The organism is Mucilaginibacter oryzae (assembly GCF_003148845.1).
GTDB classification, from domain to species: Bacteria; Bacteroidota; Bacteroidia; order Sphingobacteriales; family Sphingobacteriaceae; genus Mucilaginibacter; species Mucilaginibacter oryzae.
In genome coordinates this window covers 288358-403700 of record NZ_QGHA01000004.1, presented here as the reverse complement: position 1 = coordinate 403700, position 115343 = coordinate 288358, and the positions used below count along the sequence as shown (strand labels likewise).

Sequence of the window (115343 nt, the reverse complement as noted above, 5' to 3'; positions counted from 1 at the left end):
TCCCGGCGGATGTGCTGCTCGCGGGTTTGCAAAGCCATACGCAAGGCATAGTTACCGGCACTATCAATGGTTACACCGATAATACGGCCCGGAATTGAACGTTTGTACTCTTCTTTAGTAGCAAAGAAAGCCGCATGCGGACCGCCAAAGCCCATAGGTATACCGAAGCGTTGTGATGAACCTACCACAATGTCGGCACCCCACTCGCCCGGAGGCGTTAACAGGGCAAGGCTCATGATATCGGCAACAACGGTTAGCTTAATGCCTTTTTCGTGAGCTTTAGCGGCAAAACCAGTATAATTATAAACAGCGCCATCACCGGCAGGATATTGTACAATGGCACCGAACATATCGTCGGTAAGTTCCACCGTGCGGTGATCGCCTATCCTTAGCTCAATGCCATAAGGCTCGGAGCGGGTTTTTAAAATATCAACAGTTTGCGGGAACAACTCTTCAGATACAAAGAACACATTGGCGCTGTTGTTTTTACGCAAAGAGTATTGCATAAACATCGCCTCGGCGGCGGCAGTACCCTCGTCAAGCAATGAAGCATTGGCAATTTCCATCCCGGTCAGGTCGATGATCATGGTTTGGAAATTTAACAAAGCCTGCAAACGGCCCTGCGCAATTTCGGCCTGGTAAGGCGTGTATTGCGTGTACCATCCGGGGTTTTCAAGTATATTACGCTGAATAACACCCGGAACGATCACATCATAGTAACCTTTACCGATAAATGATTTGAAAACTTTGTTTTTTGAAGCGGTTTGCTTTAAGGTATTCAGGTAATCAAACTCACTTTTAGCCGGCGGCAGGTTAAGCGGTTTGGTAAGCCTGATTTTTTGGGGCACTGTTTGCCCTATCAGCTCATCGAGTGTTTCAACACCGATGGTTTTCAACATTTTGGCCGTATCGGCCTCACTCGGAGCAATGTGTCTCGACTGAAACTGCTCCTGGTAGGTTGTGTTCAACTTCATGAAATAGTCGTCCCTCTTAAATTTAGCGCAAAGGTACAATTTTACAACATGAGTAACAATTGGGTAATATGATATTGACAGTGCATTTACAGGGAAAAAGCGTTAATTTGCAGCAATTACCTAAACATAGTGGGCAGGCGGATTTTACTTTTCATCACAGTTTTACTTTTCATCAGCTTAAAAAGCTTTTCGGCTGTTTTTACCGTTACCAGTAATGCCGATTCGGGGCTGGGTACCTTGCGCGAAGCGTTGACGCTTGCAGCGGCTAATGGCAGCGCTACAAAAGATTATATTTATTTTAATTTGCCGGGATTAAGTGACGCCGCGAGAACGATACAGTTAGCAACGCAGCTGCCAGATGTTTCCCCAAACCTGGTTATTGACGCATCTGCACAGCCTGGACTTCCTTTTTTAACCAGTGATGCCAAAATAAAAATTTCAACTCCCGTTAATCTCGAGGCATGTACAATCCTAAACGGATCATCTGTTAACAATGTTGAAGTGTACGCCTTGTTTCTTGACGACTATTCGAGCATCGGCATTTTATACGTTGATCTTAAAGCCAGAAATGCCATAAATATATCTAACGGCAGTAATATAATAATCGGTGCAACCGGTAAAGGCAATCTTATAACAGGCTTTTATACCAACTCGATAGCGCTTAGCCATATAAACAACATAACTATGCAGGCCAACACCATTGGTTTACATGTTGATTACAGTGATTTTAGACAAGGCGCTCCCATAGACATTATTGACTGTAACAATATATTGATAGGCGGCGACAGCCAACAAGGGAACGTATTACTTTGTGCTACAAACATTAACTTTCCACAAAACTCGGTTGGCAATAAACTCGATATCAAATCAAATAACTTCGGGGTGCTTAAAGATGGTATTACAACAGCAGCTGATGAAATGTTTTACGTTCGCATAAATACCGATTTCATCAATGAATATGGCACTGATAACGTTAACGCAGCCGCAACCGTCGCTTTCAATTTTAACAATAATATAGCCGGTAATTTTGGTAATGTTTTCCGTATTAACGCGGTTAAAGGTACGGTAGATATCAACAGCAATTATTTCGGTATTGCGAGAGATAAGTCAACAAGGCTTAATTTTCCGCATGTTACTTCTTATGAAGGCACTGCAATTTCTATTCTCAATTCAAATGCACAGGTAAATATCGGGGGAAATGACAATAATAAAGGCAATTTTTTTGCTTACTCATTTTCGGCCGTTGGGGCAAGCAAATCAACTAATATACTGCTGCGTAATAATGAATATGAATGCCTGGTTTATAAAACGGCTTACACTAATGATAATACAGATGGCAGCATCCCCTATATTACAATCGACAAAACAATCACAAATAACCTGGTAACAACTTTAACGGGTACATCCACGCCTTTAGCCACCGTTGATATTTATTCGTCCGAATCATGCCAGTATACGCAATGCAGTATAAGGATGCTTATTAAAACCGTTACGGCAGATGCTAACGGCAATTGGAAAACGAACCTATCCGACTTTGGCGGAATATTTTATGTTTCGGCCACACTCAATAACCGGACATCGCTTTTCAAAACCTACGAGGTTGATACTAAAAATATTGTAATTGCCGATATTCGGTGTGGTACCAAGGGAACTATTTCGGGTATTGAAGTACCGCAAGGGCTTAGTTACCACTGGGAGGATGAAAATGGCATATTCGTATCTAATAATCTTATATTATCAACCGATAAACCCGGAAAATACAGGCTTGTATTAGGTACCGGCTGTATTACCAGCGATCTGCTTGAAATTAAGGATAACCGGATAATAATATATGATAACAGTATAACAAAAAACGATGCAAGTTGCGGCCAGCAAAACGGATCGATAAAAAACTTATTTATTTACGATCCAGAACTTAAAATCGACAAAACAACCTGGACTAACGCAAACAATACTATTATTGGCAACAATACTGATATAGATTTGCTACCGCCAGGTGCTTACACATTAAAGGTAACAACAACGGATGGCTGTACAACTACGTACGGCCCTGTAGTTATTAGAAACAGCAACGGCCCCAATATCGATCAATCACACCCCGATATACAATCAACCAGTTGCGGCCAATCAACCGGCTCCATTAAAAATATCATTGTAACTGGTACAGGCAACATTAAATACAGCTGGCTCAACGCCCAACACGAGGAAGTTTCCACCACCAACGAACTTACGGGACAACCAGCCGGTATTTATGTTTTAAAAGTTACCGATGATAGCCAATGCGGACAGATATTTTCGTCGGAAATCAATATTCCAGAGGTAAACAGCATAACACTCGATGAAACAAAATACGTCAACAACCCAACCACCTGTAACCAAAACAATGGCAGCATTAAGGGAATAACAGCAACCGGCGCAACCAAATACCAATGGTTAAACAAGGCAGATAATAGCACAGTGGGTACTAAACCCGATTTAACCGATGTACCACCCGGCGATTATCAACTTATTGCCAGCAACGATTTTGGATGCAGTAAAACAAGTCGTTCCTATCACATAGATGCCACACCCATCATAAATTACCCGGCGTATCCCTCGGTGATCAATAATAGTTGCCCCGGTCAAAATAATGGATCTATTTCGTTAATCCCTGATAGCCGAGTAAAATTTATCAGTTGGTCAGATGAAAACGGGCAGCCGGCAGGCACAGGACCAACCATTTCAAACCTGAAACCAGGCAAATACTATGTTTCTTTTGCTGATGCAAACGGCTGCCAAACTTTGATACTGCCCCCTTACATAATCAATGAAACACAACCATTACAGATCAGAGAAAACTCGGAAAGCCTTAACCACGACTATTGCGGTTTAAAAACTGCCGCTATCAGCAACATTCAAATCACCGGTGGTGTGTTACCTTATACCTATTTATGGACAGACGCGACAGGTGCGAGTTTAGGCACCTCGAAAGATATAAGCGGCATCGGCGCGGGTACCTACACTTTGCAGGTGAAAGATGCGGGTAATTGCGCACTGATTGCCAGCCATTCATACACTATCTTAAATACCGACAACATAGTTGATGCTCCCGAAATTAACAAATTACAGCTTTGCTCGCCCGGAGAGGCGCAATTATCTGTTAGTTCTCCGCAGGCCGGCAGCAATTATCGGCTGTATAGCTCGCTTACAGATAATACCTTTTTGGATGAGCAGCCTGGCGGTATTTTCGAAATAAATGCAAACGCAAGCAGCACATTTTACATCAGCAGAATATCTGGCACCTGCGAAAGTACCCGAACCAAGGCAGACATAACAATAAGCCTCTCGGCCATTGATATTCCAAACGTCTTTACCCCAAATGGCGACGGTAACAATGATTATTGGAAAATAAAAGGTGCCGAAAATTATCCGCAGGCCCATATACAGATATTTACACGTTACGGGCAAAAAATATATGAATCAACGGGCTACAGCATTCCCTTCGATGGCACTTACAATGGATTAAAGCTGCCCTCTGCGGTATATTATTATATCATCAATTTGGGCAAAAGCTGCAAATTGCTGTCGGGCAATTTAACAATCCTCAGATAGCGCAAGCCCGCAAATACATCTGGATGGTATTTTCCAAACCGTAGTACAAAGCATCGCTTACTAAAGCATGGCCAATACTCACCTCCAATAAACCCGGAATATTTTGGGCAAAGTATTTCAGGTTATGCAGATCAAGATCGTGCCCGGCATTAAGGCCGAGGCCTGCCTGTTGTGCAGCTTTAGCGGCTTCAATATAAGGTGCAATAGCCTGTTCTTTCCCTTGCGAAAAATGGGTTGCATAACCTTCAGTGTATAGTTCAACCCTATCTGTACCGGTTTTGGCGGCGCCTTCAACCATTGCTGGGTCTGGATCAACAAATATCGATACGCGGATTCCGGCTTCTTTAAACACCGCTATCATATCTTTTAAATAATGATAGTTGGTGATGGTATCCCAGCCATGGTTTGAGGTAATCTGCCCTAACACATCGGGTACCAGGGTTACCTGTTCGGGCTTGTTGGCCAGCACCAGGTCGATAAACTTTTGCTCCTGGCAGTTACCCTCGATATTAAACTCGGTGGTTACTATTTTTTTAAGCTCGAAAACATCATTATAACGGATATGGCGCTCATCGGGGCGGGGATGTACGGTGATGCCCTGCGCGCCGAAACGTTCGCAATCTTTGGCGACCTGGATCAGATCGGGATTATTACCTCCGCGCGAATTGCGCAGCGTAGCTATTTTGTTGATATTGACAGATAGACGGGTCATGCCATCAAAGTTAGGCATCATTTAAATAAATTGCCCGATATATTTAACTTTAGGGCATGAAACCTAAACAAATTATAATTGAACTAAGCATACTCATCGCCATATACTTAATAGCATACTTTTGCTGGCCGGTTTTATTTGGGGCGGTATATGGCAGCATGACGCTTGATATTAATATGCACGATACTTACTTCGCAATGTCTACCTCGCCATGGCAAACGCTGGTATTATCAACTTTCGTTATTTTGAGCACTTTACTCTATTTTATCCGTGCGGCTGTTAAATGTTACAAAAGCAACCTCGTTAACTTTATTTTGATAACCTGCAACTTCGGGCTCATTATTGCTTTGATTAAAATATACCGGTTTATTTTAATTATCGAACAAACATTTGATGCAAACTCCAAAGGCTGGACCATATACCCTCCCCTTTCGGCACTTGGCGGGCATGAATATCCTAAAGCACCTGTAACACATCCTCATTTTGATAGTTACATGTTTATTCCGATAATTATTTTTATGCTCACGTTGGTAATCAGCTGCATTTTTACCGGCAAAAACTGGAAAACAAATACACATGAACAAACATCTGCCTAAAATATTCCTTACGTTTTTAAGCCTGGTAACTTTTTGCTGTGATGCCTTTTCGCAAACCATCTACCGTAAAATAGAAAACTATAAAACCTATTACGGTTGGGCGCATAATTACCCGCAAGATTGGATGATACTGCGCCGCTTTGATAACGAGGACCGCAACTACCTGCTGATGGTTAACCCGCAAACGCTGGAAACCAAAATAAACGAAAGCAACTTTTACCAAATTAAGCCGATGAGCATAGAGCAGGCCCGCGAGTTTTTTAAAAATACGCCCTATGTTAAAGCCCTTAACAAAGCCGAAAAACAATCAGTAAGTATACAGGATGCCGGTATTGAAAGCGGCATCCCCAAACAAACGGGCATCAGCCTCACCGCCGATTTATGCCCATCACACCGCCCGCTTGATAAACGCATTTTTACCGATATTTTCACCGAGTTTAAAAAAGTAGAGCGACCTGTACCCGTAGCCCTATCAATAACAGGCATCTGGATGCGGCAACACCCGCAGGATCTGGTCTGGCTGAAACAGATGCAGGCCAATCGCGAAATTTATATCACCTGGATAAACCATTCTTTCAATCACCGGGTAAGCCTTAAAGCCCCGCTTAAAGAAAACTTTTTGCTGGAACCGGGTACCGATATTAGTTATGAGGTTTTGGAAACCGAAAAAGCCATGCTGCGTAATGGTTTGTTGCCATCCGTATTTTTCAGGTTCCCGGGACTGGTGTCGGATCAGCAACTGGTTTACCAGGTTACCAATTTCGGGTTGATCCCGGTTGGTACCGATGCCTGGCTGGCCAAAGGGCAGCAACCGCGTAACGGCAGCATCGTATTGATACATGGAAATGGCAATGAGCCTGTCGGGGTTAATGATTTCATCAAACTACTGCAATCAAAAACACGATCAATAGCCAGTAAACAGTGGCTGCTTTATGATTTGCGGGAGAGCGTGGATGAGGAATTTAGCGAAGCGCCGTGAGGAAGACTTGCAGTCGCGCAATACTTATTGATGTAAGTTTTGTGCGGGAGCCGTAAACAATCATCATGGCAAGCAAAATAAAAAAGGCATGGTCAAAAAACCATGCCTTTTCAAACAAAAACCTTTCGCCTTTATCCTTTTACCTTAAAAGATTAATAACGGTAGTATTCCGGTTTAAACGGACCATCAACAGTTACGCCGATATATTCGGCCTGATCCTGATCTAAAACTTCCAGTTCAACACCAATTTTGGCAAGGTGCAGGCGGGCTACTTTCTCGTCAAGGTGTTTTGGCAGGGTGTAAACTTTATTTTCGTAAGCAGCGCTGTTAGTCCAAAGCTCCAACTGTGCTAAAGTTTGGTTGGTGAATGAGTTACTCATTACAAAGCTTGGGTGACCGGTTGCGCAACCTAAGTTTACCAAACGGCCTTCGGCTAATACGATAACATCTTTTCCTTCAATAGTGTATTTATCAACCTGTGGTTTAATCTCAACTTTGGTATCGCCGTAAGCGCCGTTTAGCCAGGCCATATCAATCTCATTATCAAAGTGGCCAATGTTACAAACAATAGCTTTATCTTTCAAAGCACGGAAGTGCTGTTCGCGAACAATGTTTTTGTTACCGGTAGCGGTAACTACAATATCAGCTTCGGCAATGGCGGTGCTTAGTTTTTTAACTTCATAACCTTCCATAGCAGCCTGGAGGGCGCAGATCGGGTCGATCTCGGTAACGATAACACGTACGCCAGCATTACGCAATGAATCGGCCGAACCTTTACCTACATCGCCATAACCGCAAACAACGGCTACTTTACCGGCCATCATTACGTCGGTAGCACGGCGGATGGCGTCAACCAGCGATTCGCGGCAGCCATATTTGTTATCAAATTTTGATTTGGTAACCGAGTCGTTAACGTTAATAGCGGGCATTGGCAGGGTGCCTGCTTTCATGCGCTCGTATAAACGGTGAACACCGGTAGTGGTTTCTTCAGATAGGCCCTTGATATTAGCGATAAGTTCAGGGTATTTATCTAATACCATGTTGGTTAAATCGCCGCCATCGTCAAGGATCATGTTAAGCGGCTGGCGGTCTTCGCCAAAAAATAAAGTTTGTTCAATGCACCAGTCAAACTCTTCGGCATTCATACCTTTCCAGGCATAAACAGAGATACCGGCAGCAGCGATAGCCGCGGCGGCATGATCCTGGGTAGAGAAAATGTTGCACGATGACCAGGTAACTTCTGCACCAAGCGCCGTAAGGGTTTCAATTAAAACAGCGGTTTGGATGGTCATGTGTAAACAGCCGGCAATCCTTGCGCCTTTAAGCGGCTGGCTCGGGCCGTATTCTTTACGTAAAGCCATTAAGCCAGGCATCTCAGCCTCAGCCAGTTCAATCTCTTTACGCCCCCACTCTGCCAGTGACAGATCTTTTACTTTGTATTTAACGAATGCAGTTTCTACTGATGACATATCAATTTTTATTTTGAGACTGCAAAGTTAACTTATATCCTTGTGAAAATGAAATGTTTGATTTGGGGGCAGGGAAAAAGCATGAAGGAACAATTTGATAAAGAAGCATGATACTACGCTTCTAACTCATCCAGAATTTTTTGAAGCAACAAAGGATCGATCCGAAAATTGGTTGATTTAACCTTGTCAAAATACGGCTTGAGCAATGGGATTTTGTTTTTTTGTTTTGCGGCTATCAAAACACCAATTGTTCCTGTAAATTTTATATTGAGTTCATCAGCAAGCTTTCGCCCCTTAAAATCATCAACTATATGTAAAGCGTTGGGAATTTCCTGAGCTAACGCGATGGCGCTGGCCTCACCAGCATCTACCTTCAAACTATAATCGGCCTTCAATTGAATATTTTTAACCGGAATAACTTCAATCCAATCAGGTAAAGATTTTTGAAACTCTGCTACGACCTCTGGCGTGGTTAAAATATGTTCGTAAACCTCTGGTAAAATATGTAAAGCACTAATTTTATCCAGCAATATTAAACAGCTTGTGTCTGCAATAACTATTCAGCCATTGATACGCGCCAAATCAGCCATTACGTCCTCATAGGTATACTGAATGTAATTTACGTTAAAGCCAGCCAATACCGCGGGCAAATCTATCTTGTCAACTCCACACATCTCAGCTGCCTCACCCAATGATAACTTGCCTGCTTCATATAATTTGGCAGCAATAAAACGCACTGTTTCATCATGCTCCTTTTCAAGAGCATCCGGTACATTTAAAGTCATTGTAGTCATAGTATAAAGATACGATTTTTCAGTATCAAAACCAAAGTCCACTACCTACTCCGCTAATTGCTTTTGCGCCTCGCCTTGCTGCATACGCAGATTCCCGTTATAAACCCCACCATTTTCAACTGATAGGTGCTGCGTTTTGATATTACCGGTAATGCGCCCTGTAGCCCTGATCTCAAGCGATGAGGTAATGATATCGCCGGTTACTTTACCGTACACTACAATCTCTTTAGTGGAGATGTTGCCCTTTACCTCGCCTTTTTCGCCAAGGATCAAGCCCTCTTCAACACTAACATCGCCGTTAACCAGGCCGTCGATACGGGCAAACGCCGGGGCTTTTAAATTACCGTCTAAAACACTGCCTTCGCTAATAAGGGTTGAGACAGCCTGCTGATGTAGCGAAACCTTCTCCTTTTTTGAAAAAATAGTCATGCTTTTAAGTCGTAAGTTTTAAGTCTTTAGTCATAAGCTTCCGATCGAATGCCTGCATGGACATTCGACTTAGAACTCCTGACTTAACAACTTATTTATTCAGGGTTAAAAACTTAACAGGGTTTACCGGCTTGCCATCTTTACGCACTTCGTAGTGCAGGTGCGTACCCGTTGAGCGACCGGTTGAACCTACCCGGCCTATATTATCACCAACGGTAACCTTTTGCCCAACCTTCACGTCAATTTTAGAAAGATGGCCGTAAAGGGTTTCCAGATCATTGATATGCTTAATACGCACGCAGTTGCCATAGCCGCCTGCCCAACCGGCAAAAACAACTTTACCGCTGGCGGTGCATTTCACTTCATCGCCGCGGCGGCCCTGAAAATCGATACCCGGGTGAAACTCGGCGTGCTCCGAATTAAACGGATCGCTGCGATAACCGAAAAACGATGTGAACGAACTGATGCGCGGATAACCCATTGGGGTGAAGGCGATAGTACTTGTTAAATGCTTCAGGTAATCATCATATAGGCTGTATGCTTCGCTATCCGGAAGCTTTGCAGCTTCATTATTTCCGCTGCCGCCCGTACTTTTAATGGCAAAACCTTTCAGTCCGCGGCGTTTTAAATAATCATTAATAGTTTTAAGCTTTGCTTCGATAGATTGAATATAGGTTTGAGCGGAACCCTGCTGCACATTTGCCGCAGTTGCCACCGGGGCCGGTACGGCAATTTTAAGTTTCGCTATTTGCGCCTGTAATTGCCTGTTACGCTCTTCCTGCTGTTTGTTTTGGCTATGCAGGTAAAAAACCAGTCCGCTCAATAAAGCAACAATGCCAAAAATGCCCAATGCATAATGCCTGAGTCTTTCAATATGCTTGGTTTTAATTTGTAAAGATTTTGCCTGTTGCTGGTTCTTGTTGATGATAACAATGGTACTGATATCTGATGGTTTTGGTTTCATCAAAGTTAAATAGATTGGGGAATGCAAGATAAAAATTCCTGACAATAAAACGATAATAAATGTGTGTTAATGCACTATCAGTAAAATAGTTAATCCGGCAATCGTCAAACAATTGTTATTATTAGCTTTTATAAACGCAAACAAATTATCATTTCTTATTTTTGTAAGAGTGATTTTATTTAAAAGCTAAAAAAAGACATGATGTATCCTGAATATTTGGTAGCCCCTATGCGGGAAGACCTTACTAAAGTTGGTTTTGAGGAATTGAAAGATGCTGCTGCTGTAAAAAGCGCCATCGAGAGCGAAGGCACCGTATTTGTAATGGTTAACTCGGTATGCGGATGTGCTGCCGCCAATGCGCGCCCGGCCGCTAAAATTGCTGCCGCTAACGGTAAACACCCCGATAAACTGGTAACCGTTTTTGCAGGTATGGAAAAAGAAGCTGTTGATACCGCGCGTAACTACATGCTGCCTTATCCGCCATCGTCGCCAGCAATGGCCTTGTTTAAAGATGGCAAACTGGTACACATGATTGAGCGCTACCAGATTGAGGGCCGTCCGGCACAAATGATTGCCGATAACCTGATCGACGCGTTTGAGCAATACTGCTAATTTTTTTTTGGCGGAAGGCCTAAAGCTGAAAGCATAAGGCTTAAAGCGAAAGCTAAGTATGCGAAAAAGAGCCGGTGGATTTTCCATTGGCTCTTTTCTTTTTATATTGCAATTGCATTAAGCTTTTAAATGTGCTTACTACTCCGCCTTCAAACTCTTCACAGGGTTCATCCGGGCTGCTTTAACAGCCTGGCTGCTTACAGTGATCAGCGCTATCAGCATAGCCAGTAAACCGGCCAGCGCAAACATCCACCAGTCAAATTGAATTTTCAGAATTATAGAATCTTCAGAATTACCTTATCATTTCTATATATATATATATTTGTTAATTCTCGAATTCTGAAAATTCTGATTTGACAAACTCGCTTGCATCTTCAAGATAATCCTCCTAACTTAGTATCATGTTGCGCATCCAAATGCACTTTCTGTTTTCACTCGGCCTCACTTCCATGAGCGACGCATCATCCTTCAGGGATGCTGTGCTGGCCAAAATTGTGTTGGCGCAATACTAACCTTTTGTTTTTTGTTGTAAGGTTTCAAGGTTGTAAAGTTGGTTGGCGCTATAAATACAGCTGCTTTCATATCAATAACTAACCGTTCAGAGCCTGCATCAAACCATATTCGCTTACTGCTGTTCAATAAGTAACAAACTTTTAATGAGATTATTAACCTTACAACGTTAAAACTTTACAACCTTTAACATTCCAAAGGCTATTAACCTTACAACATTAAAACTTTTACAACCTTTAACATTATAAGCCATGCCTGTTTATCATAGTTTAGGATCAATTCCGCCTAAGCGGCATACGCAGTTCCGTAAGCCCGACGGTAGTTTATATGCCGAAGAACTGGTATCAACCGAAGGTTTTTCAAGTCTTTATTCGCTGGTTTACCATGCTTACCCGCCCACCATTGTTAAAACCCTTGGCGAGCCTTACTGCGTTGAACCCAAAATAGCGCGCGAAAAGCACCTGAAGCATACCAGCCTGATAGGTTTTAACATACAACCCGAAGATGATTACCTGCAAAGCCGTAAACCGGTACTGGTAAACAGCGATCTGCATATTTCGCTGGCAGCGCCACGCCAAAGCATGGTTGACTATTTTTACAAAAACAGCCAGGCCGACGAAGTGGTGTTTATCCACGAAGGTACAGGCACTTTAAAAACAGGTTTCGGCAATATTAAATTTCAATATGGCGATTACCTGGTGATACCCCGCGGCACCATTTACCAGATGGAGTTTAACGGCGCAGCTAATCGCCTTTTTATAGTGGAAAGCTTTAGCCCCATCCGTCCGCCCAAACGTTACCGCAACCAGTACGGACAGCTAATGGAGCACTCGCCATATTGCGAACGCGATATTAAACGCCCGGCCGATCTGAAAACTTATGATGAGCATGGCGATTTCAAGATCCTGATTAAAAAGCAGGGCCTGATTTATCCCTACATTTACGGAACGCACCCTTTTGATTTTGTGGGATGGGATGGTTTCCATTACCCATGGGCGCTCTCCATTCATGATTTTGAGCCGATAACCGGCAGGCTGCACCAGCCGCCGCCTGTACACCAAACTTTTGAGGGCGATAACTTCGTGATCTGCTCATTTGTGCCCCGCAAGTTTGATTATCACCCTTTATCTATTCCTGCTCCGTACAACCATAGCAATGTAGATAGCGACGAGGTTTTGTATTATGTAGATGGTGATTTTATGAGCCGAAAAAGCGTAGTAAAAGGACAGATGACCCTGCACCCCGGCGGCATCCCGCATGGCCCGCATCCCGGATCGGTAGAAAAATCGATAGGCAAAGAATCAACCGACGAACTGGCGGTAATGATAGACCCTTTCAGGCCGCTGATGCTTACCGAAGATGCTATCAGGATTGAGGATGAAAATTACTATAAAAGCTGGCAATATTAATAAGTTGAAAGGCGAAAGATAAAAGCTGAAAAGTTTTGGATGCAGATGCTTCAACAATCGCTAATTCATTAATTCACTAAATCAGTAATTGATCATGACCACACCAACTTTAGATAAAACAATCTCCCCTACCGGGGTAAATTTAGAGGGGGCTGCAGACTTCCTGCCCCTTAACGGCACCGATTATGTTGAATTTTATGTGGGCAATGCCAAGCAGGCCGCCCACTACTATAAAACCGCCTTCGGCTTTCAAAACCTGGCCTATGCCGGCCCGGAAACCGGGGTGCGCGACAGGGCATCGTACGTATTACAGCAAGGCAAGATCAGATTGGTGCTCACTACCCCCCTGCACTCAGAACACCCCATTGCCGAGCACATCAAAAAACATGGCGACGGTGTAAAGGTCCTGGCCCTTTGGGTTGATGATGCTTACGATGCTTTTGACCAAACCACCAAACGTGGCGCCGAACCCTATCAGCAGCCACAAACCCTAACCGACGAACATGGCGAAGTGCGCACCAGCGGCATTAAACTTTATGGTGAAACTGTACATCTTTTTGTAGAACGCAAAAACTATAAAGGCCTGTTTTTACCCGGATACCAAAAATGGGAAAGCCACTATAACCCAACAGGCGCGGGCCTGTTATATGTTGACCATTGTGTAGGCAATGTGGGCTGGCATAAAATGAACGAATGGGTTAATTTTTATGAAGAGGTTTTGGGTTTCCGCAATATCCTCACCTTTGATGATAAAATGATTTCGACCGAGTATTCGGCCCTGATGAGCAAGGTGATGAGCAACGGCAACGGGTATGTTAAATTTCCGATCAACGAACCTGCCGAAGGTAAAAAGAAATCGCAGATTGAAGAATACCTGGAATTTTATGAAGGCGAAGGCGTGCAGCACCTCGCCCTGGCCACAAATGATATAGTAACCACCGTAACCGAATTACAAAACCGGGGCGTTGAATTTTTAACGGTCCCCACAACATATTATGATGATTTAACCGACCGTGTAGGGCATATTGATGAGGATCTTGAACCGCTGAAAAGGCTCGGCATTCTGGTTGATCGTGATGATGAAGGCTACCTGCTGCAAATTTTCACCAAACCGGTTGAAGACAGGCCAACGCTTTTCTTCGAGATCATTCAGCGTAAAGGCGCTAAATCATTTGGCGCAGGTAACTTTAAAGCTTTATTTGAGGCTATAGAGCGTGAGCAGGAAGTAAGGGGAAATCTTTGAGTCGGAAGCCAAAATTCGATTTTGAATTTTGTTTATTATTGATTTGAAGCCGGGTTAACCACCCGGCTTTTTTGTTAAACTTTTAATGCAAGCTGAACGTGTGACAGCACCACACGTAAACCACACTGGGCAGGTTGAACATGCCAACATATAAAAGGGAAAAATTATCTATACAGTTAAATTTTATTATTTTTAGCGTATGCGTAAATTTCTATCCTACATTTTTATTTTATTGGGTAATGCCGTTTTTGCACAAAAAAATTTAAGCGCCACTGCCGATAGTTTATACCAGGTTAAAGATTTTAACAAAGCCGCTGCGTTTTACCTGCAATCGGCCAGTGCAAGTGATTTTAAGGTATTAGCCGCCGGTAACTATTATAATGCAGCTTGCTGTTATGCATTGGCCGGCAAGCCCGACAGCGCAATAATTTTCGCAAAACAAGCCGTTGCTTCCGGCTATCGCAACATTGATCATATGAAAAGCGATGCCGACTTCGCTTCGTTGCTTCAGCGCGATGATTGGCAGAAGTTTATAGCATCGTTAAAATTTAAACCAACCAGCACTTCCGACCCGTTGAAGGCCCGGATTATTACCACCGATATAGACAATTATTGGAAAGCTCATGACCTGGCCGAAAAAGACAGCAACAACCGTATAGCCATTTATAAACAATATTACCTTGACCACGGCACCCCCGGTTTACAGGATTACTTCGCATACAAAGTACATAGCCTTAAAAACTATGTAAAAAGCCAGGATACTAAGCATAGGTTTTACGCTGCTATCCGTAAAAACACGCTCAGCGTAAAAAAACAGAAACCACTATTGCAGGCCAGTTTCATAAAATTTAAGGAACTTTATCCCGCCGCAAGGTTTCCCGATATTTATTTTGTTATCGGGGCGTTTACGTCGGGTGGTACATCAACCGATAACGGTTTATTAATTGGCGTTGACCAGGCAGTACGCACTCCGGATATTCCGACGGATGAGCTTACCCTTTGGGAACGCAACAATTTCGGCGCGCTTGATTACATTCCTAATCTCATCGCCCATGAGCTTATCCATTTTAACCAAAACGGTATGGCTGCTGATAAAACACTGCTAAGTGCTGTGATGGTTGAAGGCATGGCCGACTTTTTGGGCGAACTGATATCGGGGCGTACCGCCAATGAGCGGCTTCACGTGTGGGCTAAAGGCCGTGAAAAAGCTATCTGGGCTGATTTTGAAAAGGAAATGAACCTGCAACGCGCCTATAACTGGATAGCTAACTCTAACCAGGAAACAGCAGATAAACCGGCCGATCTTGGTTATTGGGTGGGTTACCAGATATGTAAGGGATACTACGATAATAGTACTGATAAAAAACAGGCCATTTATGACATGCTAAATGTGAAGGACTATAAAGCTTTTTATAAAAAGAGCGGTACCGGCGAAAAGTTTGGCCGGTAATTTTATCCTGCACAAACCTTGTGGTTTTTGATATTGCTTTAATTCGTATGTTTTAATATCCAAATTGAGGGTAGCCGCTTTTAAAAACAGGTAGCGTGGTTTAAGCCGTACCAACTCCCGATTAAGATATTTGGAAGTACTATTTTATTAAATCTTCTCCCTTGCAGAGGATTTAGTTAAGGGAATATGTAATATTTTTTTAAGGCGTTATCACTGCATCCGGATTACCGGCAATTGCCTTATTGAAAGTATTTTCACCAAATTATCCGCCAGATAAAGCGATATCAGATAAAATATTACAAGTATATTTTATTTGTGTACTTTAAATAAGAATATTTACCTAATAAAAATACAAATCCACAAATACCAGTAAAAGAATATGTTATAAAATATAAAAATATTTATATTTGACCGGGCTGATTTTAATTTATGACTGATAAAACATTTGCAAGTTCACAACTTCTCGTTGTAATTTTCAACTTTTAAAATTATGGCACATATTTTACATGTAGCACATGGCAAAATGCCTGAATTAGTGAACTAAAGTAATATGAGTTTTACAGAGAAGGGCACCTCCCCTGGCAATAATGTAAGCCCTGCCCGTTTAACCGATGATCCGGATGCGTGCATTTGGGAATATAATTCAATTACCAAAGAGGTAAAATGGTCGGCAGGTTTTTATAACATATTGGGTTATCATCCCAATGAGATTGAAAGTTCAGCCCAGGTTTTCTTTGAACATTTACTTTATTACCAGGATAAGCATGTGTTTTTAGATGCCCTTTATCAGAGCCGTTTAAATCAGCAGGTTGCCCCGGTGCCGATAAGGCTGTTAACTAAAAACAACGGGTACCAGTGGTTTGAAAGCCGCATAAAAAACCCGGAGAATAGTTATAACGGCACCATACATGGCTTACTGGTTAACATAAACATTTATAAACAGGAAAGTATAACATTTGCCGATAAACAATTTATGCACGATGAGGCATTCAGGATAGCGCGCCTCGGGAGCTGGGAAATTAACCCGCTTAAACCCGGTGTCATCGCGCTATCAAATCAGGTTTATGATATTTATGATATCCAAAGTCGCCTGGAGATCAGTGCTGAAGAATTCATCAGTTTTTTTGAACCTTCCTATCGCGTTGTATTGCAACAAGCTATTGACCATGCCATAAAGCTTTGCAGGCCCTTTGATACCGAAGCGCTGTTACGAACGGCTAAAAACAACTTATTATGGTTAAAAGTGAAGGGCATACCCGTAATTGATAATTATGGGCATTGCATAACCTTAAAAGGGATTATACAAGATATTGACAACGAGAAAAGGAAACAGCTGAAGCTGGAGCAATCAGTTAATTTACTCACCGACCAAAACCGCCGCCTGCAAAACTTCGCTTATATTGTTTCACATAACCTCAGGTCGCATACCGGGAACCTGCAGTTTATGGTTAACCTGTTTGAACAAACAGACGAAGAAGAGGAGCGGATTGAAATATTCTCTTACCTTAAAACCATAAGCGATAGCCTTAACCTCACTATTGAGCACCTTAATGAAATAGTTAAGATCCAAACCGAGATCACTAACGAACGGAGCGTTGTTGAACTTGAAAAACTATTTAAAAGTGTGCGCTCAGCGTTAAAAAACAACATCGAATCAATAAACGCTATTGTTGAATATGATTTTAGCCAGTGTACCGAAATAAATTATATACCGGCGTACATGGAAAGTATATTTCAAAACCTGCTTACCAATTCGTTAAAATACTATTCGCCGGGCCGCCAGCCCATTATTCAGTGTTATACCCTTAGGGAAGGTAATCATATCTACCTCATTTTTGAAGATAACGGTTTGGGTATTGATTTAAACCGGCATGGCGATAAAGTTTTTGGCATGTATAAAACCTTTCATCAAAATACAGATGCCAAGGGAATAGGCTTGTTCATTACCCGAAACCAGATTGAAGCGCTTGGCGGCTCGATCACTGTAGAGAGCACTGTAAATGTTGGCACAAAATTTACTATCAGGTTGGTGTAGTAAAATTAGCGTGAGATGATGGAAGAAGAACATCCGATAAGTACCTGGATTGTTGACGACGACCCTATTTATGTTTATGGAATCAGGAAATTAATGAGTTTTAGGGGAGCTAATGCCCTTGTGAGCCATTTCCCCAACGGACAGGAAGCGATAAGCCAACTTAAAAACCTCTCAGATGAGTACCAGTTACCGGATATGATCCTGCTGGATATTAACATGCCTACCATGGATGGCTGGGAGTTTATGAATGAATTTGCGGAAATACGGCCCCGGTTAGGGAAAGAAATTACCGTTTATATGGTTAGTTCGTCGGTAGATTTAAACGATATTCACCGGGCAAAAAATATTCCCGAAGTAACCGATTACATATTTAAACCGGTAAAGGGAACGCATCTTACTGAAATTTTTAACATTGCCCAAAACAGGGTGAACGAAAGATTAAAAAAGTACGGAACCTGAAAGGTTCCGTACTTTGCAGACTAAAGTTTTTCTGAATAAAAACTTCATTTAAAAGTTAATTGCTCAACGCTATACCGCGGTTCAGTATAATTACCGGATGTAACTTTCCAATATTTTGAAACCGCCGGTAGTTTCAAGCTCAACTTTATCAATGCTTTTTGGCAGCAGGATACACTCGCCCATTTTAACGGCGTAAGCCTGATCATTATATTTTAGCGTGTAACCACCTTCAACACAAACGTGTATCACAAACGAATCTAACGAAGAATAGTCTTTAGCTGTACTTTCGTCAAAATCAAGTACGTTGGTGGTAAAATAAGGGCAGCTAACCAGTTCAACGGTTTCGTTTTCCCTCGGCTCGTATTTAGTTTTGTATTCCGGATAGTGTTTATAGTCGATAGCGGCAAGGGCTTCTTCTGTATGCAGTTCGCGCTTGTTGCCTTTATCGTCAACCCGGTCAAAATCATAAATTCGGTAGGTGATATCTGACGTTTGCTGAATTTCGGCAATAAGCAGGCCCTTGCCAATAGTATGTACACGACCGGCAGGTAAAAAGAAAACATCATCAGCAGCAGCCTCTTCCCTGTTCAAAATATCCATAATATGGCCGCTGTTTAAAGCGTCAACATACTTTTGCTCGGTCATTTCCTGGTTAAAGCCGGTAATCAGGGTCGAGCCCGGATCAGCCTCAATAATGTACCACATCTCAGTTTTACCGAATGAGTTATGACGTTCTTTTGCCAGCTTATCATCGGGGTGTACCTGTACCGAAAGATCGTCGTTGGCGTCAATAAACTTCACCAACAGCGGAAAAATATTGCCAAAATGATCGTATACCTTTTTACCAACAAGCTCATCTTTATATTGCTCCAGCAAACCGGCCAGCGATTCGCCTTCAAGCGGGCCTGAGGCCACCACAGAGACATCAGATTTTACGCCCGATATTTCCCAGGTTTCGCCGCAGTTGGGCAGATTCCCAAAATCTTTATGCAAATAGGTTTTGATTTTCTGACCGCCCCATATTTTGTCTTTGTATATGGTTTTAAATTTTAATGGATATAATGCCGACATAGTTTTTGTATTTGGTGCTAAGTTAGGAGTAAAATAGCTAATTGGAAAAGCTGAATTGATGTACTTTAAAATAACCTATACAAAAAAGGCCCGCTATAATTGCGGACCTTCTTGTATGCTTCAGGTTTTATTACAAACCTAATTTCGCCTTCAGGTTTTCGTCAATAGCAGCCAAAAATTCTTCAGTGTACAGGTAATCGGTACCATGTTCAACCTTTGGTTTAATTGCGATAGCCAAATCCTTAGTCATTTTACCGCTTTCTACAGTTTCAATACAAACCTGCTCTAAAGCCTGGCAAAAATCAATCAGTGCCTGGTTGCCGTCCAGCTTACCACGAAACTCCAAACCGCGGGTCCATGCAAAAATAGATGCAATTGGGTTGGTAGAAGTTGGCTTGCCTGCCTGGTGGTCACGATAGTGACGGGTTACTGTACCGTGGGCTGCTTCCGCTTCCATCACGGTACCATCAGGGGTAACCAGTGTTGAAGTCATTAAACCCAATGAGCCAAACCCCTGCGCAACAGTATCTGACTGTACGTCGCCATCATAGTTTTTACAAGCCCAAACAAAGTTACCGTTCCATTTCAAGGCCGATGCAACCATATCGTCAATCAGGCGGTGTTCATAAACAATACCGGCCGCGTCAAATTTTTGCTTGTAATCGTTTTGATAAATCTCTTCAAAAATATCTTTAAACCTGCCATCATATTTTTTCAGGATGGTGTTTTTGGTTGAAAGATACAGCGGCCAGCCTTTTGCTAATGCCTGGTTAAAGCAGGCATGGGCAAAACCTTTAATAGATTCGTCGGTGTTGTACATGGTTAAGGCAACGCCATCACCTTTAAAATTAAAAACTTCGAAAGATTGCTCAGGGCTGCCGTCCTCAGGGGTAAACTTTACAGTAAGCTTACCTTTGCCTTTGGTTACAAAATCGGTAGCACGGTACTGGTCACCGAAAGCGTGACGGCCGATGCAGATCGGCGCTGTCCAGTTAGGTACCAGACGCGGAACGTTTGACATCACGATAGGCTCGCGGAACACCGTACCATCAAGGATATTACGGATAGTGCCATTTGGCGATTTCCACATTTGTTTAAGGCCAAACTCTTTAACACGGGCCTCATCAGGAGTAATAGTAGCGCATTTAATACCTACACCGTACTGTTTAATAGCGTTTGCGGCATCAATGGTTACCTGGTCATCAGTTTGATCGCGGTATTCAATACCCAAATCGTAATATTTGATATCAAGATCAAGGTAAGGAGTAATCAGTTTATCTTTAATGAATTTCCAGATGATGCGGGTCATCTCATCTCCATCCAGCTCAACTACCGGATTTTCTACTTTTATTTTTGCCATACCAGATGTGGTTTTATTTACAATGGCCCCAAATATATAAATTGACTTTATCAATTTTCATAATAACACGATGAAAAATGATTGATTTCGCTGTAATGACAATTAATAAGCCGGGCATAGTTGTTTTTATAAACTTTGGTGCTATTTTTATAAAATTAAAATGTTTCACCAAAACAAGCGCTTTTAAAGCAGGTGCGCCGTTTACTATGATAAAATATATTCTACAATCGTCCATCGCAGTCCTGTTTTGTTTAATATTACCATTTGCAGTAAAAGCCCAGGTTGGATTTGATTACGCACAATATGATGTTGGTTTCGCGGCAGGTATTAACCAGGCCAGTTCAACCGATGTGCAAACGCTTAAAACCACTCCCTCTATCAGCTTTAACTTTAATTATAATCAAACCCCTTTTGTAAATTACATTTTTGAGGCGCAGATAGGGCGTTTAAAAGGCGGCGGCCCCGAAACAACTACGCAAAGAGAATTTGAAAACCACTTCGCGGCCTTCTCGTTCCGGGTACAGGTACAGGCCGGCGAATTGATTGACTATTCGCGAAGCGCGTTCGCCAACGTTTTAAAAAATATTTACTTATCGTCGGGCCTCGGTTATATTAGCAACAACGTAACGCGTACCGAAGATGTGCTTTTAGCGGAAGAAGGCAAAACTTTACCCGGCGAAAAAAAGAACGAGGAAATATTTATCCCGTTGAGGCTCGGTTACGAGTTTAAGATTTTTAACAGCTACAACCAGCCGGGCGTAAAGATAGATTTGGGCTACCAATACAATTTTATTATGGGCGATCAGCTTGATGCCTACATAGCCGGAAAGCATAACGATGCCTACTCCATGTTTACCCTTGGCTTTAAATTTGCCATTGGCGGCGTTACTTCGTACAGAAAACAGATTCATTATTAAGTTTTAGGTAAAAACATCTTTTTGCGGGTTTATTTGTTTTTTGGCAGGGTTTTTACTGCGTATATTTATCAATAAAACAAAAACCTATGAACAACGACCCAATTAACGAAGCAGGCTTTGAAGATGAGCTGCCCGACCGTGATGAAACACTGAAAGAAGAGTTAGGCGAAACCATTGATAAAAACGACCTTAACTATAATCCCGACACCAACAGCTATGAGTATGACGTAGCAAGCGACGACCCGGATTATGATCACCCCGATCCGTACAATACCACCGCTAAAAACGGCGAAGACTTTAACTCAACCTACGATGAGGCTAATCCGTATGATGTAGACGGCGAATTCGACGAAAACAGATCGCTGGAGACCGATGTAGATGATTTAGGGATGCATATTGACCACGGCCAAAGCGTAAGGGTTGACCCGGTAGATGAAAAGCTGTCGCACACCCCCGAAGATGACCGCGACGACCTTGACGAAGAAGGTTATCCTAAAAATGATGGCAAACATTTCAGATAAGCAGTTTAACTATGCGCGGCGATAATCTTCGCCGTGCGTACCTGCTACTTGCCGTTAATCAAAATCAAGATTAAACCTTGTTTTCAGTTCCATTAACTGAGGATTTCGGGCCAGCATATGCTGAAATTTCTCGGGGGCCGTATATGGCTTGCGAACAACCTGGTGCTCATCAACACGGGCATTCACTTCTATATTGAAATTTCTGAGTTCCGACCGCAGGTAGTTTAATATTGCCGGGCGTTCATCGCGGAAACTGGTTTCCTGAACCATGGTAGCAACAATTATTTCAAACACATAAGGCCGCAGCATTTTGGGCTTATTGGAGGCAAATATGGTAGTGAGGTTCTTTTTCCCTTCGTTTTTCGCCTTAAGTGCAAATTCATTCCAGCATCTTAAAAAGGCTTCCATCGTAAAATCCTCGTTGCTGTCGCCTTTTAAGTAAGGGTCTTCCTCTTCTTCCTGTATGGTCCCATCGGCTGTCCTGATCTCGCCGGTTAACGATGGTGTAAGCGTGCTTCGCAAGGGCATTACCACTTTGGGCTTTTCCGCTACCGGTGGCGCGGCTGCAGGTACAGCAGCTATCTTATCAGGCACATGACTAACAGGCGGCGTTGGCTTAGCTACCGGAACGGGATTGTTAGCAGGCGTATTATTTATTGCTGCGGGTGCTGAGGTATCAGGTTTTTTTTTTAGCCCCCCGTCGGCAGCGGAAGTTACAGTGAGCGGCGTAGTGGCCAGGTTAAATACCGAGGGCAGGTGGCACATTTTTAGCAGGGCGAGTTCAACCTGCAATCGTTGGTTTTTACTAAGCTTATAACTGATATCGCACTGGTTGGCGATATTCATGGCCGAAAGCAGGAAAGATACCGAAGCCTGCTGCGATTGCTGCAGGTACTTGTTTTTGATACCTTCGCTAACCTCAAGCAGTTTTAAGGTTGATTGATCCTTACCTACCAGCAGGTTACGAAAGTGCTCGGACAGTCCCGCTATAAAATGCGCCCCATCAAAACCACGCGAAAGGATCTCATCAAAAAACAACAGTGCTTTAGCAGTATCTTCGGCCAGCAAACTGCCGGTTATATTGAAATAGTAATCGTAATCAAGGATATTCAGGTTATCGATAACCGAGCGGTAGGTAACCTTTCCGCCCGAAAAGCTCACGATCTGATCAAACATCGATAGCGCGTCACGAAGGCCGCCATCTGCTTTTTGGGCTATAATGTGCAAACCATCAGGTTCATAGCTGATATTTTCCTTACCTGCTATTGAAGCGAGGTGATTGGCCATGTCTTCAACCCTGATGCGGTTAAAATCAAAAATCTGGCAGCGTGAAAGTATAGTTGCTAGAATTTTGTGCTTCTCGGTGGTAGCCAGTATAAAAATGGCATAATGAGGTGGCTCCTCCAGCGTTTTCAGGAAAGCGTTAAACGCGGCCTGCGATAGCATGTGCACCTCATCAATAATATAAACCTTATAACGGGCGGCCTGGGGCGGAATGCGCACCTGCTCAATTAAACTGCGGATATCATCAACTGAGTTGTTGGATGCGGCATCCAACTCGTGAACATTAAACGAGTTTCCGTTTTCAAATGCCTTGCATGACGGGCATTGACCGCAGGCCTCGCCATTGGGCTGCAAATTGGTACAATTGATGGTTTTGGCCAGGATGCGCGCGCAGGTAGTTTTGCCCACACCACGCGGACCACAGAACAAAAAAGCCTGTGCCAGCTGGTTGTTTTTAATGGCATTTTTGAGCGTATTGGTTATATGTTGCTGACCAACAACGGTTTCAAAAGTAGCCGGGCGATACTTACGGGCCGAAACAATGAAATTATCCACAAGCGCTAAGGTAGTGAGAAATTAGGTTTGGTGAAAGAGGCCTATGGCTGAAATTTTGAACACCGGTATCAGCTAAAATCTGTATTTTTGAATAAACACTGGTTGCTATGCAGTTTTCTGATCTCGATTTAACAAAAACATATACATACGCCGACTACCTGAAGTGGACATTTGATGAGCGCCTGGAAATTATTAAAGGTAAGATTTTTAAAATGAGCCCGGCCCCGGGATCGGTTCATCAGCGTATTTCACTTCGGTTAAGCAGATGGATTGGCAACCACCTTGACGGCAAATCGTGCGAGGTGTTTTCCGCCCCCTTTGATGTAAGGCTAAATAAGCGTTCGACGGAAAATAAAAGTATCAAAACCGTTGTACAGCCTGATATCTGTGTGGTTTGCAATCCGCTAAAAATTGACGAAAAAGGTTGTCTTGGAGCCCCTGACATCGTGGTTGAAATACTATCGCCGGGAAACAATAAAAAAGAGTTACAAAATAAATACGAGGTATATGAAGAAAACGGTGTGCTTGAGTACTGGATTATTCATCCCGCTGAAAAAACTTTTCTCAGATATACTCTTGTTGAAAATAAGTATCAGGCGTCGCGCCTGTTAACTACAGGCGATGAAGTTACTACGCCGGTGCTTCCCGGCTTTGTATTAAACCTTGATGAACTGTTTGCGGAAAAAATAACCTAACTCCCGATTACTTACTACAATACTTATCCATCTTCCTGTATGAAAATCATAACTACTCCTAAAAAAAACAGTACTTCGCCAAAATCAAAAACTTACGTTAAATACGAAAAACTGTTAGCCGAAATTGAAAAGCAAAAACAGTTTAAAATAAATATGGCCGAAGGCTTACAAAAAGCTTACGCCAAAATTGAACACGAACTTTTACCGCTTGAGCATGAAGCACAATTACTCATGCGCGATCTTTTGATCAGGATTGATGAATTGGCCACCCAAATTGGCGTAGGTAAGTATAACAAAGAGTACCTGGCAAACTATATGGGCCACGAATTAGATAGCTTACTTGATATCTTCGGACACCAGGATACCGTACTATCCAAACTTCATGAAAAATATACCGGTTACTCGTTAGATGAACTTGCAGCCGATGATGATGCCGTGCAGGTAGCTAAATCAATAAGCGATTTAATTGGCGTTGAGATAGATGTGAAGGAAATGCTAAAAAAAGGCCAGGAAGCATATTTTGAAGAGTTCAGGGAAAAATTTGCAGAACAAATTAACAGCAAACGCGAAGATTTCTTTAATACCCTGAATGCCGAAGCTGAAAACACAAAAGCTAAGACCGCAACCAAAAAAGGCAAGGATGAAACTGCGGATATAGCTAAAGACGCACGCAGCATTTATATGCGCCTGATAAAAAAGTTTCATCCTGATTTGGAAAGAGACGCCGAATTAAAGGAACAAAAAACAGAAATTGTTAAACAGGTAACCAAAGCCTACCAGGAAAATGACTTTTTCACGCTGTTGAAATTGCAACTTACCTATACGGATGATAATGAAACAGACGTAGCAACGGGGGCTGATAACATGCTGAAGCACTACATCAAACTGTTAGAAAGCCAGCTTCAGGAGCTAAACCGGTCCATTCATCAAATCCGTTACAGCAACGGCACTACCGTGGCCGATTTCATTGATAAAAACGGAAAATTCAGTCCGCAGAAATTTTCGGCCCAGCGACGCCGTGCCGAAAAAGAAGCCGCCATGTTCAAAATGCTGCTCGCTGATTCGAAAAAAAGACCTAAAGGCTGGTTTAAGGAACAGATAAACATGATGAAAGACGTAGTTATGCAACAAATGATGGAAGACATGTTTGGCGACATGTTCGATCATTTTCAATAGCAAAACCAGGCCATTTACCGGATGATCACTGCCAGTCGTCATCCGGTAAATGATCGTCGTCTTCGGGGTCGGGTTCATCCCGGTCATCATTTACCTGTATTTCATGCAGATCGTCCTTGTCGTCAAGTACATCATCAAAATCCTCATCCTCTTCATCATTCCAATCGCCTTCTAAAGGATCATCGCCGCCGCCCGACATTAATATTTCATCAAAAGTAAGTGCCGGGTTTGCATTAGTGTTCGCTATTGGGAGAGTTGCGGTTTGCATAGCCTTCTTTTTTATTTGATAAACTACCATGGTACAAATATGTTTGGCGCGGCAGTCACTAATTTCTTAAAATTAACCTAAAATCCTTGTTGTGTTTACACATTATTATTGTACCAAAAACCAAACTCTTTTATCTGCGGTAGCAACCACCATTTATTGTTGCTGTAAAACCTGATGTTTTTTGCTCCGGCCTGAGATAGCAGGGGTATAACCACCGCATTTCCTGATCGGGTAGCTTTATAACCATCTTTTTCAGGAACCACACAGCATATATGCCCGCTTCGGTTAGGGTTTTTATTAGGGCCGCTTATAACACCTATCTTTCCCTGATTCACGTTTTCCTGCAAATCGGTCAAATCGTAGGTTCGTACCCATCCAAATTTTTCGCCCCAGTTTTCAAGCCATCTAAAAATCGCGTTCGCGTTCAGTTCAATTACCGTATTGCCGTAGCTCGGCTTTACCGCGCCACCGGCAAGCACAGTTTGCAAAGCTTTATCCGTCCACCATACTCGGGGCAAAAAAACGTTGCATAAATAGCAATAATCATAGGCATATATATTGCAATAAGTATGTTCATCAACCCTGTACCTGGCGCTGGTATCAACCGCTATGTAGTTAATCACATTATAAATCTCGTTAATTCGCCCGGCTACATCCGTCGATGTGACTTTTGGCATATCCGGCTCGGATAGCGGATACTGCCATGCTGCATGGTTATTCCTTCGCGAAGCGGCATTTGGGGGCAGGTTAACAGGAACAAATTGGGCTGCCGCAGGTTGCGCGGCTGCATCATCAACCGTAACCTGTTTTAAATACCTGCTTGCTGCAAAACCTGTAACGTTAGGGTTTCGTTGTATGGTAGTAACCTTATACCAATCGGCCAAAGTTGCATCCATAACATCAACCTGCTCGCTGTTTTTTAAAACCGTGATAATATTAAGCTTATCACCGGATTGCGCGCTGCTCCTGAGGTAAAGGGCAGACGCGGTTACAGTATATAAATTTCCCATCTTCTTATCCGGCTATATCTTCTGTCGATTCTTCTGTTGATAAACCGGTTGCGGCGGATTGCCCCGTACCTGCTGCCCCAGACTGAACAGCATTAGCATCTGCAGATTTGTTTACCCCGCTATCTGATGACGGCAGAAACTTTTTGATAAAGCCCTCAATAAAGTCGGCACCGGCGTAGCCTATCGCTATTATTTCAATAGTAATATCCTTTGTCCAGACAAAATCCTTCGTAAAATCCAACTGCGCTAATATTCCAAGCAATCCGGCAACAAAGCCTATTAAAAGGCTGATCAGTAACTGGGCGGCCTCAAACGAATCTTTAAACCGGGTATTTTGTTGCTGGCTAACATCGAAGGTTTTCTTTAAACCAACTATAACACGGATACTTTGGCCGGTAAGGCCCAATAATCCCCCTAATAACAGTGGGTTAACTAAAGCGGCTGAATTCATTACATTAAGAATTAGGTTAGTGATTTGGTGATTAACAGGTTATACCAAGTTAACCAGTTTCAGGCCTGCCGTCAATACGTTAAAATACGGTAATTATAAACTTTGAAATGATTAAATTAATACATACATTTGCAGCCCCGTTATAGCGGGTAAATAATTAAAAATCAAGTATAATGCAACAGTACGAAATCGTGATCGTTCTAACCCCGTTGCTTTCAGAAGAAGTTGCTAAAGAGGCAAATGCCAAATTTAGCAAAGTATTAACTGATGGCGGAGCCGAAATTATCCAGGAGGATAATTGGGGTTTGAGAAAATTAGCGTACCCTATCCAAAAGAAAACTACAGGGTACTATCACTTAACTGAATTTAAGGCTCCAGGTGAATTAATTAACAAATTGGAGGTTGAGTTAAGGCGCGATGAGCGTGTTTTGCGTTTCCTGACCATTGCTTTGGATAAACATGCCATTGCTTACAATGACAAAAAACGTAGCGGTGCTTTCAACAAAAAACCTAAAGCAGAGGAGGCAGCAAACTAATGGCTAACGAACAAATTAAATACGTTACCGCTCCAAAAGTGGAGGATAACCGTAAAAAATACTGCCGTTTTAAAAAGAACGGTATCAAGTATATTGATTACAAAGACGCAAACTTTTTATTGAAGTTCATTAACGATCAGGGTAAGGTATTACCACGCCGTTTAACCGGTACTTCATTAAAATTTCAGCGTAAAGTGGCCCAGGCTGTTAAACGTGCCCGTCATATCGGTTTATTACCTTACGTTACAGATTCATTAAAATAATAGGAGATTTAAGAAATGGAAGTTATTTTAAAACAAGATGTAAAAAACCTGGGTGATAAAGACGATATCGTAAATGTGAAACCAGGTTATGGCCGTAACTACCTTTTACCAAAAGGTTACGCCATATTAGCTACCGAAAGCGCGCGTAAAGTTTTAGCCGAAAACTTAAAACAAGCTCAATTTAAGCAAGAGAAAATCCGCAAGGATGCCGATGCGGTTGCAGCTAAATTAGAAGGCGTTAAACTTACTATTGGCGCTAAAGCCGGCGAAACCGGTAAAATTTTCGGTGCTATCAATACTATCCAGGTTGCAGACGCTTTGAAAAAAGAAGGCTTCGAGGTTGATCGTCGCAGAATTACTTTTGATCAGGAGCCTAAATTTGTTGGTGAATATGTAGCCAACATCAACCTGCACAAAGAAGTTAAAGTACAGGTTCCGTTTGAAGTAGTAGCGGAATAATTATATTTCGGAATTCGGATTTAAGATTTCGGATTTTGAAAAATAAAAAAAGGTGTTTTGTTAATTCAAAACACCTTTTTTTTGATACAGATTTAATAAAAAAACAAATCCGAAATCGAACCTCCGAAATCCGAAATCAAGAATATTTATTTCGGATTTCTGGAAAAAATTATAATTTTTGAGGGTGTTTTGCCAATGGCAAAACACCCTCTTCTTTTATAAGGCAATATTCATAACAGTGTTCAAAATTTTCGGCAAAAACAACCAGAAATCAAAGTCGGGCAATCGGAATTCAAAATGGGATTCGAAATATTACGGCATACCTAAACTTATATTCAGGATAGTTAAACTGACGTTTATCCTGTTTTTTGGTTTGAGCCTGTTGGGGGTAATCGCATATCGTTTTATAAACCCGCCTTTTACCTGGCTCATGGTCGAGCGCGGCTTTCAGCGCAAAGCTGCCGGTAAAGAATGGAAGATAGATAAGAAATGGAAAGACTTTGACGACATTTCCGACAATATGAAACGGGCTGCCGTTGCCGCCGAAGACCAGACCTTCCTCGAACATCACGGCTTCGATTTTAACGCCATTGAAAAAGCCATCGAAAAAAACTCGCACAGCAAAAAACTGATTGGCGGCAGCACCATATCGCAACAGGTAGCTAAAAACGTTTTTTTATGGGAAGGCCGCTCGCTGTTACGAAAAGGTATTGAGGCTTACTTCACTATACTGATAGAAACCTTCTGGAGCAAAAAACGCATTATGGAGGTTTACCTCAATGAAATTGAAATGGGCGATGGCATTTACGGTGTTGAGGCTGCCTCGCAGGCTTATTTCCATAAATCAGCGTCTGATTTAACAAGGCAAGAGGCAGCGGCCATCGCGGTGATCTTCCCGAGCCCGTTGAAATGGTCGGCTACTAATCCTACCAAATATTTAAGGCACAGGCAGTACCTCATCATGAAAAACATGCGCAGGCTGGGGCCGCTGGATTTTTAAGCGCTATTTTTAAACGATGCCTAATGTCTGAATTGAAAAAATAAATTTTGAAAAATCGATAGCCAGCCAAAGCGCAAAATGGGTTGGTGCCGATTTTATTTCAAAATACTACTATTTTTTATTGCCATTTCACTTTATAATTATATTCCTTATTGTGGATATAATTAAGATCAGCGACATAAAGCAAAATGGCATACCAACGCCATTTTTTATAATACTTCCAATCATGCTGGTGTTATCAATCCTGTCGCTTCGGGCTATTATCAAAAACAATAAACTTATAAAAGTTAACCTTGAGCAACCGGTTACAGAGTTGCGGGCAACTTTAAAAAAAGAACTTGAGCAGGCCGGTTGGCGGGTAAACCGCTCAAATGCAATTTTTTTAACAGCTCATAAAGAACGGCGTTGGACTATTGGCTCCAAAATAGCTATCCTGTTTAAAAATGATGAGGCCCATATCAATGTGCAGAACATGTATGGCAGCGGGTATTTCCCTTTCTCATTTGGCCGAAACAAGAGAATTACCGATGCCATTTCGAAACTAATCAAAAGCGGAGAAACAAGCGGCTTGTTAAATCAACTTTTATAAAAGTTGACTAAAGCTAATTACCGCGTTCCAGCAAAATCATCGAACCCTGATGATGTTTTCTATAAATACGTTACTCCCACGGAGTATAAAACGATAAAACTGGCTACCTGTAGGATATTAAACCTGCTTTTGGCTCGGTAGGTGCCTCGTATCCGCCTTAAATAAAAAAGCCCCTCCGAACCGGAGAGGCTTCCAAAAAACATATTATAATCAATTATTGATTAACAAACCTTTTAGCGTTGATTTTACGCTCGTTTTCGGTTAGGTAGATTTTACGTAAACGCATGCTTTGCGGCGTAACTTCAATGTACTCATCGGCCTGGATATACTCCATCGATTCCTCTAAAGAGAATTTGATGGCCGGCGCAATACGCACGTTGTCGTCACTACCTGATGCACGCATGTTGGTTAACTGTTTACCCTTAACCACGTTGATCACCAAATCGTTATCGCGGATGTGCTCGCCCAAAATCTGGCCTTCATAAATATCAACACCCGGGTCAACAAAGAAACGACCGCGATCCTGTAATTTATCGATAGCGTAGGCAGTTGTCTGGCCTTTTTCCATCGAGATCAATACACCGTTTGAACGGCCTGGAATCGGGCCTTTCCATGGCTCATAAGCTTTAAAGCGGTGTGCCATGATAGCCTCACCAGCAGTAGCGGTTAATACGTTGTTACGTAAACCGATGATACCGCGCGATGGTATCTCAAACTCTAAGTGTTGTAAGTCGCCTTTAGGCTCCATAATCAACAGGTCGCCTTTACGTTGGGTTACCAGCTCAATTACTTTACCGGCAACATCGGCAGGTACATCAACAATGAGGGTTTCAACCGGCTCGCATTTAACGCCATCAATTTGTTTAACAATAACCTGCGGCTGACCAACCTGTAACTCGTAACCTTCGCGGCGCATAGTTTCAATTAATACCGACAAGTGAAGGATACCACGACCATAAACGAGGTACGAATCAGGCGATTCGGTTTCAACAACCTTAAGCGCCAGGTTTTTCTCCATCTCTTTATATAAACGGTCGCGCAGGTGGCGGGAGGTAACAAATTTACCTTCTTTACCAAAGAAAGGTGAGTTGTTGATGGTGAACAACATGTTCATGGTTGGCTCATCAATTTTGATAACCTCTAATTGCTCAGGGTTTTCAAAATCGGCAATAGTATCACCGATGTCAAAACCGTCGATCCCTACAACAGCGCAGATATCTCCCGATTTTACTTCAGTAGCTTTAACTTTACCTAAACCTTCGAAAGTGTAAAGTTCTTTGATCCTCGATTTTTGGATGGTGCCATCGCGTTTTACCAACGATACCGGCATATTTTCTTTGATGGTACCGCGGGCTACACGACCAATAGCGATACGGCCTACGAAAGATGAATAATCTAACGAGGTGATCTGCATTTGCAATGTACCTTCGGCGATAGGTGCAGGCGGAATATTTTCCAAAATAGCATCCATCAATGGGAATATATCTTCCGTTGGCTTTTTCCAGTCGGTGCTCATCCAGCCTTGTTTTGACGAACCGTAGATCACCGGGAAATCCAGCTGCTCTTCGGTAGCTTCAAGGTTAAAGAATAATTCGAAAATTTGCTCGTAAACCTCTTCAGGGCGGCAGTTCTCTTTATCAACTTTATTTACAACCACAATTGGCTTAAGGCCTAAAGCCAAAGCTTTTTGGGTTACGAAACGGGTTTGAGGCATGGCGCCTTCAAAAGCGTCGCAAAGCAATAACACACCATCAGCCATTTTCAATACACGCTCAACCTCGCCGCCAAAATCGGCGTGACCAGGGGTATCGATAATGTTGATCTTAACATCTTTATACCTTACCGAAACGTTTTTTGAAACGATGGTGATACCACGCTCACGTTCAAGGTCGTTGTTATCAAGTATTAACTCTCCGGTTTGCTCATTGTCCCTGAAAATGGCACAGCTGTGCAGGATTTTATCAACCAAAGTAGTTTTACCGTGGTCAACGTGCGCGATTATCGCAATATTTCTGATTTTTTGCATGAAAATGCCTCTATAAATTTGGCGCAAAGGTACGGTTAAATTATGAGATTATAAAGCGTTTAACCCTTATAGTTTAGAATTAACATTGAGTTTACCAAACTATGTTTACAGGGTAGGCCGCAAAGTGCTGGTCAGCGGAGATAATTGTAAGATTCTCGGTAACAGCCTGAGCAATAATTAGCCGATCAAAAGGATCGCGATGATAATGCTCCAATTTGCCGAGTTGTTGAAGATGTTTAAATTTTATGGCCAGATCATTAAACATATTACTTGTAATAAAATCAGGAAGTGCTTCAAAGTTCAAAGTCAAAGTTAGCTTACGTAAGCTTATCTTTATCGAAATTTCCCATAAAGTAGCTGTACTGATAAACTTAACAGTATTTTTATCTTCAATAATAGCCCTTGCGAGTAAAGACAACTCAGTACTCCCATCTATATACCACAAAAAAGCATGAGTATCTAAAAGATAGTTCATGGCTTACATATAGTCTTTAAAATCATCTAAAGGCGTGTCAAAATCATCGGCCATATAACCAATAATCCCTTTTCCACCTCCGAAACCTGGCTTAATTTCAAGCACTTTATTTTCAGCTATGCTATTATGCTCTGCAGAATCGCTTATGCTGATCCCGTTCTCAATAAGTAAAGCGTCAATATACCCCTCAACCTTAAGCTTAAGGTTATCAGGTAATACTTCAAATTTTTTTGCAATTATCCCTGTTCCCATAGTAAAGCTAATTTACAAAAATATTCCCTATCTCCCATAAGCCCAAATCAAAAACTTAGCCATAGCCTTACCCCAGGTAGCGGTATCATGTGTCCCTCCCACCACTTCAACGTACTGAATATCATCAGGCCGTTTAAAGCATTTGGCCTCCATTTCGGCTATCAGGTCGGTAGTATCATCAATAGCATCTATAATACCATTATTATTCCGGTCGCTGACTTCGTCTTTCGTGCCGGTTTGCAGCCAGACTTTAATAGCCGGTTTATTTTTTGTTTCGCGAATTACCTGGTGCATCAGCCTGTCGGCATCGGTATAACCTTTGGCCAGGTCTTTTCCCCTCCACCAAAATGATCCTGAAAATACGCCCACTTTCCTGAACAATTCCGGGTTATTCCATACAATATCAAAAGCAGATAGTCCCCCTAATGAAAATCCGGCAAAAGCCGTGGTATCAAACTCACTAAAGCCTGTTAATTGTTCTAACCGAGGTAATAATTCCTGCTTTATAAATTGCGTGTAGATTTCGGCTTTACCGCCCCTGTGCTTAAAATCGGGCTTACCGGCAATACCATATTCATCAAGGCGGTTTTCTCCTGCGTGGATGGCTACAACCAATACAGGTTTTATGCGATGGGTATTGTATAAAGTTTCAAGGGTGCTTTTAAGGCCAAGGCTTTCCAACTCCTGCCCATCGTTAAGCAGCAGCAAACTCAGCGGTTCAATAACATCATTGTCTTCCGGTTTCAGGATAGTTAATGATACTTCCCGCTCAAGCAATTCGGAGTTTATAGTTATATTTTGTTGCGTTATCGTCATTTCAGTATCAAGCCACCCGGGGTACATCTCTATCTGTCTAAATTAAAATTAAGGCCGCAAAAGTAAGCTATACTTTTTACTTAGGCGGGTGTATGATTAATATTATCAGGCTGTTGCCTATGTCAAACAAAGCTGTTAACTTACAGTCATTATAAAAACTACACGCTTTTGACAGAAAATTACCATCGTTGGCATTCTCCCAATACCAATACCGATCTGGAAATGCTGGTATTTGGCACCCGGGGTTACCCTGTGATCCTGTTCCCCACCACCAAGGGCCGCTACTATCAAAATAAAGATTTCAGGCTGATTGAAAGTGTGCGCTGGTTTGTTGATAACGGCCTGGTAAAGATTTACTGCCCCGATACCATCGACGACCGCAGCTGGTACAACAAAGGCATCCACCCGGCCGACCGCGCCAAAACCTACGAAGGCTACGACCGCATGCTGGTAAACGAACTGATCCCCTGGGCCGTTCACGAAACCGGCGTTAGCCGCGTTGCCGTGGCAGGCTGCAGTTTTGGCGGATATCATGCCGCCAACTTCGCCTTTAAACATCCCGAAAAGGTGAAACACCTGTTTAGCATGGGCGGCGCCTTCAATATCAAAATGTTTACCGATGGTTATTATGATGACACCATATTTTATAACAACCCGGTAGATTTTTTGCCCGGCAATAACCATAGTGATTTATGGAAGATGAACATCATACTTGGCACATCCGAGCACGACATCTGCAAAGGCTACAACATTGAGCTATCAAACATCTTAAAGCGAAAAAACATTAAGCATTGGCTGGACATCCGCCCTTTTGCCAATCACGACTGGCCTATATGGCGCGAAATGTTTCCGCATTATTTATCAACCATAAGGTAATTAGTGAATTAGTGAGTTATTGAATTAGTGAATTATGAAATAGCAACCCCAAAAAACAATAAAATAAACTACCATCTACCATGAAAAAAATTGGCATCTTATTCGGACAGGAGAATTCATTTCCGCAGGCCTTTGTCGACCGTGTAAACCAAAAAGCAGAAAAAGGCATCAGCGCCGAATTTGTCAGGCTCGACAAAGTAATGCAGGCCGAACCGCTGGACTATGCCGTGATCATCGATCGGATCTCGCAGGATGTTCCTTACTATCGCGCAGCCTTAAAAAACGCGGCCATCTGTGGCACAGCTGTTATCAACAACCCCTTTTGGTGGAGCGCCGACGAAAAGTTTTTCAACAACGCCCTTGCCGTTAAAATTGGCGTACCGGTACCCAAAACCGTGATCCTGCCCTCAAAAGAACTACCAGACGATACCACCAACCTGTCGTTCCGCAACCTCGCTTATCCCTTAGATTGGGACGGTATATTTAACTACGTAGGTTTCCCGGCTTATATGAAACCTTTCGACGGCGGCGGCTGGAGAGAGGTTTATAAACTGGATGATAGCAAAGACTTCTTCGAGAAATACAACAAAACCAAACAATACGTAATGATGCTGCAGGAAGAAATTGTTTTTGATGATTATTTCCGCTGCTATTGCATTGGCGGCAAGCACGTACGCATTATGCAATACGAACCGCGCAACCCGCACCATTTGCGCTATGAGCATGGTAAAGCACCTGCTGCCAAAAAACTGCTGGATACGGTTAAAGATTACGTAATAAAGTTAAACCAATATTTAGGCTATGATTTTAATACTGTAGAGTTTGCGGTGCGCGATGGCATACCTTACGCCATAGATTTCTGCAACCCTGCCCCCGACGCCGACGTGAACAGCGTAGGCCAGGAAAACTTTGACTGGGTAGTAGAAACCGCCGCCGATTATGCCATTGAACGCGCCAAAAAACAGAAAGACGGTTTAGACAACCTTACCTGGGGCGAATATGTGAAAACGTCGGTAGCAAAAACATCCTTAGTGACGGCGGCTACCAAAGTTGTTAAAGCCGATGTTTCGGTAGCGGCAGTTGACCATACTATTGAGGATGAAGGAAAAACGAAGACTGCGAAAACCAAAGTTGTTAAGGCGCCGGTTGCAAAAGAAAAAACTGCGCCTGCTGTGAAAGAAAAAACAGAAGCCATTATCAAAGAAAAGCCTGCAGCTAAACAAAAAGCGGCACCTGCTGTGAAAGAAAAAGCAGCGCCTAAAAAGTCGGTTAAGAAATAATTGCCTGCGCGGCTTCCTTTTTGAGAGGATATAGGGTGTGTTTATCCGTGCTAAAACACACCCTTCTTTTACGCCTAACCAATGCACCCGCTCCCTGGAGAGGGTTTTAATAGCGAGTTATAACCAAACCAATTATGAACGAGTTTACCTTAGGTGTTGAAGAAGAATTTATGGTGATCGATCCTGTATCGCGGGAGTTGAAATCGCATGAGCAAAAAATTGTGGATAGCGCGCAAAAGATCCATGAAGACCAGGTAAAGGCCGAGATGCACCAGGCCGTGGTTGAAGTAGGCACACACATTTGCCGTAACACACAGGAGGCCCGCAAAGAGGTGAGCAAGCTTCGCACTACCGTGGCCCAACTGGCAGGCGATATCGGCCTGCGCATCGGGGCTTCCGGAACCCATCCCTTTTCACACTGGCAACACCAGCTTATTACCGACCACCCAAGGTATTTTGAAATAGTGGATGAAATGCAGGAGGCTGCCCGTTCAAACCTCATTTTTGGTTTGCATGTGCACGTGGGTATCCAATCAAGGGATATGGCCATTCACATAGCCAACCAGGTGCGCTACTTTTTGCCTCACGTGTATGCGCTGTCAACCAATTCGCCGTTTTGGGAAGGACGCAACACCGGGTTTAAATCATTCAGAACCAAGGTATTTGATAAATTTCCGCGTACAGGCATCCCCGATTATTTTAACAATATTGAGGAGTATGACCGGTACATTAAACTGCTGGTGAAAACCAATTGCATTGATAACGCCAAAAAGATATGGTGGGATATCCGGGTGCACCCCTTTTTCGAAACCATCGAATTCCGCATTTGCGATTGCCCGATGCTGGTGGATGAAACCATCGCTTTCACCGCCCTGTTCCAGGCGCTTTGTGCCAAGCTGTACAAGCTTCGCTCACAAAATATGAAATTCATCAATTACTCCCGCGCGCTCATTAACGAAAATAAATGGCGCGCCGCACGCTACGGTATCGATGGTAAAATGATTGATTTTGGCAAGGAGATGGAAGTAAATACCCGGTCGTTAGTACTTGAGCTGCTTGATTTTGTGGATGATGTGGTAGATGATCTGGGTTCGCGCGATGACCTTAAATATGTGCATAACATATTGGAACACGGCACCGGCGCCGACAGGCAACTGGCTATTTACCAGCAAAACCATAACTTTACCGATGTGGTTGATTACATCACATCACAAACGTTGAAGGGGTTGTAAACCCCACAACCCCACCCAACCCTCCCCGGAAGGGAGAGCTTAAGAAAGCTTAACGTATGCGAAAATTAAATAATGAAAATAAGAAAGTCTCCCCTACCGGGGGAGATTTAGTGGGGGCCTGCTTATGAAACCAGCAATAAAAGTAGCCATACTTGATCTGTACGATGGGATAGCGAACGAAGGTATGCGCGGTTTCCAGGACATTTTGAAAAGGTACAGCGCTAAACACGATCTGGATTTAACTTACCAGATTTTTGATGTGCGCCGCAAATGCGAAATGGCCGGTCTTAACTTTGATATCTATTTATCAAGCGGTGGCCCCGGCAACCCATTGGAAACTGAAGGCACTGAATGGGAGAAAAAATATTTCAGGTTGATGGATAAGCTGGAAGATCATAACCTGGGCAATAACAGCGATAAAAAGCATGTATTTTTTGTATGCCACTCCTTCCAGTTAATGTGCAGGCATTATAAGCTGGGCGATATCAACATGCGCAGGTCGCCGTCGTTTGGGATATTGCCGGTTAATAAAACAGCCCCGGGGCTGGATGAACCGTTATTTAAAAACCTTGCCGAACCGTTTTATGCAGTCGATTCGCGCAGCTGGCAGGTAATTAACCCGGATGATAGACGGTTTAAGGAACTGAACATGCAACTGGTTGCCATAGAAAAAGAACGCCCCCATGTTGATTTACCGAGAGCTATGATGGCCATCAGGTATAACGATTATTTTTTTGCAACACAGTTTCATCCGGAAGCCGACGCCATGGGCATGAAAGGCATGCTGATGCGCGAAGAAAAAAAACGGGAAGTAATTAACGAGCATGGAGAAGTAAAATATCTCGAAATGCTGCAGCGGCTTGACGACCCGGACAAGATAACGCATACACAAAACACCCTGATACCTAATTTTTTGGATGCGGCTTTGGAGAATATGTATGTGAAGTAATTTCGGAGTTCGGAATTTCGATTTCGGATTTTTTTGTTGGGAATACAATGATTTTTGATTTTACTGATTTTGTTCTAACAGAAATAAAAATGTCATTCAGATTGGATAATCTCTAATTCAAAAATATTCTGCTAATTCTCAAATTCTGTAAATTCTGATTCAGACAAAGGAATAACTATGAACCCATCAGTCAGAAAAACATTTAACGATAAATTCACCCAGGAGAAATATCAGCAATTCCTTGATAAGCTGAACGCCGGTTTAAAAGAACCCGTACCATTCCGCGTGGCCGAAACACCCGTTTTTTTAACTGATGATTTCAGGGATCGGTTGATAGCAGCCGGCAACAGCATCATTGACACCATTATGCAGCCCGGCTTTAAGGAAATGACCGAACGTGCCATTCCCGATTTTTGGCGCGTAGCCAACGAAAACGATCACCCGCATTTCATCGCGCTCGATTTTGGAGTTTGTGAAGATAACGAGGGCAACATCGTTCCGAAACTTATCGAATTGCAGGGCTTTCCGTCTCTTTACGGTTTTCAGCTTCATTTGGGCGATACTTACCGGGAGCTTTACGGTTTAAGCGCAGATGAAACCATATTTTTCGGTGGATTGGACAAGGACAGCTATCTCGATCTGCTCAAAAAAACCATTATCGGCCCATACCGGCCCGACGAAGTGGTTTTGATGGATGTAAACGCTCCCGAACAAAAAACGGCGGTCGACTTTTATCTCACCGAAAAGTATATTGGTACCCCGGTAGTATCGCTAAGCGATCTGATACAGGAAGGCAAAAAGCTTTACTACATGGCCGGCGACGAAAAAATACAGATAAAACGGATATATAACCGACTGATATTTGATGAGATAGCGGGCGACCCTGCCATATTTACCAAAGTGGCCGATATCCGTCAGCCACTGGAGGTTGAGTGGGTTACCCACCCCAACTGGTTTTATCGCGTAAGCAAATTCACCATGCCTTTTTTAAGCGGCAGCTACGTACCTGAAACCCGTTTTTTGCACCAGGTAGAAGTAATTCCTGCCGACCTCGAAAACTATGTGCTTAAACCATTGTTTTCGTTTGCAGGTCAGGGCGTGATCATCGATATTAGTAAAAAGGATCTTGAAGCTGTTACCGATCCCGAAAACTGGATCCTGCAGCAAAAGGTTAATTATCAGCCCATAGTGCAATCGCCGGAAGGCGGCGTTAAGGCCGAGATTAGATTACTGTACCTTTGGCCCGATGGCGACAAAAAGCCAACGCTGGCCATAAACCTGGCAAGGTTAAGCCGCGGGAAAATGATAGGTGTACGCTATAATAAGGATTTTAATTGGGTTGGCGGCACTGTAGCTTTCATGCCCTTGTAAAAATTGATACTAATGCCGCGCAATATACGTATATGTTAAATAATGCTTAATTTTGTAATATGAACATGCAAAATATCATTGTTATACTGCTTTTTGCAGCCGCGGTTATTTACCTGGGCCGCATGATGTATAAAAGCCTTACAACCAAAAAGGCTTGCGGTGGTAACTGCAAATGCGGAGTTGATTTTTCGGGCATTGAACCGGGTAAAAACGACCGGCGCTAAGCAATACCATTCATATAATCTTCATAAGTAACCTATACTTTTAACAAAGTAAATCACTTAATGTCATCAAGCAAGCAAGTTTTTCAGGCTGATAACCCAGGTAGGTGGAACCGTTTTAAATGGCTCAGCCGTATATTGCTGTTAGTATTGATTATAGGTATCGTAGCCGTAATCGTTACTATCCGTTCTACTTATTACCCCGACCTTCCGAACCTTAACCCGGCGCCCAAAAAAATGAGCAAGGAGGAGTTGGATCAGCTCAAAAGGTCGACGAAATTTAAATCCTTCCGCATTCAGAAATCCGAGATCGAGGCGCTTGAACGGGCTCGTAAACTGCATCAGCGCAAACAACCCAATAACAAAGACCGCATAAACGCGGCCTTTTATCGTGCCTGGGAGCCACAGGCTTACAACTCGTTGGTAGTTAACCTATCCCACCTTGACATGGTGGTAAGCGAAGGTTTTTTTATCGCACCTAAGGTTGATACGGTTATCACCAAACTGGATACCGGTTTGATGAACCTCAACAAAAAGTACAAAAAGCCTATTGTTGTATCGCTTTCAAACTATGTTAACTACAATAACGTAAGCGGCGGGTACGATACCAAAGATGTAGACCGCATAGTTAATAGCCCGAGGCTGCGTAGCGGCTTTATTAACAGCATTGTAAACGCGCTTACCAAATACCAGCTAAAAGGTATTAATGTTGATTTTGACGAACTTCGCGATCGCAACAGCAAAAACTATATAGCTTTCCAGAACGAATTATACAAGGTACTGCATGCAAAAGGTTTTCTTGTAACGCAAAACGTGGTGCCTGAAGACGAAGCCTATAACATATCCAGGCTTCAGCATATTAATGATTTCCTGTTCATCATGGCTATTGATGAGCACTATGAGGCAACCAACGCCGGCGATGTATCAAACCAACGCTGGGTTGAACAAATACTGGATGATGTTTGTTCGAAGGTACCTTCCGAAAAGATTATCTTAACTTTTGCAGGCGGCGCGTTCGACTGGCGCGAGAATAGTGTAGGCAAATCGATGGGGTACCAGCAAACCATCAGTACGGCCGATGAGCATAAAAGCAAGATCATCTTTGATCCTAATTCTGCCAACCTGCATTATACCTATATGGACAAGGACAGCCTTGACCATATCGTTTACTTTACCGATGCCTCTACCAATTTTAACGTGATCCGCATGGCGGACGACTGGGCAACGGGCGGCGTGGCCCTATGGCGTTTAGGTGCCGAGGATCCAAGATTGTGGACCTTCTTCCAGAAAAACCTTTCGATCGATTCGTTGAGGAAGACCGGTATCGACATGAAAAAATTAACCACGGTAGGTTTAAATAACCGCGTAAACGTTGATTACGATGGCGAGGGCGAAGTACTTGACCTGATTACCACTCCTACTACCGGTTTGATTGACGTGAAGATGGATACCACCACCTACACCATACTCGATCAAATTTATAAAAAGCTGCCAACCAAATACGTGATCCGCAGGTATGGATATGCGCCTAAAAAAGTGGTTTTAACTTTTGATGATGGCCCGGATCCTGACTTTACACCACGCATCCTTGATATACTGAAAAAAGAAAACGTGCCCGCTGCTTTCTTCGTTGTAGGATCGATGGCCGAAAAAAACATGCAGCTATTGCGGCGTGAATATGAAGAAGGATATGAAATTGGCAATCACACATTTTTCCACCCGGATATTTCAACCATCAGCCTGCAGCGCGTAGTACTTGAGCTTAATTCAACGCGTAAGCTTATCGAATCGGTTACCGGGCGTAGCACCATTCTGTTCAGGCCTCCGTTTAATGCCGATGCCGAGCCGCAAACACTTGCCGAGGTTATCCCGGTTGCCGAAAGCCGTCGCCAAAGCTATATCACCATCGGCGAATCTATCGACCCATGGGACTGGCAGCCCGGTGTAACTGCCGATAGCATCATCGCACGTACTATCCGTCAAAAAGATAACGGATCGATGATCTTACTGCACGATGCCGGCGGCGATACCCGCGAAGAAACTGTTAAAGCGTTGCCGACGATTATTCATTATTTTAAATCGCACGGTTACGAATTTACCACTATTGCGGATGTGCTGGGCAAAACCAAAGCCGATCTGATGCCTCCGATCAAGGCCGAACCCGGCATTTTTGGTCCGGCCTATGATATGTTTGTGCATGGTTATTATTACCTGAACTGGACACTCGTTTATATCTTCCTCTCGGCCATATTCCTGGCTATTGGACGTATCGTATTAATCGGGATTTTGGCGGTGAGACAGCGCAGTGAGGATAAAAAATCAAAAAGACTGAACCGCGATACCGATGCAATGCCACCGGTAAGCATTATAGTGCCGGCTTACAACGAGGAGGTAAACGCTGTGGCTACCATCCAGAGTTTGCTGAAAACCGATTATCCGTCATTCGAAATTATTTTTGTTGATGACGGATCGAAGGATAAAACCTATGCCGTTGTAGAGGCGGCTTATAACAATAACCCGCTGGTTAAAATTTTAACCAAGCCAAACGGTGGTAAAGCATCGGCCCTGAACTTTGGCATTACCCATGCTCAGAATGATTTTGTGGTTTGTATCGATGCAGACACGCAGCTTAAAACCGATGCCGTTTATCAGCTGATGACCTACTTTACCGATGCCGAGATTGGCGCGGTGGCCGGTACGGTAAAAGTTGGTAATGAAACCAATATCATTACCCGCTGGCAATCGATCGAGTACATCACGGCGCAAAATATGGACCGCCGGGCGTTCGATCTGATCAACAGCATCACTGTAGTGCCCGGTGCTATCGGGGCCTTCCGCAAATCGGCCATTTTTAAAGCAGGCGGCTTTACTTATGACACCCTTGCCGAAGATTGCGATTTGACAATGCGCATCCTTAAACAAGGCTACGTGGTACGTAACTGTGCCGACGCTGTTGCCTATACCGAAGCGCCGGAAACCATCAATATGCTGCTGAAACAACGCTTCCGCTGGAGTTTCGGCGTGATGCAAAGCTTCTGGAAAAACCGCGACGCGCTGTTTAATAAAAAGTATAAATTTTTCGGGATGGTAGGTATGCCTAATATCCTTATATTCCAGATCATATTGCCGTTGTTCTCTCCCCTGGCCGATTTGATGATGCTGTTTGCCTTGTTTGGCGAAAAACCGGAGAAAATGCTTCTTTATTATGTGGCTTTTGTAATTGTTGATTTTATCGTAGGCATCATCGCCTTCCGGATGGAGAAAGAAGATTACAGAAAACTCGTTTACATCATTCCGCAGCGCTTTATGTGGCGGCAGCTGATGTATTACGTGCTGTTTAAATCGGTGCGTAAAGCGCTTAAAGGCGAGTTGAGCGGTTGGGGCGTGTTAAAGCGTACCGGTAATGTGAAGGTTGGCGATACCGACAATAAGAAAACTAAGCCTCTTTATGTTATTATAGGCATTGCTTTGTTAATTGTAATAGGCTATCTGCTTTACAAACACTTTAGTAAATAGAAAAAAATCCTGTAGCTGATGGAACTACAGAATTTTTTTTTAAAAACAGATATTTGCCGCTGCGAAGTTTTGAAACCGCTGTCCGAAGTTTTCAACTTCGGACGATTATGCCTGGAGTTTGCAACTCCGGCTGTTAACCCCGCTCAATCAAACAAACGGCATAAGCCACAACACCTTCTTCCCTTCCAATAAAGCCCATTTGCTCGTTGGTTGTAGCTTTGATGGATATATCTTCTTCCTCAATACCGGCGGCCCGGGCAATATACCCTTTCATGGCCGGGATGTGCGGATTGATTTTGGGCGCTTCAAGGCATACCATGGCATCTATATTACCAATCGCATAGTTTTTCTCTTTCAGCAGCGCTACTACATGCTCTAACAGAACTAAACTGCTGATGCCTTTCCATTTGTCGTCCTTGTTAGAGAAATGAAAGCCGATATCGCGGAGGTTGGCTGCGCCTAACAAAGCATCGCAAATGGCATGTAACAATACATCCGCATCCGAGTGTCCGTAAGCACCCGCATGGTGCTCCAACTTAACTCCGCCTAAAACAAATGGATGATTTTCCTTTAACTGGTGTACATCAAACCCGAAACCTACTTTTATTTTACCCATCATTATTTTGTAGCGCCAAAATTTGCCGATAGCGTAAAACGCAATGTATTTGCCAGGGCGCTGTTTTGCTGGCTGGCTGCCAGGTATGAAAAATCAAAATCAAAAACGTTGTATTTAAAGCCCACACCCATAGTTAGGTAATGCCGTCCACCCTTCATCGGGTTTTCGTAAAAATAACCGGTACGGAGGGCGAACTGTTTGTTATACCAGTATTCAACCCCAGGAGAAAGTGTAACTTCTTTTATTTCTTCACTAAAACCGCCAGGAGCGTCGCCAAATGACTGAAAAATCCCTGCCGGAACCGATACATCGTTATCATGCCCTTTAATGATATTGCCCTGCGCATCGCGGATCGGCGGAGTAGGTACTAATAGTTTATTCAGATCCAAAGTGGCGGTAAGTTCGTTGGTTTCGTCAAGTTTCCAGGTATTGGCAACACCGATTTTGAGGTTTGTTGGCAAAAAGTACTTCTGACCGACATCGCTAAAGCCGATTTTGGTGCCCACATTGGAGATATTGGTACCGAAAGCGAATGTATTGCCATCGCCATAGGGTGCACGGTAGTATAAGGAAATATCGGCCGCGAAAGCATTACCGGCTTTGGTGGTTTGCCCTGCATTGGTAGCAAACGCCACGCTCGAGATATTAGAGTGGATATAACGCGCGGTAAGGCCAAGCGAAAAATTATCGCCAAACTTACGGGCAAAGGAAACATCAAGCGAAAATTCGTTAGGGGTGTAATTACCTTGCTGGTTAGCGTTATCATCGGCCAGCGGAATGGAGCCGTAATTAAAATAACGCAGCGAGGCCCCTAAAGTATTGCGCTCATCAATTTTGTGCGCATAGCTTAGGTATGACAGGCTGATATCAGGTACAAGGTGCCGCAACCAGGGGCTGTATGATAATGATAACGCATCATCTGCTTCTAAAAATGCAAGTTTTGATGGATTCCAGAAATTGGCGTTAACATCGGGCGTTAAAGCCACGCCGGCATCCCCCATTGCGCCGGAGCGTGAATCGGGCGAAATGTTTAAGAAAGCTACCTCGGTAGGTATAGCGTTAACATTACTTCCGTTGGTATTGGTACCTGTTTGAGCCTCTACCATAACAGGCAATAAAAACGGCGCTAATAATACAACGCGGCTAAACGTAAAAAACTTCATTTATAGCGATTAGGTGGTACGGTGTTTGTAAACACAAATTAACTAAATGTTTGGTGTATATTTTTCAAGCCGCGTTTTTATAGATAGCGAAATCAAAAATAAAATCGGCGCAACTAATTTCATCAATTTTTCGTTAAAACGACTGACAACTGTTGTAATTTATTTATAAATAATGGCATACCGAACTAAGCACTGTATACATTTTTTTATAAATTTACCACTTAATATAACTGTAAAAATATGAAAATACTTTTTACTAAAACTGCTCTTGGACTATTGGTTTTAGGTACCGTGATGAGTAGCTGCAGTAAACGCGAACAATCGCAAAAAACGGGTATCACCTACAACGACAAAAATAATGGTGGTTACCAGCGTTTCAGGCAGACACACCCTGCTCCGGGCCCCGGCCTGGTACCCATTGAAGGCGGAACCTTTGTAATGGGCGGCAGCGCCGATCAGGATGTAACCTACGATTACAACAACGTTAGGCGCAGGGTTACCGTTCCGTCGTTTTATATGGACGAAACCGAAGTATCAAACCAGGATTGGCTTGATTACCTGCACTGGATAGACATCACCTTCCCGTCTGACCGTGAACTATATTATAACGCCGTACCCGATACCTTGGTATGGCGCCGAAAATTATCATATAATGAGCCTTACGTGGATAACTACCTCCGTCACCCCGGCTTTCAGGATTACCCGGTTGTTGGTGTAACCTGGGACCAGGCACAGGCCTACTGCTCATGGCGTACCGACCGTACCAACGAAAATATTTTACGTGAAACAGGCCGCATGGTTGCCTGGAAAGATATGGGCAAAAAAGGCGGAGGCGGCGATGCGGGTATAGCTGCTAACGGACAGCCTTTCAATACCGATATCTACCTGAATGGCCAGATGACCGGCCCTGGTATCGACGGCAAAAAGATGATGCCGAACCTGAGCCCTAACGCCCAGGCCGGTACCGGTAAAGGTGGCAAAGCTGTACGCCCCGTACGTATGGAAGATGGTATCCTGAAACAAAACTATCGTTTACCATCAGAAGCCGAATGGGAATACGCCGCGCTTGCGCTGGCTGGCAATACCCAGTTCGAAAATATCGACGATGGCAAAGTTTATCCATGGAATGGCCTTGGCGTACGTTCGGCCAAAAAGAAAACCCGGGGTTTGATCATGGCTAACTTTAAACGTGGTGCCGGTGATAACGCGGGCGTAGGCGGCTACCTTAATGATAAAGCCGATATCACAGCGCCTGTGCGTTCATACCAACCTAACGATTTTGGCTTATACAACATGGCGGGTAACGTTAACGAATGGGTAGCCGATACTTACCGCCAAACGTCGTTTGAAGAGGTGGAAGATTTCAACCCTTTCCGCGGTAACGAATTTACCAACAAACGCCTGGCCGACCCATCTAAAGGCCGCTACGCAAAAGACAAATACGGCAAGCCAATTAAAGATCCGGCTTATTCAGGCAAAAAATTAAAATACGCCGACATGCTTGCACTGCAGCAGCAAAATTCCGTAGCGCAGTCTGCAAACCCCAACGCGCCGCTTAATAACACCCAAGCCTCGTTACCGGCAGACTCACTATCGCCTAAAAACTCGGGCAAAGCCTACAACCCTGACGCGAGGGGCGAAAAAGATGAAGTTAACAAAGCCCTTTACGGCACTACTACCCTCGTAAACGACCACTCCAAAATTTACAAAGGTGGCTCGTGGAATGATATGGCCTACTGGTTAAACCCTGCTACACGCCGTTTCATGGATCAGGATGAGGCAAGCGCCGAAGTTGGTTTCCGTTGCGCAATGACCATGGTTGGCGCACCTGAAATTAACCCTAACGGCAAACCGCATTACCCGGTAAAAAAGGCTAAACCTTATAAAGCGAGATAAGCTTTTAGATTTAGATATTTGAGTAAGGCCTTTCAGTAATGAGAGGCCTTGTTATAGATTAACAAAATTAAAAATATTTGCATTTCAACACAGAATCTTTGCGCGCCTAAAAATTTACCACGGCTGATAGAACGCTATCTATAAAAATCGTTGCTCCTTATCGCAAGCGCCAAAAAACCAAAGCCGAAGTTTACTTCGATACCATACCCGAAATAATATTAATGCTTAACGCAACAATAGCGGTATTGAACGCGAAAGAGATCAGGCCGTGCATCCATGCCAGCCTGCGGATAGCGCGCGAGGATATCTCAACGTCTGATACCTGGAATGTCATACCGATAACAAACGAGAAGTATACGAAATCGAGGTAATCAGGTTCCTTCAGATCTCCCGGAAATTCGAGGCCGCCCAGGGGTTTTGTTTTTCTGTCAGCATCGGGATCAGTAGAATAGTACATGTGCGCGTACCTTAAGGTAAAAATAGTATGCACCAACCACCACGAAACAACCACAGAAGCCATTGCCAGTGAAACCCGGGCTGTAACTACGGCGTCCGATTGATTTTTGGTTGATAAAAGCAACAGCACTATGGCCAGCAAACTCATCAGTGAGGCGGCTATCACGAATAAAAATATTAATGTCCGGCTCGAATCTTCAATACTTGCAATTTTGCGGATCTCGGCAGGATTGGCGGTAAGGATAATTACCCAATCCATAACAATAATGGAGAACCCGAAGGCCAGCCAGGTTACCAGCGCCACTGTAGGGGCCGAAAAATGCGCCCAGCTAAAAAACAGCGCTACGGCAGCAGTACCGAGGGATATGAGCAGACGGTAATGCGCATCAATACTAAAAAATACTTTTGTTTTGGTTTTGGCTTTTGGAGGCATATCAAATCATTTACACCTTAAATATGATTATGTTTGGTGTAAATTAAATGAAGATACAAAACTTTAATTGTCTTCTTCTACAATCCAGGCTACGCGACCTACCTGCCCGTCCTCTAATTGTACTTTAATACCGCGGGAGTGATAGGCGGCGCTGGTGAGCAGGCGTTTTACAAAGCCTCGGGTAAGCGTGCCGGTGCGCTGATCTTTTTTCAGGATGATGTCAACCTCAAGACCAGGATATATATCGCTTCTGTTTTGTCCGTTCATATTTTGGGGGATTACACCGATTGATTTTTGTTTCTGGGATTACACCGATTAGAGTTTTGATTACCCCCATTCATCCGACCGTTTTTTGAAGACTAAGCAATCCGAACTGTGAAGAACGAGCCTCCTGATTAAGGCTGATTTTTCAGAAGCAAATTCAGGATAACCGTTCCTCAAAATCACTTTTTTTGAGACACTATCGTTCTTATTCAACCAAACTTTTTACAGCTTCTTCCACTTTTCCAAAATCAAAATTACCTACCAGTTTATCAAATGCAGCCGTAATCTGGTCGTTACCCAGGTTACCGATGCTGCCTTCATGAGTATGGTTCACCGTTTTATCGGGGTTAAAGTTACCGGCCTCAATAGCCAAACCTACTTGTTTGTAAGCATCGCGAAAGGGTGTGCCGCTTAAAGTTAAACGGTTCACTTCCTCCACACTGAATAAATAGGCGTATTTGGTGTCATTTAAAATATCCGTTTTCACGGTGATGTTCTGCAGCATAAAGGTTGCCATTTGCAGGCAGTGCTTCAAATCGGCAAAGGCCGGGAACAATAATTCTTTTAATAACTGCAGTTCGCGGTGGTAGCCCGATGGCAGGTTGGTGGTCATCATGGCAACATCCGTTGGCAGCGCCTGCAGGCGGTTGCACTTGCCGCGCATAATTTCCCAAACATCCGGATTTTTTTTATGCGGCATAATGCTGCTGCCCGTAGTTAATGCATCCGGGTAACTTACAAACGAAAAATTCTGGCTCAGGTACAAGGTTTGATCCATAGCCATTTTAGCAAGCGTGGCTGCAACTGTTGAGATGGCCTGGGCAATAACGCGCTCGGTTTTACCACGGCCCATTTGCGCGTAAACCACGTTATAGTTCAGATTATCGAAACCTAAAAGCTGCGTAGTTAACGTACGGTTTAGGGGGAACGACGAGCCATAACCTGCCGCCGAACCAAGGGGATTTTTATTGGTGATACGATAAGCGGCCAAAACCAGCTCCAGGTCATCAACCAGGCTTTCGGCATAAGCCCCAAACCATAAGCCGAATGATGAGGGCATGGCCACCTGCAGGTGGGTATAGCCCGGCAGCAAAATATCTTTATGCTTATCGCTCAGCTCAATAAGCAGGCGAAACAGCGTTTCGGTACTTTCAACCAGATCCTGCAACTGGCTACGAAAAAATAGTTTCAGATCGACCAGAACCTGATCGTTACGGGAACGGCCGCTGTGAATTTTTTTGCCGGCATCGCCAATGCGTTGTGTCAGGAGCAGCTCCACCTGCGAGTGCACATCTTCTACATGCTCATCAATTTTAAAACCGCCTTTGGCTATATCGGAGTAAATGTTTTTCAGTTCGCGCTGAACAAGTTCAAGATCGGCATCATCCATCAGGCCAACGCTCTGCAGCATGCGGGTATGCGCCAATGATCCTAAAACATCAAAAGCCGCCATTTGCTCATCAAATTCGCGATCGCGGCCAACAGTAAAGTTCTCAACCAGTTCGTTAACGTTGGTGTTTTTTTGCCATAACTTGCTCATGGTGCAAATGTATAAATTATCTGAACTGTCTGAACCGGGATTTGGGGAGATTTACCGGATGCTCAGGATTTTGTCTGAACCGGGATTTGGGAAGATTTTTGGGATTAATGGAATTTTTGTATAAATCAGAATTTATGGAATTTAGGAATAAACAGAATGCTAAGCAAATCCGATAAATCATCTAAATCCCCCCAAATCCCGGTTCAGACAGTTCAGGATGCCAATCCCAACCCATCCTGTTAACATTGTTTAATTGTGAAAACATATCACGGGCTCCGGCCAATATTGTATAAACCGCTATATTAACCCACATGAAACACTTTTTATGTAAGCTCTCGCTTTGCATTATCCTGCTATTTTGTTTTTCTGCCCGTAACTATGCACAAACCCCATCTGCAGTTGGGCTTAAGTGCGAGTATTTGGTGAACCCAATCGGCATTGATGCCACACACCCCCGTCTTACCTGGTTAATGAACGATAAGGCACAGGGTGCCGCCCAAAGCGCTTACCAGCTTTTTATAAGTACCGATTCTGCCGCCGTTGCCGCCGGAAAAAGCAATATAATGCCGCCAACTAAAATTGCTTCGTCAAGTAACCTCGCTGTTTATAACGGCCAGCCATTAAAACCTTTTACCAGATATTTTTGGAAGGTGCAGCTTTGGAACCAGGCCGGTAAAAAACTCGCGCCATCTGCTGTAAGCAGCTTTGAAACCGGGATGCTGGGGATGCAAAACTGGCAAGGAACGTGGATCAGCGACCATAAAGGTATCGCGGTTAACCCCGCACCTTACTTCCGCAATACATTTAAGGTTAACAAAACAGTTCGCTCGGCAAGGGCTTATATCGCGGTTGCCGGCCTGTACGAATTGTACTTAAACGGCAAAAAAATAGGCAACCACCGCCTCGACCCGATGTACACCCGGTTTGACAGGCGTACGCTTTATGTATCGTACGATGTTACTCAGCAGCTGCAAAGCGGCAAAAACGCGGTAGGGGTATTATTGGGTAACGGATGGTACAACCACCAGAGCACAGCGGTTTGGTATTATCACCAGGCGCCATGGCGCGGCAGACCTGCTTTTTGTATGGACCTGCGGATCACTTATACCGATGGTTCGGTTGAAACCGTAAAATCAGGCGCCGATTGGAAAACATCACTAAGCCCGGTTGTTTTTAACAGCATTTATACAGCCGAACATTACGATGGCCGTTTAGAGCAACCTGGCTGGAATACCGCCGGTTTTGACGACAGCAAATGGGAACCGGTAATGGTACGCTCAGCCCCATCCATGAACATTGTATCGCAGGCCATGCAGCCAATCCGCGCGGTTGATACCATCAGCACCAAAAGCGTTACTAAAATTGATGATAACGTTTGGGTGTTTGATATGGGCAGGAATATATCGGGTGTAAGCCAGATTACCGTTAAAGGCGATTCAGGCACGGTAATCCGCCTGAAACATGCCGAAAGGTTAAATAAAAACGGCCATGTTGATCAATCAAACATTGACATGCACTACCGCCCCACTGATGATAAAGACCCATTTCAGACCGATATTTTTATTTTAGGCGGCCATGGCGAAGAAACATTTTCCCCGCGCTTTAACTATAAAGGTTTTCAATACATTGAAGTGAGCAGCAGTAAGCCCATCCGCATTGGCAAGGAAAACATCAAAGTTTTTTTTATGCATAGCGATGTGGAGCCTGTAGGGATGGTAAAAACCTCCAACCCAACTATTAACAGCATCTGGTGGGCTACCAACAATAGCTACCTCAGCAACCTGTTCGGCTACCCTACCGATTGCCCGCAGCGTGAAAAGAACGGATGGACGGGCGATGCCCATATTGCCAGCGAGACAGGCCTGTACAACTTTGACGGTATTACCGTTTACGAAAAATGGCTGGCAGATCACCGCGACGAGCAACAGCCCAACGGCGTGCTTCCGGCTGTCATCCCGACAGCGGGCTGGGGCTATGAATGGGCTAACGGCCCGGATTGGACCAGCACCATCGCCATTATCCCCTACAATATTTATTTATTTTATGGCGATAGCAAACTGCTGGCTGATAACTACAACGCCATCAAAAAATATGTAAATCATATTGATGAACTCTACCCAACAGGGCTTACCACCTGGGGCCTGGGCGATTGGGTGCCCGTAAAATCAGTTTCGCCGGTTGAGCTTACTTCATCTGCTTATTATTATACAGATGCAAGCATCCTGGCTAAAGCGGCTAAAATATTAGGCAAACAGGCAGATTATGTAAAGTATACCGCATTGTCCAACAAAATCAGGGATGCCATTAACGCTAAATACCTGGATACCCAAACCGGTATTTATGGCAAAGGCCTGCAAACCGAATTAAGCGTACCGCTTTACTGGGGTATTGTGCCCGATAATATGAAACACAAAGTAGCCGCCAACCTTGCCAAACGTGTTGCCGCCGACAACTTTCACCTGGATGTGGGAATACTGGGCGCCAAAGCCATTTTGAGCGCATTAAGCGATAACGGCTACCCGGATGTTGCTTACAAGATAGCCTCGCAGGAAACCTTCCCCTCATGGGGCTGGTGGATAAAAAACGGAGCTACCACGCTGTATGAAAACTGGGCCATTGATGCCAAATCTGATATCTCACTGAACCACATCATGTTTGGCGAGATTGGCGCATGGTTATATAAAGGCATAGCCGGGATCCACCCCGATCCCGAGCGTCCCGGCTTTAAAAATATATTACTGAAACCTCATTTTGTTGAGGGTTTAAATGAATTTACCGCTACGCACAAAGGCCCTTATGGCAATATTATATCATCATGGAAACGCGACGGCAATACCGTAACCTATAAAGTTACCGTGCCGGCAAATTCAACGGCAGTCATCAGCTTTCCGGCAGGCAAAGTTTGGTTAAACGGCAAACCCATCAGCAACCCAGCGCTGTATAAAGCAAATGCAGGCAGCTATGTATTTGAGATAAAATAATACGGCTGAATGCCATAGCATTTTCATATTTTAACATTCAACCCTATCAAATGACCTTTTACTGACAGGCCGGGCAATCCCGGCCTGTTTTTGTACATACCTTTACCAAACCTTATTTACACGTGCTACCATCATGTACCGGATACTTACTATTGCAATTTTATTATTTACAACAAGAGTTGCCGCTGCCCCCACTGCTACTGACGAACCCTGGGCTTTAAATACCAACAAAGACGGCATCAAGGTTTTTACACGCCATATTGCCGATTCAAAGATCAAGGCTATCAAAGTAGAATGCACCTTCAATGCTACAGCCGCCCAGTTGGTAGCCGTACTTATGGATATCAAAACCTGCAGCGAGTGGGTATACCACACCAAATCGGCCACTGTCATTAAAGAGGTTTCGCCTTCTGATATTTATTACTACTCGGAAGTGAACATCCCCTGGCCGGTACATAACCGCGATTTTGTGGCACATCTTAAGGTGACGCAGGATCCTAAAACGAAGGTTGTAACCATCGACGCGCCGGTTGTATCAAACATGGTGCCCGCAAAGGAAGGCATTGTCAGGGTTGAAAACTCGACCGGCCGCTGGGTGATCACCCCGGTTGACGCCAGTCATGTAAGTATTGTTTATACCCTTCACCTCGATCCGGGCGGCTCGGTACCGGCGTGGCTGATCAACATGTTTGCCGCACAAGGACCTATGGAAAGTTTTAAGGGACTGAAGAAGCAACTGACCAAGCCCGCGTATAAGGACGTGAAGCTGGCATATATACAATAGTTTGGCTCCCCGGCCCCCTGAAGGGGAGTATTTGGGGGATTTAATAATGAGAGTCTTAATTTGTATTAGGAAGGCAGCGGATACCGGCCACCAGGCTAAGAGCCTGTATAGTATGAGCGGAAAGCCTATGCGGTAGGTAACGCCATTTTGAACTGTTAATTTATTTGATTAAGTTGACTTTGCAGACTCTTTTGGGCTTATCACATGTTTATTTTTTATTTTAACACTTTTCAGGAACTATGTCTTGATCTGAAGATTAAGAGTTTATGGGTTCTGCATCAAAAAACCTAATGTCCTAAAATTAGCTCTCTGAATTTATTGAGCGATACTACATTAAGTTCAGGAAATTCAACATCCCGCAGAACATTAAAATGCTTATCATTCGTAACAATATAGTTTGCATTTCCCGCGATCGCTAAGTCTACAAATTTATTATCATCGGGGTCGTTCGCGATAAGGTTCCACTTAAAATAAGTTTCGATATAAAAAACGTTAGGCGCTACACTTAGTAAATTTAATACAATCGCAGCGGTTCGCTCAGAATAGTAAGAAGTAAGCAATTCATCATATCCTGTCAATACTTCGTTGCTTATTAATCATTCAAATTGGTGATCTCTGAAGGCCTTATATAGCCAGTAGTGCGGACTTTGAGCGGGAATTGATGCAATAAGGCAATTGGTATCAATCACAGCACGCATTAACTGTCGGCGTTTAACATATTATCAAAATCTTCCGCGTTATATCCCTTTTCTGATACTACTTTGTTCACTTCGTCTCCCAGTTGATCGGCGTAATAATCTGTCAATAGCTTTTTCAACTCCAATGTTTCTTTTTCAGACATCGGGCGGTTAAATAACCTAAGCAAGCTAACCTGCACCGGGTTAAGTTCTGTATGCGATTCTTTTGCTATTGACATTTTGTTGTTCCTGTAATCAAATTTACTGAAATTATAATACATCATCAATATCAAAGCATCACCCGTTCCTGCAAATAAACGTCAACATTTTGCAAATAAAATTGAAAACTGTTAAGCCGCTTAGCCGTACTTTCGATATTTGGTTATTAACTGTAAACCCGGCACAGGATACCAAAGGATGGATGTGCCGATAATAAACGCTATTATTGTTTTAACCAATAAAGTAAACGTGTAAACGATGAGAGTTGCCCTGTTTGTTCCTTGTTATGTAGACCAGTTTTATCCGCAGGCGGCCATCGCCACCCTCGAATTGCTGGAGAAACTTGGCTGTGAGGTTCACTATCCTAAAAATCAAACCTGCTGCGGGCAGCCTATGGCCAATTCGGGCTATGAGCATTTAACCGGCGGCTGCAATAGTTTATTTGTAGATAATTTTTCGGGCTTCGATTATATTGTTTGCCCTTCGGGAAGTTGCACGCTGCATATTAAAGAGCATTTGCATGCCGATGGCAAGGAAATGCAGGCTGCCGAAATCCGCAAAAAAGTTTACGAACTCACCGAATTTTTAGTTGATGTTTTAAGGGTTAAGCAACTGGGGGCCAGTTTCCCGTATAGGGTAGGTTTGCACCAAAGTTGTCACGGCCTGCGCGGTTTGCGCATTGCCCAGATGAGCGAACTTGTTGCTGATCCATTCAGCAAACCGGGCCAACTGCTGAATATGGTAAGCGGACTTGAATTGGTAACACCCGGACGCGCGGACGATTGCTGCGGCTTTGGCGGCACATTTTGTGTGGTTGAAGAAGCGGTATCGGCCAAAATGGGTAAAGACCGCGTGGCCGACCACGTATCGCATGGGGTTCAATATATAACCTCGGCAGACCTTTCATGTTTAATGCACCTGGAAGGTATCCTGCGCAGGCAAAACAGCGGTGTTAAAGTAATTCATATAGCCGAAATTTTAAACAACAGTTTGTAATGAGTACAGCTACCGATAAACATCACCCGCAATTGGCGGCCGACTTTAACCGCGACGAACCCCGTGTAAACTGGCACGATGAAACCCTTTGGTGGGTGCGCGCCAAACGTGATATGGCGGCGCACAAACTACCCGAATGGGAACTGCTGCGCGAAACCGCGTCGCAGATAAAACTCAATGTACTCTCCAACTTAAGCAGCTATCTTGAACAATTTGAAGCCAACGCCAATAAAAACGGCATTATAGTACACTGGGCTCAGGATGCAGCCGAGCATAACCAGATTGTTTACAACCTGCTTGAGCAGCGGGGCATCAGGAAAATGGTAAAAAGCAAATCGATGCTTACCGAAGAATGCCATTTGAACGAATATCTGAAAGAACAGGGCATTGATGTGATCGACTCAGACCTGGGCGAACGAATTGTGCAATTAGCTAACGAGCCGCCAAGCCATATCGTTTTGCCCTGCATCCACAAAAAGAAAGAAGAGATAGGTGATATATTTCACGAACACTTAGGTTCGGCCAAAGGCGAGTCGGATCCGAAGATCCTGACAGAAACCGCCCGTCAGCACTTGCGCGAAGTATTTTTAACCCGTCGCGCGGCGCTTACCGGTGTTAACTTCGCGGTGGCCGAAACCGGCGAATTTGTGATTTGCACCAACGAAGGCAATGCCGATATGGGCGCGCACCTCGCCGAAATTCACATAGCCTCCATGGGGATTGAAAAGATCATACCTGAACGAAAGCACCTGGGCGTGTTTTTGCGTTTACTTACGCGGAGCGCTACCGGCCAGCCGATCACCACTTATTCAAGCCATTTCAGCAAACCGCAGGACGGCAGCGAAATTCACCTGATTATTGTTGATAACGGGCGCAGCGTACAATTAGGGCGCGAGGACTTTCGTAACTCGCTGAAATGCATCCGCTGCGGGGCTTGTATGAACACCTGCCCGGTTTACCGCAAAAGCGGCGGGCATAGCTACCATACGGCTATTGCCGGACCAATTGGCTCGATACTGGCACCAAACCTCGACATGAAAAAATATGCCGATCTGCCTTTCGCCTCTACCCTGTGCGGATCGTGCAGCAATGTCTGTCCGGTTAAAATAGATATTCACGATCAGTTGTATAAATGGCGGCAGGTGATTGTTAAGGAAGGATATTCGCCCAAGGCAAAAACCATGGCCATGAAGGCGATGGCTTTAACCTTATCGTCGCCTGCCCTGTACCGCATGGGTGGCAAAACCGGCAGGTTTGTATTTAAATACGCGCCATTTGCGGTAAACAACAAGTTTAACCCATGGTACAACCAACGCGAAATGCCGAAAGCACCCGATCAATCATTTGGTGAATGGTATGCCAAAAGGAAAGGAGCAAAAAACTAATGAGCCGTGATAAAATATTAGCCGCTGTAAAGTTAAACCAGCCTGCCGCATTACCACTTCCGGATATGGACGTGCTGAATAATTTAACCAACGTAAGAACCGACCTCGTAACAAAATATAAAACCGTAGCCACAGCAGGCGGCACTTTTGTGCACGAGGTTAATGGTTTTGACAAGATAAAAGCCATCCTTAAACAAAACTTCAGGCCCGAAGTAAAGATCATTTCCGCGCTTAATGAACCGAGCGATTACATTTATACCGATACCGTAAAGTTTGAAGACCGCCATAATTTTGCCGATGTAGAACTTACTATCCTCCGCTCCAACCTCGGCGTAGCCGAAAACGGGGCGCTCTGGCTCACCGACAAGCAAATAGGTAGCAGAGTGCTCCCTTTCATTGCCCAACATTTGGCCGTAGTAATTGGTAAAGATGATTTTGTTCCTACCATGGCACAAGCCTACCAGGTTATAGGCGATGCTGATTATGGCTATGGATCCTTTATATCAGGGCCTTCAAAAACTGCAGATATCGAGCAATCACTGGTTATCGGCGCACATGGGCCAAGGAGCTTATCGGTTTTTATACTTTCCTGAATGCTGTTAAGCCTGATGTAGTTTTAAACGCGGTTCATCATCCGGCAGATAACTGAAACTGTAAATCCAGAGCTTAAACTCAGAACTGCAGGCTGTTATCTTATTGTTACAATTATTTGCCTATAACTTTAAAAACAAAATAAACACTCCGGGCGTTCTCAACTTTACCAATTAATATTTATGTCGAAAAAGATATTGATCCTTGATGATAACGAGGATATTTTGGAAGTGATGAAAGATGCCCTTGAAATGGAGGGTTATGAAGTTGAGGTACTAAACTACACCGACGACATATGCAAGGCGGCGCTATCAACCAAAGCCGATCTTGTGATATTGGATTACATATTGTTTGGCATCAATGGCGGCGAACTCTGCCATATTTTGAAAACCACACCGGCTACTGCCCATATACCGGTGGTGATGGTGTCGGCCTATCCGCGTGTGCTCGAATCGTTAGGCAACTATGGCTCGGATGTTTTTGTTCCGAAGCCGTTTAACCTGAGCGACATTATAGACGCGGTGAATCACTGCTTTTTAAGCGCGGGCGACGATGTAGCGCATATGGCTTAAATAACATGGTTAGTTAGTTTCGGCCTTTTATTGCAGGAACGAAGTAATCCCGGGTTTGCAGGGTCGCTCTGTACAGTTCGCCATTGCTTCGTTCTTTGTTAAAGACTATAAACCTGATCTCTTTACTACCTAAACAGATCAAAACTATATTGCGCCATGCTCCAAAATTCATCCAGCGCGATGATACGCGGTTTAAAAAAGGAAATGAGCGCGGGCCAGTCCTGTTGGTTAAACACACTTACATTAGGCAGCGTTTTTATGATACACGTTACAGTTTTACCGTATTCGTCGGTGGTGTGCAAATCCCACTCCCATTCCTCATCAAGCTGGCTATCGAGCACGTTTTTCAATTCTAAAAACTGTTCAAACATTAATTGCTGGATATCAGTATCCGGGTGGCTCATTTCGATAGCTATAAATGCCGACTTTTTATCAGCATCCATTTTAAAATAAAGATGCCTTATCCCGGTTTTATAATTTACCCAATTAATTTTGAGTCCATCGGCCGAAAGTTGGGGTTTAAGATACTGCCCGAACGCCGTCCAGAATGCCTGCTTTAACTGAGTTGCCTGTTCTTTTGAGTACAATTTCGCTTTATTTGATAAAAAACAAAAGTAAAGCTTTTAACATGAATGCCGGTTAAATCAGGAACTAACTACCGCTGTCTTATATAATAAATAATATCTTTACCAACACCGCAATTAAAATTTATGGCAAGCTACCAGGTAAACTGTATCAATAAACCTAAAACATCAAGTACTGTTGAACAAATAACCCATATCGGTTATTATGAATCACTGGACAATCCACGGGTAGTGATCTCTGTTGCCGAAGCTATAAAACGTATTCAAGCCAACAGCCAGGTTTTTTACGTAAGTACCGAACGAGGCAAAACCTATCTTACTGTAGTAAAGCCCGAAAACAGTGGTAAAAAACACCTATGCTCAATAACCGACAAAGCGGGGGTAGACAACCTGTTAACGCTGGAAGATGTTTAAATGTAAGAGACATAAAGTAATGCTTTATTATCTCCGCCCAACCAGGTAAAAAATTGAACATGATCTGGCTTTGGTTTATAACGAAAGGTCGGAGCCGAATTAAAAGTTTGTGTTGGTGTAAGTTTAGTTTACAAAAATATCGACATTAGCGAATAGCCCGCCCAACCATGTATCCTCAACTTATCAACCATATTAAACGATATGTTAAGCTAACCGAAGCCGATGAGACCACGATCTGCCAATACTTTGACCTGAAGAAATTTAAAAAAAAGGAGTTGATCCTTGAACCCGGCAAACTTTGCGTGGGCAACTACTTTGTACTTACCGGCCTGGTACGGCAATACTTTGTAAACAATAAACTTAACGAACAGATCATCCAGTTTGGCCTGGAAAGCTGGTGGATAGCCGACCAGGACAGTTTATTGAACCATTGCGCGGCCACCACTTACATTCAAACCATCGAAGCATCCGAACTGTTGTTGCTCACCGAAAAAAACAGGGTAGCCCTGTTTGAAGCTGTGCCGCAGATGGAAGCTTATTTTCGTGTGATGATGCAGAGAGCCTTTATAGCTGCCCAGCGCCGTGTTGGTTATATTTTTAATATGAATGATGAGGAGCGCTACCGCCACTTTACTAATTTATTTCCGGCTTTTGTTCAGCGTGTTCCACAGTATATGCTGGCATCGTATTTAGGTTTCACGCCGCAGTTTCTGAGCAGGCTGCGGGCTAAAAAAAGCTGATTTTCTTAAACTCAGTTCATTTTTTGAGGGGGTGTTTATCCCCAGCTTTGTATCAACAAAAAGATAAGAAAATGAACCGTTTAAAAATCAACACTGCCGAACCGGCAGGCTACCGGGCGATGATCGCCTTAGAGAAATACATGGAAAGCACCAAATTAACCACCCGTCATAAAGACCTCATCAAAATCCGGGCATCACAAATTAATGGTTGTGCTTTTTGCCTGGATATGCACACCACTGATGCCCGCAAAGCCGGCGAAACCGAACGCCGCATTTATAATATAAGCGTTTGGCGCGAAGCCCCTTTCTTTGACGAGCAGGAACGTGCGATCCTTGCCCTTACCGAAGAAATAACCCTGATTACCGGCCGCGTATCTGACGCCACTTACGCCCAGGCCGCCAAATTATTTAATGAGCTTTACCTGGCCCAGGTAATAATGGCCATCATCACCATCAACGCCTGGAACCGTATAGGTGTAGCTACAGAGTTACCTATTCCGCTTAATTAAGCTTTTCATTGTTTTTGATTATAAAGCCGCTTGTGTAATACAGGCGGCTTTATTTGCTTTATAATTTCACAGCTTGTTTGTTACGTATTCAGAATAGTACAACATTTTTGTACGCACATTTATAAGGTAAACAGTTTCCATCCGTACTAAATAAACCATTGGCCGATTCCTGAAATAGCTTTTAAACATCCGATTCATACAATATTGGTATCATGTTTAACATTATTTAAAAACACCGTTTTTATTATGTAAGTACATAAATAACAATTAAGCTATATTTGCGCCCGTCAGTTTGCGATAAAATGAAACTATCCATCGATCATAAAAGCCCCGTCCCGCTCCATATCCAGGCCGAACAATTACTGCGCGATTTAATAAAAGACCCGGCTTACAAGGCAGGGAAGTTATTACCCAACGAGGTTGAGCTGGCAAAAAAGCTGGCTATTTCGCGCACCACTTTACGCCAGGCTATTAACAAATTGGTTTACGAGGAGTTGCTGATTCGAAAAAAAGGCTTTGGCACTAAGGTGGCCACTTCTAAAATAAGCTCAAAAGCCATGAACTGGCTCAGCTTTTCGCAGGAAATGAAAGCCCGGGGCATTACCGTAAAAAATTATGAGCTGCACGTAAGCTGGGTATTTCCGGACGATACTGTGGCCGGCTTTTTTGAGATCGGAACCGAAAAAAAAATTGTGAAGATGGAACGGCTGCGGGGTAGCGCTGAAGATCCTTTCGTTTACTTTATTTCCTACTTTCATCCCCGCCTCGGCTTAACCGGCGAAGAGGATTTTAAACGCCCGCTTTACGAAATGCTTGAAGAAGAGTACTCGGCTGTGGCAAACTTATCCAAAGAAGAGCTTAGCGCTATTAGCGCCGATAAATTTATTGCCGGAAAGCTTGAAATTGACACCGGCAGCCCGGTGTTACTGCGCAAACGTTTTGTGTACGACCAGGGTGAGCGGCCAATGGAATACAATATCGGCTATTACAAGGCCGAAAGTTTTGTTTACACTGTTGAAAGCCGCAGAAGTTAAGCCAGGCACAGTTTGCAACTGCTTTGAAATGAATTGGTTTTAACTAAGCCACCCCCAGCCCTCCGCAAATTAGTGGATTGGGGGTAAGGCCATATGTGATATCATTTAAGTCGGCAGCTGGGTTTGGTTCCGATACTTGACCTATATGCTAAAAAAGACTTTAGTCTCCGGCACCTGCAACCAGCAGTTGCTCTACTATTTCGGTATATCCCCGCTCACTGGCAAAGTCCATAGCGGCGCGCCCTCCATTATCTACGGCCGCGGCATCAGCATTATTTTCCAATAACATAGCGGTAAAATCATTAAAGCCGCATTGTGCAGCCACAATCAATGGAGTTTCGCTGTAACTGTTGCGTGAATTTACATCGGCACCCGCCTTTAGCAACACTTTCCCCAGCCGGTAATTACCCTGCCCTGCCGCGTAATGCAAGGCCGAATTACCATTTAACACATGCAGGTTAACATCGGCCCCGCTTTCAATCAGGAGTTCTGCCAAATGCATGTTCGCATTATTTACCGCCAAAACCAAGGGGCTAACGCCGTCGTTATTCAGCTCATTTACATTTAGCGTTCCTGTTTTTAACAAGGCCATCACCGTTTCGCTTTGATTATTGTACACGGCCTGGTGCAGGGGGGTGTTGCCGTGGTCATCTTTCCGCGCGGCATCACCGGCAGAGAGCGCGGTTACTAAATCGCGCATACCATTGGCTGTAGCATGGTCAAAAATGTTATAGCCGCCATTGTCTTTAACCCCGGTATCGGCACCGAGCGCAATAAGGTATAAGGCTGTTTCTGTTTTACAGGCCAGCACCGCGTAAAAAATGGGTGTCTGCCCGCTGTTTGTACCCGAATTTATATCAGCGCCCGCATCTGTCAATAACTTAATTATTTCTTTATTACCGTTCCGGGCGGCCATATGCAAAGGTGTTTCGCTGCTATTGTTGGCAAGCGTTACATCTGCACCGGCATCAATCAGCATTTTAACAACATCTTTAGCGCCCTTGCTGCAAACGTAATACAATGGGGTATTACCCAGGCTGTCGCGCTTATCAACATTGATACCGCCTTTTTTTAAAAAGGCTTGAACTACTCCTTTTTGCGCGTTTTTACACGCGTTTAGAAACATGTTATCCATCATATAATGTGTATTAGGCCATGGCTTCAAGCAATTGTTTTACTACAGCTTCGTTATCGTTTTTTACAGCTATATCCATAGCGGTTTGGCCCGCGTTGTTTACTTTTTCGGCAACGGCCGAGTCCTTATCCAATAAAAGCGAGACTATCTTTTTGCCCGACATTTTATCCGGGTTGGCCGCCGCGTACATCAACGCCGTATTACCATTTTTATCAACATAAGCGGCATCCGCATCATGACCCAGCAATAATTCGGCAATGTTGTATTTTACCTCATTTCCACGCTCGGCAAATGACATCAGCGGGGTTTGACCGGACAGGTTAGGTTTATTGACATCGCAACCGGCCTCAATCAGTTCTTCGGCGAGCGGGGTATTCAGATCGGCCAGGTAGCCTGCCTTGCAAAGTATGTTTAAAGCCGTGTTGCTTTCATTATCAATGGCGGCATCCCGGTCGAGATTGTTTTTGATGAGCGTGCGCAGCATCAATACCACGTCTTTAAGGTCTTTACTTGATCCACGGCCGATATTGCTGATGGCTTTGGTAATCAAATAAAACACAGCGGTTTCACCATTTCCCGAACGAAAGTTTACGTCGGCACGGCCTTCGGCAAGCAGCTTTACCATATCGGCCGACGGATATTCGCAGGCCAGCATCAGCGGCGTACGGCGATACTGATCAGATACTTCGTTCAGGTCGGCCCCGTTTTTTATGAGCGCTTCAACCGCGGTGGTATCCCTGTTCAATACAGCTTCATGAATGGTCATTCCGCCGGTGGCCGTGTCACTTTCGTCGCCCGATAACAAGGCGGCGATCTCTTTAACGCCGCTGCGTTGCGCATAGGTTAAGGGTGTGGTGTTAAAAATATCTTTATCCTCCAGATCGATGCCGCTTTTATCCAGTAACGCCCGTACTGTTTTAGTCGCAACTTCTACAGCGCCCGGTATCGTTTTACGATGTACCAGTTTATCGCAAATGGCATGCAGCAGGTTTTTACCTTCATCCTGGGTGGCATCCATTTTTATGCCTGCATCGCCCATGGCCTCAATAAACGGGTACATATAAAGCAATCCGGCTTCAAAATAAGCGAGTTTACCCGAGTCGTTTTTCTTTTTGGGGTTAATGCCCAGTTCCAGCAACAGGGTAGCGGTATGCTTAATTTTAGCGGCCTTTGCTTCAAGATCGGGGTTGTTTAAATCAAACCTGGCGGTAGTGAGCGCATGCAAGGCGGTGTTACCGTATTTATCGGCAGTTGGTTTTAAACCTGTATTCCTTAAAAAAACAATGCCATCAACATCAGTAAAACGGGCCGCTAAATGGTAAAGGGATTCATCGTTATCGCCGGTGATGTTTACATCTGATATAGCCTGGTATAAGCTTATTGTATCAATAACATCATTGCCGGCGGCAAACATATTACGCATGTAGGCGTCTCTGATCTGGTTAAATCCGGTATTCATATATATAGTTGATTTTTAGCCAAAGCCAGGGCGTTGGTTATGTTCAAATAATTTTTATGTGCTATAGGGCCTGCGGTTTCAATCACTTTTTTAAAATCACCTAATTGCAGCCAGCAATCCGTTTTAAGCCGTGCAATAGCATCACGCGCCTGGTCGTTAAAAAGACTTACGTATTTGCTGGTAATGCCCTGCAAATAATCGGCTTGTTGATTTTGCAATTTGCGGAGGGCTGTATAAAGTTCGTCGGCCTGGATACGATGATTATAATTACCCGAAGGCCAAACCGATTGCGCTTTATCAAGACAAGCCAGCGCCCCGGCGTAGTTTCCTGTTTTAAAATAACATAAAGCCAGGTTGAAATGGGTAGCCGGCTCATCAGGCGATTCTCTTTTTAACAGCAGATAAGCTTCCGCACAGCGACCCTGGGCAAGCAGCTGCATAATAAAAGTTCCCTCATCGGGATATTGGTGACGGGTATCGGCAGAACCTAAAAGCATTATAAACGGCATTTGATGTATTATAAAACAAAGTTTTGAGCAATTGTTTTAACATAAAAGCAAACAAGCAAAATCTAACGACACTATCAGCCTTACTTTTGCCGCGATCGCGGCCACTTTAAGGTACAATAGTTGCCAGACAGCCGTATTAGCGCAATTAGCGAAGATAATACACTGGTACATATTGGGGGCTTGCATCATAAGCCGGACCATTATTGCAAACGCGGATTTTGGGAGCAGTTAATAGCATACGTTATTGCGCAATGAACGAAAGTTGAAATTGCCTTGACTTTTTGTGCCTTCGTTTAAATTTTCAAGTATATTATTTGCACTACATCAACCATAATCTGCACATTTGCACATAAGCATATCTGCACATATAAAAACCATGATCCACAAAAAAACAAGAACATATATCCCCGCTTCGCTCGATATTAAATGGGAAAACCTCAAACCATTTTATAAAGAACTGCTTGACCGGCCTATCAATTCGGTTGAAGAACTGGAAAAATGGCTGCGCGATAAAAGCGAACTGGAAGCCGCTTTGGAAGAGGATTTTGCCTGGCGGTACATCCGCATGACCTGCGATACAGCCAGCGAAGATCTGCTTCAAAAATTTCAATACTTTGCAACCGAGATCGAACCTAAGATAGCGCCTTACAGCAACGATCTGAACAAAAAGCTTGTCGCCAGCGAATATGTTGATCAGTTGGACGGCGAAAAATACTTTGTATTTCTGCGCGGGGTTAAAAAGGCCTTAGAACTTTTCCGGGAGGAAAACATCCCGGTGCAAACCGAAATCCAGGTTGAACAGCAAAAGTACCAGTCGATAACCGGCTCCATGTCTGTTCATATTGATGATAAAGAGTTTACACTGGAGCAGGCCTCGGTATTTTTAAAGGGTACCGACCGCGCCAAACGGCAGGAGGTTTGGGAAAAGATCACCGGCCGCCGCCTGCAGGATAAGGAAAAACTGGATGAGCTTTTCGATCACCTGCGCAAACTTCGCCACACGATTGCCCTGAATGCCGGTTTCGAAAACTTCCGTGATTATATGTTCCAGGCGCTTGGCCGCTTTGATTATACCCCGCAGGATTGCTATGCTTTCCATGCCGCTATAGAAACTGAAATAGTGCCTATATTAAGGGAGCAAGCCGAAAAACGCCGCGAGGCTTTGGGCTTACCCGCGCTTAAGCCCTGGGATATGGACGTGGATGTTTCGGGCAAGCCGGCTTTAAAACCGTTCCGGAATGGTGAAGACCTGATCGAGAAATCCATCCAATGCTTCAGCAACATTAACCGTTATCTGGGCGAGCGTTTGGAGATTATGAAAGATAACGGCCTGTTTGATGTGGAAAGCCGTAAAGGCAAGGCTCCGGGCGGTTACAACTACCCATTGGCCGAAACCGGCGCACCGTTCATTTTCATGAATTCGGCCAATACTTTCCGGGATCTCACTACCATGGTTCACGAGGGCGGCCACGCCGTACACACTTTCTTAACTGCCGACCTAGAACTGAATGATTTTAAACATTGTCCATCGGAAGTCGCAGAATTAGCATCCATGTCGATGGAGTTGATCTCGATGGATAACTGGAATGTTTATTTTGACAACGAGGAAGACCTGAAACGAGCCAAACGCGATCAACTGGTTGATGTGTTGAAGACCCTGCCATGGGTAGCTGTGGTTGACCAGTTTCAACACTGGATTTACACCAACCCCGATCATACCGACACCGACCGACGCACTGCCTGGGTGGAGATCTTTGAACCTTTTGGCGCTAATTTCGCCGATTGGAGCGAGCACCAGGAAGCGTTTCAAAACCTTTGGCAAAAACAACTACACATTTTTGAGGTACCGTTCTATTACATTGAATACGGTATGGCCCAATTGGGGGCTATTGCCGTTTGGAAAAACTACAAGGAAAATCCGGAAAGAGGATTGCAGCAATATTTGGCTGCCCTTAAACTCGGCTACACCAAAACCATTAAGGAAATTTACGAAACAGCCGGTATCAAGTTCGATTTTAGCGCGGGCTATGTAAAAGAATTGGCCGGGTTTGTAAAAGCAGAACTGGATAAATTGAATTAAGATAAAACGCTTACAATTTTAAACGACAAAAGCGCCGACGGCGCTTTTGTCGTTTAAAAAATATCTGCAGCGGGTTTAACGCTGCGTAACCCGTGGCAGTTGTGGCGACTATTTGTTTAATATTCGTTTATACAATTCCCAATAATCAGCAACCATCTTCCCGCTCGAAAACTGCGAGTTTGCCCAACCATAACAATCCGCACGACAGATCTGGGCAAGCCGGGCAACAGCATTGACCGCCTCATCAACCGTATTAACCAAAAATCCCGTTTGCCCATCCCGGATCAATTCAGGCATCGATCCGCGATTAAAAGCGATCACCGGCGTACCGCAAAGCATAGCCTCGGCAACGCTTAAACCGAAGGGTTCGTTAAAATTGATGGGGTGCAATAAGGCAGAGGCCCGTCCTAACAGTTCGCGCCGTTTTTCCGGTCCGGCATGGCCTATATACACCACATCTTCACTCAATTGCGGCTCCACCTTTTCCTTAAAGTAATCGGCGTCCTGTACAATTCCTGCTATTACCAATTTTCGTTTGCTTTTTTGGGCGATGGAGATAGCTTCAGCAGTACCTTTATCAGGGTGGATACGGCCGAAGTATAACAGGTAATCATCCGGCTCGTCATAAAAATGAAAGTCACGGGTGTCAATCCCGTTGTATACCGTAGCGATGTAATCCAATTCGGGGCTTCGGTCCGAATTGCTTATCGATACATAATACCCTTTATCGTTATACTTTTTATAAACCGGAATAATCCTTGGCGATGAAAAACCATGTATAGTGGTAATTACCGGCGTTTTGATCAGGCCCGAATAGGTAAGCGGCAAAAAATCGAAATTGTTGTGGATGATATCAAATTCACCCGCTTTTTCCATCAGGTTACTGATATGGAGGCATTCCAAAACCTTCGCATCCTGGGTACGGTCCTCTTCATAACCAGTGGGGCAAACGGCATCAAGTGTTGCAGCGGTGATGGAATCGCCGGTAGCAAAGAGCGTTACCTCCGCGCCAAGTTTCACCATCCCTTCGGCTATATTTGATGCGATCTGCTCCCATGGCCCGTAATGCCTGGGCGGTGTGCGCCAGGCCACCGGGGCTAATACGGCTACCTTCATTTAGCAGGTTTGCAATTTTTGGCCGTATTTATTGTATTCATATTCCAGCTCGAACGCTTTCAACACCGTAAGGTGCGAAATGAGGTAAGCGAGCGTACTTTCGGCCCCCTGGTTACGGTTAATGCCACCCGGAAGCAAACCGTCGCAGCAGCCCTTGGTTTCATGATCATACAACGGCGCGCGCAGGGTATTTTCTCCTAAAAACCATTTGTAGCTTAAAAACATCTTTTCGATATACTGCGGCACCCTGAAAATGCGGTAAGCCTGAAAATGCATCAACACCATAGCCATCGTTTCGATAGCCTGCTGATCGAAAGTTGGGAAGGTACCGCCACGATAGTACCAGCCATCGTTACCTACCGGGCTCAGGTAGCCGTTTGATAATGTGAGTTTATCAAGGAATGCCATGGTAGCCAAAGCAATGGTTTTGGCTTCTTCATTACCTGTAATCTCGCACGAATGCAACAAGGCCAAAGGCAGGATCGCGTTATCATAGGTCATTTTTTCTTCAAACCATTGCCAGTCGTCAGATTGGGTGTTGTTATAGGCATCAATCAGTGGCTGGGTTAAGTTAACCAGTATTTTTACCATGCCTTCATCTGTAGGGTATGCTTGCAGGTACAAACTGATGCCAATAATGGTATTGGCTATTCCCCTTAAATGTTTTAAAGTTGAGAAATGCGGGATAGATTTATGGAAAATCTCCAAGGAAAATTCGCGATATGAATTACTTGCAGCGCAACCTATCAAATGCCCCAAAGCCCAGATGGTACGGCCAAATGAATCTTCCGAACCCACCTCATCCAGGTATCGCCTGTCGAAGCTTAAAAAATTACGGAAGTTACCATCATCCGTTTGCATGTAGTGAATGTAACTGAGGTAAATAGGTAACAATTCAAACGCCTCCCGGCTTTTATTACGCTGATAGGCCATAAGGGCCATAATCAGCGCGCGCGCGTTATCGTCAAGGCAATAACCTTCTTTCAAATTGGGGATACCATATTTGGCATGTTGAACAATCCCGGTATCATCAGTTAACCTCAAAACATGGGTAAGGCTGAATTTTGGCAGGATCTCCGGGTCGACAATGCTGTTTCGTAAAATTTTGTCGCTAAAATCAAAACGGCTTAAGGCCTCCTGTGCCACCTTAATAAATTCGGCACCAATAACCGGCCAGCGCAGGTGCAAACCGTATTGGTAAGCGTTCTCTTTTAACTCGGATAATATCCTATCCTGATCCAATAGTTCAATAATCGTATCGGCCAGCGCTTCCGAATTTTTAAAATCAAACAGGCGACCACGATTATCGGCCAACAGTTCGGTAGCATGCCAATAAGGAGTTGATACCACGGCGGCGCCTGCTCCTACCGCGTAGGATAGCGTGCCGCTGGTAATTTGCGCTTCGTTTAAATATGGGGTTACATAAATTTCGCAGGCGGTTAAATAGTTTACCAGTTCCTCTTCAGATACGAACTTGGCAATAAACGCCAGGTTTTTTGATACCCCCAATTGCGCGGCGAGCGATTTCAGGTGATCCCGGTATTCCTCGCCCGAATTTTTAATTACACCCGGATGCGTGTTACCTAAAACCACATACATTACATCGGGATGTTTTTCGACTATTTTAGGCAAGGCTTTTACTACAGTTTCCAAACCTTTATTGCGGCTTAGTAAACCGAAGGTTAACATTACCCTTTTATTTTTAAAAGATGAGAGGTTTTTCACCGGGTTATCAACAGGAGCTTCTACATCAGGCACACCATGCTCAATAATCTGGATCTTATCGGCCGGGATTTCGTAAATAGTAGTTAAAAACTCAACCGCCCTTTTACTCATCACTATAATCTTTGACGATTGCTCGGCTATCTCACGGATAATGATGCGCTGTACATAGCTCGGGTCTTTCAATACGGTGTGCAAAATAGAAATCAGCGGCTTTTCCAACCGGTTAATTAACGGTAAAATGTAGATACCGCTCTCGCCGCCATAAATACCAAACTCGTGTTCCATAATACATACATCCGCGTTACTGGTATTGATGTAGTTGGCCGCACGGATATAATCTTTCTGATGGTTTTGGCGGATAACATATTTAACCTCCTCAGGATATTCGTATTCTTGCAAATTTTCCGAATCGTTTAACGCCACTACAAAACCATTTTGAACCAGGCTTTTTCTATCAGGAAAATTTGAACTGATGGCATGCATCAGGTTATTATTAAACGTTGCAAGACCGCATTCGCGCGGTGGATAGGTTGATATATATGCTATTTTCATATGTAAATTGAGTGGATGCATTGTTATTGGTCCGGCTTTAAAGCTTTTTAATTAATTGTAAAATCAGGATGACCATTAAAAAGAGCATTGGGTGACCTGTTTTATTGCATTAACATCACCAAAAGCAGTTTTTTGCCGGATAATGATATAAATGCACAAACCATACCAATTTAATTCAAACTAAAATCTAAAGGCGGGTATTTGATAAAGTATCCTAATGGTTACTTTTATTTTGAAGAGAAGTAGTTTGACGAAATCATGTTAAGGTACACAAAATTAACGGATTGTTTGGCTTATAATTGAGGCTGCTTATTTACATGAAATACAGGAGCGCTAATAAAGGTTCAGGCTTTGCAGAAAAGAGCTCCACCCGAAGGGATTCAACCTACCTTTTGTATGTATACTATGCAGTGCCAAATGCCTGTGTAAAGCGGATACCGAAATTTATTTGGTATAATAATCTACCGCCTCAACAATTACTGCGCATGCTTTGCTAATCTCATCAGGTGTAATAATCAGCGGCGGGGCCAGCCTCATCGAATTACTGCAATGTAAAAACCAATCGGTAATTACACCATTTTCAATACAGCGGTCTATTATTTTTTTATTCAGGTCGAAGTCTTCCAATTCGGCGGCAAGCATCAGGCCTTTACCTCTAACCTGTTTAATAGCCGGATGAACCAACAAGGAGCGCAATAAAGCTTCTTTTTCTGCAACACCCGCTACCAGGTTGGCCTCCAGTAAAAACTCCAACGCGGCCAACCCTGCAGCGCAACACACCGGGTGCCCGCCAAAAGTGGTTATATGGCCAAGTATCGGGTTCTCCTTCAGCGCATCCATAATTTGGTTTGATGAGATAAACGCACCAATCGGCATCCCTCCGCCCAAAGCTTTAGCCAGCAGCAAAATATCGGGCACTATGCCGAAATGTTCAAAGGCAAACAATTTCCCTGTACGGCCAAAGGCAGCCTGGATTTCATCCAATATCAGCAAGGTGCCTGTTTCGGTGCAGCGGGCACGCAAGGCCTGCATGTAGGCCACGTCGGGCACCCTAACACCGGCCTCTCCCTGTACGGTTTCCATAATAACACAGGCCGTTTCTTCGGTGATGAATTGCAGATGATCCGGATCATTAAAATGAATAAAGCTGACACCGGGCAACAACGGACGGTAAGCCTGTTTAAACTCTTCATTACCCATTACGCTCAAAGCCCCGTGTGTACTGCCGTGGTATGAGTTATGAAAGGCAATTACCTGGCTACGGCCGGTAAAACGCTTGGCCAATTTTAAGGCACCCTCTACCGCCTCGGCACCCGAATTGGTAAAATACACCGATTGTAAACTATCCGGCAGTACCGATACCAACTTCTCTGCAAAACGCACCTGTGGGGTTTGCACATATTCGCCATAAACCATCAGGTGCATGTATTTATCAACCTGCTGCTTAATAGCATCAATAACATGAGGGTTATTGTGCCCTAAACTGCTTACGCCAATGCCCGAGATCAGATCAATATATGGCTTGCCCTCCGCGTTGTACATATAAATGCCTTCGGCGCGTTCAAACTCGAGTAGTAGCGGGAAGTTGGTAGTTTGGGCGTTGTTGGCTAAAAAAAGCTGGCGAAGGGTGGTCATGATGTAAGTTATAAGTCTTATGTTTAAAGTCTTATGTCGCTTTCAGGGGCGATTGTTATCTAAATATAAGGTACGAAGCAACTGCGAACTATAAAGGCCGAACCTGCTTCTGTCCTATTGCTTCGTACCCCGCAATAACGTCATTCGGATTTTGCAAACAAAGATAAACATTTACAGATGGACGAGAATCCATCTGTAAATGTTATTTTAAATGCGTTTGATTTATTCGGAACAAGGACTAACTAATCTCCAACCTCTAATCACTAAACTCAATTCCCCGCCCGCTTGCTGCGCTCGCTCAGCTGTTTAATAAGTTCGTCATTAAACTCCTGTTCGCTTTTGTACAGGATGCTCACTTTTTCGGGCGGAAGTATTTTGGCAAACAAATCGCGGTAGCGTTTGCGGATGCCTACCAACTGGCTTTCGTAATAAATTTCCTTATCTATCTGTTCGGTGCCGTTGGTGGATGAGGTTGAGTTGTTTAAACGCTTCAGGATCCTCACCGCTGTAAGTTCCTGCTGGTACTGGCTGTACAGGGGCCAGAACTTCAGCCTGTGGTCGGTATTTTCACCGTACCACATGATCTGAACAATTAGTATCGACTGAAACGAAATTCTATCTCGTGAGAGTTGTGCGGTGAAACGTCTATTATAATTTGCGCGCGTTTGCAAAGAGTACCCAACCTGGGTTTTCATTTATAACGCAACAGGCAATACAATGGCCGGGGTTCTTCATTTAACATCTTTTAACGGCTGCTTAACATCTTTTAACAGCTGCAACATCGCCATCAAGCTATTTTAGCATTGTGAAAGCAAACCTTTTCCTTACCACGATTAATATTAGCCCGGAAATAAGACTTGCCTGACAAAACTTTTCATTTAGCCTTTAAACCTAAATTATGCTAAAATCCGTTTTTGTTTTCCTGCTCGCTATGCTTTTTACAGTTATAGCCAATGCCCAAAAAAAATTCAATGTTACTATCAAATTGGATAGCAGTATAAACCCTCAAAAAGTTCATTATCAGTATTACAATGGTTATGATAAGGTGCTTTTACCTGATACTTTTGGTAACAAAAGAGCAGTGACATTAACTGATCAGTATTGCTCGCCGTTCGCCTCTGTAGTTGTTGCTTATGATGGCAGCGACGGTAAACGTTATAGTAGTGATGATTTTTTTGTAAGCGATAAACCAGCCATGATCAGCCTGAAGCTAAAGCCGAATAGTGATGCTTTAATAAATTACACATCCATAAAAAACGTAACTCCCCTTGATAGTGCTTATTGTAAAACAGTAGCGTTAAAGAAAGCCTTTATGATTGATAAATCAGTAACTAAGGAAAACGAGGCTTTTGACAATTTTTTAACGCAACACGGAAACTTTAATCAAAACGACTCCCTCAGAAGCGTATTCAGAGGGTTTTATAAACGCTACTTAAACAGAACAATGGCCTTTTTAAAGCAACACTCCGATGATTATTTTTCATTTTGGTATTTTATTGATCAGGTAGCACAGTTTGAAGGAGCCTTAGCCGATGATCCTGCCTATTTAAAAGAGCAACTGGTATACTTGAAATCTGTATTCCCGGCAAAGTATACTGGGAGCATTGAAGGTAAAAGGCTTATCAAAAAATACGAGAATGTTTTGAAAAGGAGGCAGCTGCAACTTAACGATGCCGCTCCTGACATTGATGTCACGGGCATTGATGGTAAAAAGATCAGTTTAAAGAATTTTAAAGGCAAGTATGTGCTGCTTGATTTTTGGGCAACCTGGTGCGGACCTTGCATAGTCCAATTACCTCATATAAAAGAAATCAGGCAGAAATACCCTGCAAATCAACTTGAAATAGTTGGCATAAGCAGCGATTATGATTCGAAAAAGTTGGCTGTATTTGTGAAGGAGCAAAACATGAGCTGGCTACATTTTTATGATAAGCATAATGATATCGCGCCGCTTTATGGCGTTAAAGGAATCCCTAACTTATTCCTGGTAAACAAGGACGGGAAAATTGTTTACAATAGTAGTTGGGAAGGGGCTGATAATAAAATGTTATCGAAGCTGCTTGACGAAATGCATTAAGCATCATGGTCTTGTCCGGTCAATTTAATACCAGCAAAATGAATCACCCGTTTCCGGTAAAATCTTTTATCTAAATTTTTAGGTCCTAAATAAATGATCAAATCTGTTTTCATTTTATTGTTAGCTCTATTTTTTACAGGGGGTGTTCGTGCCCAAAAAAGCTTTAGCGTTACCATTAAATTGGATAGCGGCATCAATCCGCAAAAGGTACGGTACCGGTATTATAATGGCAGCGGAACAGTGTTATTGCCCGATACCTTTGGCAATAGGCAAATCATCCTTTTAAAAGATCAGTATTACTCTCCGCTGGCTTCTTTTAACGTGAGTTATAACGATGGCCCAAAAACTTATTACAGCAATGACTTTTTTGTAGATAATAAACCCGCCATTATAAGCCTGTACTTTAAACCTAACGATGATGATCAGCTACTTTACAGTACCCTGATCAACGCAACCCCGGTTTATGATACCGTTGCCAACAAAACCTGGTCGGAATTGCAAACTTTTATGGCTGATCAGTCGGTGGCGAGAGAGAACCAGGCCTTTGATGATTTTTTGAATCAAAACAAAGGCTTTGCCCGCAACGATTCGTTGAAAAGGATCTTCAACGGGTTTTACAAACGGCGGTTAAACCGCACCATGCTGTTTTTAAAACGTTACGCGGATGATTATTTTTCGTTTTGGTACTTTATACAACAGGTGGCACAGGTTGGCTCTGTTTTAAAAGATGATAAACCTTATTTAAAACAGCAATTGGCCTATATAAAAGCGGTATTTCCCGCAAAGTTTACTGCCAGTTTTGAAGGTGAACGATTGATTAAGGCATACGAGGATGCTGTAAAATAAGCGTTGTTTTCCTTCGGTAGTAAACGGAGATGTTGTCTCATTTTGCCCGCTCCATTGCCATCCGTATATATTTCCTAACCTCATCATTAATGTCTTCTTTAAAAAACATCCTGAAGTAGTGGTTATACTGCGTGGTGCCTTGTACCTGTTTTATTTTGCTGAAACAGAGGTTATCATCATAAACCTCATTAAAAGGAAAAACCACGTCGATAAAATTTTTGCCCAACTGGCTAACATAGGCAAAGTTTACCCTGGTGCCTAAAGCGATCATGCTTTTAGTGGGATAAACCTTAACGGCACCTATTTGCAGGCATTCATCAACCAAATGGTCGAACAGCGATATGGTATGCGCGGTTTTGCCGTTCAATGCATCGGATAGCTCCCTGTCGCGGCAGGAATGCACCTGGTTGGTGGCCTTAAATTCGCGCTGACATTGTGGGCATATCCACATGGCTTTATTTTGTTTTAGCGTCGGCCTCTTTACCTATCACGCTGTTTTTATAGCTGTAGGTAAAGTAAATGATAAGGCCTACAATTAACCAAACCAGGAAACGGATCCAGCTATCGTAAGTTAATTCGGCCATTAAATAAAAGCAGCTTAACAGCCCCAGCACGGGGATAAGTGAAAGCTTTTTAATTACCGCCAGTACCGTTAAAACGGTAGATAATATGATGAAAAGGAAGAACGGGAATTTCTCATGAACGTTCTCCGCGGAAAACAAACCGAGAAATTTATTCCAGCAGATAACCAAAACTATGATATAAATAACCGGCGCAATCCACTGCGAGTTGATGTACGGCAGATGGAATTTCCCCCTGGCTGCTTCTTCGCGCGGCAGGAGCAATACGCCGCCGCACACCAGTACAAAGGCAAATAAGGTTCCTATACTGGTCAGATCGGTAACCACGGTAAGGTTTAAAAACAGTGCAGGCACGGCAACCACAAAACCGGTAACGATGGTCGAAAACGATGGTGTTTGATATTTAGGGTGGATGCGCGAAAAAACTTTCGGCAGCAGCCCGTCGCGGCTCATGCTCATCCAGATACGCGGCTGCCCCAGTTGAAATATCAATAATACACTTGCGGTGGCTATTACCGCGCTTATGGATATTACATAGCTGATATTATGCAAACCAACTTTGGCAAAAACAAAAGCCAGCGGGTCGCCCACCTGCAGTTCTTTATAGCTTACCATACCGGTAAGCACCAGCGAGATGAGTACATACAGTACTGTACAGATTACCAGCGAATAGATCATGCCGCGCGGCAGATCGCGCTGGGGGCGTTCACATTCTTCGGCGGTAGTGGATATGGCGTCAAAACCTATGTAGGCGAAAAACACGCCCGATACGCCCTTCATTACCCCGCCAAAGCCGTTTGGTAAAAACGGGTGCCAGTTGGCCGGTGTTACATAAAAAAAGCCGATCACGATAACCGCCAATACAATAGCTATTTTTAAGTAAACCATGGCGTTGGTTGCCCTTTTGGTTTCGCGGATGCCGATATAAACCAGGTAAGTGATGATCAACACAATTAGCAGCGCAGGTATATTAGCTACCAGCTTAAGGCTGCCAATGCCGGGGGCGCTATCCCATGCCGCGGCGTTTTCGCGCATCACATCAGTTATTTTTGAAAGCTGATGTGAGGCCGTAAAATTCACCACATCGTTATGGGCGCTAAACACAGTAAAATAATCGGTGTACAGGTACCGGGGTAAATGGATCTTAAAACCCTCTAAAAAGTTTACAAAATAGGTGCTCCAGGATATGGCTACCGCTATGTTGCCAATAGCGTATTCCATCAGTAAATCCCAGCCGATGATCCAGGCTATCAATTCGCCAAATGAAGCGTATGCATAAGTATAGGCGCTGCCGGCTACTGGTATGCGCGAGGCAAATTCGGCATAGCAAAGAGCCGAAAAACCGCAGGTGATAGCAGTAATTACAAACAGGATACTTACACCCGGCCCGCCCTGGAACGAGGCTTCGCCAATGGTTGAAAAAATACCCGCGCCCACTACGGCGGCTATCCCCATCAGGGTAAGGTCACGTACGTTAAGTTCTTTCTTGAGTTGTGATGTTGTTGTGCCCGGGTGCTCACCGTCTCCAAATCCGCATTCAACATCGTGTAATATTTTTTCTACCGATTTTTTACGAAAGATACTTTTCGACATGTAGTTTAATCAATTAAATAGCTAATCAATCTCAAAGCTAATCATTTTTTTGCTTTGAATAAGTATATGGCTTACTTTGCACCATGAAGATAGGAATAAAAGATGTTTTGCATAAAATACGCCCTTTTTTTATCCTCTACCTTATTTTATTGGCGTGCTGCCTTATTATTAAGCTGATATATAGCCGGGAAACCGTTTTTTTTGCGGTTAACGGATGGAACAGCCCCTGGGCCGACGCCATTGAACCTCACGTAACCGATCTGGGCGACGGCTCGACAATTATTATATTATCTATCATCTTATTGTTATTTAATTACCGAGGTTCGCTGCTGCTTATTTCAAGTTATGCTGTTACTTCGCTATTGGCCCAGGTACTTAAATATATTTATATAGCTCCGCGACCGCGGATTTATTTTAGCAGCGAGTGGGCTAAAGTACATGTTGTTGAAGGGGTTTATATATTAGAGAAATACAGCTTTCCGTCGGGGCATACGGTAACCGCTTTTTCGGCAGCGCTGGTATGTACATATTTGTGCAAAAACAAAGGCTGGGGTATCCCAGCCTTGTTTGTTGCCATAATGGTTGGCTATTCGCGCATGTATTTAACCGAGCATTTTTTTGAAGACGTGCTTGCCGGTTCTGCTATCGGCGTTTTTGTCACTATATTCTGGCTTACCTGGCTCGACGGCAAGCGGTTTATTCACACTGCCGGCTGGAACCGGGGTCTCCTTGATACATTGTTCAAAAAGAGGATGGCCGCTAACTAAACCCCGGCTTCAAGCTGCCTGTTTTTGCGGCGTATTACTGTAAAAACAATAATAAATACAAGGATAGCGCCACCGCCGTAAATACCTATTTTAACCGGCGATGATAAACCCTTCGCGTCAGACAGGTATTGGTCGCGGCGATCTAAACTTGGGGCTATGCTTATAGAACTTGAAAATTGTTTCAGCTCATTTTTTGCCAGGTCGGCCCGCTGTTCAGGGTAATTATATTCAAAGGTATAGGTAGCATCCTGGGTGTATAACAGGATAAAATTTCTCAACTCGGGCGATTCGCCGGTAGAGCCGCTGTTATCGATACGCAAGGTAAAAACCTTACCTTCCAGTTTTCCGATGGTGGTATCGCGCGGATACATCACGCTACCATTAACAGATTGTTTCTGGATGCCTTTGATGTAATTTTTAAAAACATCTTTCAGGTCCTTCTCCTTGTTCAGGGGTTTGTTATTCGCGTTTGGAACACGTAAAACAAGTATATTTCCTAATGATCCGGTACCCTGGTATATCTGCTGACCTAATGTATCTTTTTTAGTAAACCCCGTAGGCAACGATACCGTAACAAGGCTATCTATCTTTACGGGCTTCAGTGCCTGGCCAAAACCCGAAAGCGAAAACAGTATAATGCTTATGCTTAAAATTATCTTTTTCATACTGTATTTAACTCCAAAAACCAGGTTTGGTTTTATCTAATAATTTAAAAGATTGCTTTTTTGAAAATCAAATGACTTATTATCAGTTAATTGTCTTTTTTTTTAGCTTAATGCAGAATGCTGAAAGCGGAAAGCTTTTTGCTGCTATTAAACAGAGAAGCACCATTGCTTCGTAAGTCGCAGTGATGCTTTTTTATGGCTTTCGGCCTTAAGCCTTAGGCTTTAAGCTTATTTCGTTACAACAGCCTCACGCTGGTACGCACGTGCCGCGCGTTCCTGAACAAATAGAAAAGCTGTAGCATGCAGGGTGCACACGCGGCACGCGTGCGCCAGCTATAGGGAAGTTTTTTTTAGCTTAATGCAGAATGCTGAAAGCGGAAAGCTTTTTGCTGTTATTAAACAGAAAAGCACCATTGCTTCGTAAGTCGCAATGATGCTTTTTTTATGGCTTTCGGCCTTCAGCCTTAGGCTTGAAGCTTATTTCGTTACACCAGCCTCATGCTGGTGCGCGCGTGCCGCGCGTTCCTGAACATAGGATTACAATGATGCTTTTTTACAGCTTTAAGCGTTTAGCCCTCCGCTTTAAGCCCTAATGGCGTCGGCCTTAAGCTTGGCCAAAAGTTCGTCCAGACAAACCTCGGCAAACGCTGTGGATGAATCAGATACACCGTAAGGGATAATCAGTTTATTATTATGGATAATGGAGCCACATGAATACAATACATTTGGCACGTAACCCTCTCTTTCATCTGCATTAGGAATCAGCAGCGGTTCGCGCAGACGGCCGATCTCCACCGTAGGGTCATCCAGTTTAAGCAAACTTGCCCCCAGCACGTAGCGGCGCATAGGGCCGACACCGTGGGTGATCATAATCCAGCCTTCCTCTGTTTCGATAGGCGAACCGCAGTTGCCCATCTGTACAAACTCCCAGCTAAATTCTGGTTGCTGCAGTTTTATCGGCTTCTCCCAAATGTTGATCTTATCCGAATACATGATGTAATTATTGCAGCCGTCTATACGCGATATCATAACGTATTTGCCATTCACTTTGCGCGGAAACAGGGCCAGGTTTTTATTCTGCGCTCCCGCGCCATAAAGGGGCATGATCTTGAAATTGTAAAAATCGCTGGTTTGCAGTAGCTTGGGCATAATCAGCGAACCATCATAGGCCGTATAGGTGGCATAGTAAAGTTTAGTGCCGTCATCATTAGTAAAGTGTACAAAACGGGCGTCTTCAATGCCTTTACGTTCATACTCCGAGATCGGGAAGATTACCCTGTCGGAAACGTCGGTATCCAGCGAGAAAACTATTTCGTAGTATGAATCGGCCAGCCACAGTACCTTATCATATTCCAGGCGTTTAATATCATCTTCCTGCAATTGCTGCGAATCTGTAATGATACGGCGCAAATTGGCGTATTCAAAATGATGATCGAGCTTGCTTTCAAGCTCATTAATCACATCGATGCTAATCCGGGTGACGGCCGCTTTTTCAAAAAACAGTTTTTTGTTGTAAACCGCGTTGCGCACTATTTCGGCTTCGTCAATATAATCACCGGCGGGTTGGATAGTGATATTGTTAAATTTATCAATCATAGCCCGGCGAAAGGTTATTGACGAAATATGGCCTTCGCCCACTGCCCTGAAACTGATAATTACGCGGCGCTGCCCGTCTTCCAGTTCGGTTTGGTCGGGGTCTTCAATGATTGAAGGATTAAAAAACGCGGCCGATTCGATAGAATATTCATGGGTAAAATACGAACCGATCAGCAGTTTACGGTAAACCGAAAGTGTATCAAAATCAATATTAAGCTCCAAAAACAAAGGCTTTAGTTTGCTGCAATGACGGTTAAGCACCCGGGTTATATTGCGGTGGCGTTTGGAATATTCCTGAAGCAGCGGCGATACTATACCGAAAGCATCATCTTCGCTGATGCGCATTACACGTTCAATAACTTCCTTAGCCCTGTCGTTCCCGTTAAAAAAGAACCTGGCGATAACACGTTTCGGGTCGGGGTTTACTCTGATAGGCTTGCGTTCGATAGAAAGTCTCATAGTAGATATTGTGGCTTTTACTGGTAACAGCGATTATAGCAAATTGATTTGTACAATTTCAATTTAACGGAAATTTACGTTGTATAGTCCCGTCACGCCAAGAGGAAGGTATTTCTTCATTATTTACTAATCCTACCGCTTTAAACTTGCTTCAAATTGTGGAGCCTATGATTTTGGATAATTTTGTAACTTGCACAGATATGAACGTGTTAATTGTTGAAGACGAAAAAGGCCTTGCCCTTGAAGTCGACGAGTTTTTAAGCCACGAAGGTTTTACGGTTGAGCATGCCCGTACCAAAAGGTCGGCGTCTGAAAAGATCTTTGTAAACAATTACGATTTTATCCTGCTTGATCTTGGCTTGCCCGACGGCGACGGTTTCGACCTGCTCAAGATGCTGAAAGGCATGGGCGAGCGTGAAGACGCGGTGATTATACTAACCGCCCGCGGCGCTGTTGACGACCGGGTATCGGGCCTGGAGCAAGGCGCTGATGATTATCTTGCCAAACCGTTTTCGCTTAACGAGCTTTTGGCCCGCATGCATGCCATAACGCGCCGTAAACACCGGCTGGAAAGTAATGATATTAACGTAAAAGGCTTAAAAATCAATATCCAGAACCGCACGGTAACTTATAACGACGAACGCATAGCCCTCACCAAAAAGGAGTTTGAAATTTTTAACTATTTGGTGCTGAATAAAAACCGGGTAATATCGCGCACCAACCTTACCGAACACGTTTGGGGCGATGTGCTGGAAATCAATTCCGACTCGAACTTTGTGGATGTCCATGTGAAAAACCTCCGCAAAAAATTATCGGCCTATATCCCTATCGATTGGTTTGAAACCGTACGCAGCATTGGCTACCGGATCAACATCTAACATCCCCAGATGAAATTACAGGTAAAACTGGCCCTCTATAATACGTTAACCAAGTTAGCCATTATCCTTTTTACGGGCCTGCTCATCCTGCTTTCCATCGAAAAAATTTCGTACAACCACATCGAATTGCGTTTGGAGGATGATGAACGCGAAACGCTGAAAAACCTTGGCTCGAAGGATATCAACAGCCATCTTACCAGGCTTGAAAAATATACCGATTATAATATTTTACAGGAAGAGTTTATCACCATAACCCCTATAAAATTTCAGCCAACGGCTACAAACGGCAATAAGTTTACCACCGAAACCCGGAACATTGAGCACAACGAGCAAACTTACCGCATCCTTACCCACCAGTTTAATTTCAATAACCATAGTTACCAGCTGGAAATTGGTGTTGCTATTACTTCGATAGAAGAGTTAAAATCTATCATCAAAAGGTTTACGCTGCTCACTTTGATCATTGCCCTTGCGCTTACCCTGGCAAGTGATTTGATTTTCACCAAATTTTTGCTTGCCCCGTTTTACCAGATCATTGACCGGAAGCTGATTAAAGTAAACGACCCGCTGAATTTTGATTATGAAAAAATTAAAACCAGCACCCAGGATTTCGAATTGCTGGATGATAGCATCAGCTCGCTCATGAAGAAGATCAGCGCGCTGTTCAGCCTCGAAAAGCAATTTATAGCCAACGTATCGCACGAGCTGCTTACGCCTATTTCCATCATCAGTTCGAGGCTCGAAAATATCCTGCTGCAGGAAGAATTAAGCGAAGCCGGCGAAAATAAAATGCACGCTTCACTTAAAACGTTGAATCGCCTTAAATCAATCATTAACAGCTTGTTGCTGATCTCGAAGGTGGAAAATAACCAGTACGATAAGGCCGATGTGGTAATGATAGCCGGGGTGATTATGGAGATCCAGGAGGAACTGGAAGACCGCATGGATGAAAAACGGCTTAGCTTCACCAATAACATGAAGTACATCTACTCCATAATGGGTAACCGGCCGTTAATGCACACGCTGTTGTTTAACCTTGTTAATAACGCCATCAAATACAACGTTCCCAAAGGAAGCATCATCATAGCCGACGAATTAAAAGATGATGTTTATATACTGGAAATTACCGATACCGGTACCGGTATGGATCAGAAACAAATTGAAAACGCCTTTAACCGCTTCGAGAAATTTGAAACCGATGAACGGGAAAGTTACGGGCTTGGACTGGCTATTGTAAAAAGCATTACGGCTTTCCACGATATAAAGGTTAAAATTGATTCGGTTAAAGGAAAGGGAACCAGTGTTTATCTGGTATTTAACCGTGAATAATTCTTCATTATTTCTTCACGGGTTCCTCATCTTAGATCAGGTATTTTTGCGATAGTTTACTTTTTTAAATTCCCCTATTAAATAAACAATTGCAAAAGGCCGTTATCTGAAAAGATAAGGGCCTTTTTTGCGGATTTAACTCACGCGTTTAGCTTAGTCATCATATAATTTCCGATTATGTGATATACCTTGAGGTTGATGTAAACGTAATGCGCCTGAGGAAGCGGAAGTGTTTATTATATCATTTTGTTCCGCTTGATCAGGTAGGTATTTAAGATATGATGATATCCCTCGTTAACATCGGCATCAACTAAATCGATGTGGTATTGGGCGCATTTTAGCGCAAGCTGGTGATGGTATTGGTTTAACGATGCTTTATATGCTTCCCGCACACGGACCGGGTTCACCTTCAATTCTTCGCCGCTTTCAATATCCACAAAGTGGTGCGGGCGGTTATCAAAATTAAAGTCCAGTTCTTTTTGTTTATCGGTTACATTAAAAATAACCACTTCATGCTTGTTGAATTTTAAATGCTGAATAGCCGCGAACAGCGCCTGCTGTTTTTCAGCGTTCAGGCTGTTTTCCAGCATATCGCTAAAAATTATCACTAATGATCGCTGGTGAATTTCGCGAGCTATATGGTGAAGTACACCGGTAATATTTGTGGGTGTGTTTAGCCTGGGGGCGGCATACATTTTTTCAAGCTCGGCATAAAGGTAAAACAGGTGTGTGGTAGTTGACTTGGCCGCGCTGATCCAGTCAATCTTATCCGAAAACAGGCAAAGCCCAAAAGCGTCGCGCTGTTTTTTAAACAGGTACATGAGCGATGCGATGGCGTAAACCGAAAATTGAAGCTTGCTGGTACCGCTCTCCGGAAAGTTCATGGATGATGAAGTATCCAGCAACAGGAAACAACGCAGGTTGGTTTCTTCCTCAAATTGTTTAACAAACAGCTTATCGGTACGGGCCAGCAGCTTCCAGTCGATATTTTTTACCGATTCGCCGCTGTTATACAGCCGGTGTTCGGCAAACTCAACCGAAAAACCATGGAAGGGGCTTTGATGCAAACCGGTTATAAAACCCTCAACCACCTGCCGGGCCAAAAGTTCGAGGTTGGCCAGTTGCCTGATCTGCTGTTCTTCGTTTAATTTGGGCATAAGCTAATATAGGCATAAAAAAAGCGCTGCAAAATTGCAACGCTTTTTCACTTATATATGTTGTGTTAATGCTACAGTGAATAGCATCAGATAAATTTAATTGGGGTTATGCTAACTGTTTTGCAAGTTTATCAGTTAATACTGATTTTGGCACAGCGCCGATTTGTTTATCCACAATTTCGCCATTTTTGAAGAACAATAAGGCAGGGATGTTACGGATACCGTATTTTACAGATATACCTGGGTTGTTGTCAACGTCTACTTTACCAACAACAGCTTTGCCTTCGTATTCTTTTGCAATATCTTCAACTACCGGACCAACCATCCTACACGGACCGCACCATTCTGCCCAAAAGTCAATTAATACCGGTTTGTCTGATTTCAGGACAAGCTCGTCAAAGTTTGCATCAGTTATTTCTAAAGCCATGATTTCTATTTTTTAAATTTTGTAGTTACAAATATATACTATTCAAATTGCTTGCCACAAGTGCATTGCTGACATTGTGACAATTATATTAACATAACCCCCACCCTTAACGCAAATGTGACTATTTGTCGCGTTTGCGCCCTGGTGATATGCTTGCGACATGGTGTTATAATACAAATAACCTGTTTACAGTGCATATTTACAACTCATCGGCTGGGTTACTTTTTCACATCGGCGGTTTAATTAACATTAAGGGTGTCCGATCAAATTGTCTGAACTCGAATTTTAAGGAATTTAGTGAACGGGCAGAGTGCTTGGCAATTTTTATAAATTCTTAAAATTCCTTAAAATTTAAGTTCAAACAAAAAAGACCGGAAGCTAAGCCGCCAGTCGTTTTGCGTTACTCCACTCTTCATTCACCCCAATTCTCCAAAGAGTAACGTTCTTAAAGTCTCCCCTTCGGAGGAGATTTAGAGGGGTTTACGCGCCTTTCAAAGTAGCCATACCGCCATCTGCAATCAGCTCTGCACCGATCACGAAAGTTGAATCATCTGATGCGAAGAAGGTAACAGCTTTAGCAATTTCTTCAGCTAAACCAAAGCGGCCTACCGGAATTTGTTTTACCAACTCGGCACCCATGCCTTCCAGTTGTTCCTGGGTTAAGCCTAATTTATCTGCAGTGTGTAAAGGCGTTACAACCGGACCAGGACTTACCGAGTTAACCCTGATCCGACGTGGCAACAACTCGGCAGAGATATTTTTAGCTAATGAAAGCAATGCCGCTTTACTGGCCGCGTAAACTGTAGCGCCTGCCATACCAATGTGGGCATTAATTGAAGTATTGAGAATAATTGATCCGCCGTCATTAATTAAAGGCAGCAATTGCTGGATGCTGAAGTAAGCACCCTTAAAGTTAACATTCATGATCTCGTCAAACATCTGCTCGCTCATTTGCTCGGTCGAGTTGAACTGGCCTATACCGGCATTGATAAACACAATGTCAATTTTTTCGGTAATGGCTTTCACTTTTTCGCCAAGCTGGCTTACCTGCTGCATGTCGCCGCTATCGGCAATTACGCCTTTGGCGTCGGCGCCTAACAATTCAACGGCCTCGTTAATAGCTTTTTCGCTTCTGCCGGTAATAATCACTTTTGCACCTTGTGCAATGAATTCCTGTGCTGTGGCCAGGCCTATGCCACTGTTACCGCCTGTAATTACTGCTGTTTTTCCTTGTAACTTTTTCATTATCTTTGATTTGATACATCAAAGGTATACCGCCAAACAAGGCCGGTCAAGAATGCACCATTTAGTGTGCAACGCACTTTTTGGTAGGTTATGAGCCGGTTTGATGCAATCGATACATCGCCATTTTAATATGACAAAAAACAGACATTCAGATAATTCATGCACCATGGCGGCAGCGCTGAGCGTGATAAGCGGTAAGTGGAAGCTGAGGATAATAAACCAATTGCTATCCGGCCAGAAACGTTACAGCGAAATAAACCGCGCCATACCGGGCATGACCGAAAAGATGCTTTCGCAACAGATCCGCGAGTTGGAAGAAGACGGTATAGTAACCCGGAGAGTGTTCCCGGAAGTGCCGCCAAGGGTTGAATACGCGCTTACCCCGATTGGCGAAGAGCTATCATCCATATTCTATACCCTCGAAAGATGGGGCAGCAATTACATGACCATAACCAATGCCAGCGGCGAAGTGGTGCAGCCGGATTATACTTGTTATACCTTAGTCAAAGATCAGGAAGAAACGGTAAAAGCGGATATTTAAACCTGCTGCCACGTCAGCAAGGCCTGACTCAAAATAAAAAGCCTCCCGTTTTTTCGGAAGGCTTGCTTATTAGGATGTTTTTTAATTAACCCGGTGGATCTCGATAGATTCGGGCATGGCCAGTACCAGTGGTACTTTCTCTACCGTTACAAAGCTCAGGTCGAGGCCGAAACCGCGCTCTTCGGATAAACTCACTTTTTTAAGCTGCTTGTAGTAATCCATAATAAATCTTTCGATAAACGAAAGATTATGCGAGCGGGAGAATACCTTCTCGATCACCACAAAACGGAAGTCGCCTACAATTTTATGTTTATTGAGGGATTTGTAGGTACTGGTAATATCAACTTCACCTTTTTTAACCAGGTCTTCCACCACTTTTCTAAATAGCAGGTTGATCTGTTGTTCAACACGGAAACCTAATTTAAAATCAATGCGGATGAGCTTATTCGGCACCAGGTGGTCAACTTCATATTCGCGTTTGTAAGGCTCGTCCACAACGTCAACGTGTACCAGCCAGTATACGTCGGCACGTTTGGGCTGTTTCTGTAGTATCGAGTAAACAATTTTCGATTCAATTTCTGAATTGAAGTTGGCGCTGGTAAGGTAAACCAGCTGTGAAGCATATTTAGGCACGCTTTCGTCCATGCTCAACTCTTTAATAATCTCGAAGTAATCCTCAATCTCTACAAATTTCACATAGCGGTTCCTGATCTTGCGCGCGGTGTGCCAGGTCCACATTACGGTGAACAGCACGAAGCCGATAGATAAGGTAAACCAGCCGCCATCTAAAAACTTGTGCAGGTTACCGGTAAGGAAAGTACCCTCAATAAGAAGATATATAGCCAGGAACGTATTGATAATATAATTGGGAACCTTTTTGCGTTTCAGGAATTTGGATACCAGTATGGTGGTCATGAGCATGGCCACGGTAATACTTAAACCGTAAGCCGCCTCCATTTTATCTGAATGTTTGAAGATCAAAACCACACCCAGGCAGCCTGCCCAAAGCAGCCAGTTAACACTTGGTACATACAATTGCCCTTTTTGTTCGGATGGATAGTTAATGCGGACCTTGGGCCACAGGTTGAGCCTTACGGCCTCGGCTATCAGCGTAAACGATCCGGAAATTAGCGCCTGGCTGGCAATAATAGCAGCTACCGTAGCTATACCGATACCGAAGATCATGAACCACTCGGGCATGATTTTATAAAAAGGGTTGTTGGCGTTCAGGTCAAGCACGTGGCCGTTGCGCTGTAATAGCCAAACTGCCTGGCCCAGGTAGTTTAATATTAAACATACTTTTACATATACCCAGCTTACGCGAATGTTTGCTTTGCCACAGTGCCCTAAATCTGAGTATAAGGCTTCGGCGCCGGTGGTACACAGGAAAACCGCACCTAATACAATAAACGCGCCATCGCTCGAGCTTGAGGTAAGCAGTTTAATAGCATAATAAGGGTTTAATGACCGGATGATCAACGGATCATGAATAATGTAACTAACGCCCAGTACGCCCATCATGGTAAACCAGATAAACATAATAGGGCCGAATGCCTTACCTACAAGCGAAGTACCAAACTGCTGGATAATAAACAGCGCCGTAATGATGGCCATTACAATATAAACGGTCGGTAAATTAGGCTGATAGGTTTGTAAACCCTCAATAGCCGATGAGATGGTGATTGGCGGGGTGATGATACCATCGGCCAGGAGCGCGCAACCGCCCACAACCGCGGGTATGATGAGCCACTTGGCCCGGCGGCGCACCAGCGAAAACAGCGAAAAAATGCCGCCCTCGCCTTTATTATCCGCCCTTAAGGTAATAACCACGTATTTGATGGTGGTTTGTAACGTAAGGGTCCAGAAAATTAAGGAAACCCCTCCCAGGATCAACGTTTCGGAAATTTGTTGCTGACCAACTATGGCCTTGAATACGTATAGCGGGGAGGTACCAATATCACCGTAAATTATTCCTAAACTGATTAGAAAGCCGGCGGCCGACAGTTTATGCAGATCTTTATGACTTGACACTTTTATGATTTAGAGATGGCAAAAATATTAATTTTTTTGGTTAAACCATCAGGCAGGTTAAACGTATAAAGAAATATTGTGTCTATTGTACAATAAGTGCCTGTTCTGTTAAAAATTGTTAAAAAGTTTTACAAAAACCGCAAAATATAATTTGGTGAGCGCTTTATTTATACTTTTGTAGCATTAAACTAATATGAGGAGAAGTTTTACATATGCTTATGTGTATACCTATGCCTGGGTGGTGATGATTGCGGCAGCGATCTTCATAAGCTTTTCCTTTACCGCCGATTTGAAGCCGCCTAAAAAAGAGTTTAAAGCAGATACCATATTATTGCGGGGGAAGACCAAGCCGGTTAAAAATTCGTACTTAAAAAATGGGCTCCATTTGGCTTTGCCGCCCCTTAAGCCGGCGGTAACCTCAAATATAAAAGTAAACGTTGCCCGGCCGGATGATAAACTGCTCAGCGACGTAGAAGTTTACCCTAACCCGGTAACTGATCAGTTTAACCTTAAATACTCCATATCCCGCAACTCTAATGTTACCATAAAAATAAAGGATGTGTTGGGTAATGATATATCCACGGTGTTTTCGCAACGAGTTGAATCGGGCGACCATAACCTTAACTACCCGGTAGCGAATAAACTTACCCGCGGTTTTTACTTTGTTAGGGTAGTAGCCGGAACCGAATCCGTAATTAAGCGGATTTTGGTATTGTAATCAAATCACTCTTTTTAAAAACCAGCAGAAAACTTTTCTTGGCTTTTTGTGCTCGTTTGTTCTTTCTCTTGCGCTCGTTTGCAACGAGCGCTTAACGTGGTTTCGCGATTGTATCGCGTGTTTGCGTTATAAACGCAAACCCATATTAAGCGCTCGTTGCAAACGAGCGCAAGGATTAAGAAGGATTAGGGTTATGTGTAAAAAGTTGTTGGCGACAACACCAACAAAGCACGGAAACCACCCAAATTTGACTTCTTGCGCTCGTTTGCAACGAGTGCTTAACGTGGTTTCGCGATTGTATCGCGTGGTTTGCGTTATAAACGCGAACCAATATTAAGCGCCCGTTTACAAACGAGCGCAAGGATTAAGGATTATATGCAAAAAGTTGTTGGCGACAACACCAACAACACACGGAAACCATCCAAATTTTTTAGCTTTGGCGTTTACAGCGTTCATTATGAAAATTATTGCTATTGGCCGCAACTACGCCGAACACGCCAAAGAACTCAATAACCCGGTACCAACCGCGCCGGTAATATTTATGAAGCCCGAAACGGCTTTGCTAAAAGATAACAAGCCATTTTATCACCCCGAATTTTCGGAAGATGTTCACCACGAGATTGAGCTGGTTTTAAAGATCAGCAAGGAAGGCAAACACATCAGTGAAAAATTTGCTTCGGGCTATTACGAAGAGATTGGCCTGGGGATAGATTTTACCGCCCGCGATATTCAAAGCCGCCATAAAGAGAAAGGCCTGCCATGGGAACTGGCTAAAGCTTTTGATGGTTCGGCACCTATCAGCAACTTCGTGCCGAAATTGAAGTTCGAATCGGTTTATGAGCTTGATTTAAGGTTAGATATCAATGGCGAAACCCGCCAGCAGGGCAATACCCGCGATTTGCTTTTTTCTTTCGAGCGTATCATCGCCTTTGTTTCACAATACATCACGCTTAAAAAAGGCGACTTAATATTTACCGGCACCCCTGCGGGTGTATCAAAAGTAAAAATCGGCGACAGGCTTGAAGGTTATCTTCAGGATGAAAAAATGCTTGATTTTTACGTTAAATAAGCATGATTAAAAAGCTATTGGTTACAGGCGCGCTGTGCCTGGGTATTTATGCAGGCACAGCAGCGCAAACTATTATACAAAGCAGGCAATACCCGCAAAACTATTTCCGCTACCCGCTCGATTTAACACCGCCTACAACTGCCGGGTCGTTCGGTGAGTTGAGGCCCTCGCACTTCCATTCGGGCCTGGATTTTAAAACCAACCAACGTACCGGTTACCCGGTGCATGCCGCTGCCGAAGGTTATATCTCGAGGGTGAGGGTACAGTTTGGCGGCTTTGGCCGGGCTATTTATATCACCCACCCCAATGGGTACACTACTGTTTACGGGCATCTGGAAAGTTTTAGCGCGGCGGTTATTGAATTGGTTAAAAAATACCAGTATGAGCATCAAACCTACGAAGCCGATTTTAACCTGAACCCAACGCAGGTACCTGTTAAAAAGGATGAGGTGGTAGCGATCTCCGGCAACGCGGGGGCCTCTGCCGGGCCGCATGTGCATTTTGAAATCCGCGACAGCAAAACCGAAGAAACGATTAACCCGCAATTATTCGGCTTAACTATTCCGGATAAGGTACCGCCAACTATCACGTCTATCGGCATCTATCACCTCAATAACAAGCCATTCAGCGAAAAAACACCTAAGGAGTTTTTGGGTGTAACCGGTGCGGCAGGTAATTATCATTTAATAAAGCCCCAAACGCTTGAGTTGAGCGGCAACATCGGTTTTGGTATCAATACCACTGATATGAACAGTACCTCGTTCAACCATAACGGGATCTATTCTATCGAACTAAAGCTGGATGGCAAAACGGTTTATACATTTGCTGTAGAACGTTTCGCGTTTGATCAAACTCATGCCATCAACGCATATATCGATTTCCCGGCCTATGAATCATCCCGCCGCTGGATGCAGAAATGCTTTATTTTGCCGGGTAGCCATATTTCGCTGTACCCTCAATCCATAAACCGTGGTATCATCACTTTTAACGACAACGCCCTGCACGATGTTGAGTATGTGGTAAAAGATGTGGCCGGGAATGCCTCATCGCTCAAAATCAAAGTAAAATCATCGCCTTTTGTGGTGCAGCCTCCGGCTAAGCCCACCGGTACCATGCTGTATTATGATAAACGCAGCGAGTTTAGCAACGATAAGGTTAAGGTGATTGTAATGCCCGGCAATTTGTATGACGACCTCGATTTTCAATACTCGGCTTCAGCCAAACTACCGGGAGCTTATTCGGCTGTGCACCATATTCACAACCGTTTAACGCCGGTACATGAAAGCTACGAGATTTGGATCAAACCCGATGTTGATTTGGGTAAATATGCCGATAAGGCTGTTATTGTGAGTAGCTGGGGCGGTTGCCAGGGCGGGTATTATAAGGATGGTTACGTAGTATCGCAGGTTACGGCCTTTGGCGATTATTATATTAACGTAGATACCGTACCGCCGGTAATACATCCGCTCAATATTAAAAACGGAGCTAATATGAAAGCCGCCCGTAGTATAAATTTCAGGATGAGTGATAATTTATCAGGAATTAAAAGCTATACCGGCACCATCGACGGAAAATGGGTGCTGATGGAGCATGATTATAAAAGTAAAATATTAAGTTACACGTTTAATGCCGATATTGTACCCGGTAAACACGTGTTCAAGTTGGAGTTAGTTGATAACAAGAATAATTTTTCGGAATTTACCGCCGATTTTTACAGATAAGTACCTTATACCATGACAACATTAAAAGAAGGCGATAAAGCCCCTGATTTTACCGCTAACGATCAAAACGGCAAAGCCGTATCCCTTGCCGATTACCGTGGCAAAAATGTGATCCTGTATTTTTATCCTAAAGACGATACACCCGGCTGTACCGCCGAATCGTGCGATTTTCGCGACAATTACCAATCGCTTTTAGGTAAGGGTTATGAAGTAATAGGTGTTAGCACCGACGATGAAAAATCGCACAAAAAGTTTGAAACAAAATATAGCCTGCCATTTACCCTGATTGCCGACAGCAGCCACGAAATTGTGGAAGCCTACGGCGTTTGGGTTGAAAAAAATATGTACGGCAAAAAATATATGGGCACCGCCCGAACCACATTTGTAATTGATGCAGAGGGGATTATTAAGCACGTGATAACTAAGGTTGATACCAAAGCTTCATCACAACAGGTGCTGGACCTTGTAAAATAAGTGTTAAAAACACAATCATAATAGCTACTTTAGCATTCCCTATTATCAATTAATGAAAGCAGACTTACAAACTTTAGAAAAAACCGCGTCGCAAATCAGGCGCGACATTGTACGCATGGTACACGGCTGCCAGTCGGGCCACCCGGGCGGCTCTTTGGGCTGTACAGATTTCTTTACCGCGCTATATTTTTCGGTAATGAACCACGACCCTAAATTTAACATGGATGCCATTGGCGAAGATATTTTCTTCCTGTCAAACGGCCACATTTCGCCCGTGTTTTACAGCACTTTAGCACATGCCGGTTATTTTGATAAAGCCGAACTGGCAACCTTTCGTAAACTGAACTCACGTTTACAGGGCCACCCAACTACGCATGAGCACCTTCCGGGCATCCGCATCGCTTCGGGCTCATTAGGTCAGGGCTTATCGGTGGCTATTGGCGCAGCGCTTGCCAAAAAATTAAACGGCGATAAATCGTTGGTGTTTAGCTTACATGGCGACGGCGAGATCCAGGAAGGCCAGATCTGGGAAGCGGCGATGTTTGCTCCGCACAACCACGTTGATAACCTGATCTCTACCATTGATGTTAACGGTCAGCAAATTGATGGCCCTACCAAACAGGTACTTTCATTAGGCGATCTTCGCGCTAAATGGGAAGCTTTTGGCTGGGATGTATTGGATATGAAAGGTAATGATATGGCCGATGTGGTTAGGGTGCTTGAAGAAGCGAAAAGCCGCACCGGTCAGGGTAAACCGATTATGATTTTGATGCATACCGAAATGGGCTATGGTGTTGACTTTATGGTGGGCAGCCACAAATGGCACGGTGTTGCGCCAAATGATGAGCAGCTTAAACTGGCTTTAGCACAGTTGGAAGAAACACTGGGCGATTATTAAGCCCCCCGGCCCCCTGAAGGGGGAGCATTAAAAACATCAATTTATTATCACGATTTAAAACCAAATTCCTTTCCTTGGATGAGGGGAGGGTGAGGCAAAATGAAAAAATATACTTACACAGATAAAAAAGATACCCGCTCGGGTTTTGGCGCCGGATTGCTGGAAGCCGGCAGAAAAAACGACCAAGTTGTTGCCCTTTGTGCCGACCTGATTGGTTCGTTGAAAATGCAGGATTTTATTAAGGAATTTCCTGAACGTTTTGTACAGGTTGGCATTGCCGAAGCCAACATGATTGGTATTGCCGCCGGTATGACCATTGGCGGTAAAATTCCTTTTACCGGTACATTCGCCAACTTTTCTACAGGCAGGGTTTACGATCAGATCCGCCAATCAGTAGCTTACTCAAATAAAAACGTTAAAATTTGCGCTTCGCACGCCGGTTTAACACTGGGTGAAGATGGTGCTACCCACCAGATCCTGGAAGACATCGGCCTGATGAAAATGTTACCAGGCATGACGGTGATCAACCCTTGCGATTACAACCAGACCAAAGCCGCTACCATGGCTATCGCCGAGTATGAAGGCCCGGTTTATTTACGTTTCGGCAGGCCTGTGGTGCCTATCTTTACCGATCCTGATCAGAAATTTGAAATTGGCAAAGCCTGGATGGTAAACGAAGGCGCTGATGTAAGTATTTTCGCTACCGGTCACCTGGTATGGGAAGCTATCCTTGCCGGCGAGAAATTGGCTGAGGAAGGTATCGATGCCGAGATCATCAACATCCACACCATTAAACCGCTCGACGCGGAAGCTATTTTAAAATCGGTAGCAAAAACAGGCTGCGTGGTTACCGCCGAAGAGCATAACCGTTTAGGTGGCCTGGGTGATAGCGTTGCGCAGGTATTGGCTGCAAACAACCCAACCCCGCAAGAGTACGTAGCTGTAAACGACAGCTTTGGCGAAAGCGGTACGCCTGAACAACTGATGACCAAATATGGCCTGGACGCGGATCATATTGTGGCGGCAGCTAAAAAGGCCATCGAAAGAAAAAACAAAAAGGCTTAATAAACCTTTAACATTAATAAAATTCTAAAAAATGTCGGTACAGGTTGAAGATTCAGAGATATTAAGCAAATTTCAGGACGAAAAGACCCGGAATGAGGCGTTTAACCTGTTGTTGAAAAAGTACCAGCAAAAAATATACTGGCACATCCGCCGTATGGTTGTTGACCATGACGACGCGGATGACCTGGTTCAGGATGTTTTTGTAAAGGTTTGGAAAAACCTTGCCGGTTTCAGAAACGACGCGCAACTGTACACCTGGATGTACAGGATAGCATCCAACGAGTGTATTACCTTTCTGAACAAGAAAAAACAGAAAAATAATATACCGTTGGATGATGTTGCTTACGAACTGGCCGATACCCTGGCCGACTCGACCTATTTTAACGGCGACACTGCGCAGCGTAAACTGCAGGAAGCCCTGCTTACCCTGCCCGAAAAACAACGGCTTGTTTTCAATATGAAATATTATGAAGACATGAAGTACGAAGAAATGTCGCAGGTTTTGGGTACCAGCGTGGGGGCCTTAAAAGCGTCTTTTCACCTGGCGGTTAAGAAGATAGAAGCGCACTTGCTGGGTAAAGATTAATTTTTTAATTTACGTTAAACCTTTTAGCACATTACTAATCTATAGTTGTGTATGAAAAGCGATATGGACAATAGGGAATGGCTGGATGATTTCATCGCGCTGAAACAGGTTAGCTTAACTAACCCGTTTACAGTGCCTGAAGGCTATTTTCATGAGTTAGCGCAGCACATTACAACACGCATAAGGCTTGAGGGGTTAAAAAATTATCCATCTGCAGGGTACACCGTACCGGCAAACTACTTCAACGAATTAGAGAACAACCTCCGGAGCCGTATAAATATTGAAAGTGCTTTAAGCGCCGGAGATTCGGGATTTACCGTACCCGAAAACTATTTTGATGAGCTAAGCAGCAATATTCAAAGCCGCATTGTGGTTGATGAAGCCATAAAGGCGGGCGAGGGCTTTACGGTGCCCGAAAACTATTTCGACGAGCTGAGCAGCAATATCCAGAGCCGTATATTGGTTGAGGATGCGATGGGTAATGAAGGTTTCACCGTGCCGGAAGGCTACTTTGATGAATTGAGCAGTAACATCCGCAGCCGCATAGCTGTTGAGCAGGCCATGGGCGATGAGGGCTTTACCGTTCCTGAAAATTATTTTGAGGAGCTGAGCAGCAACATCCAAAGCCGCATAGCGGTTGAGGAAGCCATGAATGCGGAAGAAGAAGGTTTTGTTGTGCCAATTAACTACTTCGAACAGCTTAACCGGCGCATACTGGATAAAACCGTTAACGCAGAGGTTGAAGTAGTGCTTGAGCCGGATAACGTTGTTAGTATCAACAAAAACAAGCCTGTTCAGAAAAAAGGTATGGTTAGGAGGCTTTGGTCTTCGCCGACTATCAGGTATGCCACCGCCGCCTGCTTTGCCTTGATATTGGGTGTTGGTGTTATTTTTAGGGGAGATATCCAGTCTCCTGATCATGATCATTCATACCTGCACGAGGAGGTATCGTCTGTACCGGTTGATGAAATTAAAAGTTACCTGCAGTTGCATATGGACGCGAGCGATACCCGCACGCTGATGGATGCCAACCAAAAAGCCAATGCGGGTAATGCAGATGAAGATCTGTCGGATTATATAGATAATTAAACAGGGAGACAATAGTTAATGAATAGTTTGATCAGGCATATTTGTATTGTTTTATTTGTTGTGGCGATAGGCTATGAGGGGCAGGCGCAGGTAAACCGCTTTGTACCCGCTCAAACCCCTTCCCGGCCTCAGCTTAACCCGGCGCGCCCCAAAAAAGGCGGAATGGGCAAGAAGCTGGAAGCCGCCCGTAACAGGTACATCAGCAGGCAGCTTGATTTAACCGATGACGAAGCTACCAAATTCTGGCCCCTGTACAGCCAGTACCAGCAGGAACTTACAGCGGTGAGGATCCTGAAGCGTTTAAACAACTCAAACTCATCCACCAACGGCACCGAACAGATTGATAAGGAAATTTATTACGAAAGCCAGCTGGTAGGCATCCGCAAACGCTACCGCGATTTGTTTGCCAAAATACTTCCGCCCGAAAAAGTGAGCATCCTGTACAAAAGCGAACAGGAGTTTAATGACGAACTTATTAAACAGCTAAGCGAGCGCAGCGAGCGGGCGGGGAATTAGGGTTGGTGATTTGAGGTAAATTACCAAGAGGATTGATCATTATTACAATTCCTGATTTTGGCTTTAAACTCCTCCCAACTGATACCTTTAACTCTCCCACTCTTCTCATAATCATCAACCCGCGATTGCAATTCATTTAAGAAATCCGCGTCATCCCAATGATTCTATGGTTCTTCGTTCGGTTTAGTTTCACTCATAAGTTTAACTTTTTAACTCAGCACCGGCTCCTCATTAGTCAAGCTGAATATCCCTTCCATCAGTTCATCGCTGGGGCTTACTTTAAATGATTTGGATGATAGCTCAACCTGCATTAACTCTTCCCTGTCCCTGATCTGGAAGCGGAGTTTGCAGTTTTTTACCGGGTACTTCTCATTATTTTCATTGATCATCTGCTGTATATCATCAAGCAGCTTGCTGGTAAGCTTGTTCGCATCGATACAAACCGTTAATGATTTGGTAAGCTTATCGCGCATTTCGGATAGCAGGTCCATCACCGTAATGCGCAGGTCCCAGTTATCCTTCTGGCGGAATTTTTCTTCGATGGTGCCCTTGATATGCAAAAAGTAACCATCCATCATCATGTTCCGAAACTTCACATAATCATCGCCAAAAAGGGCAAACTCGTACGACTCATTATAATCCTCCAGCACAAAAGTACCGAAGGGTTTGCCTGTTTTGGTTATTTTATGCTGAACGTTGGCTACCAAACCACCTATTCTGAGTTCGCCTCTTCGGCGCAACTCGTTAAAGGCCGCGGTAACGTCTTCGCCGCCCTCGCCCGAGCGGGCTTTTTGCATCAGTTTCAAATCGCTTACCGTAGCGTTACAAAAACGCTTCAATTCAACCTTGTAATTATCCAGCGGGTGCCCGGTTAAATAAATGCCGATAACCGTTTTTTCGTGTTTCAGTTTTTCAATCAGCGGCCACTCGTCCACATCGGGCATGGCAGGCTCGGGCACGTAAGATGCTACCGAACCGCCGAATAATGACGATTGCGAGCTGCTTTGTACATTCTGGTAATCGTTGGCATACTTAATCAGCCGCTCTACACCTGTTAAGGTACCGAGCTCCGTTTTGGCGAAAAATTGCGCACGTTTAAGGCCGAAACCGTCAAAAGCACCGCCATAAACCAGGTTCTCGTACGATTTACGGTTAACACTCCTGGTATTTGACCGGCGCGCGAAATCATATACGCTTTCGAATGGACCATTTGCAGCGCGCTCTTCAATAATACTTTCAACCGCCTTATCGCCCACACCTTTAACACCGGTTAACCCGAAACGCACCTGCCCGCGCTTGTTCACCGCGAAGGCCATGTCCGATTCGTTGATATCCGGGCCCAGCACCTCTACCCCCATCCTGCGGCACTCCTCCATAAAGAAGGTGATCTTTTCGATGTTGTTCTGGTTGTTCAATACCGCCGCCATGTACTCGGAAGGGTAATGTGCTTTCAGGTACGCGGTTTGATAAGCCACAAAGGCGTAACAGGTTGAGTGCGATTTGTTGAACGCGTATTGGGCGAAAGCCTTCCAGTCGGTCCAGATTTTGGTGAGTTTATCTTTGGGGTGGCCTTTGGCAACGGCCCCGTCCATAAACTGGGCCTCCATTTTGTTCAGTACCTCAATCTGCTTTTTACCCATCGCCTTACGCAAAACGTCGGCGTCGCCTTTACTGAAGCCTGCCAGCTTTTGCGACAGGAGCATCACCTGTTCCTGGTATACGGTGATACCATAAGTTTCGCCCAGGTATTCCTCCATATCTGGTAAATCGAACACAATAGGCTCGCGGCCATGCTTACGGGCAATAAAGTTAGGGATATACTCGATAGGGCCCGGACGGTACAGGGCGTTCATGGCTATCAAATCCTCAAACTTATCGGGCTTTAACTCGCGCAGGTACATTTGCATACCGTCACTTTCAAACTGGAAAGTACCGTTGGTATCGCCGCGCTGGTAAAGTTCGTAGGTTTTCTGATCTGTTAGCGGGATGTAATCAATATCTATAGTGATACCATGGTTTTGCTTGATCATCCGCAGGGCATCCTTAATAATGGTAAGGGTTTTGAGCCCCAGAAAGTCCATCTTGATTACGCCTGCATCCTCAATTACACGGCCATCATACTGGGTAACCAACAGGTCCGAATCCTTTGCCGTTGCCACGGGTACAATCTCCGTTAAATCGTAAGGGGCAATGATGATACCCGCAGCGTGTACACCTGTATTACGTACCGAACCCTCCAGTTTTTCGGCCTCGCGCAGTACCTGGGCTTTCAGGTCGTTACCGTTCAGGATCTCTTTTAATTCCGGCACCTGCTCAATAGCGTCTTTCAGAGTGATCCCCAAAGTTTCGGGCACCAGCTTTTTCATGGCGCTTACATCGGCCAGGGGCATATCCAATACGCGGCCCACATCCTGGATGCTGGTACGGGCAGCCATCGAACCGTAGGTGATGATCTGGGCCACCTGGTTTTTACCATATTTATCAACCACATAGTCGATAACGCGCTGTCTTCCGGCATCGTCAAAGTCGGTATCAATATCGGGCATTGATTTACGGTCGGGGTTCAGGAACCTCTCGAACAGGAGGTTATATTTGATCGGGTCGATATTGGTGATCCCGATACAATAAGCCACCACCGATCCCGCCGCCGAACCACGACCCGGACCAATAAATACGCCCATATCCCGCCCGGCCTTGATAAAGTCGGCCACAATCAAAAAGTAACCGGCGAAACCCATGGTACGGATGGTGAACAACTCGAAGTTAATGCGCTCTTCAGCCTCCGGACTGATATCGATATAACGCTCCTTGGCCCCCATAAACGTAAGGTGCTTCAGGTACTCCCATTGGTTCAGGGTATCGGCATCGGGCGTTTTGTGAATTTTAAATTCTTCGGGGATGATATAGTTGGGCAGCAGGATGTCGCGCTTAAGCTTCAACACCTCTACCTTGTCAACAATCTCGTTGGTATTATCTAACGATTCGGGCAGGTCATGAAACAGCTGCCCCATTTCGGCCTGTGTTTTAAAATAAAACTGGTCGTTAGGGAAACCGAAGCGATAGCCTTTACCGCCTTCCTCGTCGGTTGCTATCGGCGTGCTTTGCATATCGCCGGTGTTTACGCAAAGCAAAATATCGTGCGCGTTCGAATCCTGCTGATCCACGTAATGCGAATCGTTGGAGCAGATCACCTTTACGTTGTACTTTTTAGCATAGGTAAGCAGTACATTATTGATAATCTGCTGCTCCGGGATGTCATGGCGTTGCAGTTCGATATAAAAATCCTCGCCAAACAGGTCAAGCCACCATTTAAATTCCTTTTCCGCGTTTTCGGGCGTGTCACGCAAAATAGCCTGGGGCACCGATGCGCCAATGCAGCAGGTGGTGGCTATAATGCCTTCGTGGTATTTTAAAATAAGTTCCTTATCAATACGTGGCCATTTACTGTACAGGCCTTCCATATAACCCAATGAGCATAATTTAACCAGGTTTTTATAGCCTGTCGGGTTTTTAGCCAGCATCAGCTGGTGGCGCCTTACATCCTTATTCTCTTTAGTAAATTGCTTTTTATGCCTATCTTCAACCACATAAAACTCGCAGCCCACAATGGGTTTTACATTGTGTTTACCGGCCTCGGCCACAAATTTAAATACGCCGAACATGTTGCCATGATCCGTAATGGCGAGGGCTTTCATACCATCCTTAGCGGCTTTTTTGTACAGCTTCGAGATATCGGCGGCACCGTCAAGCAGCGAGAATTGGGTATGTACGTGGAGGTGAGAAAAATCAGGCATAGTAAATCCGTTTCAACAAAATCGTTATGAAATGCAAAGTTATCAAAAAACAAGTTCAGCGATTGGGTGTTGAAAATAAAAAGCCTCACCCGATAGCCCCACCCAAACCCTCCCCGGAAGGGAGGGCTTTAAAAAAGTTAAATTAAAAGTCTCCCCTACCGGGGGAGATTTAGAGGGGGCTGACCGCTGCTTGGCGTTCTATTTGTTTATAATGAAGCTTAATCATCTTAACCTTTGAAATACTTATACCATTGAAAAAAATACTACGAATAACCCTTAAAACCATTCTTTGGATACTGGTAAGTGTAGTTCTGCTGGTTATCCTTGTAGTAATTTTGATACAGGTACCTGCTGTACAAAACTTCGCTAAAAACAAAGCTGTAACTTTTTTACAAAATAAAATTCATACCAAAGTCCAGATCGGGCATATCAGCCTCGGTTTGCCTAAATTATTGGTATTAGAAAATGTGTATTTTGAAGATCAGAAAAAAGACACCCTGATAGCCGGCGATAAACTGAAGGTTGATATCAGCATGCTGAAACTGCTGCACAATCAGGTTGAGGTGAACGAGATCAACCTGCAGGGCATTACCGCCAACGTAAACCGCGGCGCCGATAGTGTTTTCAACTTCGATTACATTATGAAAGCCTTTGCGGGTGAACAGAAAAAAGAGGTGAAGCCTACCGATACCACCTCAACCATGAAGTTTTCTGTTGATAAGATTATCCTCGATAAGATCAACGTAAAATATAAGGATGCCATTACCGGTAATGATGTACAATTTTTACTGGGCCATTTTGATACCCGGGTTAAGGATTTTGACCTGGATAAGATGAAATTCACCATACCAAAGATCACCTTGAGCGACGTGAACGCGAAGATCATCCAGACGCCGGTTGGTCCGCCGCCTCCAGATACCACAACGGCCCCGTTAAACATGGACCTGAACTTAGGCGTGATCGATATCTCCAAAATAAAAGTAGACTACCAAAGCGCCGAAATGGGTGCCAAAGTTGACCTGAGTAAGTTTTTGGTAGAGATGGATAAGATCGACCTGAAAAACCAGAAAGTAGGGATCAAAAACATCGAGTTAAGCGATACCAAAGCAGGCCTAACTTTAGCCAAGCCTAAAACCGTAGCCAAAGAGGTTGTTAAAGCGGTTAAAAAACTGGATACGCTGGTATCATCGCCAACTAAATCGGCCTGGCGGGCAACCATTGGCAAAGTTACTTTCACTGACGATGATATCAAGTTTGATAACGAGGCGCAGAAAGCTATTGCAAAAGGCCTTGATTTTGGTCACATGGATATCCGCAGCCTGAATGCCGAAGCCGAAGAAATTTCTTACAGTCCGGATACCATTTCAGGCAAGATCAATTCTTTCAGCTTTAATGAAAAAAGCGGTTTAAAGGTTAATAAGTTCCACACCGCGTTCCTGTACGGGCCGACCAATGCGTATATGAATGACCTGTTGCTGGAAACGCCGAATACCACGCTGCAAAAATCAATACAGGTGCGTTACCCATCTATTGATGCCATTACCAAAAACATCGGTGTGCTGGGCATCAATGCCAATTTAGATGGCAGCCGTTTGGGTTTAAAAGATGTTTTATTGCTGATGCCAACCATGGCCGGCATGGAGCCTTTTAAATCATCGCCGGGTACCGTGTTTAAAATTAACGGCAAAGTAAGCGGACAAGTAAACAACCTGGACATCCCTAACCTCGAAGTTACCGGCTTAAGCAGTACGCACATCAAGGCATCTGCCAAAATGAAAGGCCTGCCCGATGTAAATAAGGCAACCTTTGATGTTAACCTAACCGATTTTAGCACCAGCCGGAGTGATATAGCCAGGCTGGCCCCGGCGGGCAGCATCCCGCCAAATGTGAGTATCCCCGAAAAAATGAACCTTAAAGGTATTTTTAAAGGGAGCATGTACAGTTTTAACACCAAAATGGTGCTCCGCTCAAGCTATGGCGCGATTGATTTAATTGCCAACTTAAAAAACGGGCAAAATAAAAACGCGGCTGCCTATACCGCTAACATCAAAGCAAACGAGCTGAATGTTGGCGCGCTTACCAAACAGCCGCAAATGGTTGGCCGCATTACCATGAGCGCTGATTTGAAAGGAACCGGCCTCGACCCCAAAAAGGCAAGCATAGCGTTTAACGGCAATGTGGCCAAGGCTTATGTAAAAGGTTATACCTATCAAAACCTGGTAATGAAAGGCACATCAAGCAACGGCGCTTATACGGCCGTTGCCACCATGAAAGATCCTAATATCAATTTCAGTTTGGATGCCAAAGCAAATCTTAGCAAAAAATATCCGGCCGTTAAAGCCACTTTAAATGTGGATAGCATCAACCTTAAAAATTTGAATTTTGTTAAGGATGAGATGCGCTTTCACGGCAAGATCGTGGCAGACATGCCAACTGCCGATCCGGATTATTTGAACGCCGATATCAAAGCCACCGACCTGCTGCTGGTGAATAAAACGCAGCGCATTAAAATGGATACCATCAGCCTGGTATCTACCGCGACTGCCGATAGCAGTACACTGCGTTTAAAAACCCCTGTCATGAGTGCACACATGGCCGGTAAGTATAAGCTTACCCAAATTGGCCCGGCCATTCAGGATGTAATCAACAAATATTTTAATACGGCCATAGCGGGCGGTCAGCAGGTAGCAGTAAAAGGCAAAAGCGGCAAAACGGTTAAAACCAAACCTGCACCGACAGCTAAATACGATGCGCAACAGTTTACGTTTGATGCGAGATTGGTTAAAACACCGTTGCTTAGCCAATTCGCACCTGATCTGAAACGGCTCGACCCGGTATTGCTTAACGGCAGCTTTAACAGCCAAACCGGCGAACTGGTGGTTAAAGGTTCATTGCCTAAAGTGGTTTATGGTACCAACACGGTTAATAAAGCATCGCTTAACATCAATACGGCTAATAATGCACTTAACTATAACTTCTCGGTTGATGAAGTGAAAGTTGGAAGTTCGGTAGACCTGTTGTACACCAGCGTTTCCGGTGCCGCGCAGAATAATAAGGCAGGTGTAAGCATACAGGTTCGCGATGCCGCAAAAAAAGAACGCTTCAGGATAGCGGGCACCTTCAGCATTTTACCTAACGAGTACCAGTTTAGCTTTAATAAAGATGGCCTGCTGCTTGATTATATGCCATGGGCTGTTAGCGATGACAACTTTTTACAATATGGGCAAAAGGGCATCCTGGCGCACAATTTCGCCATTACCAATAACAACCAGGTATTGAGCATTAACAGCAGTACCCAGGAATTTAACAGTCCGCTTAATGTGAAGTTCAATAACTTCCATATTGAGGCATTGACAAAAATGGCCAAACAGGATTCATTGCAGGTTGGCGGCACCATTAACGGCGACGCACAGGTGAGCAACTTCCAAACCTCGCCGGTGTTTACCGCCGCCATCAATGTAAATGATTTCAACTTTAAAGGAGATACCGTTGGCAACATCGCCCTTAAGGTGAACAACCAAACTGCCAATGCCTACGCCGCCCAAATGAACATTACCGGCAGAGGTAACCAGGTTGATCTGAACGGCACCTATTACACCGCGCCCGAGAGCCGTTTTGACCTCGACCTCAATATTGCTAACCTGAGCATGAAGAGTATCGAGGGCTTCAGCTTCGGTAGTATCCGCAATTCAACGGGTAATATTACCGGTGGCCTTAAAATATCCGGCACAACAGCGGCACCGTCGGTACGGGGCGACGTACATTTTAATAAGGTAGGATTTAATGTATCCATGCTCAACTCCTACTTCAGGATGCCGCAGGAAAGCATCACTTTCAACAACGAAGGCATTAGGTTTAATGATTTTACTTTAGTTGATTCGACAGGGCAAAAAGCGGTGGTTAGCGGCAGCATCTACACCAAAACCTATACCGATTTCGCTTTCGGGATGGATATCAATGCCGACAACTTCAGGGTGACCAACTCAACCCAGGCAGATAATAAACTGTACTATGGTAAGCTTTATGTAGATACCCGCATCAAAATCCGCGGTAATATGGCGAAGCCTGTAGTTGATGCCAACTTAACGGTAAACGATAAAACCGACATGACCTTTGTGCTGCCAACTAATGATCCGGCAGTTGAAGACCGTAAAGGCGTAGTTGATTTTATTGATAAAGACGCGCCTAAAATGGATTCGATTTTATTGGCCCGCCAGCTGGATTCGCTCAAAAAATCGGATGTTACAGGGCTTGATGTTTCGGCTAACATCACCGTTAATAAAAATGCCGCCTTTACCATTGTAATTGACGAACGCAACGGCGATGTGGTACACCTGAAAGGCGAAGCGAACCTGAACGGCGGCATCGACCCAAGCGGCAAGATCAACCTTACCGGTACCTATGTGGTTAACTCCGGCTCTTATAACCTGGCTTATGCCACCGTTAAACGTACTTTCAACTTTAAAAAAGGCAGTACCATTGTATGGACCGGCGACCCTACCAGCGCCAATATCGACCTGACGGCTATCTATGTGGCCAACGTTCCCCCTATCGACCTGGTTGAAAATCAAACCACCGAAACCCAGAACATGACCATGTACAAGCAAAAACTGCCTTTCAATGTTAACCTTAACCTAAAAGACCAGTTGCTTACGCCTAATATCAGTTTTGATATTGTGCTGCCGGATAGTACGTACTCGGTATCGTCAGATGTAGTGAGCACGGTAAATACCCGCCTCGCACAGATCAGGCAGGACCCTAACGAACTGAATAAACAGGTGTTAGGCGTGCTGGTGCTGGGGCACTTTATAGGTGATAACCCGCTGCAAAGCCAGGGTGCAGGTACTACTGTAGAAGGCACTATCCGCAACAGTGTAAGCAGCTTACTGTCTGATCAGTTAAACAGGCTTGCAGGCAGTTTAATTTCCGGTGTCGATCTGAATTTTGGCTTAACCTCCGGCGAGGATTACTCATCGGGAACAGCCACTAATCGGACGGATTTGAACGTTGGCCTATCTAAACGCTTCCTGAACGACAGACTTACCGTAAGCGTGGGCAATAACTTTAACCTGGAGGGCAACCAGCAGGGCCAGAAAGCATCCAATATTGCCGGCGACGTATCCATCGCCTATAAATTAAGTAAAGATGGCCGTTACACCCTGCGCGCTTACCGTCGCGATGAGTTTATTGTGATTCAGGGCCAGATTATTGAAACAGGTGTTGGCTTTACGCTAACGGTTGACTATAACCGTTTCCGGGAAATCTTCCGCAAGCGTACGCCTGAAGAACGCAGGCTGCGCCGCGAATACCAGCAAAAGCAAAAAGAGGAAAAGGAAAAAAAGGACCAACAGCAAAAGGAAGCCGATAAGGCGCTGGAGCAAAAAAACACGCAACAGCAGCAAGACAAGCAACCCCAAACAACTACTTCAAACTAAGCCTATATGACTAAAAATTTTAAATATATCCTGCTATCTTCTGTTTTGCTGAGTGCCTGCAGTACCACCAAGTTCCTGGCGCCCGGGCAGAAATTATACACAGGCGGTGAAGTAGTGATACAGGATTCTGTTTTGAAAAAGAGCGAAAAGAAAGCCTTAAGCGAAGAACTCGGCGCCTTATTGCGCCCGATGCCTAACAGCACTATTTTAGGCATGCGCTTTAAATTATGGCTATACTTTAAAACACAAACCAAAAAAACCAAAGGCCTTGCGCACTGGCTCCATAAAAAAGGTGAGCCGCCGGTACTGGCAAGTTCCGTAAACCTTGAACAGAACAGCAATATATTGCAAAACCGCCTGCAAAACGAAAGTTATTTCCAGGCACAGGTAAGCGGTGATACCGTGAGCAAACCAGGTTCAAAAGTAGCCAAGGCGGTTTATACTGCCGTAACCGGTCCGGGATATAAGATCAGAAAAGTTGTTTTCCCGCAGGGTAAAAGCAGTATCGATACCGCTGTTGCAGGTACATCGGCCAAAACATTGTTAAAGCCCGGCGATAAATATAACCTGGATGTAATCAAGACCGAGCGTTTACGGATTGATGCCAAACTGAAAGAAGAGGGGTTTTATTACTTCGCGCCTGAAGACCTGATTATGCACGTAGACAGTACGATTGCCGGGCACCAGGTTGATATTTTTGTAGCCGTTAAAAACGAAACGCCGGGCAGGGCGAAGAACATTTATACCATCAACAACATATTTGTTTACCCAAGCTATACCCTGCGCGATACCTCGCTGATGAAAGATAAAGCCATTTTTTACAAATGGTACAATATAGTTGAACGCCGCAATACGGTGCATACCTATGTGTTTGCCAATACGGTGTTAATGCGCCCCGGCCAGGTTTATAACCGTACGGCGCACAATAACTCCTTAAACCGTTTCATTAACCTGGGCCCGTACAAGTTTGTAAAAAACCGGTTTGAAGACGTATCCGCCGATTCGTCAAAACTGGATGTGTACTACTTCCTTACGCAGTATAAAAAGAAATCATTATCGCTGGATATTTTAGGCCGCACCACATCAGCCAACTACACCGGTACGCAGGTTAACCTGAACTGGCTAAACCGCAATGCTTTTAAGGGCGCCGAATCATTAAAAATCACGCTATTTGGTAGTACCGATGTGCAGGCAGGCGGGCAAAACGCGGGGTATAACGTGTACCAGGCCGGTATCCAGACAACGCTTTCGTGGCCACGTTTTATCGGCCCCATTTACCCTAAAGCCGCGGATGCCTATATCCCACATACTAATCTAAGTTTGGGCTACTCTATTGTTAACCGTCAAAAATTGTACAACTTAAATTCGTTCAACTTATCATTCGGTTACCAGTGGCGCGAAACCGAGCACCGTTCACATGAACTTAATCTTATCAATTTTCAGTTTGTGAACCCGCTGAGCGTTTCTGATGAATATAAACAAAGTATAAATCCGGCGAACGGTCCTGTTAATCCAGCCCTAAAGCATGTGATTGATAAGCAGTTTATATTGGGGCCAAGTTATAGCTATACTTTTACCAATACCAACGAGGATTATCGTACCAATACCTTTTACTATAATGGTAAAGTAACTCTCTCGAATAATCTCTACGGTTTGGTAATCGGCGCCGACAGCGCGGGCGGCAAACCTAAAAAGCTATTCGGCGCTATATTCAACCAGTTTATAAAGCTGGAAAACGAGATCAGGTATTTTCATAAAACAGCGCCCAACAGTACCGTTGCTACAAGGTTTATTGTAGGTGTTGGCTTACCGTACGGCAATTCAACCCAACTGCCTTATAGCCAGCAATTTTTTATCGGCGGGCCAAACAGCTTACGTGGTTTCAGGGCGAGGGCTATCGGCCCGGGTTCATTTGACCCGCAAACGGGCGTTGGTACCGGAGGATTTTTGGCCGATGAATCGGGTGATATTAAGGTGGAGGCTAATATCGAATACCGTCCAAAACTGTTCAGCATAGTACGCGGGGCTTTGTTTGTTGATGCGGGTAATATCTGGCTTCTTCACTCCAACGGCTCGCAACCGGGCGCGGTATTTACCAAAAGCTTCCTGAATGACCTGGCAATTGATGCCGGTTTCGGTTTAAGGTTTGATTTAACGGTGCTGGTGCTGCGCACCGACCTGGGTATCCCGCTGCGTACGCCTTATGTTAGGGCCAATGAGCCGCGTTGGGATTTTAACTTTAACAAGAGCGTGTTTAACCTGGCCATCGGGTATCCGTTTTAATTTGACATCACTATCATACAGAAGCTCTGGTTAACAGCCAGGGCTTTTTATTTGAATCAACTATTTTAATCAGCAAATTTGCAAATCTGTAATTTGCACATCCAAAATCCGCACATCTCACAAATGACCATTTCAGTTCCGCTACGCATCATCGACCTGCATGGCGATGGCTTCCATCCCTTAGTTGACGTTGTATTATTTGCCCAGCCCTTTACCATGGTGCTGGATACCGGCGCTTCCAAAACCGCACTGGACCGTACGATTTTAGCCGAAGCCAATAAACAGATGAACATTATGGCCAGCGACAAACTCTCTACCGGCCTTGGCACCAACACCATGGAATCATTCACGGCATCGGTAAGCGATCTGCACATCGGCGAACTTGCCGTTGCCGAATTTGAGGTGGCTGTGCTTGATCTGTCTACCATCAACGTAGCCTACAGCCATATGGGCCACCCGCAGGTTTTGGGTGTTTTGGGCGGTGATATTTTAACGAAATATAAAGCGGTTATTGATTATGGAAAGGAAATACTGAAACTGAAAACACGCCGGAGCCGACTGCGCGGCGCTATGAAAGTTGTCAAGTAGCTATCCTGTAACTATTTCCCGCATAAAAAAGCGAAAAAAGATCAAAAAAAACTGGTGTATACTAAATCGATTTTCAAACATTTAAAAGTATGATTTTCATATTGCTTAAATAAAACTATCCATAAAAAGCATATTTTATTCAATATCAATTAAATATTAATAACTTTTTATTTATATATTACGTATAAGTTAATAGCGCTGGCCAGTTGCTGAGAATTTATTACATCTAAACGTAACTAAAACAATGAAAAGAAACCTTTTAATTGGGATTGGGTTAAGTGTGCTTATCGCAATCTCCGTGCTATTCTCATGTAAAAAAGAAAGCAAAACACAAACCGGCACAACCGGTAAAACAGAAGTATCTGATGATGTGTTGAAAAACATAGCCAGCCTCGGTTTCAGCACCGATGATGTACACCGCCAGGGCGATAATTACCTTGTTGAAGGCGATATTTTACTAACCCCTGCCAACCTGGCAGAAGTAAGCACCAGCCCCACCCTGCGCATTGCCGATGTTGAGCAATACCGCACCACAAACCTGGTTAAAAACTTACCACGCACGGTTACTGTATCGGTATCAAACCTTCCTACTGTTTACCTCAACGCGGCTACTGCCGCCGTAGCACGTTACAACGCCTTAAACCTTACCCTTAAATTTCAAATGGTAAGCAGCGGCGGCGCTATTCAAATTATCGGTTTTAACCAGGGACCAAGCGGCGGTTACATTACCCTGGGCTCATCGGGCTTCCCTACATCATCCGGCAACCCTTACAGCCAGATCCAGATGAATACCAACGCGCAGGCCTACGGCAGCAATCCTGACCTGGGCTACGTTACCTCGGTAATACAGCACGAAATGGGCCATTGCATCGGGTTCCGCCATACCGATTACATGAACCGCGCGTTCAGTTGCGGCGGGGCGCGCGATAATGAAGGTTCGGCAGGTATAGGTGCTATTAACATTCCGGGTACGCCAACCAAGGCCGATGCAGGATCATGGATGTTGGCCTGCTCAACCGGATCGGACCGTACCTTTAACGCTAATGATCAAATCGCGTTAAATTACCTGTATTAATTGAGGTTTAGCTTATGATCAGCTAAAATACATTCACAAAAGGGAAGGCTGCAGCTTCCCTTTTGTGGTTTTGCCACATCAACCGCCTATGACTAAAACCGTACTTATTTCAATATTGCTTTTGCTCTGCTTCAAACTGTCCTGGTCGCAAAAGCCCATGAGTGATAAAGCCGTTGCATTGATATATAAAGCGCCGAATGCCGCGACACCAGGTTTAAGCAATACCAATCAAACCTATCTTGTTAAATTTAATGATCCGCTTAAGGCCCAGCATCAATACCACATCCTGAAACAGATCACCTATAACTACTTTATCGTATCCCACTCCCCCCAACTCAGTGCCGATCCCAATGTTAAGGATATTTATATTGCTACACCGCTATGGAAAGCGACAGACAACCTTGTAAAAACCTGGCAAAAACATCCCGATAAAACGCAAACTATCGAGGTTGCGGTAACGGCTTCAGATAGTGCCATCGCCCGTTTAAATTCCATAGGCAAGGTAATTACCCGGGCAGGTAACCTTGTACGGATCAACATAAAAAATGAAAACCTCCCTGAGTTGCTTCAAAACAATTTTGTACTATTTGCTAACGAGGTGCGCCAGGCCCACGAAGAACTTGCCGTAAACGATATTGATCTCGGCGTAAATACCATATCGGCTATCCGGGCCAACCAGCCCGAAATAACCGGAAAAGACATTAATGTAGCGCTAAAGGAAAACAGGTATGATGACGACCTTGATCTGTTAGGCCGGTCTTTCCATTCATTTAACACAGCTTCTATAACTTCCGGCCATGCCACTACCATGGCTACTTTGATTGGCGGTAACGCCAACTCCTACATCAAAGGCAAAGGCACGGCACCCGAAGTGAGGTTTACTTCATCAACCTTCGAAAACCTGATGCCCGATAGTGATGAAACTTTTAAAAAATTTAATATTTCGGTACAAAACCACTCTTACGGTACCGGCATCGAAAATTATTACGGTACAGAGCCCGCCGCTTACGATAAGCAGATTGTTGAAAATGATTCACTTGTGCATGTATTTTCATCAGGTAATATAGGCAATACGGCCCCGGAAACCGGAATTTACGCCGGGATTAACGGCTTTGCCAATCTTTCGGGAGATTTTAAACAGGCCAAAAATGTGCTGGTAGTTGGGGGCACCGGCCGTACCGGTATTGCGGAAGAACTAAGTTCGGCCGGACCCACATTCGACGGGCGCGTTAAACCCGAAATTATTGCCGATGGCGAAGATGGAACGTCGGGAGCAGCCGCGTTAACTTCGGGCGCGGTGGCCCTGTTGCAGCAGGCTTATAAAAAACAAACCGGTCACCAGCCTTCGGCAGCTTTAATAAAAAGCATCCTGATTAATACTGCCGATGCAGTTGGCGATACACCCGGCCCCAGCTTTAAATCGGGCTACGGCAGCCTCAATGCCCTTGAAGCTATCCGGACTGTTAATAATAAACAATTCATCAGCGGCTCGGTCACCAACGCCGGCGAAACCAGCTACCAGGTCGCCATTCCGGATAGCTGTAAAGAATTTAAAGTGACCCTGGCCTGGAACGATATACCTGCCGGTATTAACACCAGCAAGGCACTGGTCAACAACCTTGACCTCCGGGTTATCACGCCGGGCGGCCAGACGATTTTACCCTGGGTGTTAAGCAGCTTCCCTTCTGCAGATTCGCTTAAAGCCCCGGCAACCAGGAAGATGGATACCATTAATAATGTTGAGCAGGTAACGTTAACCAACCCGGCAGCGGGAGTTTACACCATACAGGTTAAAGGCAGCAGGGTAACAACTGCGCGTCAACAATTCCATATCGCTTATCGCAGCATCCAAGCCAATCATTTTGAGTGGATCTACCCTTCCGCAAACGATCAGCTTTTTGCCGATGATGATAATTACCTACGCTGGCAAAGCTCCTTTCCGGATGTTCAAGGTAAAATAAGCGTGAGCTATGATCATGGGGCATCCTGGCACGAGCTTGCAAACGCCTCGCTGAAAGCAAAATACTATACCTGGCATAGCCCGGATGTTTTTACCAGGGCGATGCTTAAAATGGAGACAGGGCAACAAACCTATTACAGCAAACCATTCAGCATTTCGCGCCCCCTGGCTTTAAATGTTGGATATAACTGTACCGATGGCACGCTATTGCAATGGCCTCCGCAAGCGGGCAGCCAGGGCTACACGGTTTATACTATCAAAGATAACCTGCTGCAAAAGCTCTCAACCACTGCCGATACCATGATGATTGTCCCGGCATCAAGCCAAACATCGGTATACTACGCGGTCAGCGCCGCCGGGAATGGCTTTGAAGGGATAAAAAGCTACACAATTGATGTTACTACACAGGGTGTAGGCTGCTATGTAAAAACATTACTGGCGGGCATTATTAACAATGCCGCGGTGCTCAGCTTAAATTTGGGCACTTACTTCAACCTTAAAACAATCAGCTGGGAAAAATTGACTTCACCCGGCATCTTTACAACTTTAGCTACCATACCCGTAAGCGCTGCTACCAGCTACCAGTATACCGATGGTAACCTAAAAAAAGGCAAACAAACCTATCGCGCCCAATTAACTACCGTTACGGGTAGCATCATCTATTCCAACCTTGCCGACGCCACTTACCTGCAACCTCAACAGTTTGTAATTTATCCCAACCCTGTTGCTGATCAACTTAACATCCTGAGCGGCGATATCAACAATTATCAGATTAAACTATATGGTATTGACGGCAGGCTCAACATCAGCCAAAACTTTAACGGGTTACAGAACAGCATCCCGGTAAGGCTTGCATCGGGCGTTTATGTTTATGTGATTGAACTGAACGGGAAAGTGGTTTATAAAGGAAAGCTAATCAAGATATAAAAAAAGCCTGTCCTCCAAAAAGAAACAGGCTTTTTTTATATCAACCATCCCTCCCCCTTCAGGGGGCCGGGGGGCTTTACGAATCTATCTTGGCATATTTAGCGTTGCGCTCAATAAACTCGCGGCGTGGCGCAACCTCATCACCCATAAGCATGCTGAATGTATGATCGCACTCGGCGGCATTTTCGATGGTGGCGCGTTTTAGGGTACGGGTTGCCGGGTTCATGGTAGTTTCCCAAAGCTGGATGTCGTTCATCTCGCCCAAACCTTTGTAACGTTGCACATGTACGCTATCTTCTTTACCGGCACCTTTAAGGCGCTGTATAGCCGCATCACGCTGCGCGTCGTTCCAGCAATATTCGTACTCTTTACCTTTTTTAACCTGGTATAGCGGCGGCGAAGCAATGTACACATAACCAGCCTCAACCAACTCTTTCATGTAACGGAAAAAGAAGGTTAAGATCAATGTGGTAATGTGCGATCCGTCCACGTCGGCATCCGTCATGATGATGATTTTATGGTAGCGGAGCTTGGTTAAGTTGAGCGCTTTATCATCCTCAGGCGTACCGCGGCTAACGCCCAGGCCGGTAAACATGTTCTTGATCTCTTCGTTTTCGTAAATTTTGTGTTCCATGGCTTTCTCCACGTTCAGGATCTTACCACGTAATGGCAAAATAGCCTGGTACTCGCGGTTACGGCCCTGCTTGGCGGTACCACCCGCCGAGTCACCTTCTACTAAAAACAACTCGCAAAGGGTTGGATCTGAGTTGGCACAGTCTGACAGTTTACCTGGCAAGCCCGAACCTGTCATCACGCTTTTGCGTTGTACCATTTCGCGCGCTTTACGGGCGGCTGCGCGGGCAGTGGCCGCAAGGATCACTTTATTCACAATCAGTCGGGCTTCTTTAGGGTTTTCTTCCAAAAAGTTACCTAAAATTTCGCCAACGGCTACGTCAACCGCTCCCATCACCTCGTTGTTGCCCAACTTGGTTTTGGTTTGGCCTTCAAACTGCGGTTCCTGCACTTTTACCGATACTACGGCGGTAAGGCCTTCGCGGAAGTCATCACCGCTAATCTCCACTTTTACGTTTTTCAGCAAACCTTCTTTATCGGCATATGCCTTTAAAGTACGGGTTAAACCACGGCGGAAACCTGCCACATGTGTACCACCCTCGATGGTGTTGATGTTATTTACGTACGAGAATACGTTTTCGCTGTAGGTATCATTGTATTGCAGGGCCAACTCAACCGGGATACCGCCTTTATTGCCGTCTACATAAATTGGCTCGGGGATGATCGGTGTGCGGGTGCCATCTAAAAACTTAACAAATTCGCGTAAGCCACCTTGCGAGTAAAACTCCTCACTGCGGAAGGTACCGTCCTCCATTATTTCGCGTTCATCGGTTAAACTCAGGCGGATGCCTTTGTTCAGGAACGAAAGTTCGCGCAAACGGGCGGCAAGGGTATCATATTTATATTCGGTAGTGGTGGTAAAAATTTCCGGGTCGGGCTGGAAAGTTTGGATAGTACCGGTTTTGTCCGATTCGCCTATCGCCTTCACCTCGAACATCGGTTTACCACGCTCGTACTCCTGCGTAAAAATTTTACCTTCTCGGTGAACTATAGTTTTAACGTGGGTTGATAGCGCGTTTACGCAACTTACACCCACACCGTGCAAACCGCCCGATACTTTGTAAGTATCCTTATCAAATTTGCCGCCGGCGTGCAAAACGGTCATTACTATTTCAAGCGCCGATTTACCTTCTTTGGTATTGATGCCTGTAGGGATACCGCGGCCGTTATCAGCTACGGTAATGGAGTTGCCAACGTGTATAGTAACCTTTATATCATCACAGTAACCAGCCAGGGCTTCATCAATGGAGTTATCAACTACTTCATACACAAGATGGTGCAAACCTTTAACACCGGTATCGCCTATATACATCGAAGGGCGCTTACGCACCGCTTCCAAACCTTCTAAAACCTGTATATTATCTGCTGAATAATTGGATTTGTCCTGAATTTCTTCGCTCATATTTATTTAATGAAACAATCTTCAAACTTACAAAAAATACCCCATAATAACGATTATTTGTGGATAAAAGTACGGTTGTGGAATTTGTCAGAACCGGGATTGTCTGAATCAGAATTTACAGAATTTTAGGATTAACAGAATTTGTCAGAACCAGAATTTGCTTTATTAGCTGAACCGGAATTAGTGAATTAACAGAACAGCCAGAATTTTAAAGCGCCAGGCAAAAATTTCATAATTCTTCCATTGGAGAAATTCCTGTTCAGAAAAAATCAGCAAAATCAACGCAAAAAATCATCAGCAGTCAAAATCAGTGTAATTCTGAAAACAGAAATCGGGGTAATCAAAAATTAACCGGTGTAATGGAAAATGAATCCCAAATCAAAATACCGCTTGTCCAAGAGCCGGAAGGAGGATCTATTTAAACCCCTTACCTGAAATTGGGGTAATCAAGATCCAATCGGTGTAATCCCAAAAAACAAAAATTAACCGGTTTAATCCACAAAAACAAATCCAAAATCGAACATCCAAAATCCCAAATCTAAATTAGGATACTTGCCACGAAAGATTATCTTTGTCAAAATTTTACAATATTTTTCAGAATTGACAAAATGAAAACCAGTGCTTCAGTTTTAACCAAACTTACTTTAGGATTAGCAATTGCAGGTAGCATTGCCGCCTGTACTCAAAATAAAACCGCCGATAAACCGGCTGCTGCAACCACCACGGCAACGCCCGATAAAGAAGCTATTGTTTATGTAAACTCGGATTCGTTACTAAACAAATACGATTATTTTAAAGATCTTTCTAAACGTTTAGAAGAAAAAGGTAAAGCATCGCAAGCCGACCTACAAGGCCGCGGCCAGGCATTTCAGCGCGAGGTTGCCGAATACCAGAAAAATGCAGCTACCATGCCGGCCGATCAACGCCAGGCTACTGAGCAACGCTTAGCTAAAAAACAACAGGAGCTGCAAGGTTATTCGCAAAACGCGGGCGCCGAGTTTCAGAATGAGCAGGCTTCCGAAAACGCTAAACTTTATGATAAAATCGCCGATTTTGTTAAAGGTTACGCTAAAGAAAAAGGCTACAAAATGGTGTTAACTTATTCAAAAGCTAACCCAACCGTACTTTACGGCGATCCAAGTTTAGACGTTACTTTAGACGTTGTGAAACGCCTTAACGAAGCCTACGCTAAAGACAAAAAATAACATCAATTTTAAAAATTTGATGATGCGGCGATTTGAACATTGCCTGTAATCGTCAAATTATCAATTGTCACATTTTTAAATTAAAACCTCAACTCCGGTTGGGGTTTTCTATTTTTAGAGAGCACAGCATAATTTGAAAATGAGTTATTGGTGCAAAGTTTTAAAGCTGAAAAAACTTAGTCTATCTTCAAATTAACCTACTATCAAAAAAACATATGGAAAACGCGGCACACGAAAAATTTATGCGCATAGC

Annotated in this window: 101 protein-coding genes (2 of these 101 only partly in view); 59 read left to right on the top strand and 42 right to left on the bottom strand. The window is 44.1% G+C overall.

All coding sequences use genetic code 11. The features are described 5' to 3' along the window. Positions 1-974: the beginning of an aminomethyl-transferring glycine dehydrogenase gene (gene gcvP / locus LX99_RS13575; RefSeq protein WP_109608357.1), read on the bottom strand. 1918 nt of this gene lie to the left of the window's left edge; 974 of the gene's 2892 nt are visible here — the first part of the coding sequence; the start codon lies at positions 972-974; its stop codon lies off the left edge, out of view. Between the two features lie 129 nt (positions 975-1103). Between gcvP and LX99_RS13570 the strand changes: the two genes are divergently transcribed. After that, a complete protein-coding gene (locus LX99_RS13570; RefSeq protein ID WP_109608356.1) occupies positions 1104-4565 on the top strand; it encodes a gliding motility-associated C-terminal domain-containing protein in 3462 nt (1153 codons plus the stop codon). Here LX99_RS13570 and LX99_RS13565 read toward each other — a convergent pair. Then, a complete protein-coding gene (locus LX99_RS13565; protein WP_109608473.1) occupies positions 4558-5277 on the bottom strand; it encodes a pyridoxine 5'-phosphate synthase in 720 nt (239 codons plus the stop codon). The genes LX99_RS13570 and LX99_RS13565 overlap by 8 nt on opposite strands. A 56-nt stretch (positions 5278-5333) precedes the next feature. On the opposite strand from LX99_RS13565, the gene LX99_RS13560 reads away from it, so the two are divergent. Beyond that, positions 5334-5873: a hypothetical protein gene (locus LX99_RS13560; RefSeq protein WP_022831286.1), complete on the top strand. Its 540-nt coding sequence runs from the start codon at positions 5334-5336 to the stop codon at positions 5871-5873. Then, the gene (locus LX99_RS13555; protein ID WP_245927914.1) at positions 5854-6852 is read left to right on the top strand and encodes a polysaccharide deacetylase family protein; all 999 of its coding nucleotides are present in this window, start codon (positions 5854-5856) and stop codon (positions 6850-6852) included. The genes LX99_RS13560 and LX99_RS13555 overlap by 20 nt, the downstream gene beginning before the upstream one ends. A gap of 152 nt (positions 6853-7004) precedes the next feature. On the opposite strand, the gene ahcY is transcribed toward LX99_RS13555, so the two are convergent. The 5 genes from ahcY to LX99_RS13530 all read right to left on the bottom strand — a co-directional run bounded on the left by ahcY (position 7005) and on the right by LX99_RS13530 (position 10508). Beyond that, positions 7005-8321, bottom strand: coding sequence for an adenosylhomocysteinase (gene ahcY, locus LX99_RS13550; protein ID WP_109608355.1), 1317 nt, complete (start codon positions 8319-8321; stop codon positions 7005-7007). 113 nt (positions 8322-8434) lie between these two features. After that, complete coding sequence (locus LX99_RS13545; protein ID WP_245927913.1) at positions 8435-8851, bottom strand: DUF3368 domain-containing protein; 417 nt, start codon at positions 8849-8851, stop codon at positions 8435-8437. Positions 8852-8881: 30 nt separating this feature from the next. Then, positions 8882-9115 (bottom strand): UPF0175 family protein, encoded by a 234-nt coding sequence (locus LX99_RS13540; RefSeq protein WP_109608353.1) that lies wholly within the window; start codon positions 9113-9115, stop codon positions 8882-8884. A gap of 45 nt (positions 9116-9160) precedes the next feature. Then, positions 9161-9544, bottom strand: coding sequence for a bactofilin family protein (locus LX99_RS13535; protein ID WP_109608352.1), 384 nt, complete (start codon positions 9542-9544; stop codon positions 9161-9163). 91 nt (positions 9545-9635) lie between these two features. Continuing rightward, entirely contained in the window at positions 9636-10508 is an 873-nt protein-coding gene (locus tag LX99_RS13530) for a M23 family metallopeptidase (RefSeq protein WP_109608351.1), read from the bottom strand. A 201-nt stretch (positions 10509-10709) separates the two neighbouring features. On the opposite strand from LX99_RS13530, the gene LX99_RS13525 reads away from it, so the two are divergent. The 6 genes from LX99_RS13525 (at position 10710) to LX99_RS13500 (ending at position 18226) form a co-directional block, all read left to right on the top strand. Continuing rightward, positions 10710-11120, top strand: coding sequence for a BrxA/BrxB family bacilliredoxin (locus LX99_RS13525; protein WP_031266351.1), 411 nt, complete (start codon positions 10710-10712; stop codon positions 11118-11120). A 761-nt stretch (positions 11121-11881) separates the two neighbouring features. Then, positions 11882-13039, top strand: a complete 1158-nt coding sequence (locus LX99_RS13520; protein ID WP_109608350.1) for a homogentisate 1,2-dioxygenase — start codon at positions 11882-11884, stop codon at positions 13037-13039. Positions 13040-13133: 94 nt separating this feature from the next. Then, the gene (hppD, locus tag LX99_RS13515; RefSeq protein WP_245927912.1) at positions 13134-14282 is read left to right on the top strand and encodes a 4-hydroxyphenylpyruvate dioxygenase; all 1149 of its coding nucleotides are present in this window, start codon (positions 13134-13136) and stop codon (positions 14280-14282) included. A 199-nt stretch (positions 14283-14481) separates the two neighbouring features. After that, the gene (locus tag LX99_RS13510; protein ID WP_109608349.1) at positions 14482-15732 is read left to right on the top strand and encodes a gliding motility protein GldB-related protein; all 1251 of its coding nucleotides are present in this window, start codon (positions 14482-14484) and stop codon (positions 15730-15732) included. Positions 15733-16282: 550 nt separating this feature from the next. Beyond that, a complete protein-coding gene (locus LX99_RS13505) occupies positions 16283-17767 on the top strand; it encodes a PAS domain-containing sensor histidine kinase (protein WP_109608348.1) in 1485 nt (494 codons plus the stop codon). A 15-nt stretch (positions 17768-17782) separates the two neighbouring features. Next, on the top strand, positions 17783-18226 hold the full coding sequence (locus LX99_RS13500) for a response regulator (protein ID WP_245927911.1): 444 nt from the start codon (positions 17783-17785) through the stop codon (positions 18224-18226). Between the two features lie 90 nt (positions 18227-18316). Here the strand turns inward: LX99_RS13500 and LX99_RS13495 are convergent, their stop codons facing one another. Further along, positions 18317-19297 carry a type I phosphomannose isomerase catalytic subunit gene (locus LX99_RS13495; RefSeq protein WP_109608347.1) on the bottom strand — a complete coding sequence of 327 codons (981 nt, stop codon included), beginning with the start codon at positions 19295-19297 and terminating at the stop codon, positions 18317-18319. A gap of 130 nt (positions 19298-19427) precedes the next feature. Beyond that, positions 19428-20657 carry an NADP-dependent isocitrate dehydrogenase gene (locus LX99_RS13490; RefSeq protein ID WP_109608469.1) on the bottom strand — a complete coding sequence of 410 codons (1230 nt, stop codon included), beginning with the start codon at positions 20655-20657 and terminating at the stop codon, positions 19428-19430. 206 nt (positions 20658-20863) lie between these two features. On the opposite strand from LX99_RS13490, the gene LX99_RS13485 reads away from it, so the two are divergent. Together LX99_RS13485 and LX99_RS13480 are read left to right on the top strand one after the other, a co-directional pair. Then, a complete protein-coding gene (locus LX99_RS13485) occupies positions 20864-21574 on the top strand; it encodes a hypothetical protein (RefSeq protein WP_146203121.1) in 711 nt (236 codons plus the stop codon). 86 nt (positions 21575-21660) lie between these two features. After that, positions 21661-22095: a hypothetical protein gene (locus LX99_RS13480; protein WP_109608345.1), complete on the top strand. Its 435-nt coding sequence runs from the start codon at positions 21661-21663 to the stop codon at positions 22093-22095. 54 nt (positions 22096-22149) lie between these two features. Here the strand turns inward: LX99_RS13480 and LX99_RS13475 are convergent, their stop codons facing one another. Next, positions 22150-23934 (bottom strand): DNA polymerase III subunit gamma/tau, encoded by a 1785-nt coding sequence (locus LX99_RS13475; protein WP_109608344.1) that lies wholly within the window; start codon positions 23932-23934, stop codon positions 22150-22152. A gap of 107 nt (positions 23935-24041) precedes the next feature. Between LX99_RS13475 and LX99_RS13470 the strand changes: the two genes are divergently transcribed. Together LX99_RS13470 and LX99_RS13465 are read left to right on the top strand one after the other, a co-directional pair. Next, positions 24042-24629 carry a Uma2 family endonuclease gene (locus tag LX99_RS13470; RefSeq protein ID WP_109608343.1) on the top strand — a complete coding sequence of 196 codons (588 nt, stop codon included), beginning with the start codon at positions 24042-24044 and terminating at the stop codon, positions 24627-24629. 39 nt (positions 24630-24668) lie between these two features. Next, on the top strand, positions 24669-25805 hold the full coding sequence (locus LX99_RS13465) for a hypothetical protein (protein ID WP_109608342.1): 1137 nt from the start codon (positions 24669-24671) through the stop codon (positions 25803-25805). 25 nt (positions 25806-25830) lie between these two features. On the opposite strand, the gene LX99_RS13460 is transcribed toward LX99_RS13465, so the two are convergent. The 3 genes from LX99_RS13460 to LX99_RS13450 form a co-directional block, all read right to left on the bottom strand. Beyond that, positions 25831-26073, bottom strand: coding sequence for a hypothetical protein (locus LX99_RS13460; RefSeq protein WP_146203120.1), 243 nt, complete (start codon positions 26071-26073; stop codon positions 25831-25833). A 95-nt stretch (positions 26074-26168) separates the two neighbouring features. Beyond that, on the bottom strand, positions 26169-27083 hold the full coding sequence (locus tag LX99_RS13455; RefSeq protein ID WP_109608340.1) for an SH3 domain-containing protein: 915 nt from the start codon (positions 27081-27083) through the stop codon (positions 26169-26171). Between the two features lie 4 nt (positions 27084-27087). Next, a complete protein-coding gene (locus LX99_RS13450; protein ID WP_109608339.1) occupies positions 27088-27534 on the bottom strand; it encodes a hypothetical protein in 447 nt (148 codons plus the stop codon). Between the two features lie 173 nt (positions 27535-27707). Between LX99_RS13450 and rpsF the strand changes: the two genes are divergently transcribed. The 5 genes from rpsF to LX99_RS13425 all read left to right on the top strand — a co-directional run bounded on the left by rpsF (position 27708) and on the right by LX99_RS13425 (position 30381). Continuing rightward, positions 27708-28070: a 30S ribosomal protein S6 gene (rpsF, locus tag LX99_RS13445; protein WP_022833471.1), complete on the top strand. Its 363-nt coding sequence runs from the start codon at positions 27708-27710 to the stop codon at positions 28068-28070. Then, entirely contained in the window at positions 28070-28333 is a 264-nt protein-coding gene (rpsR, locus tag LX99_RS13440; RefSeq protein ID WP_022833472.1) for a 30S ribosomal protein S18, read from the top strand. Before rpsF ends, rpsR begins: the two co-directional genes overlap by 1 nt. 15 nt (positions 28334-28348) lie before the next feature. Beyond that, entirely contained in the window at positions 28349-28792 is a 444-nt protein-coding gene (gene rplI / locus LX99_RS13435) for a 50S ribosomal protein L9 (protein ID WP_022833473.1), read from the top strand. A gap of 331 nt (positions 28793-29123) precedes the next feature. After that, entirely contained in the window at positions 29124-29792 is a 669-nt protein-coding gene (gene mtgA / locus LX99_RS13430) for a monofunctional biosynthetic peptidoglycan transglycosylase (RefSeq protein WP_407937407.1), read from the top strand. Positions 29793-30018: 226 nt separating this feature from the next. Further along, positions 30019-30381, top strand: coding sequence for a hypothetical protein (locus LX99_RS13425; protein WP_146203119.1), 363 nt, complete (start codon positions 30019-30021; stop codon positions 30379-30381). A 214-nt stretch (positions 30382-30595) separates the two neighbouring features. On the opposite strand, the gene typA is transcribed toward LX99_RS13425, so the two are convergent. The 4 genes from typA to LX99_RS13405 form a co-directional block, all read right to left on the bottom strand. Further along, positions 30596-32407, bottom strand: a complete 1812-nt coding sequence (gene typA / locus LX99_RS13420) for a translational GTPase TypA (RefSeq protein WP_109608337.1) — start codon at positions 32405-32407, stop codon at positions 30596-30598. Positions 32408-32498: 91 nt separating this feature from the next. Beyond that, complete coding sequence (locus LX99_RS13415; RefSeq protein WP_109608336.1) at positions 32499-32882, bottom strand: type II toxin-antitoxin system VapC family toxin; 384 nt, start codon at positions 32880-32882, stop codon at positions 32499-32501. A 3-nt stretch (positions 32883-32885) separates the two neighbouring features. After that, entirely contained in the window at positions 32886-33134 is a 249-nt protein-coding gene (locus LX99_RS13410) for a DUF2281 domain-containing protein (protein ID WP_022833479.1), read from the bottom strand. Positions 33135-33161: 27 nt separating this feature from the next. Next, on the bottom strand, positions 33162-33950 hold the full coding sequence (locus tag LX99_RS13405) for an alpha/beta hydrolase (RefSeq protein ID WP_245927910.1): 789 nt from the start codon (positions 33948-33950) through the stop codon (positions 33162-33164). 168 nt (positions 33951-34118) lie between these two features. Between LX99_RS13405 and LX99_RS13400 the strand changes: the two genes are divergently transcribed. The 7 genes from LX99_RS13400 to LX99_RS13370 all read left to right on the top strand — a co-directional run bounded on the left by LX99_RS13400 (position 34119) and on the right by LX99_RS13370 (position 43395). Beyond that, complete coding sequence (locus LX99_RS13400; RefSeq protein ID WP_109608334.1) at positions 34119-34826, top strand: alpha/beta fold hydrolase; 708 nt, start codon at positions 34119-34121, stop codon at positions 34824-34826. 80 nt (positions 34827-34906) lie between these two features. Next, the gene (locus tag LX99_RS13395; protein ID WP_109608333.1) at positions 34907-36106 is read left to right on the top strand and encodes an ATP-grasp domain-containing protein; all 1200 of its coding nucleotides are present in this window, start codon (positions 34907-34909) and stop codon (positions 36104-36106) included. Positions 36107-36240: 134 nt separating this feature from the next. Next, on the top strand, positions 36241-37338 hold the full coding sequence (locus tag LX99_RS13390) for a carboxylate-amine ligase (RefSeq protein WP_109608332.1): 1098 nt from the start codon (positions 36241-36243) through the stop codon (positions 37336-37338). 124 nt (positions 37339-37462) lie between these two features. Next, positions 37463-38287, top strand: a complete 825-nt coding sequence (locus LX99_RS13385; RefSeq protein ID WP_109608331.1) for a type 1 glutamine amidotransferase — start codon at positions 37463-37465, stop codon at positions 38285-38287. A gap of 177 nt (positions 38288-38464) precedes the next feature. Then, positions 38465-39658 carry a hypothetical protein gene (locus LX99_RS13380; protein WP_109608330.1) on the top strand — a complete coding sequence of 398 codons (1194 nt, stop codon included), beginning with the start codon at positions 38465-38467 and terminating at the stop codon, positions 39656-39658. Between the two features lie 59 nt (positions 39659-39717). Next, positions 39718-39882 (top strand): FeoB-associated Cys-rich membrane protein, encoded by a 165-nt coding sequence (locus LX99_RS13375; protein ID WP_109608329.1) that lies wholly within the window; start codon positions 39718-39720, stop codon positions 39880-39882. Positions 39883-39942: 60 nt separating this feature from the next. Further along, positions 39943-43395: a glycosyltransferase gene (locus LX99_RS13370; RefSeq protein ID WP_109608328.1), complete on the top strand. Its 3453-nt coding sequence runs from the start codon at positions 39943-39945 to the stop codon at positions 43393-43395. Between the two features lie 133 nt (positions 43396-43528). On the opposite strand, the gene ispF is transcribed toward LX99_RS13370, so the two are convergent. Both ispF and porV read right to left on the bottom strand, forming a co-directional pair. Further along, the gene (gene ispF / locus LX99_RS13365) at positions 43529-44014 is read right to left on the bottom strand and encodes a 2-C-methyl-D-erythritol 2,4-cyclodiphosphate synthase (RefSeq protein WP_245927909.1); all 486 of its coding nucleotides are present in this window, start codon (positions 44012-44014) and stop codon (positions 43529-43531) included. Continuing rightward, on the bottom strand, positions 44014-45174 hold the full coding sequence (gene porV / locus LX99_RS13360; RefSeq protein WP_146203118.1) for a type IX secretion system outer membrane channel protein PorV: 1161 nt from the start codon (positions 45172-45174) through the stop codon (positions 44014-44016). The genes ispF and porV overlap by 1 nt, the downstream gene beginning before the upstream one ends. A 240-nt stretch (positions 45175-45414) precedes the next feature. Here porV and LX99_RS13355 point away from each other — a divergent pair, with 240 nt between their 5' ends. Then, positions 45415-47070: an SUMF1/EgtB/PvdO family nonheme iron enzyme gene (locus LX99_RS13355; RefSeq protein WP_109608326.1), complete on the top strand. Its 1656-nt coding sequence runs from the start codon at positions 45415-45417 to the stop codon at positions 47068-47070. Between the two features lie 190 nt (positions 47071-47260). On the opposite strand, the gene LX99_RS13350 is transcribed toward LX99_RS13355, so the two are convergent. From LX99_RS13350 to argH, 3 genes are all read right to left on the bottom strand, one after another. After that, positions 47261-47959, bottom strand: coding sequence for a DUF1345 domain-containing protein (locus LX99_RS13350; RefSeq protein ID WP_109608325.1), 699 nt, complete (start codon positions 47957-47959; stop codon positions 47261-47263). A 63-nt stretch (positions 47960-48022) separates the two neighbouring features. Next, positions 48023-48226: a YwbE family protein gene (locus LX99_RS13345; RefSeq protein WP_022830012.1), complete on the bottom strand. Its 204-nt coding sequence runs from the start codon at positions 48224-48226 to the stop codon at positions 48023-48025. Positions 48227-48428: 202 nt separating this feature from the next. Next, positions 48429-49763 (bottom strand): argininosuccinate lyase, encoded by a 1335-nt coding sequence (argH, locus tag LX99_RS13340; RefSeq protein WP_109608324.1) that lies wholly within the window; start codon positions 49761-49763, stop codon positions 48429-48431. A 311-nt stretch (positions 49764-50074) separates the two neighbouring features. Between argH and LX99_RS13335 the strand changes: the two genes are divergently transcribed. Continuing rightward, positions 50075-52744 carry an alpha-L-rhamnosidase gene (locus LX99_RS13335; protein WP_109608323.1) on the top strand — a complete coding sequence of 890 codons (2670 nt, stop codon included), beginning with the start codon at positions 50075-50077 and terminating at the stop codon, positions 52742-52744. A 133-nt stretch (positions 52745-52877) separates the two neighbouring features. Continuing rightward, a complete protein-coding gene (locus LX99_RS13330; RefSeq protein WP_109608322.1) occupies positions 52878-53528 on the top strand; it encodes an START domain-containing protein in 651 nt (216 codons plus the stop codon). A 287-nt stretch (positions 53529-53815) separates the two neighbouring features. Here LX99_RS13330 and LX99_RS26475 read toward each other — a convergent pair whose 3' ends face one another. Beyond that, on the bottom strand, positions 53816-54121 hold the full coding sequence (locus tag LX99_RS26475; protein WP_407937406.1) for a putative toxin-antitoxin system toxin component, PIN family: 306 nt from the start codon (positions 54119-54121) through the stop codon (positions 53816-53818). A 104-nt stretch (positions 54122-54225) separates the two neighbouring features. Further along, complete coding sequence (locus LX99_RS13320; protein WP_109608467.1) at positions 54226-54444, bottom strand: hypothetical protein; 219 nt, start codon at positions 54442-54444, stop codon at positions 54226-54228. A gap of 238 nt (positions 54445-54682) precedes the next feature. On the opposite strand from LX99_RS13320, the gene LX99_RS13315 reads away from it, so the two are divergent. The 4 genes from LX99_RS13315 to LX99_RS13300 all read left to right on the top strand — a co-directional run bounded on the left by LX99_RS13315 (position 54683) and on the right by LX99_RS13300 (position 57968). Beyond that, on the top strand, positions 54683-55420 hold the full coding sequence (locus LX99_RS13315) for a (Fe-S)-binding protein (RefSeq protein ID WP_109608321.1): 738 nt from the start codon (positions 54683-54685) through the stop codon (positions 55418-55420). Beyond that, positions 55420-56805, top strand: a complete 1386-nt coding sequence (locus LX99_RS13310; RefSeq protein ID WP_109608320.1) for a LutB/LldF family L-lactate oxidation iron-sulfur protein — start codon at positions 55420-55422, stop codon at positions 56803-56805. Before LX99_RS13315 ends, LX99_RS13310 begins: the two co-directional genes overlap by 1 nt. Beyond that, positions 56805-57398: a LutC/YkgG family protein gene (locus tag LX99_RS13305; protein ID WP_245927908.1), complete on the top strand. Its 594-nt coding sequence runs from the start codon at positions 56805-56807 to the stop codon at positions 57396-57398. The genes LX99_RS13310 and LX99_RS13305 overlap by 1 nt, the downstream gene beginning before the upstream one ends. A 180-nt stretch (positions 57399-57578) precedes the next feature. Continuing rightward, positions 57579-57968: a response regulator gene (locus LX99_RS13300; RefSeq protein ID WP_109608318.1), complete on the top strand. Its 390-nt coding sequence runs from the start codon at positions 57579-57581 to the stop codon at positions 57966-57968. 125 nt (positions 57969-58093) lie between these two features. Here the strand turns inward: LX99_RS13300 and LX99_RS13295 are convergent, their stop codons facing one another. Next, positions 58094-58555, bottom strand: a complete 462-nt coding sequence (locus tag LX99_RS13295) for a DUF4268 domain-containing protein (protein WP_109608317.1) — start codon at positions 58553-58555, stop codon at positions 58094-58096. Positions 58556-58678: 123 nt separating this feature from the next. On the opposite strand from LX99_RS13295, the gene LX99_RS13290 reads away from it, so the two are divergent. The 4 genes from LX99_RS13290 (at position 58679) to LX99_RS13275 (ending at position 61249) form a co-directional block, all read left to right on the top strand. Beyond that, a complete protein-coding gene (locus LX99_RS13290) occupies positions 58679-58966 on the top strand; it encodes a DUF3892 domain-containing protein (RefSeq protein WP_109608316.1) in 288 nt (95 codons plus the stop codon). A gap of 167 nt (positions 58967-59133) precedes the next feature. Continuing rightward, on the top strand, positions 59134-59706 hold the full coding sequence (locus LX99_RS13285; RefSeq protein ID WP_109608315.1) for a Crp/Fnr family transcriptional regulator: 573 nt from the start codon (positions 59134-59136) through the stop codon (positions 59704-59706). 71 nt (positions 59707-59777) lie between these two features. After that, positions 59778-60215, top strand: a complete 438-nt coding sequence (locus tag LX99_RS13280) for a carboxymuconolactone decarboxylase family protein (protein ID WP_109608314.1) — start codon at positions 59778-59780, stop codon at positions 60213-60215. A gap of 302 nt (positions 60216-60517) precedes the next feature. Further along, entirely contained in the window at positions 60518-61249 is a 732-nt protein-coding gene (locus tag LX99_RS13275) for a GntR family transcriptional regulator (protein WP_109608313.1), read from the top strand. Between the two features lie 160 nt (positions 61250-61409). Here the strand turns inward: LX99_RS13275 and LX99_RS13270 are convergent, their stop codons facing one another. From LX99_RS13270 to LX99_RS13260, 3 genes are read right to left on the bottom strand one after another with little or no spacing between them, the layout of a single operon-like run. Then, positions 61410-62387 carry an ankyrin repeat domain-containing protein gene (locus LX99_RS13270; protein WP_245927907.1) on the bottom strand — a complete coding sequence of 326 codons (978 nt, stop codon included), beginning with the start codon at positions 62385-62387 and terminating at the stop codon, positions 61410-61412. Between the two features lie 10 nt (positions 62388-62397). Continuing rightward, positions 62398-63843, bottom strand: a complete 1446-nt coding sequence (locus LX99_RS13265; RefSeq protein WP_109608311.1) for an ankyrin repeat domain-containing protein — start codon at positions 63841-63843, stop codon at positions 62398-62400. Further along, a complete protein-coding gene (locus tag LX99_RS13260; RefSeq protein ID WP_109608310.1) occupies positions 63840-64352 on the bottom strand; it encodes a tetratricopeptide repeat protein in 513 nt (170 codons plus the stop codon). The genes LX99_RS13265 and LX99_RS13260 overlap by 4 nt, the downstream gene beginning before the upstream one ends. A 376-nt stretch (positions 64353-64728) precedes the next feature. On the opposite strand from LX99_RS13260, the gene LX99_RS13255 reads away from it, so the two are divergent. Then, entirely contained in the window at positions 64729-66432 is a 1704-nt protein-coding gene (locus LX99_RS13255) for a M3 family oligoendopeptidase (protein WP_109608309.1), read from the top strand. Positions 66433-66540: 108 nt separating this feature from the next. Here the strand turns inward: LX99_RS13255 and LX99_RS13250 are convergent, their stop codons facing one another. The 4 genes from LX99_RS13250 to LX99_RS13235 all read right to left on the bottom strand — a co-directional run bounded on the left by LX99_RS13250 (position 66541) and on the right by LX99_RS13235 (position 72041). Continuing rightward, positions 66541-67548 carry a glycosyltransferase family 4 protein gene (locus LX99_RS13250; RefSeq protein ID WP_109608308.1) on the bottom strand — a complete coding sequence of 336 codons (1008 nt, stop codon included), beginning with the start codon at positions 67546-67548 and terminating at the stop codon, positions 66541-66543. Continuing rightward, positions 67549-69825, bottom strand: coding sequence for a glycosyltransferase family 4 protein (locus tag LX99_RS13245; RefSeq protein WP_109608307.1), 2277 nt, complete (start codon positions 69823-69825; stop codon positions 67549-67551). Between the two features lie 444 nt (positions 69826-70269). Further along, a complete protein-coding gene (locus LX99_RS13240) occupies positions 70270-71460 on the bottom strand; it encodes an aspartate aminotransferase family protein (RefSeq protein ID WP_109608306.1) in 1191 nt (396 codons plus the stop codon). 269 nt (positions 71461-71729) lie between these two features. Beyond that, positions 71730-72041, bottom strand: a complete 312-nt coding sequence (locus tag LX99_RS13235) for a hypothetical protein (protein WP_109608305.1) — start codon at positions 72039-72041, stop codon at positions 71730-71732. Between the two features lie 317 nt (positions 72042-72358). On the opposite strand from LX99_RS13235, the gene LX99_RS13230 reads away from it, so the two are divergent. Together LX99_RS13230 and LX99_RS13225 are read left to right on the top strand one after the other, a co-directional pair. After that, the gene (locus tag LX99_RS13230) at positions 72359-73537 is read left to right on the top strand and encodes a TlpA family protein disulfide reductase (protein ID WP_109608304.1); all 1179 of its coding nucleotides are present in this window, start codon (positions 72359-72361) and stop codon (positions 73535-73537) included. Between the two features lie 93 nt (positions 73538-73630). Further along, positions 73631-74383 (top strand): hypothetical protein, encoded by a 753-nt coding sequence (locus tag LX99_RS13225; RefSeq protein ID WP_109608303.1) that lies wholly within the window; start codon positions 73631-73633, stop codon positions 74381-74383. Between the two features lie 37 nt (positions 74384-74420). Here LX99_RS13225 and LX99_RS13220 read toward each other — a convergent pair whose 3' ends face one another. Both LX99_RS13220 and LX99_RS13215 read right to left on the bottom strand, forming a co-directional pair. Beyond that, entirely contained in the window at positions 74421-74834 is a 414-nt protein-coding gene (locus LX99_RS13220; protein ID WP_245927906.1) for a DUF5655 domain-containing protein, read from the bottom strand. A gap of 4 nt (positions 74835-74838) precedes the next feature. After that, complete coding sequence (locus LX99_RS13215; RefSeq protein ID WP_109608302.1) at positions 74839-76557, bottom strand: amino acid permease; 1719 nt, start codon at positions 76555-76557, stop codon at positions 74839-74841. Between the two features lie 83 nt (positions 76558-76640). Between LX99_RS13215 and LX99_RS13210 the strand changes: the two genes are divergently transcribed. After that, positions 76641-77324, top strand: a complete 684-nt coding sequence (locus tag LX99_RS13210; protein WP_109608301.1) for a phosphatase PAP2 family protein — start codon at positions 76641-76643, stop codon at positions 77322-77324. On the opposite strand, the gene LX99_RS13205 is transcribed toward LX99_RS13210, so the two are convergent. Both LX99_RS13205 and LX99_RS13200 read right to left on the bottom strand, forming a co-directional pair. After that, entirely contained in the window at positions 77321-77989 is a 669-nt protein-coding gene (locus LX99_RS13205) for a hypothetical protein (protein WP_109608300.1), read from the bottom strand. The two genes, LX99_RS13210 and LX99_RS13205, sit on opposite strands and share 4 nt — an antisense overlap. A 582-nt stretch (positions 77990-78571) precedes the next feature. Continuing rightward, positions 78572-80044 (bottom strand): glycoside hydrolase family 130 protein, encoded by a 1473-nt coding sequence (locus LX99_RS13200; protein WP_022831964.1) that lies wholly within the window; start codon positions 80042-80044, stop codon positions 78572-78574. A gap of 200 nt (positions 80045-80244) precedes the next feature. On the opposite strand from LX99_RS13200, the gene LX99_RS13195 reads away from it, so the two are divergent. Then, positions 80245-80922 carry a response regulator transcription factor gene (locus tag LX99_RS13195; protein ID WP_109608465.1) on the top strand — a complete coding sequence of 226 codons (678 nt, stop codon included), beginning with the start codon at positions 80245-80247 and terminating at the stop codon, positions 80920-80922. 9 nt (positions 80923-80931) lie between these two features. Continuing rightward, positions 80932-82251 carry a sensor histidine kinase gene (locus LX99_RS13190; RefSeq protein WP_109608299.1) on the top strand — a complete coding sequence of 440 codons (1320 nt, stop codon included), beginning with the start codon at positions 80932-80934 and terminating at the stop codon, positions 82249-82251. A 236-nt stretch (positions 82252-82487) separates the two neighbouring features. Here LX99_RS13190 and LX99_RS13185 read toward each other — a convergent pair whose 3' ends face one another. The 3 genes from LX99_RS13185 to LX99_RS13175 form a co-directional block, all read right to left on the bottom strand. Then, the gene (locus LX99_RS13185; protein WP_109608298.1) at positions 82488-83408 is read right to left on the bottom strand and encodes a DUF58 domain-containing protein; all 921 of its coding nucleotides are present in this window, start codon (positions 83406-83408) and stop codon (positions 82488-82490) included. A gap of 106 nt (positions 83409-83514) precedes the next feature. Then, complete coding sequence (gene trxA / locus LX99_RS13180) at positions 83515-83835, bottom strand: thioredoxin (RefSeq protein ID WP_022831961.1); 321 nt, start codon at positions 83833-83835, stop codon at positions 83515-83517. 480 nt (positions 83836-84315) lie between these two features. Further along, complete coding sequence (locus tag LX99_RS13175; RefSeq protein WP_109608297.1) at positions 84316-85080, bottom strand: SDR family oxidoreductase; 765 nt, start codon at positions 85078-85080, stop codon at positions 84316-84318. Between the two features lie 130 nt (positions 85081-85210). Between LX99_RS13175 and LX99_RS13170 the strand changes: the two genes are divergently transcribed. Next, positions 85211-85621, top strand: coding sequence for a winged helix-turn-helix transcriptional regulator (locus LX99_RS13170; RefSeq protein ID WP_109608296.1), 411 nt, complete (start codon positions 85211-85213; stop codon positions 85619-85621). Positions 85622-85702: 81 nt separating this feature from the next. Here the strand turns inward: LX99_RS13170 and LX99_RS13165 are convergent, their stop codons facing one another. After that, positions 85703-87652, bottom strand: a complete 1950-nt coding sequence (locus LX99_RS13165) for a KUP/HAK/KT family potassium transporter (RefSeq protein WP_109608295.1) — start codon at positions 87650-87652, stop codon at positions 85703-85705. Between the two features lie 193 nt (positions 87653-87845). Here LX99_RS13165 and LX99_RS13160 point away from each other — a divergent pair, with 193 nt between their 5' ends. The 9 genes from LX99_RS13160 (at position 87846) to LX99_RS13120 (ending at position 95788) form a co-directional block, all read left to right on the top strand. After that, a complete protein-coding gene (locus LX99_RS13160; protein ID WP_109608294.1) occupies positions 87846-88370 on the top strand; it encodes a T9SS type A sorting domain-containing protein in 525 nt (174 codons plus the stop codon). A 457-nt stretch (positions 88371-88827) separates the two neighbouring features. Further along, entirely contained in the window at positions 88828-89439 is a 612-nt protein-coding gene (locus LX99_RS13155) for a fumarylacetoacetate hydrolase family protein (RefSeq protein WP_109608293.1), read from the top strand. A gap of 2 nt (positions 89440-89441) precedes the next feature. Then, a complete protein-coding gene (locus LX99_RS13150; RefSeq protein WP_109608292.1) occupies positions 89442-91160 on the top strand; it encodes a M23 family metallopeptidase in 1719 nt (572 codons plus the stop codon). A gap of 12 nt (positions 91161-91172) precedes the next feature. Next, positions 91173-91634 (top strand): thioredoxin-dependent thiol peroxidase, encoded by a 462-nt coding sequence (gene bcp, locus LX99_RS13145; protein ID WP_109608291.1) that lies wholly within the window; start codon positions 91173-91175, stop codon positions 91632-91634. Positions 91635-91686: 52 nt separating this feature from the next. Next, positions 91687-92532 (top strand): transketolase, encoded by an 846-nt coding sequence (locus LX99_RS13140; RefSeq protein WP_022831992.1) that lies wholly within the window; start codon positions 91687-91689, stop codon positions 92530-92532. A 99-nt stretch (positions 92533-92631) separates the two neighbouring features. Continuing rightward, positions 92632-93597, top strand: a complete 966-nt coding sequence (locus LX99_RS13135) for a transketolase family protein (RefSeq protein ID WP_031266682.1) — start codon at positions 92632-92634, stop codon at positions 93595-93597. A 31-nt stretch (positions 93598-93628) separates the two neighbouring features. Further along, the gene (locus tag LX99_RS13130; RefSeq protein ID WP_109608290.1) at positions 93629-94183 is read left to right on the top strand and encodes an RNA polymerase sigma factor; all 555 of its coding nucleotides are present in this window, start codon (positions 93629-93631) and stop codon (positions 94181-94183) included. 51 nt (positions 94184-94234) lie between these two features. Further along, positions 94235-95272, top strand: a complete 1038-nt coding sequence (locus LX99_RS13125) for a hypothetical protein (protein ID WP_109608289.1) — start codon at positions 94235-94237, stop codon at positions 95270-95272. An 18-nt stretch (positions 95273-95290) separates the two neighbouring features. Beyond that, positions 95291-95788, top strand: a complete 498-nt coding sequence (locus tag LX99_RS13120; RefSeq protein ID WP_022832893.1) for a hypothetical protein — start codon at positions 95291-95293, stop codon at positions 95786-95788. 209 nt (positions 95789-95997) lie between these two features. On the opposite strand, the gene dnaE is transcribed toward LX99_RS13120, so the two are convergent. Continuing rightward, positions 95998-99582, bottom strand: coding sequence for a DNA polymerase III subunit alpha (dnaE, locus tag LX99_RS13115; RefSeq protein WP_109608288.1), 3585 nt, complete (start codon positions 99580-99582; stop codon positions 95998-96000). 251 nt (positions 99583-99833) lie between these two features. Between dnaE and LX99_RS13110 the strand changes: the two genes are divergently transcribed. The 5 genes from LX99_RS13110 to LX99_RS13090 all read left to right on the top strand — a co-directional run bounded on the left by LX99_RS13110 (position 99834) and on the right by LX99_RS13090 (position 111850). Next, positions 99834-105017 (top strand): translocation/assembly module TamB domain-containing protein, encoded by a 5184-nt coding sequence (locus LX99_RS13110; RefSeq protein ID WP_109608287.1) that lies wholly within the window; start codon positions 99834-99836, stop codon positions 105015-105017. Positions 105018-105023: 6 nt separating this feature from the next. Then, positions 105024-107300, top strand: coding sequence for a translocation and assembly module lipoprotein TamL (gene tamL, locus LX99_RS13105; protein WP_109608286.1), 2277 nt, complete (start codon positions 105024-105026; stop codon positions 107298-107300). Positions 107301-107423: 123 nt separating this feature from the next. Beyond that, positions 107424-107888, top strand: coding sequence for an aspartyl protease family protein (locus tag LX99_RS13100; RefSeq protein ID WP_109608285.1), 465 nt, complete (start codon positions 107424-107426; stop codon positions 107886-107888). Between the two features lie 244 nt (positions 107889-108132). After that, entirely contained in the window at positions 108133-108963 is an 831-nt protein-coding gene (locus LX99_RS13095) for a M57 family metalloprotease (RefSeq protein ID WP_109608284.1), read from the top strand. Between the two features lie 88 nt (positions 108964-109051). Next, entirely contained in the window at positions 109052-111850 is a 2799-nt protein-coding gene (locus LX99_RS13090) for a S8 family peptidase (protein ID WP_109608283.1), read from the top strand. A gap of 76 nt (positions 111851-111926) precedes the next feature. On the opposite strand, the gene gyrB is transcribed toward LX99_RS13090, so the two are convergent. Beyond that, the gene (gene gyrB, locus LX99_RS13085; RefSeq protein ID WP_109608282.1) at positions 111927-113885 is read right to left on the bottom strand and encodes a DNA topoisomerase (ATP-hydrolyzing) subunit B; all 1959 of its coding nucleotides are present in this window, start codon (positions 113883-113885) and stop codon (positions 111927-111929) included. A 608-nt stretch (positions 113886-114493) separates the two neighbouring features. Here gyrB and LX99_RS13080 point away from each other — a divergent pair. Continuing rightward, complete coding sequence (locus tag LX99_RS13080; RefSeq protein WP_109608281.1) at positions 114494-115090, top strand: OmpH family outer membrane protein; 597 nt, start codon at positions 114494-114496, stop codon at positions 115088-115090. Positions 115091-115305: 215 nt separating this feature from the next. Continuing rightward, positions 115306-115343: the 5' end (the start) of a nucleoside deaminase gene (locus LX99_RS13075; protein WP_109608280.1), read on the top strand. The gene runs 442 nt beyond the window's last position; only the first 38 of its 480 coding nucleotides appear in the window; it begins with the start codon at positions 115306-115308; its stop codon lies off the right edge, out of view.

What these genes read in the sequence shown, in the direction of transcription:
- LX99_RS13280 (WP_109608314.1), top strand. Translation starts at nt 59,778, where the DNA reads ATGAACCGTTTAAAAATCAACACTGCCGAACCGGCAGGCTACCGGGCG.
- LX99_RS13565 (WP_109608473.1), bottom strand. Translation starts at nt 5,277, where the DNA reads ATGACCCGTCTATCTGTCAATATCAACAAAATAGCTACGCTGCGCAAT.
- LX99_RS13540 (WP_109608353.1), bottom strand. Translation starts at nt 9,115, where the DNA reads ATGACTACAATGACTTTAAATGTACCGGATGCTCTTGAAAAGGAGCAT.
- LX99_RS13285 (WP_109608315.1), top strand. Translation starts at nt 59,134, where the DNA reads ATGTATCCTCAACTTATCAACCATATTAAACGATATGTTAAGCTAACC.
- LX99_RS13335 (WP_109608323.1), top strand. Translation starts at nt 50,075, where the DNA reads ATGAAACACTTTTTATGTAAGCTCTCGCTTTGCATTATCCTGCTATTT.
- LX99_RS13200 (WP_022831964.1), bottom strand. Translation starts at nt 80,044, where the DNA reads ATGAGACTTTCTATCGAACGCAAGCCTATCAGAGTAAACCCCGACCCG.
- bcp (WP_109608291.1), top strand. Translation starts at nt 91,173, where the DNA reads ATGACAACATTAAAAGAAGGCGATAAAGCCCCTGATTTTACCGCTAAC.
- LX99_RS13195 (WP_109608465.1), top strand. Translation starts at nt 80,245, where the DNA reads ATGAACGTGTTAATTGTTGAAGACGAAAAAGGCCTTGCCCTTGAAGTC.
- porV (WP_146203118.1), bottom strand. Translation starts at nt 45,174, where the DNA reads ATGAAGTTTTTTACGTTTAGCCGCGTTGTATTATTAGCGCCGTTTTTA.
- LX99_RS13525 (WP_031266351.1), top strand. Translation starts at nt 10,710, where the DNA reads ATGTATCCTGAATATTTGGTAGCCCCTATGCGGGAAGACCTTACTAAA.
- LX99_RS13275 (WP_109608313.1), top strand. Translation starts at nt 60,518, where the DNA reads ATGAAACTATCCATCGATCATAAAAGCCCCGTCCCGCTCCATATCCAG.
- LX99_RS13135 (WP_031266682.1), top strand. Translation starts at nt 92,632, where the DNA reads ATGAAAAAATATACTTACACAGATAAAAAAGATACCCGCTCGGGTTTT.
- LX99_RS13350 (WP_109608325.1), bottom strand. Translation starts at nt 47,959, where the DNA reads ATGCCTCCAAAAGCCAAAACCAAAACAAAAGTATTTTTTAGTATTGAT.
- LX99_RS13530 (WP_109608351.1), bottom strand. Translation starts at nt 10,508, where the DNA reads ATGAAACCAAAACCATCAGATATCAGTACCATTGTTATCATCAACAAG.
- LX99_RS13290 (WP_109608316.1), top strand. Translation starts at nt 58,679, where the DNA reads ATGGCAAGCTACCAGGTAAACTGTATCAATAAACCTAAAACATCAAGT.
- LX99_RS13170 (WP_109608296.1), top strand. Translation starts at nt 85,211, where the DNA reads ATGACAAAAAACAGACATTCAGATAATTCATGCACCATGGCGGCAGCG.
- LX99_RS13090 (WP_109608283.1), top strand. Translation starts at nt 109,052, where the DNA reads ATGACTAAAACCGTACTTATTTCAATATTGCTTTTGCTCTGCTTCAAA.
- hppD (WP_245927912.1), top strand. Translation starts at nt 13,134, where the DNA reads ATGACCACACCAACTTTAGATAAAACAATCTCCCCTACCGGGGTAAAT.
- tamL (WP_109608286.1), top strand. Translation starts at nt 105,024, where the DNA reads ATGACTAAAAATTTTAAATATATCCTGCTATCTTCTGTTTTGCTGAGT.
- LX99_RS13535 (WP_109608352.1), bottom strand. Translation starts at nt 9,544, where the DNA reads ATGACTATTTTTTCAAAAAAGGAGAAGGTTTCGCTACATCAGCAGGCT.
- LX99_RS13225 (WP_109608303.1), top strand. Translation starts at nt 73,631, where the DNA reads ATGATCAAATCTGTTTTCATTTTATTGTTAGCTCTATTTTTTACAGGG.
- LX99_RS13500 (WP_245927911.1), top strand. Translation starts at nt 17,783, where the DNA reads ATGATGGAAGAAGAACATCCGATAAGTACCTGGATTGTTGACGACGAC.
- typA (WP_109608337.1), bottom strand. Translation starts at nt 32,407, where the DNA reads ATGCAAAAAATCAGAAATATTGCGATAATCGCGCACGTTGACCACGGT.
- LX99_RS13555 (WP_245927914.1), top strand. Translation starts at nt 5,854, where the DNA reads ATGAACAAACATCTGCCTAAAATATTCCTTACGTTTTTAAGCCTGGTA.
- LX99_RS13455 (WP_109608340.1), bottom strand. Translation starts at nt 27,083, where the DNA reads ATGGGAAATTTATATACTGTAACCGCGTCTGCCCTTTACCTCAGGAGC.
- LX99_RS13190 (WP_109608299.1), top strand. Translation starts at nt 80,932, where the DNA reads ATGAAATTACAGGTAAAACTGGCCCTCTATAATACGTTAACCAAGTTA.
- LX99_RS13230 (WP_109608304.1), top strand. Translation starts at nt 72,359, where the DNA reads ATGCTAAAATCCGTTTTTGTTTTCCTGCTCGCTATGCTTTTTACAGTT.
- LX99_RS13155 (WP_109608293.1), top strand. Translation starts at nt 88,828, where the DNA reads ATGAAAATTATTGCTATTGGCCGCAACTACGCCGAACACGCCAAAGAA.
- ispF (WP_245927909.1), bottom strand. Translation starts at nt 44,014, where the DNA reads ATGATGGGTAAAATAAAAGTAGGTTTCGGGTTTGATGTACACCAGTTA.
- LX99_RS13465 (WP_109608342.1), top strand. Translation starts at nt 24,669, where the DNA reads ATGAAAATCATAACTACTCCTAAAAAAAACAGTACTTCGCCAAAATCA.
- rpsF (WP_022833471.1), top strand. Translation starts at nt 27,708, where the DNA reads ATGCAACAGTACGAAATCGTGATCGTTCTAACCCCGTTGCTTTCAGAA.
- LX99_RS13450 (WP_109608339.1), bottom strand. Translation starts at nt 27,534, where the DNA reads ATGAATTCAGCCGCTTTAGTTAACCCACTGTTATTAGGGGGATTATTG.
- LX99_RS13210 (WP_109608301.1), top strand. Translation starts at nt 76,641, where the DNA reads ATGAAGATAGGAATAAAAGATGTTTTGCATAAAATACGCCCTTTTTTT.
- LX99_RS13095 (WP_109608284.1), top strand. Translation starts at nt 108,133, where the DNA reads ATGAAAAGAAACCTTTTAATTGGGATTGGGTTAAGTGTGCTTATCGCA.
- LX99_RS13380 (WP_109608330.1), top strand. Translation starts at nt 38,465, where the DNA reads ATGAACCCATCAGTCAGAAAAACATTTAACGATAAATTCACCCAGGAG.
- gyrB (WP_109608282.1), bottom strand. Translation starts at nt 113,885, where the DNA reads ATGAGCGAAGAAATTCAGGACAAATCCAATTATTCAGCAGATAATATA.
- LX99_RS13175 (WP_109608297.1), bottom strand. Translation starts at nt 85,080, where the DNA reads ATGAAAAAGTTACAAGGAAAAACAGCAGTAATTACAGGCGGTAACAGT.
- LX99_RS13375 (WP_109608329.1), top strand. Translation starts at nt 39,718, where the DNA reads ATGAACATGCAAAATATCATTGTTATACTGCTTTTTGCAGCCGCGGTT.
- LX99_RS13415 (WP_109608336.1), bottom strand. Translation starts at nt 32,882, where the DNA reads ATGAACTATCTTTTAGATACTCATGCTTTTTTGTGGTATATAGATGGG.
- LX99_RS13185 (WP_109608298.1), bottom strand. Translation starts at nt 83,408, where the DNA reads ATGCCCAAATTAAACGAAGAACAGCAGATCAGGCAACTGGCCAACCTC.
- LX99_RS13480 (WP_109608345.1), top strand. Translation starts at nt 21,661, where the DNA reads ATGAACAACGACCCAATTAACGAAGCAGGCTTTGAAGATGAGCTGCCC.
- LX99_RS13330 (WP_109608322.1), top strand. Translation starts at nt 52,878, where the DNA reads ATGTACCGGATACTTACTATTGCAATTTTATTATTTACAACAAGAGTT.
- LX99_RS13355 (WP_109608326.1), top strand. Translation starts at nt 45,415, where the DNA reads ATGAAAATACTTTTTACTAAAACTGCTCTTGGACTATTGGTTTTAGGT.
- LX99_RS13505 (WP_109608348.1), top strand. Translation starts at nt 16,283, where the DNA reads ATGAGTTTTACAGAGAAGGGCACCTCCCCTGGCAATAATGTAAGCCCT.
- LX99_RS13245 (WP_109608307.1), bottom strand. Translation starts at nt 69,825, where the DNA reads ATGAAAATAGCATATATATCAACCTATCCACCGCGCGAATGCGGTCTT.
- LX99_RS13345 (WP_022830012.1), bottom strand. Translation starts at nt 48,226, where the DNA reads ATGAACGGACAAAACAGAAGCGATATATATCCTGGTCTTGAGGTTGAC.
- LX99_RS13120 (WP_022832893.1), top strand. Translation starts at nt 95,291, where the DNA reads ATGAATAGTTTGATCAGGCATATTTGTATTGTTTTATTTGTTGTGGCG.
- LX99_RS13305 (WP_245927908.1), top strand. Translation starts at nt 56,805, where the DNA reads ATGAGCCGTGATAAAATATTAGCCGCTGTAAAGTTAAACCAGCCTGCC.
- LX99_RS13125 (WP_109608289.1), top strand. Translation starts at nt 94,235, where the DNA reads ATGAAAAGCGATATGGACAATAGGGAATGGCTGGATGATTTCATCGCG.
- LX99_RS13300 (WP_109608318.1), top strand. Translation starts at nt 57,579, where the DNA reads ATGTCGAAAAAGATATTGATCCTTGATGATAACGAGGATATTTTGGAA.
- LX99_RS13315 (WP_109608321.1), top strand. Translation starts at nt 54,683, where the DNA reads ATGAGAGTTGCCCTGTTTGTTCCTTGTTATGTAGACCAGTTTTATCCG.
- dnaE (WP_109608288.1), bottom strand. Translation starts at nt 99,582, where the DNA reads ATGCCTGATTTTTCTCACCTCCACGTACATACCCAATTCTCGCTGCTT.
- LX99_RS13260 (WP_109608310.1), bottom strand. Translation starts at nt 64,352, where the DNA reads ATGCCGTTTATAATGCTTTTAGGTTCTGCCGATACCCGTCACCAATAT.
- LX99_RS13310 (WP_109608320.1), top strand. Translation starts at nt 55,420, where the DNA reads ATGAGTACAGCTACCGATAAACATCACCCGCAATTGGCGGCCGACTTT.
- LX99_RS13205 (WP_109608300.1), bottom strand. Translation starts at nt 77,989, where the DNA reads ATGAAAAAGATAATTTTAAGCATAAGCATTATACTGTTTTCGCTTTCG.
- LX99_RS13220 (WP_245927906.1), bottom strand. Translation starts at nt 74,834, where the DNA reads ATGTGGATATGCCCACAATGTCAGCGCGAATTTAAGGCCACCAACCAG.
- ahcY (WP_109608355.1), bottom strand. Translation starts at nt 8,321, where the DNA reads ATGTCATCAGTAGAAACTGCATTCGTTAAATACAAAGTAAAAGATCTG.
- LX99_RS13100 (WP_109608285.1), top strand. Translation starts at nt 107,424, where the DNA reads ATGACCATTTCAGTTCCGCTACGCATCATCGACCTGCATGGCGATGGC.
- LX99_RS13270 (WP_245927907.1), bottom strand. Translation starts at nt 62,387, where the DNA reads ATGATGGATAACATGTTTCTAAACGCGTGTAAAAACGCGCAAAAAGGA.
- LX99_RS13250 (WP_109608308.1), bottom strand. Translation starts at nt 67,548, where the DNA reads ATGAAGGTAGCCGTATTAGCCCCGGTGGCCTGGCGCACACCGCCCAGG.
- LX99_RS13510 (WP_109608349.1), top strand. Translation starts at nt 14,482, where the DNA reads ATGCGTAAATTTCTATCCTACATTTTTATTTTATTGGGTAATGCCGTT.
- LX99_RS13160 (WP_109608294.1), top strand. Translation starts at nt 87,846, where the DNA reads ATGAGGAGAAGTTTTACATATGCTTATGTGTATACCTATGCCTGGGTG.
- LX99_RS13265 (WP_109608311.1), bottom strand. Translation starts at nt 63,843, where the DNA reads ATGAATACCGGATTTAACCAGATCAGAGACGCCTACATGCGTAATATG.
- rplI (WP_022833473.1), top strand. Translation starts at nt 28,349, where the DNA reads ATGGAAGTTATTTTAAAACAAGATGTAAAAAACCTGGGTGATAAAGAC.
- trxA (WP_022831961.1), bottom strand. Translation starts at nt 83,835, where the DNA reads ATGGCTTTAGAAATAACTGATGCAAACTTTGACGAGCTTGTCCTGAAA.
- LX99_RS13140 (WP_022831992.1), top strand. Translation starts at nt 91,687, where the DNA reads ATGAAAGCAGACTTACAAACTTTAGAAAAAACCGCGTCGCAAATCAGG.
- LX99_RS13130 (WP_109608290.1), top strand. Translation starts at nt 93,629, where the DNA reads ATGTCGGTACAGGTTGAAGATTCAGAGATATTAAGCAAATTTCAGGAC.
- LX99_RS13385 (WP_109608331.1), top strand. Translation starts at nt 37,463, where the DNA reads ATGAAACCAGCAATAAAAGTAGCCATACTTGATCTGTACGATGGGATA.
- LX99_RS13425 (WP_146203119.1), top strand. Translation starts at nt 30,019, where the DNA reads ATGCTGGTGTTATCAATCCTGTCGCTTCGGGCTATTATCAAAAACAAT.
- LX99_RS13255 (WP_109608309.1), top strand. Translation starts at nt 64,729, where the DNA reads ATGATCCACAAAAAAACAAGAACATATATCCCCGCTTCGCTCGATATT.
- LX99_RS13490 (WP_109608469.1), bottom strand. Translation starts at nt 20,657, where the DNA reads ATGGCAAAAATAAAAGTAGAAAATCCGGTAGTTGAGCTGGATGGAGAT.
- LX99_RS13370 (WP_109608328.1), top strand. Translation starts at nt 39,943, where the DNA reads ATGTCATCAAGCAAGCAAGTTTTTCAGGCTGATAACCCAGGTAGGTGG.
- LX99_RS13495 (WP_109608347.1), bottom strand. Translation starts at nt 19,297, where the DNA reads ATGTCGGCATTATATCCATTAAAATTTAAAACCATATACAAAGACAAA.
- LX99_RS13410 (WP_022833479.1), bottom strand. Translation starts at nt 33,134, where the DNA reads ATGGGAACAGGGATAATTGCAAAAAAATTTGAAGTATTACCTGATAAC.
- LX99_RS13470 (WP_109608343.1), top strand. Translation starts at nt 24,042, where the DNA reads ATGCAGTTTTCTGATCTCGATTTAACAAAAACATATACATACGCCGAC.
- LX99_RS13235 (WP_109608305.1), bottom strand. Translation starts at nt 72,041, where the DNA reads ATGTGGTACGGTGAAAATACCGACCACAGGCTGAAGTTCTGGCCCCTG.
- LX99_RS13080 (WP_109608281.1), top strand. Translation starts at nt 114,494, where the DNA reads ATGAAAACCAGTGCTTCAGTTTTAACCAAACTTACTTTAGGATTAGCA.
- LX99_RS13460 (WP_146203120.1), bottom strand. Translation starts at nt 26,073, where the DNA reads ATGCAAACCGCAACTCTCCCAATAGCGAACACTAATGCAAACCCGGCA.
- LX99_RS13215 (WP_109608302.1), bottom strand. Translation starts at nt 76,557, where the DNA reads ATGTCGAAAAGTATCTTTCGTAAAAAATCGGTAGAAAAAATATTACAC.
- LX99_RS13150 (WP_109608292.1), top strand. Translation starts at nt 89,442, where the DNA reads ATGATTAAAAAGCTATTGGTTACAGGCGCGCTGTGCCTGGGTATTTAT.
- argH (WP_109608324.1), bottom strand. Translation starts at nt 49,763, where the DNA reads ATGAGCAAGTTATGGCAAAAAAACACCAACGTTAACGAACTGGTTGAG.
- LX99_RS13405 (WP_245927910.1), bottom strand. Translation starts at nt 33,950, where the DNA reads ATGACGATAACGCAACAAAATATAACTATAAACTCCGAATTGCTTGAG.
- rpsR (WP_022833472.1), top strand. Translation starts at nt 28,070, where the DNA reads ATGGCTAACGAACAAATTAAATACGTTACCGCTCCAAAAGTGGAGGAT.
- LX99_RS13320 (WP_109608467.1), bottom strand. Translation starts at nt 54,444, where the DNA reads ATGTCAATAGCAAAAGAATCGCATACAGAACTTAACCCGGTGCAGGTT.
- LX99_RS13390 (WP_109608332.1), top strand. Translation starts at nt 36,241, where the DNA reads ATGAACGAGTTTACCTTAGGTGTTGAAGAAGAATTTATGGTGATCGAT.
- LX99_RS13395 (WP_109608333.1), top strand. Translation starts at nt 34,907, where the DNA reads ATGAAAAAAATTGGCATCTTATTCGGACAGGAGAATTCATTTCCGCAG.
- LX99_RS13560 (WP_022831286.1), top strand. Translation starts at nt 5,334, where the DNA reads ATGAAACCTAAACAAATTATAATTGAACTAAGCATACTCATCGCCATA.
- LX99_RS13485 (WP_146203121.1), top strand. Translation starts at nt 20,864, where the DNA reads ATGATAAAATATATTCTACAATCGTCCATCGCAGTCCTGTTTTGTTTA.
- LX99_RS13520 (WP_109608350.1), top strand. Translation starts at nt 11,882, where the DNA reads ATGCCTGTTTATCATAGTTTAGGATCAATTCCGCCTAAGCGGCATACG.
- LX99_RS13240 (WP_109608306.1), bottom strand. Translation starts at nt 71,460, where the DNA reads ATGACCACCCTTCGCCAGCTTTTTTTAGCCAACAACGCCCAAACTACC.